Genomic DNA, 115,343 nt, shown 5'->3' on the forward strand with positions numbered 1-115,343 from the left:
AACCATGGTGGTAAAGGGATGATAAGCATTGCAACAATCATAATTACCGCAGCTAATACTCCTATGTCGCGAAATTTCATGTTTGTCCCTCCCGAATTAAATCTTTATATTTTTCTTTTAACACGATATACATATGCTAAAACCTCAGCTACAGCTTTAAAAAATTCATCTGGGATACGTTGTCCAATTTCGACTTGATCGTACATAGCACGAGCTAAAGGCCGATTTTCCACCATTACCACATCATTTTCTTTTGCAATCAGCTTAATCTTTTGAGCGATGAAATCTGTCCCTTTAGCGACTACTTTTGGGGCATCCATTGTTTCTTCATCATATTTTAAAGCAATAGCGTAGTGAGTTGGGTTTGTAATAACAACATCAGCTTGTGGGACTTCTTGCATCATACGACGCATCGCCATTTCACGTTGACGTTGTTTGATTTTAGACTTGATGAGAGGATCACCCTCGGTATTCTTATATTCATCTTTAATATCTTGTTTGGACATTTTTAAGTTCTTTTCATATTCGAATTTTTGGTAGAAATAATCGAGAACAGCGATGAATAAAAGAACGATAGATGCTGCAATCCCCATTAATACAGTAAGCTTTGAAACCGTTATGAGCGCTGCCCATGGTGACTTAAATGATAAACTTAAGACATTGCTAATGTTTATCCATAAAATCATTGTCGTTACTGTACCAATTAATGAAATTTTTAATACAGATTTTAGTAATTCTATCAAAGCTCTAGTAGAGAATAATCTCTTAATTCCTTTGACTGGATCAAGCTTTGTTAAATCAAATTTTAACGGTTCTGTTGTAAATAAAAGACCAAATTGCAGGAAGTTTCCTATAACCCCTGCAATAACTGCAATAGCCATGATCGGCAATATGATGACAGCCATTTCAGATAGAACTTCTTTGTAAACTTTTACGACTAACTCTATAGATAATGTATCAACTCTCATATATTTTGAGAAAGTTTGACTAAAAAAGGACATGATTCCATCACGCATAAAAGATGCTGCTATCAATAAAAAAAGAAATACCGATAATAATACAAGTGCGCTTGTTACATCTTGACTCTTTAATATTTGACCTTTTTTACGAGCATCTTGACGTTTCTTAGGTGTGGCTTTTTCTGTTTTCTCTCCTGCAAAAAATTGCAGGTCCAACTGAAGCAATTGCATCTTATCCACCACCTAAAAGAGCCATAAAATCTCGCATACTAATCATCATAAAATTGAATAGCTTTTCCATTACTGCAACCATCACACCTAACATAACGATCAGTACGATAAAACTTACACCGATTTTAACGGGAAAACCAACAACAAATATGTTTAATTGCGGTACTGTTCGTGCTGTAATACCTAAAGCAATATCAACTAAAAATAATGTTGCTACTATCGGAACTGACATTTGAAAAGCAATGCCAAAAAGTGTACCAAATGTTTTTAGCACAAATTGTGGTAAATCACCAGATCCGAATGCCGGCCACACATGATCCATTGGAATATACTGATAACTATAAAAAATTCCATCTAAGATTAAATGATGACCATCCGTTCCTAACAATACAAGAAGAGCTAAAATATTAAAAAATTGGCCTAACAATGGGCTTTGTGCGCCTGTTTGTGGATCAATTACATTGGCAATAGCAAATCCCATTTGGAAATCAACAAATCCTCCTGCAATTTGAATAGCCGCCATAATCATATAAGCAATAAGTCCTATTGAAAGACCAACAACGGCCTCCTTCATGATTAACAATATGTATTCTCCATTAACTTCAAATGGTTTTACATCCATCGTATAATACATCATCCAAGACAAGACTACCGCAAGCGTAATTCTTACTTTGGTTGGAATCGTTTTATAAGAAAAAAATGGAACCGTTATAAAAAAAGCAGAAATTCTTACGAGAATCAGAAGAAAGACGGTTGTTTTCGGAACTAATTCTTCCATTCTATCACCCTATAAAACGTCCTAAATTTTCAAATATATCCTTTGTGTAGGAAGTCATTTTGGTAAGCATCCAGGGACCGAAAAAGATAATAGCAACAAGTACTGCAATAATTTTGGGTACAAAAGCAAGTGTTTGCTCCTGAATTTGAGTAGTTGCTTGAAAAATACTGACTAAAAGACCAACAACTAATGCAACAAGTAATAACGGACCTGATACAAGCAATATTACTTTTATCGCTTCTTCTGCGATTTTGATGACCGTTTCTGCTGTCATGTTTTTTCATCCCCTAAAAACTTTCTAATAGTGACTTCACTACAAGATACCAACCATCCACCAAAATAAATAATAATATCTTGAATGGCAATGAAATCATTACTGGTGGTAGCATCATCATCCCCATCGACATAAGAACACTTGCTACAATCATATCGATTACTAAGAACGGTATAAATATCATAAAGCCCATTTGAAACGCCGTTTTCAACTCACTTATCGCAAATGCTGGAACCATTGTTGTAAGTGGAATATCTTTAATAGTTTTGGGACGTTCTTTTGCTCCAGAATATTTCAAAAATAAGTCTAAATCTTTTTGTCTTGTATGCTTGCTCATAAATTCTTTGAAAGGTTCACTTGCTTTTGAGTAAGCTTCATCCAATGTGATTTTTTCGTCGAATAATGGTTGCAACGCGTTCTTGTTTACATCTTGAAAAGTGGGTGCCATGATGAAAAATGTCAAAAATAATGCTAAACCAACGATTACTTGGTTTGGTGGCATTTGTTGTGTTGCCAATGCTGTCCGTACAAAAGATAAAACGATAACGATTCGTGTAAAACACGTCATTAAGATCAAAATGCTTGGTGCTAACGATAAAACGGTCAGCAACAGCATCAATTTAACAGATGCAGAAACATTTGCTGGATTGCTATTGGAGAAGTAATTAACAAAATCACTCATTCATTTTCCCGCTCCTTCTGCTTCCAGTCTTCTAATTCTTTCTGGCGATCCTGTTGGATTTCTGATAATCGCTTTTGAAGTTCTTGATTAAAGTCTTCATTTGATAAATCTGCATCCTTTTCAGCGTGTCTTCCCTTCCACTTCGAAATCATTTCGGCAACGTAAGGCACTTGTGCTGTCAACTCTTGTTTATCATTATATAAATCTAACAATCGCTCTTTTTCTTCCTTGTCGGTAATTTCTTTTAAAATATTGACATCATCACCTACACCAACTAAATACAACGATTCTCCTATTTTAAGAAGTTGCACTGATTTTTGCTGGCCAAGAGATATACCACCTAAATTTTGCATTAACTGACTTTGTTGATATTTGTTGTTGCGGCTATTAACGAATTTAAGAACACCATAAAGCAAGGCAATCACAAAAATCAGCGCTAATACCATTTTTACGTAATCCCATACAGAAAAGCCAACAGCTGTCGACCGATCTTTTTGATCGACAGCTGACGTTGAATCATTTTTGCATGCATCTGGATTTTTGTAGCAATCATTTACAGAATCATTAGAATCTGCATAGACGACCGTATCAGTTTGAAATGGTTGACTAGAAAAAATGATCAAAAAGGATGCACACAATATCAGTTTCAAAAATGTTCTGTAAAGCATTCTATTAACCTAACGCTTTTTGGATGGCTTCAATTACTCTATCAGCTTGGAATGGTTTTACAATAAAGTCTTTTGCACCAGCTTGAATAGCATCGATAACCATTGCTTGTTGTCCCATTGCTGAACACATGATAATAATGGCATTAGCATCTTGTTGTTTAATAGCTTTTAATGCTGCAATACCATCCATTTCTGGCATTGTGATATCCATTGTCACTAAATCTGGTTTCAACTCTCCATATTTCTCCACTGCTTGTGCTCCGTCACTAGCCTCTCCAACAACTTCAAAGCCATTTTTAGTTAAAATGTCTTTGATCATCATGCGCATAAAAGCTGCATCGTCTACAATTAAAATACGTTTTGCCATGCTTAACTCCTCCAATGAATAACTATTTAAGATTATTAAGTCGATCCGCTTTACTTAAGATATCTGTAATACGAACACCAAAGTTTTCATCGATTACAACAACCTCACCTTTAGCTACTAGCCTACTATTGACTAGAATATCTACTGGCTCACCAGCTAATTTATCTAATTCAATAATTGAACCACTCGCTAGCTCTAAAATTTCTTGAACGGAACGCTTCGTACGTCCTAATTCAACAGTAACTTGTAGTGGTATGTCAAGTAGCATATTTAAATTTCTAGCTTCTGCTTGTTTTAAATTAGTATTTTCAAAGCTTGCAAACTGCGCTTGTTGCACATTCACAGGTTGTTGCGGTGCTTGATGCTGCATTGTATATGGTTGTTCATACATTGGTTGCGCAGGTTGTTGTCTTGCCGCTATTGTTTCTTCCTGAATTGGCGCTTGTGCTGGCGCTGCAGAAGGCTGAGCTTGCTGTTGTACTGGTGGCTTCCCTTCTGGAACCGCAGTCGCTGTAACAGCCGCTTCCTCTTGTCCAGGATTCATTAATTGTTTCACTAAAGATTTACTAAATTCTAAAGGTAACAATTGCATGATGTTTGAATCGATTAAATCACCAATCTTCAACCGGAATGACACTTTTACAAGTAATTTATCTGAAGGGATATTGTCGGTTCCCTCATCTTTGGAAATATTCATCAAGTCGATTGTTGGTGGAGAGATATCCACTTTCTTATTAAAGATTGTTGACATAGATGTAGCGGCTGATCCCATCATTTGATTCATCGCTTCTTGAACAGCACTCAAGTGAATTTCACCTAAATCTTCTGAAGGTGTATGTCCATCTCCGCCTAACATTAAATCTGCGATAATCGCTGCATCAGATTGCTTGATAACAAGCAGATTCGTTCCCATTAATCCTGTAGTATATTCAACTTGAATAGCGACATAGGGATGTGGAAATTCTTCTTCCAAATTATCGCGGTTAATCATACTAATTGTAGGCGTTGTGATTTCAACTTTTTGCCCTAATAATGAAGACAATGCAGTGGCAGAACTTCCAAAGGAAATATTTCCAATCTCTCCAAGTGCATCTTGAGACATTGTATCCAAATAATCATTTACATTATATTTTTCCTGAGAAGACGGTTCGTTATCTGTTTTATTGATAGATTCGCCTTTTAATAGGGCTTCAATTTCTTCTTGTGAGAGCATATCATCACTCATCATCGTCTCCTCCTTTCAAAGACTCTATTACTTGCACAGCCATCCTAGTTTTTAGCTTACCTGGTTGGACTGTAAACTTAGGAATACCTCCTACATTTAACACCAGTGGTTGACTAATTTTTTGATCTAACTGAATGACATCACCAAATTGCAACATGAGAAAATCTTCAATGCTTATTTCAGTAGTTCCTAGTTCAGCAATAACCTCCAATTCAGATTGCTTCACACGTCTTTCGATAATAGCCGTTTGCTCTGGTGACAGTTCTTTTTTGTTTGATTGCATCCAGTAGCGAACAGACAAGTTCGGGACGATTGGCTCTAGTACAACATGAGGGATACAAATGTTAATCATACCGCTTGTCTCACCTATAATCGAGTTAAACGAAATAACAACGACTGTTTCATTCGGTGAAATCATTTGTAAAAACTGCGGATTTACTTCTAGTTCCGTCAATATTGGATCTATATCCGCAATATTGACCCAAGCCTCTCGTAAATTATCAAAAGAACGTTCAAATAGGTTTGTCATAATCTTTGTTTCAATTTCCGTTAGATTGTCAACGTTGCTATGACTGGCTCCCGTTCCTCCCATCAACCTGTCTAACATAGAATACGCAATATTAGGGTTGATTTCCATTAAGATATTACCATCTAAAGGAGGGACTTCAAATACATTGATCAAAGTCATATTCGGAATCGAACGAATAAACTCTTCAAATGGTATTTGATCGACTGATGCGACTGTAATTTGCACATATGTTCTTAGCTGGGCCGAGAAAAAAGTTGTGAGTAAACGTGCAAAGTTTTCGTGTATTCGGGTTAAACTGCGAATCTGATCTTTTGAGAAGCGAAGAGCACGTTTGAAGTCATAGACTTTGACCTTTTTTGCCTCCTCATCTTTCTTAATATCATCCGCCGTCATTTCCCCTGTTGATAATGCAGATAAAAGCGCATCAATCTCGGATTGTGATAACACATCTCCTGCCATTTTCCCACCTCCATTACGATTCTAATTATGTCTTACTGAATGATGTACGAAGTAAAATATACTTGTTGTACTTCACCATCTTGCATTAAATCATTGATTTTCGTCTTTAATGTATTTCTAAGCATCTCTTTCCCTGACTTGCTTTCTAAATCTTTTTTCGTCATCTCTGACAATTCCTCGATCAAGATACTTTTTACTTGGAAATCACGTTTTGTCAATTCCTCCGCTGCATCTTTACTTGTTGTCTGGATTTTAAGAGCTATTTTTATATAATTATCATCGGCGATATTCGTTGTAATTTCCTCCACATCAACTGAAGATTCAACGATATCATCAATGTTTTGCACTTCAGTTGCTGAACCCTTATTCAATTGGGTAACAACAACTACTGCTACAACACCTATAAGTGTAATAGAAACTAAAATGATCAACATAATGGTTAATAATTTGTTATTCTTCATCTTCTTCACCTCTCAAGTACGGGTTTGATAGGAGTTGTACACTACGATAAAATTCGATTATTTTTTTTTGAACTTCATCCTTCGTTTCTAACACAACATATTTTCGCCCGGTCGTTAACGTGATTGTCGTATCAGGAAACTCCTCGACCGATTCTATGTATAAAGCATTTAATGAGAACGGTTTTTTATTTAGTTTCGTCAGTGCAATCATAGGATGTAAGGGCCGGGTGTAAAAAGAGCCGGCCCAGCCCCCTTCCTTTATCAATAATTTAAAGACCCAATCATTATCGTTTTAGATTTACTAATTCTTGAAGAATTTCATCAGAAGTTGTAATAATACGTGAGTTAGCTTGGAAACCACGTTGTGCAATAATCATTTCAGTAAATTCTTCGGATAAATCAACATTGGACATTTCAAGAGTACTTGAGATGATTGCACCACGACCTTCTTCTGTTGGATTTCCCATTATGGGTTCTCCTGAGTTATTGGACGGTTGGAAATAGTTTCCTCCTACCTTTGTTAACCCACCAGGATTTGCAAAACGTGCAATTTGGATTTTTCCTGCTACTACATTCTCATTATCCTGTACATAGGAAACTGTACCATCTTGACCGATCGTTAACTCTGTTGCAGTAGTTGGTATTGTAAATTCTTGGTCTGTCACAACTTTTTTACCATCACCAGATACTAATGTACCATTATTATCTATATAAAAATTTCCAGCACGTGTATAATAATTATTTGTTCCATCTGATACAACAAAATAGCCATCACCTTCGATGGCGCAATCTAGTACGCGGTTTGTTGTTTGGAAAGAAGTTTGATCTGGTATGGTATCAATAGCTGCTAATTGTGAGCCAAGACCAATTTGTTTAGGGTTTACTCCACCTAGAGTACCATTAGGTGCTGTGGCCCCTTGTGTTGTTTGTGAGATTAAATCTTTAAAAATAACGCGACCTTTTTTGAAGCCATAAGTGTTAACGTTAGCAATATTATTCCCAATGACATCTAATTTTGTTTGGAAATTTCGAAGTCCGCTGACTCCTGAAAACATCGAACGTAGCATAATTATTTTCCCCTTTCGATTTAAACTGTATTACCTCTATCATTCAGTAATACATAGGCCCCCTTTAAAAGGTCCTGCCTATTCTAGCACGATTGTGCCATCAATATTGGTAAATAGTTGATCTTGTGCTTCTTGACGATTCATAGCGGTTATGACTGTTGCATTTTTGGCACTTACGATAAGCGCGGCATTGTTTGTTAAAACTAAAGAATCGTTGACACCTTTTGATTTTGCTTCAAACACTTTGTTTGTGATTTTTTCCCATTGCTTATCATCAATCGCTATATTACGTTCTTGCAAGCGATTTGAAGCATGTTTGCTCACTTTTAACTGTTTTGCTTCTTCAGATTCTAATATGTTTTGAAACGATTGCTTCACAGATTGTTTGTCATTAGAAACATTCGATGTCAATCGTGTTTGTATGTGATACGGCTGCTGAATATATTTTATATTCATCACTCATTCATCCCCTTTATATTGAGATAGAGGACAGTTGATCTACTTGAATTTCTTTGCCATTCGCTAGTACTAAAACGACACTGCCATCCGCAGCTTTTTTTACTGATTTTACAGAATCAGTCGTTTCTTCTGAAGCATCCTCTTCTTTATAAGATACATTTTTTCCGATAAGCATACTTGCTTCGACCAATGAATTAGATGTGTTCCCTTCAGAAGAACTATTTACTCCAGATATATTTGCAGGTTCTAATTCTTTACCATCTGCAAGCGTAATTTTAACATTATCGCCTGTGAATGCAATTTTACTGACAATTCCTGTACCTGAATTAATAATTGGATCTCCTTTTTCATCTTTCTTGTCCGTTATTTCATGCCATGTAACTTCTTTTCCGATAAAATCATTGTATTGCATGAGTTGGGATTGCTGAGCAATTTCTGATAATGAGTCAATCGATTTTGCCACATTTTGCATTTGCTCTAATGATGAAAATTGAGCCATTTGAGAAATGAATTCTTTATCATCCATTGGACTTGTTGGATCTTGATTTTGTAACTGTGCGACAAGTAACTTCAAAAAGGCATCTTTATCTAACGAACTATTCCCTGTTTCTTTTGTCGACTTGTTATTTTTCAAATAATAATCAGAAGGAATCTCATTTGTAACAGTTGTATCAGCCATTCTTTAAACCTCCAAATCCATTAAAATATCGTTAAAGCTTACTTTTTCATCATCATCATCTTTTTGTTCTTTGTGCTGTTCTTGGGATTGTTGCTTAAATGAATGCTGGAATGATTGTTGATGATCTCTTTCATTTCGGTTTGTTTCTGTTAATGCCTGTGAAACATCAATACGATCTAATTGGATATTCTGATTCACGAGACCCTGCTTTAATTGCTGTAATTGGCTTTCCAGCATTTGTTTACCAACGGCTGTAGAAGCTAAAAAGCGCGCTGTCATCACACCATCTTTTTGCATAAGTTCTACTCGAATAGAACCTAAATTTTCTGGATACAATTTAATAAGCAATTTTGTACCTGCAGCATTATTGGAGAATTGACTACGATTCATAATGGCTTGGAATTCCTTTACAAAGGCTTCTCCCTGTGCTGCCTTGTTTGCAGGCAATGTTAGCGTAACAGTTGTCGTTGAAGTCTTCACAGTGGATGATAGTGTGCTTACATTGTCATTGCCGTTTGAATCTACCAATTTAACAGTTAGTGTCTGAGAGTCATTTAACTTTGCAAAGGGTAAATCTGTTTTTGTATTTTGTGCTTGAATACTTTCTGCTTTTGTTGAAAGTGTCGATAATAATTCTTTTACTTGAAATGTTTGATACTCTTGTTTTAACAATAAATCTGTTTTAGGAGCAACCACTTCAATTACTTTTAACACTTGAAGTAATTGTGATGCTTGATCTTTCGAAATTTTTGAAGTTGTGTCACCTTTAATAGCTGCGAATAGATTTTGTACAAAAGCTACTGCATTTTGACCAATGTTTTCAAGCATTTTCCAAACATCATCAGTATTTGCTTTTTTACCGGTCAGCTGTTGTATCGTATTTTGCAAATCTTCTTTGTTAATACCCAGCTTTTCCAATAAATTATCCAATGATAACTTTCCTGAAAGATCATCCTCGTCTAACGCTAGTCCAGTTGCAGCATTTAAATTCTGCAACGTAGAAGCATTCATAATTGCCAGTAAATCCTCGATAGAAATGTCAGAATCCTTCTTTTGCGCATCTGCAAGTTTTGAAACTGTCCCTAACAATCCCTCTAAGCCACTTGTCAAATCAAATGTATATTGGCTAACTTTTTTGCTATCTGAAGCTTCTTCCTTAGTATCTTCCACTTTCTTCGATTTATCTTCTTGTACCGTTTTTGCGCTATCTGTAGAAGTTGTTTCTACTTTTTTTTGTGAAGAAACTTCATTTGAATCTTTTGGCACATTCTCCGACTTCACATTGTTCTGAGAATCAGAAGAATTTGCTGTAGTTAGTAAATCAGAAAATTTTTGTTTACTTGATGTTTTTTGAACTTTTGTTGGTTCAGCCTTCACAGTTTTTGAAAAATCTAATGATTCTACATTCATGTTTTCACCTCCTTTCAAAATCTGTAGTATTATTGATTTTTAGCCAATAGCTCTGTATAGTGTGCGGCTTTATCCGAAGGCATTTTTTCTAGAATTGCCGCTAGAGTAGCTGGTTTTAAACTTGCGAGAATTTTTACTGCTTCAGCATCCTTTAGATTTGTTATGGCCGGTGCAGCTGCTTTTGGCGCCATTTTTTCATAGGTTGTAACAAGATCATTAAACTTCGTCTTTACTGTGTTGTTGCCCTTTTCAAGTTTCTTGATTTGTATTTCTAAGCGATGTTTTTCAATTGCCATTTTTGACTTTTCACTTTTGGAATCTTCCACTTCTCCTTGCAACTTAGCAATTTCCGCTTCCTTTTCTTGAACTTGGGCTTTCAGATCAGCAATCTGTTTTTCGTTATTGGTGTTCAATTTTTTTGTATCTTTCGCTTTTTCATCTGTTGAAGAAGATCCAGTTATTTCTTTCACTTTTTCAAATACATTTGTACCTGTAACTTCTGCAGCTATTAGGAGAATAGCTGATACAAAGAGTAAAGGTATGATCACCCAGAAGAATAGTTTTTGAATGATTCCCGGCTTTTTTTTCTCTTCAACCTCTTCAACTGGTGATTTTTGTTTACTTACTTTTTTTCTAGGAGTCGTTGCCATATGATCACCTGATTTCCTTGTTGTAATATGCAATGGATGAAAGCTCGTCTAGCTCAATCATTTCAAGACGCTCTTGCTCTTTGTGATAAGTTTGATAATCTTTTTCTTTCATCTTTTCATATTTACGGCATTCTAATGATTTTTCTATTAATTTATCTTTATGCCACTCCATTTTGGAGCGTGCTTGGATAACTTTTTGCTGTGTTTCATCAATTGATTTTTCAACACTGTTTAAAAAACTTGAATAATGATGAATTTCATTAATCGTTGCACCTTTTGCTAACTTTTTTTCTTGAAAATTGATCAGATCTTCTTTCTTCTTAAGAAGGTTATATAATCTTGTAGCTATATCCTCAAATGACTTCGTGGCGTCTTTATAGGCAATTTCGGTTTGGTCCTTTTCTTGCTGTTTAACAATCATTACTTGATCAAAGCGATATTTGTAAGTCTGCATCTAATTCGCACCGCCATTCGATAATTTCACTAATTCTGCAACGCTATCTTCCATACTAATGTTCTCCCTATATCCTTGCTTTAAATAGGATGTAATCAATGGTTCATAATAAATAGCTTCATCAATTTCTTTTGAAGTACCCTTTTTATAGGCTCCGATATTAATCAGATCTTCTGACTTATCATAGGTATAGTAGAGTTCCCTCAAATGTTCTGCTGCTTTTACATGTTCAGGCGTTGCAATGTGATTCATCAACCGGCTAACACTCTTTAAAACATTTATCGCTGGATAATGACCTTTGTTTGCTAATGTTCTGTCTAAAACAATATGTCCATCCAAAATCCCTCGCACTGTATCAGCAATTGGTTCATTCATATCATCACCATCTACAAGAACTGTATAGAATGCTGTAATAGAGCCTTTTTCATTGGTCCCTGTTCGTTCTAAAAGCTTTGGTAATAGGCCAAAAACGGATGGCGTATATCCTTTTTGTGCGGGCGGTTCGCCTGTTGCTAATCCAATTTCGCGCTGAGCCATGGCGACCCTCGTAACCGAGTCCATCATCAACATGACATCTAGTCCACGATTACGAAAATACTCCGCTATAGCGGTTGCAGTAAAAGCACCTTTTATACGCATTAGTGCTGGCTGATCAGAAGTAGCAGCAACGACAATCGACCGTTTTAGTCCTTCTTCACCTAAGTCACGCTCGATAAATTCTCGTACTTCACGACCACGTTCACCAACTAGTGCAATGACGTTCAAATCAGCAGCAGTATTTCTGGCAATCATTCCAAGAAGTGTTGATTTCCCAACACCAGAACCAGCGAAAATACCTACACGCTGGCCTTTTCCAACGGTTAACATTCCATCGATTGCTTTTACACCAACTGCCAATGTTTCATTAATTGGCGGCCTCGTTAATGGGTTGGGTGGATCCTCTTCCGTTTGAACTGTTGTTAATCCTTTGGGTAAGCTACTACCATCAATTGGCAATCCCATTGAATCAAGTACTTTTCCAATAAGTTCAGGTCCTACTTTTACTTCTAATGGAATTCCTGTTCCTTCAACTAAACACCCTATTGAAATTTCCCGAAGAGATGTATAAGGCATTAATATAACAATTTCATCTTTAAACCCAACCACTTCGGCAAAAATTTCTTGATGACCATGTTTAACCGTATTGACATGAATCTTACAGACATCTCCAATCGAGCTATCGGGTCCTTGTGACTCAATCATTAAACCGACTACTTTCGTAACTCGTCCAAATTTTTTAAACGTTTGTATAGATGATATGTGCTCTAATAACTCTACAGCTTTCATTGTCCTCAATCCACGCTTTCCAAAATTTCTCCAAGTTTTAGTCTCAGCTCATTCAATTGTTGATCAATGCTAACAATGATTCTCCCGTGATTTGTTTCAATATAACAATCCGTATCCCCGAGATCTTCATTGACAAAAATCATGAATGGGACACCTACAGGAAACATTCCGCTTAGTTCTTCACGATGTTCAGTTACTAGTTGATGATATGTTGGCGAAACATATAATTTGATTTCTTTCATTTCCCTCGCTTCTTTTAAACCTCTTCGAACTACATCAATAAAGCGTTCATGATTTTCTTCTAAAGTCATCCCAAGAATTCTTTCAGCAGACCGAATAGCGATATCCAAAATAATGTTTTCTTGTTGTTGCAAATATTGCTCTGCATTTACTTTCGATTGAGCTATTGTATTATTGGCTATTCGAACGGACTCAGACATATTATCTTCCGCTTTTGAACGTCCATCTTCAAACCCTTGTTGAAAGCCTTCATCATATGCTTGTTTTTGCAGTTCCACTTTTTCTTGTTGCCATTTATTTTTGTCATCTGCCAGCGCTTGTTTTTCCAATAAACACTGTTGTTCAAATGCATCTTTTTGATTTTGAATTTCTTGCTGTGCTTCATTTAAAAGTTTATTTCGCTCTGCTAAAATATTCTCTGGAGTTATATCCTCTTCTACGTCATCTTGTGTAACAAATAATTCTTGTATTTCAATGGTGCGGAAATCTTTTGTAGAATGATTAGAATCATCGAATCGGAAAATCTTAGACAATGACGTCATCTCCTCCACCCCGAGCGATAATAATTTCACCTGCATCTTCTAATCGACGTGTAATGGCAACAATGCGAGATTGAGCTTCCTCTACATCTCTCAAGCGAACAGGTCCCATGATTTCCATTTCTTCTTTGAATGTCTCTGCCATACGTTGGGACATATTTTTGAAAATGATTTCTTTTACTTCTTCGCTAGAAACCTTCAGTGCAAGCAGTAAATCTTCGTTTTCGCAATCTCGAATAACACGTTGGATGGAACGATTGTCGAGTGTAGCAAGATCTTCGAAAACAAACATACGTTTTTTGATTTCTTCTGCAAGTTCTGGATCTTGAATTTCGAGTGCATCGAGAATGGTTTTCTCAGTTTGACGATCAACACCATTCAACACTTCAACAACAGCATCCACGCCACCAGTTTCTGTATAATCCTGAGTAACTGTTGATGATAATTTTCGTTCTAAAACTGATTCAATTTCGCTAATTACTTCTGGTGAAGTAGAATCCATCGTCGCAATTCGCTTAGCAATATCTGCCTGCACTTCCTGTGGTAAAGAAGATAAAATCACTCCTGCTTGTTGCGGCTCTAAGTAAGATAAGATTAAAGCGATCGTTTGTGGGTGCTCATTTTGGATAAAGTTAAATATTTGAGCAGGATCTGTGCGACGTGCAAAATCGAATGGTCTTACTTGTAAGGATGAAGTTAAACGATTGATAATGGCTTGTGCCTGATCATTGCCCAATGCTTTTTCTAGTACGGTTTTAGCATAGCCAATTCCGCCTTGTGAAATATAATCTTGAGCAAGCGCAATATTATGAAATTCCTCAATGATTTCTTCTTTAATTTCTGGTTCTACTTTTTTAACACTTGAAATCTCTAACGTAAGTTTTTCAATTTCTTCTTCATTTAGATGTTTATACACAGCAGCTGAAACTTCTGGTCCTAAAGAAATTAATAGGAGTGCTGCTTTTTGTTTTCCTGATAACTCTTTTTCTTTCTTAGCTACCACAGCTGATCCCTCCCATTAATCTTCTGAAATCCATGTTCTTAATAATTTAGCGAATTCTTCAGGTTTTTCTTTCGCCATTTTTTCAAGTTGTTTTCGCCGTAATGTTGCTTCTGTATCTTTTTCTTCAGAAATATCATCTACTGCTAGATCTTCTCCATCGTCTTCTTCATATTCCTCATCTTCATACTCTTGTCGTCTTTTCGAACGAATAATGAAGAATACTAATAAACCAATCACTACTAATAATATTCCGCCAATTACGTATACCCACCATGGGATGGCACTTTGTTGTGCTGTTGCCACTTGCGCTTTACCATTTAGTTTTTCAACAGCAACTGTCACTTTTTGGTTAACCTGTGCATTGGATAACTGTCCAGCCTCGTTTTTATCAATGGAAGTACGAACGATTGAAGCTAACATACTTTTAATATTATCTTGCGTTGCTTGTGGTAAAGAGGTAGGATCTCCTGGTTTTGGCGGTTCTACCAATACTTGAATTCCAATATCACGAACTCTGTATGGACTTTCTGTAATTTTACGTTTAATACGATTTACTTCGTAATTTACAGTATCTTCTGTTTTTTCATAATCGCCATTGCCATTACCTGAAGATTGGTAATCTGTGAAATTATCGGTGTTTTGATCAGCTTCTGGTGTACCACCTGCCGCCGCTCCATTACCTGTGTAGGTTTCATTAATCTTTTGTGCACTTATTTGAATACCAGCCATATTTTCTTTATCTACTGGTTCAACCAAATTTTCTTCACGTTTTTCTTGCGTAAAATCAATATCAGTCGTTACTGTGACAGCCGCTTTACCAGCCCCCATTAACTGTCCTAACATGGTTTGAACTTGGCGTTGAAGATCACGTTCAATTTGTCTTTTGATGGCCAATTGGTTGTTTGAATCTGTAGAAGAAACTCCACTGCCTGTTTCTGAGGCTGTTTGTGTATTTAAGTCGTAATATTCAAAGTATTGATTGGTAATAACAATATTTTCTGGTTTTAAATTGGGTACGCTTTTGGAAGCCAAATTATATAATGTTTTGATTTGTGATTCCGTAAACTGATAACCGGGTTCCGTATTCAACACGATTGATGCACTCGCTTCTTGCTGAGAATCGCTAACAAAGACGCCCTTTTCTGGCAGTGTAATCATGACTTTTGCGTCTTTGACACCTTTAACTTCTTTCATTAAATTTGCAAGTTCCGTTTGCATTGACGCTAATTTCAATACATTGAATTCGTTGTCTGTCATTCCAAACCCAGCATTTTGTGAGAAGAAGGAATAATCGATTTGGCCAGATTGAGGATATCCTTGAGAAGCTAAATCTACTTTTAAATTATCTACTTGGTCCTCCGGTACAGAAATAGCTGTTCCTCCGTTTGTTACTTGGTATTTAACTCCCTTTGAATCTAATTGTTCTTTAATTTGTCCAACTTCAGCAGCTGATAAGTCTGAATACAAAGGCGCATAAGTCACTCTCGTTGTAAAGTATGTAATAATTGAAGCAATAATTATTACGGCTATAATAGAACCGATGATTGTCCCTTTTTGCATTCTTGTTCGACTACCCCAAAACCCACTGAATTTGGTTTTGATATTCATTAGTCTTTCCTTCATTTTGAGCCTCCGGTTATAGTAAATGATTCATCGTGCCTGAAGTTACGATGTCATTCCTATTAAACTGTCATTCGCATTATTTCTTGGTAAGCCTCAATTACTTTATTACGAATTGATAATGCAGTATTTAATGTAATATTCGCTTTTTGAGCTGAAATCATTACATCATGAAGCTCAACATTATCCCCATTAACTAATTTATCAGTCATATTATCAGAAGCTACTTGACTATCATTAACAGTAGAAATAGCATTTTTTAAAATGGAGCCGAAACTTTCCTTATCATTTGACGGGATTGTTTGTGCCACAGTCTGTGTCATTGTAGGTTGAACTGGTTGTGGAATAGAAACTTGCGAAACTGCCAATTTCTTTCATCCTTCCTTCGTTAAAATTACTTACCGATTTCGAGTGCCTTTGATAGCATTGATTTATTGGCATTAAATACTGTCACATTTGCTTCATAAGATCTTGTTGCTGAGATTAAGTTCACCATTTCTTTTAGTGGATCAACATTTGAAGTTTGTACATATCCATCTTTATTGGCATCTGGGTTTGTAGGATCATATACAAGTTTGTATGGTGTTGTCGTATCCTCATTTACGCTAGTGACTTTGACGCCATTTCCTACACTTTCTTTTCCCGCTCCTCCCATCGCAACATTTAAATAATTAGAAAATGCATTTTCTCTTGGAGCAAGCGTTACAGTTTTTCTTGTATAGGGGACCCATTTACCATTAACCTTTTTAGCACGCGTTGTATCCACATTTGCCATATTAGATGATATGACATCCATACGTAGTCGCTGTGCAGTCAAGGCAGAACCAGTGGTATCCATACTATGGAAAATCGACATCGCTAATTACCTCCTTTTGCAACGGTTAAGAGTGTATTTAACTTACTATTCTCTCGATCAATTAGAGCATTGTAGTAGATTGTATTTTCTGCTAAACTTGCTTGTTCTTTATCCATGTCTACGCCATTTCCATTTTCTCTATAACGTAAGTTAGAATAACTATATACACCTGGCGTTTTGGAATCAGTTTGAAAATCAATATGCTTATCATTCGTACGATATGCTTTTATGTATGAGTCTTGGGCATCTGATAACATTTTGCTAAAACTTACATCTTTTGCTTTGTAGTTTGGTGTATCGACATTCGCTATATTCTGCGCTATTGTTTTTTGTTTTACACTTGCATAGGATAATCCGTGTTCAATATTGCTTATGGTACCTCCAAATAAACTCAAATCATTCACCTCAATTCGACTTTTTTTGTCAAATTCTCTTATATATCGCTACGTTATAATTGTAATAAATATGTTATAAAGTGTCTATTGTTAATAGCTTATTTTTAATAGGAAAAAAAAACTATTTTTGTATAAGAAATAGTTTAGAACACCATCTTTTCCAATTCATTAATGCTACTTTTTGATTAGATGCATTTTTCATAGATTTTCCAAAACAGCTTAAAATCGCCGATATAATGGGCTTTTTCGCAAATTGTCCACCTTTTCAATCCATAAAAGAAGCGTTCATTTCTCTTAAGTTTAAAGCAATGACGAAATAACCACAAAAAATAGGATCTTCCACTGACTACTTTACTACAACTAATACTCCAATTTAATCATAAAATTTAGTTATTGATGATGAAGATTTGCTTTTTTGAAATAAACTTCACTCAGCAGGTTGTTTTCTTCTCCTCTATGGAATACTAGTTGAAGCAATCTTTTTTGATTTTCTCGCTTATCTCCTGTTTTTTATGGATTAGGCACTTTGTTAAATAAGGTGGAATTTTATTCAGCAAAAATCCTTGTGTCCCCACTTCGAGGTTCATTCGTCTTTAAAACATTCCTTTTTTGCGGATACTTATTCTAAAACAATGCAAAAACCACTTATACAATCTATTCAAGCCTAAATTTACTTATCTAAATCTATCCATAACTCTTTTACTTCTATCCCATTGGCTAAATGATGCAAACCTGTTTATTGTTTCTATAGTTGAATCAATTTCATAAATCATTTTCTTTTTAAAAAATACGAACATTTAAGAATAACTAATTTTGATAGTTGTGGAGCGGAAGACGGCGACTCCTCGAAAATGCATGCATTTTCTTCGTGCGGTGTTAGTTCAGGAAGTTTATTCAAAGTCCTACGGGAAAAGCTTGAGCTGAAAGCCCCGCAGGAACGTTTTAAGGGACAAAGCCTAAGTTCGCCACGTCCTGTGGCAACGGCTTCGGGGTCAACATCGTGTCGACCCGAGGAGATTGAAGCCAAGCCCGTGGAAAGCGCCGTCTGGAGCGGAACAAAAACTTCTGAATATTAATGTTCATGTTGATTCGAAATGTTCGTGTTTTTCATCTAAATTTTGCATTATGAAATTGATTCAGTTAAACATTTAAGTTAGGATGAAAAAAATAATCCACTAAATAGCTTAGAACATAAAAAGACGCGAATGCCGTTCAATAACATTCGCGTCTTTTGAAACTTGTAGATTCTTATCTAAAAAAACGATCGGATCTTCCGTTTGATATTTAGAAAAGATGATTCATCTCTAATGGAGATTAGCGCATTTTAATTTCTGCTAAAGCATGTAAAAATTTGTTGTTCAATACTTTAATATAAGTACCTTTCATCCCTAATGAACGAGATTCGATCACACCGGCTGACTCTAATTTACGTAATGCATTGACAATAACTGAGCGAGTAATACCCACTCGATCTGCAATTTTAGATGCGACTAGTAAACCTTCAGAACCATCTAACTCTTCAAAAATATGTTCGATTGCTTCGAGTTCACTATATGATAATGAATTAATAGCCATTTGCACGACAGCTTTGCTGCGAGCTTCTTGTTCAATTTCTTCAGCTTTTTCACGTAAAATTTCCATACCTACAACTGTTGCGCCGTATTCAGCCAGGATTAGATCGTCATCTTCAAATTTACTTTCTAAACGTGCAAGTATTAATGTTCCTAGACGTTCTCCGCCCCCATTGATAGGTACAATCGTCGTTAAACCGGATTTGAAGATTTCTTGAGCTTCTACTGGAAAAGCACTATGTTCATCGAAAACGTCTAAATTAGAAGCCGTTTCAGAGAAATCATATAAGTTATGAGTGTATTCTACTGGAAATTGGCGTTCTTCTAACATTTTCTTAAAACGTTCGTTTTCAATTTGTTGATTCACTGCAATTCCTAATAGTTTCCCTTTACGACTTACAATATATACATTACTTTCGATTACTTCACCAAGTTTTTCAGCCATTTCTTTGAAGTTAACTTGTTTACCTGCTGATGCTTGGAGCATCGAATTAATTTTTCTTGTTTTAGCTAATAAATTCATCTTTATTTAGCCTCCTGTAAATTCCTTAAATTATGCAATATTCAAAAGGTTATGAATTTTGTGCAATACTTTAGATTATAAACTATAAAATAAACTGTGACAAATCTTTGTTCTTGACAATCTCGTTAAGCTTTTCATCCACATAGCTTTCAGTGATTTCAATACGGGCTGGCGAAATGTCAGCTGCTTCAAATGACAATTCTTCCAATAGGCGTTCTAGGATTGTATGCAAGCGTCTTGCACCAATATTGTCTGAATCTTGGTTCACATTCATTGCAATTTCTGCGATGCGTTCGATCGCTTCATCTGTAAATGCAATTTCAACACCTTCAGTGGCAAGTAATGCTTGATATTGAAGAATCAACGAATGATCAGGCTCTTTTAAAATACGTACAAAATCTTCTTTTGTCAATTTTTCTAATTCAACACGAATTGGGAATCTCCCCTGCAATTCAGGGATTAAATCAGATGGTTTTGACATATGGAAAGCACCTGCTGCTATAAACAGCATAAAATCAGTTCTTACAAGTCCGTATTTTGTATTAACCGTTGATCCTTCAACGATTGGCAAAATATCACGTTGAACACCTTCACGGGATACATTTGCATTGCCTCCGTTAGCGCTATTACTTCTAGTTGCTATTTTATCTATTTCATCGATAAAGATAATGCCCGTTTCTTCTGCCCGTCGAATTGCTTCTTCGGACACTTCATCATTATCTATCAATTTGTTGGCTTCTTCAATTGTTAGTATACGTCTAGCATCTTTTACCTGTAGACGACGTTTTTTCTTTTTCGGCGGCATGATGTTGGAAAGCATATCCCCCATATTTGTTCCACCCATATCCAAAGCACCAGGGAAAATGCCCATCATATTCGTTTGTTGTTCTGTTACTTCGATGGTTACCCATTCATTTTCCAGCTTACCATCTTGCAATTTTTCAGCAATTTGTGAACGTTTTAAACGAACTTGCGAATCTTCTTCTGAATTTTCCTCAGAAGTATCGCTCTTTTGACCAAATAGAGCCTCAAATGGGTTTTGCGTAGATTGCTTTTTTTTCATACTTGGTACTAATAATTTGACAATCTGATCATTTGCTAATCGTCCAGCCTGTTCTTTTACTTCTTCTTGTTTTTCTTCTTTTACCAGACGATTCGAAATTTCCACTAAGTCGCGTACCATTGATTCTACATCTCGCCCAACATAGCCAACTTCTGTAAACTTTGTAGCCTCAACTTTAAGAAATGGTGCCTTCACAAGGCGAGCAATACGTCTAGCAATTTCAGTCTTACCAACACCAGTTGGACCGATCATCAAAATATTCTTTGGTATTACTTCGTTTCTCATCTCTTCTGAGAGTAATTGTCTACGATAACGGTTGCGCAAGGCTACAGCAACTGCACGCTTTGCCTCATTTTGACCTACAATATAACGATTCAAATACTCTAACATTTCTCTAGGGGTCTTTTGTTGTGTCATTCGTCCAGATCCTCCACGATAATATTATGATTTGTAAATACACAAATATCTGCTGCTATTTCTAAGGATGCTTTTGCAATTTCTTTTGCAGTCAACATATTACCCGTATATTGCTTTAATGCTCTCCCAGCGGATAATGCATAATTCCCACCAGAACCGATAGCCAAAATTCCATCATCCGGTTCTATCACTTCTCCCGAACCAGATACCAATAACAATGTTTCACTGTTCATCACAAGCAAAAGTGCCTCTAATTTTTGAAGCATCTTATCCCCACGCCATTGTTTTGCAACTTCAACTGCAGCCCTTTGCAAGTTCCCATTATACTCCATCAGTCTACTTTCAAACATTTCAAACAATGTGAAAGCATCTGCCACAGAACCAGCAAATCCTGCTAATACTTTGCCATTATACAAACGACGAACTTTTTTAGCTGTGTGTTTCATCACTACAGAATTTCCAAGTGTAACTTGCCCATCGCCCGCCATAGCGCTTTGACCGTTATGCTGTATGGCAAATATAGTTGTTGCATGCAAATCCATCATCATAACCTCCTTCAAAATATTAAGCTCTTGGATGCGTGTTCATATATGTGTGTCGAAGATGTTCTTTCGTAACATGTGTATAAACTTGCGTTGACGACAAACTTGAATGTCCCAATAATTCCTGAACAGTCCTTAAATCCGCCCCGTTGTTCAATAAATGAGTTGCGAATGTGTGTCGTAACATATGCGGATATATAGTGGTTCTTAACTCTGTTTGTTTCATCATATCATTTAAAATATAACGAACACCTCTTGCAGTAAGAGGTCCTCCTCGCATATTAACAAATAGTTTTAGATGTTTTACATCTTTTACAAGTTTAGGACGTGACTCTGCTAGATAACGTTGCATTGCTTCTGCTGCAAAATGCCCAAATGGAACGTATCTCTCTTTTCTGCCTTTTCCCATTACTCTCAAGATGCTCAATGAAAAATCAATATCCTTTAGTTCAATTGAAGTAAGTTCACTTACTCGAATGCCAGTTGCATATAGGAGTTCTAAAAGAGCCATATTGCGCAATGACTTAGAATCTGTACCTTCATTGGAATCAAAGAGTTGAGTTAGTTCCTCTTCATAAAAAAAGTGGGGCAGCCTTAATTCTTTTTTGGGATGATAAAGAGCTTGAAATGCTGTGTCATCCAAATCGTATTCTTTATTTAGAAATCTAAAAAAAGAACGAATGGAAGATATTTTTCTTGAAATGGTCGTTCTTGCCTTTTTTTCTTCATACAATTTTGTTACAAAAAGTCTGGCATGTATGTATTCGACTTGTGCCAAATCTTCCACACCTTCTACTTGAAGAAATGTAAAAAATTCGAGTATATCTGTCCGATAGTCTCGAACTGTTAAAGGAGAAAAATTTCTTTCCAGTTGAATATAAGTAACAAACTGTTCAAGTGCCTGCTCAAACTGAATGTCCATATGAACACCTCATTTACTCACGTCCTCCTCCCTATTTTCTCACTGTCCATCAATTAAATAAAGTGAGAACGCTTTCTACAACTTAGAATATGGCAATTTTCAGTAGATTTATGACATTTTTGTGTACAATCCCATAAACATCCCACTAATAGTATACCTAATTATGGAATTTTTTATTCTAAATAATATAAAATGAAGCTTTAAATTAGTAGGGTTTTCTTCTTCCCCACTGAACTAGAGGAACTCAGGTTAAGAGCGCCACGTCCTGTGGCAACACCTGAGCGACCAACCTCTTGTGGGTACGAACCAATCAGGCGCATGCGGCAATTAATTCCCTCACCTATCCTTTCTCGTTTCTCTATCTAAACCTTAAGGTGGGTTAACGCAGGATAAACTTTGCTTTGGAAAATAATTGTCAAAAAAAAGCCCTTAAAAGTATAACAAACATTTAAGGACTTTCGCAAATTAAATTTTTGTAAAGGTTTTAAACTGATGCAGAGCATTTAATGCACGTTCTGCATATTTTTCCCCACGTTCTTGTTTTGATCTGATTTTTTCACCCAATGCAGGGAACAAACCAAAGTTTACATTCATCGGTTGGAAATGTTTTGAATCTGCTTCTGTAATATAACGCGCCATACTTCCTAAAGCAGTGTCAGCTGGGAAAATACATAAATCCTGTTGCAACGCTAAATGCGCCGCATTCACACCTGCAATTAAGCCACTCCCTGCCGATTCTACATATCCTTCAACACCTGTCATTTGACCGGCGAAAAATACAGTTGGATTGCTTTTCAGTTGATACGTTGGCGCTAAAACCTTTGGAGAATTAATAAACGTATTCCGATGCATCACACCATATCGTACAATTTCAACATTTTCTAAACCTGGGATCATACTAAATACTTCTTTTTGTGCTCCCCATTTTAAATGGGTTTGAAATCCTACGATATTGTAAAGTGTTCCAGCCGCATCATCTTGGCGAAGTTGAACAACGGCAAATGGACGTTTACCTGTTCTAGGGTCTTCTAAGCCTACTGGTTTCATAGGACCAAATAGCATCGTTTTGGGACCTCTTTCAGCCATTACTTCGATCGGCATACATCCTTCAAAGTATTTTTCCTTTTCAAACTCGTTTAACGGTGCTTTTTCTGCTTCAACAAGAGCTTTCCTGAAAGCATAAAATTCCTCTTCTGTCATAGGACAGTTTAAGTAAGCGGCCTCGCCTTTATCATAACGAGATTTTAAATATACTTTTTCCATGTCAATACTGTCTTTTTCAATAATAGGTGCAGCGGCATCGTAAAAGTATAAATAGTCTTCACCAGTTAACTGTTGGATTTTATCCGCTAAAGCTTTTGAAGTTAGGGGACCTGTCGCAACTACCGTGATTCCTTCCCCTGGAATTTCCGTTACTTCTTCATTAATGATTTCTACAAGAGGATGATTTTTCACTTTTTCAGTAATATAACCTGAAAACTCATGACGGTCCACAGCTAGTGCTCCGCCAGCCGGTACAGAACAATGATCTGCCGCTTCCATAATAATAGAGTCTAATTGACGCATTTCTTCTTTAATGACGCCTACTGCGTTCGTCAAATTGTTTGCACGCAATGAATTACTACAAACAAGTTCAGCAAATTGATCAGTGTGGTGTGCAGGTGTTTGTTTCACTGGGCGCATTTCATATAAACGAACTTGTACGCCTCTTTTAGCAATTTGCCAAGCAGCTTCACTACCTGCTAAACCAGCCCCGATTACATTTACAATTGGTGTTGTCATTCTTTTGTTACCTGCTTTCTAAAAATACATCATTGTGTAGGTTCTTCTTTATAGTCGCAACTTGTGCATTGAACTTGAATTCCCTTTTTAATTTTCTTTTCTACCAATAGTCCATTACATTTTGGACATGGGCGGTTGATCGGTTTATCCCATGATACGAAATCACATTCTGGATAACGATTGCATCCGTAAAAAATTCGTTTTGTCTTACTTTTTCTTTCGACAATTTCTCCTTCTTTACATTTTGGACATTTAACGCCGATTTGCTTCATAATTGCCTTTGTATTACGACATTCTGGGAAATTACTACAAGCCATAAATTTTCCGTAACGCCCCAATTTAAAGACCATAGGCGCCCCGCATACTTCACAATCTTCACCTGCAGGTTCATCTTTAATCTCTACTTTTTCCATTGCAATTTCTGCATGTTTCACGTCTTTCTCGAATTTCTGATAGAAATTATCAATAATTTGAACCCATTTAGTATTTCCATCTTCAATACTATCTAAGTCTTTCTCCATTTGAGCTGTAAATTCAATATCAATAATTCCTGGGAAAAATTCAAGCACTAGCGAATGGACAATTTCACCTAGTTCCGTTGGAATAAACCGTTTTGCTTCTAACGAAACATAGCCACGTTTCTGAATAGTATCTAACGTAGGTGCATAGGTGGATGGACGTCCAATTCCAAGTTCCTCCAGTGTTTTAACTAGGCGTGCTTCAGAGAAACGTGGAGGTGGTTGAGTGAAATGCTGTTTAGGTTCGATTTTTAAGCTTTTCACATGATCCCCTTTTTGCAATGGGGGTAAGATTTTATCTTTTTCCTCTTTTTGATCATCTGAACCTTCGATATACAGTTTCATAAAACCAGGAAATTTAACGTTTGAGCCTGAGGCACGAAATACAATCTCCCCATTTTGTAAATCAGCAGTCACCGTATCTAATATAGCTGGAGCCATTTGGCTTGCAACAAATCGATCCCAAATCAAACGATATAAACGTAATTGATCTCTTGATAATACCGTTTTCAATTGATCAGGGTGACGTAATGTACTGGTTGGGCGAATGGCTTCATGAGCATCTTGAGCATTTTCCGATTTTTTTGCTTGTTGTGTGATTAAAGTCGTGTACTCTTTACCATAGTTTTGTTCAATATAGTCATGAGCTTCTTTTTTAGCTGTTTCAGAAATACGTGTCGAATCTGTACGCATATAAGTGATTAAACCTACTGTACCTTCTTTACCAATATCAATACCTTCATACAACTGTTGTGCAAGCATCATTGTTTTTCGTGCACGGAAATTCAATTTTCTTGCTGCTTCTTGTTGTAAGGAAGAAGTGGTAAACGCTGGTGATGCATTTCTTTTGCGTTCTCTTTTGACAACCTTAATGACTTCAAAATCTTCACCTTTTATTTGATCAAGAATTTGTTTCACCTGTTGTTCATCTGACAATTTAAGTTTTTCTTTTGTATTCCCATAAAATAGTGCATCAAATGTTTGTTTTTCTTTTTGGAAGCTACCATCGATAGTCCAATATTCTTCCGGTTGGAAATTTTTAATCTCGTTTTCTCGATCAATGATCAAGCGCAGTGCAACCGATTGAACCCGGCCTGCTGATAAACCTTTTTTGACTTTCTTCCATAATAAAGGACTAATGTTATAGCCAACAAGACGGTCTAAAATTCTTCTAGCTTGTTGTGCATCTACTAAGTCCATATCAATTGGACGTGGATGCTTAAATGACTCTTTTATCGCATCCTTCGTAATCTCATTAAATACTACTCGGCAATCTGATTTACTATCGATATTTAGAGCAGTCGCTAAGTGCCAAGCTATTGCTTCCCCTTCGCGGTCTGGATCGGCTGCGAGATAGACTTTTTTTGCTCTCTTGGCTGCCGATTTTAAATCTTGTAATACAGGTCCTTTCCCACGAATCGTTATATATCTTGGTTCGTAATTATTTTCTGTATCAATTCCCATTTGACTTCTTGGCAAATCACGAACATGTCCAATAGAAGCCTTTACTTTATATTTTTTTCCTAAGTATCGCTCGATTGTTTTTGCTTTTGCGGGCGATTCCACTATAACTAAATAATCTGACATTAAAGTTCCCCCTATAGAGGTGATGTTTCAATTTCAAAAGAATTACCTGTTGCAAAATGTATACCACAAATCCAAAATTTGCAACCTTTTTTTCATTTAGAAAATAAAAATCCTTCTATTTCTTCTATTATTTGATAACCGTTCCATACTGGTGTTGCACCTTCTGCTAACAATTTGTGTGGTCCTTTAGAAAGTGTTTTTGTAATATCACCAGGCACAGCGAAAATAGGTTTACCATTTTCTAAGCCATGATCAATTGTACTGAATGTACCACTTTTTTCTGCTGCTTCTGTGACAAGTATGCCTTCTGAAATACCACTAATAATCCGATTGCGCATCGGAAAATACCATTTTTGCGGTTTTACATATGGTGGATACTCACTAATAAGCAAATGTTCTTTCGCTATTATTTCAGCCAGCTTTCGATTCTCCCGTGGATAAAGGTGAAAGAAACCATGACCTAACACTGCTATCGTCTGTCCAGCAAAGCGTAATGCTGCTTCATGAGCCATACGATCAGCGCCTTTTGCTAATCCACTTACAATGACATAATCTCTGTCTACTAATGGCGGCACAATATAATTTAATACAGCTTCAGAATAACTTGTAGCTTGCCTTGATCCAACTATAGCAATTCTACGCCAATTCTTCAAAATATCAACTAATCCTTTTGTATAAAGTACAACTGGTGGGTCATATAATGCAAGTAATTTGTTAGGATACATTGGGTGGTGAAAAGGGATGGGGAAGATATTATGTTCTTCATACGCCTGTTTTAAAGGGGATATGAGCGTATGGACATAATTTTCTTGTAAATATTTAGCTTTTTCGACGGATAAATTCAAATATTTTGCAATATCTTGAGGAGACATTCGTTCTAATTTTTGCAATTTCGGATCTACTTTAAGTAATGATTGTAGCCTGTTAAGGGGAACAGGAAATACATAATGTAGTGCAAGTAATCTTTCTGAAAAATTCACATCGAACATAGCTTCCCTCCATTTTTAATTTATAAAAAGCCCCATTAATTGTTGATTTTTTAACGTAACTACTAGAATAAATAGTGGCAAATTTTATGAGAAAATAAGCTGTCGAACCAAACTCCTCTGATGAAGTTTTTAGAATAGCCACCCAGGAATATGTTTTCTGCAATGAAACTTGCAAAGCGATGCAGGAAGCAAGCGCAGCGAACGACAAGACACATTGGCTCATTTGCAGAGGGCGCCTGCCTATAGCGCATATAAGTTCAAAAGCTTATACAAATACGCTAAAATAGGTATTTGGATTCATTACAAAAAAGCAGAGCTTCATCAAACTGTTAAAAAGCTCCATAAAAATCTTTTGGATATCCTATAGGGTAAAAATCCGCTATATTTTTCGTAGACAAGGAACAACCGCATCGCTTGCTTATCTCTTACTGGGTTTCACTTTCTTACTTTTTGAGTCACAGAAAAGTCCTTTTTCTTCTAAAAAACAATAAAATTATCTTTCCAATCATCCATTGATATCCAACGTTTTTAATAGTCTTTTGCTTTTTCCTAGTCCACGCGGATCTTTACCTGCCTATCAAAAAATTAGCATGATAGGATTTTACTCCTAACATACTATTTTTTCCTTTTAAGATAGCCCTTACATTTTAATGGGTTTTACATTTTTCGTATAAGCCTTTTTCTTTAATGACGCGAATAAATGTTTCTCCAATAACAGCTGGTGTTGGAGCTACTTCGATCCCACATTCATTTAACTTTTCGATCTTTTCTTTAGCCGTACCTTTACCACCAGAAATGATCGCTCCCGCATGCCCCATACGTTTTCCAGGAGGTGCAGTTTGACCGCCTATAAAGCCAACGACAGGTTTTGTCATATTTGCTTTAATCCATTCTGCTGCTTCTTCTTCGGCTGTTCCACCGATTTCTCCAATCATAATAACACCATATGTTTCTGAATCAGCTTCAAATTCTTTTAATACGTCTATGAAATTTGTACCATTCACAGGGTCTCCACCAATACCGACTGCTGTTGTTTGACCAAGACCTGCTACTGTTAATTGATAGACTGCTTCATAAGTTAACGTACCAGAACGTGAAACAACGCCTACATGTCCTTTCTTATGAATATATCCTGGCATAATGCCGATTTTACATTCATCTGCTGTCACAACACCTGGGCAGTTTGGGCCTATTAAACGTGTTTTCTTGCCTTCCATATAGCGTTTAACTTTGACCATATCCAATACTGGAATATGCTCAGTAATACAGACAACCAAATCTAATTCCGCATCAACTGCTTCAAGAATCGCATCTGCTGCAAATGGAGCAGGAACATAAATAACAGATACATTCGCTCCTGTCTGTTCGACTGCATCAATAACCGTGTTAAATACAGGTACGCCTTCTACAAAAGTACCACCTTTACCAGGTGTCACACCTGCTACTATTTTAGTACCATAATCTAACATCTGCTTTGTATGGAAAAACGCTGTCGAACCTGTAATGCCCTGTACTAATACTTTTGTATCTTTGTTGATATAAATACTCACCCTTTTTCCACCTTTCTTAACCTACAAGTTCTACAATTTTTTGAGCACCATCACCTAAAGAATCTGCAGCAACAATATTCAAGCCTGATTCTTTCAGTAATTTTTTACCTAGGTTCACATTCGTTCCTTCAAGGCGAACTACTAATGGTACACTTAATCCAACCTCTTTTGCAGCTACGATTACTCCTTCTGCAATTACGTCACATTTCATAATACCGCCAAAAATATTCACTAAAATTCCTTTAACATTAGAGTCAGATAAAATAATTTTAAATGCTTCTGTTACTTTTTCAGCAGTTGCGCTACCGCCAACGTCTAGGAAGTTTGCTGGATGTCCACCATAATATCCAATTATATCCATTGTAGACATTGCCAAGCCGGCACCATTCACCATACAGCCGATATTACCGTTTAAAGTAACATAATTTAAATCATATTTTGAAGCTTCGATTTCTTTTGGATCTTCTTCATCAAAATCTCGCAATTCAACGATATCTTTATGTCTATATAATGCATTACTATCAAAATTAAATTTTGCGTCTAATGCCTGCACTTCGTTTTCCCCTGTTATGGCTAGAGGATTAATTTCTAAGATGGAAGCATCTTTTTCTACAAATGCGTTATACACGCCTAACATTAGCTTCGCCGTTTTATTAATCAAATGATTTGGAATATTCATATTAAACGCAAGGCGTCTTGCTTGGAATTCAGTAAGACCAACAACTGGATCAACGATTTCTTTAAAAATTTTCTCTGGAGTTGTTGCCGCTACCTCTTCTATATCCATGCCGCCTTCTTCTGAGCCCATGACAGTCACTCTTGAAGTGGCCCTATCTACTAAAAAGCTTAAATAATATTCTTTTTTGATATCCGAGCCAGCCTCTATGTATAGACGCTTAACTTTTTTCCCTTCCGGACCTGTTTGATGTGTAACAAGTATTTTTCCTAATAATTCTTTAGCATAAGAACGAACTTCTTCTAAATTTTTAGCGATCTTCACTCCGCCCGCTTTACCACGTCCACCTGCATGGATTTGTGCCTTCACTACTGTAACCTTTGAATCTAATTCCTTGGCTACTTTTACTGCCTCTTCTGGTGAAAAAGCAACTCGGCCAGCAGGAACCGCTACCCCATATTGACGAAGTATTTCTTTGCCTTGATATTCGTGGATGTTCACACATTTTCCTCCCATCTTAAATTTCATAATATTATGAAATACATGTATATTGTATATAAATCATAGATTTATGTCCATAGTCTGCCTTATGACATTTTTTCATTAAAAAATAACATATTATACTTAAATTAAATAACTCAACTTTTCTAAAAATTTTAATTAGCTAGTTTTTTAACAAAATATGTAGTTGATGGTGAATTCCATTTCTCTATCAAAGACAAGCAATAGAACCGTTTTAGACAATACGTTGAACCCAAAAACATTGTCACAGAATTCGCCTAAAGAGGATATCTTGTATCTTTTATTTATATTTCTTTTTTAAGCATACTAGCAGAATTTTTTAACTTCAAAATTTTTAGACTTTTTATCATTTTGTACTCTCTTTTGCTATTGTAAATGTTAAAAATAGAATACTAGGGTGATTTTTTATAGATATGAGTTGTTACTTTATCCTTATATATGTAAGAACTCGCTACCAAATAACTTGGAATTTTACCTGGTTGTCTTTGTTCTACATGGATATACTTCATGCAAAGCTCTTTACATAGCTTTGCATGAAGTATGGAAGGATAAAAGTAACACCCATAGCTGACCTTGTTGATGTTTACCTTTGATGATCATTCCTTATAGAAGAAGCAGTCTTTTTAAGGATCATTCATTTTCTGGGAAGTCACTGAAAAACGAGAATATCGTCATTTTTGTTAATAAAAATCCATCTATTCTTTCATTTTATAAACCAAAAACCGATTTTATCACGTTGGGGGGGTGAATTCATTTTTCAGTGGCTCCCATTTCTGTTGCGTGAGGACGTCTGGCATTTGTATGGATCTTTAGCTGCTCTCTAATAAGTTTTTCGTAATTTAATTGAAGAAAGATAAAGGTCTTTTAGATTGTCCCTGCAAGCCTTTATAACCCTTAAATTTAAAAGTATGCAACATACTCAATAAGTATGTTTTTTATATGTTTAAAGTGAACTTTTTTTGTATAATTAACGCTATTACTTTATGTTTATTCATTCGAGTTGGGGAGCTCAATGTTTTGTATAAAATAATAGGTTATATTAAAAAGAATTGCTTATGATTATGAAAGTTCAATTAGTAAGTCATCTACTTCAATCGAATCACCGTTTTGTACGTAGATATCCTTAATCACACCATTAAATGGGGCTTGAATCGTTGTTTCCATTTTCATCGCTTCTGTAATGAGTAAATGATCACCCTGTTTAACTTTTGTACCAATATCAACAAGGACTTTCAAAACTGTACCTGGCATTGTTGCACCAATATGTTTTTCATTTTTAGCATCTGCTTTCAATGATTGCTTGATATTGGTTTGAATATTTTCGTCTTTTACACGAATAGTACGAGCTTGACCATTCAATTCAAAATAAACAACGCGTGTACCATCGTTAGCAGCTTCACCAATCGAAACTAACTTGATAAAGAGTGTCTTTCCTTTTTCAATTTCAATACTTATTTTTTCACCAATACGCATTCCAAATAAAAAGGTAGGCGTATCTAAGATGGAAATATCGCCAAAGTGCTTAAACGTTTCAACATATTGCAAAAAGACTTTTGGATAAAGTGCATATGCTGTCACATCATGGGCAGTTGGTTGTTCTTTCATTTCTTTTGCTAATTCTTGTTGCAAAGCATCAAAATCAACTGGTTTCAATAATTCACCTGGTCTTACGTTAATAGGCTCTTTGCCTTTCAAAATGATTTTTTGCAATTCCTTTGGAAAACCACCAGTAGGTTGTCCAAGGTATCCTGAAAAGAGTTCAATAACTGAATCTGGAAAATCAATTGTTTTTCCCTTTTCAAAAATATCATTTTCTGTTAAGTTATTTTGCACCATAAACAGTGCCATATCACCGACCACTTTAGAAGAAGGTGTAACTTTGACAATATCACCAAACAATAAGTTAACTCGGCGATACATGTTTTTTACTTCATTCCAACGCTCACCTAATCCAACAGCTTTTGCTTGTTGACGTAAATTACTAAATTGACCTCCTGGCATCTCGTGACGATATACTTCCGTATTGGATGCTTTCAAACCACTTTCAAAATCGCTATAGTAGGTTCTTACATCGCTCCAATATGCGGAAAGCTCTTCTAATGCATCGATGGATACGTCGGGCCGACGTTTATGATCTTCTAAAGCATAATATAACGTTTGGATATTCGGTTGTGATGTCAATCCTGATAATGCACCAATAGCTGTATCGACAATATCAACACCCGCATCAATGGCCTCTTTATAGGTCAAAATACCATTGCCGCTCGTATCATGCGTATGCAGATGAATTGGAAGATCAACAGTTTCTTTTAATTCGGAAATTAAACGCTGTGCAGCAGATGGTTTTAATAAACCTGCCATGTCTTTAATCCCTAGAATATGCGCACCTGCTTGTTCTAGGGATTTTGCCATTTTTTTATAATAATCAATATTATATTTGGCGCGCGCTGGATCATTCAGATCTCCTGTATAACAAATAGAAGCTTCTGCAATTTTGTTAGCATTGCGTACAGCATCAATTGCTACTTCCATACTTGTTACCCAATTCAAGCTATCGAAAATGCGGAATACATCGACTCCCGCTTCAGCGGATTGTTTTACAAATCGTTGAATTACATTATCTGGATAATTTTTATATCCAACAGCATTGGATGCTCGTAACAACATTTGTAAAAGAGTGTTCGGTGCTAACTTTCTAATTTCTTCTAATCTTTTCCATGGATCTTCTTTTAAAAAGCGATACGCCACATCAAAGGTAGCACCACCCCATACTTCCATCGAAAAAAGATTGGGTAATAATTCAGCAGTGGGCTTTGCAATCGTCCATAAATCTTTCGAGCGAACACGTGTTGCCAATAATGACTGATGTGCATCACGAAATGTAGTATCTGTTAATAATATACGTTGTTGTCCTTTAACCCAATCGGCAACTGCATTTGGTCCCTGTTCATCTAAAATATGCTTGGCACTTGGAGAAAGAGTAGCTAAAGCCTTTGATTTTGGAATGACAGGTACATCAAAATGCGGTTTTGGTCTCTTTTCGACCCCTGGGAATCCATTTACTGTGACATTCGCAATATAGGAAAGAATTTTTGTCCCACGATCTTTTCTTTTTGAAAAAGTAAAAAGTTCAGGTGTATCACCTATGAAGGATGTATCATAGGAACCACTTAAAAAATTAGGATGTTGTACGACATTTTCTAAAAAAGGTATATTCGTTTTTATACCTCGAATTCGAAATTCACGCAGATTTCGAAGCATTTTAGCAGCAGCTTGCTTAAAGGTAACAGCATGCGTTGATACTTTTACGAGCAATGAATCATAATACGGCGTGATGACAGCGCCCTGGAATGCGTCGCCCGCATCGATTCGTACACCAAAGCCTCCACCAGAACGATAGACTGCAATTCGTCCTGTATCTGGCATAAAATGATTAAGTGGATCTTCAGTTGTTATACGGCATTGAATGGCAAAACCATGTGTCTGAATATTTTTCTGCTCTGGAATATTGATCACATCACCATGCAATGTATGGCCTTCTGCAATTAAAATTTGCGTTTGCACAATATCAATATCTGTAATCATTTCCGTAATGGTATGTTCAACTTGTACTCTTGGGTTTACTTCGATAAAGAAGAATTCATCTCCTGATACCAAAAATTCAACCGTACCAGCATTAACATATTGAACATTTTGCGCTAATTGAACAGCAGCTTGACAAATGTCCTGACGTAAACGATGCGATAATGAGACAGAAGGTGCTACTTCCACTACTTTTTGATGTCGGCGCTGTACAGAGCAATCGCGCTCATACAAGTGAACAATATTGCCATGTTTATCTGCCAAAATTTGCACTTCGATATGCTTAGGATGATCGACATAGCGCTCCACGTATACTTCATCATTGCCAAATGCTGCTTTTGCCTCCGACTTCGCACGTGTATAAGCTTCTGCTACCTCGTCTGCATTATGCACAATACGCATACCACGTCCACCGCCACCAAGCGATGCTTTAATAATAATTGGATAACCATATTGTTCACTAAAAGCAAGTACTTCTTCTAAAGAAGACACAGGACCATCACTGCCGGGAATAACTGGAATGCCCGCTCGTTTAGCTTGTTCTTTGGCCTTCACTTTATCTCCGAACATATCTAAATGTTTTGTATCTGGACCGATAAAAATAATTTCTTCTTCTTCACAGCGCTTTGCAAACTGAATATTTTCAGATAAGAAGCCATATCCAGGATGAATCGCGTCCGCTCCACTTAACTTAGCAATCTGTAAAATATTTTCAATATCCAAATAAGCATCGATTGGTTTTTGATGTTCTCCTACTAAATAAGATTCATCAGCTTTGTAACGGTGGTAAGATCCGGTATCCTCTTTTGAATAAATTGCTACAGTTTTGATATTCAACTCATCACATGCACGGAAAATGCGAATGGCAATTTCCCCTCTGTTAGCTACTAATACTTTATGAATTTTTTTCATGTTACCACCTGTTCCTTTTTCAATAGGGGCTAGCTTTTATTTGAGCGAATCATTAAAAATGGTTTTCCAACGTAGTTGCTTCTGATGATTTGCTACTCTTTTTTATTTTAAGTACTAGCCTTTGAGCAATCATGCCTTGGTTTCATATGAGGAGAACACCAAATGATTATTGTCCCTTTGATAAAATGGTTTTCGAAATATTCTTATCTAAAGCTTCAAAATCATCATATGAAATAGTTTCATATAACTCACTGCGCGGTTGCATATCTTTCAATGCTTCTTTTTGTGTACCTTCTTCTTTAATTAATTGGAATACACGCTCATAAGCCTTTGCTGCCACCCGCATAGATGTTACAGGGTAAATGACCATTTGATAGCCCATTTTTTCAAATTCTTCTACGGTATAGTACGGTGTTTTTCCAAATTCAGTCATATTTGCTAACAATGGTATATCTATTTCTTGAGAAAATTGTTTGAATTCTTCTTCACCCTGAAGAGCCTCTGGGAAAATAGCATCCGCGCCCGCTTCAATATAAGCTTTTGTACGTGTGATTGCTTGATCTAAACCTTCTACAGCACGTGCATCTGTTCGCGCAACGATGACAATCGATGGTGCTACTTGTTTAATCATTTGGATTTTTTGTACCATTTCATCTTGAGTCACTAATTTTTTCCCGTTGAGATGGCCGCATTTTTTCGGTAAATCTTGGTCTTCTATTTGAACGGCAGCAACACCCGCTTCTTCCATTTCACGAGCTGTCCGTGCAACATTTAGCACACCGCCAAATCCTGTATCAATATCTACAAGAAGTGGTAAATTTGTCGCGCGAATAATTTCACGCGCGCGATCTGCTACTTCATCTGAATTAACGATTCCTAAATCAGGTAAACCACGACTTGCCGTATAAGCTGCTCCTGATAAATAGAGCGCTTCAAATCCTGCTTTTTTAGCCATTAACCCAGCCATCGCATCATGTGCGCCAGGAATTTGTAAAATGCTAGATTGTGCTATTAATTCACGAAATTTCGTTGCAAGTTCCTTTTGAGAAACAGGTTGGTTTACAATCCATGCCATAAAAATCCCTCCTTAAATTGTAAATAAATCAACAAACTCATTCACATTCATCGATTCAATTTTTTCTTTGTCTAAACATACATCTTGGATTTGTTTCAATTGTTTTGAAGCAAATTTCGTTGCCATATTGGCATTGAACTTTTCAATAATTTTAGGGAATGCTTCTTGGCGACGGAAACGATGTCCTAATGGATATTCGCATACTACTAATTCGGATGATGTGCCATCTTTGTAGAATATTTGAACAGCATTTGCGATGGAACGTTTTTCTGGATCTAAATAATCGATCGTATATTGTTCTTTTTCCACTGTATACATTTTGTCACGTAATGCGTCAATTCGTGGATCTGCAGCTGCTTCATCTTCATAATGATCCGCTGTAACATCGCCATATAATAAACCTACAGCCGTAATATATTGAATACAGTGGTCACGATCAGCTGGGTTGTTTAAAGGTCCTTCTTTATCGATGATACGAATAGCAGACTCATGAGTTGTAATTTGAATTTTATCAATATCGTCTAAACGATCTTTTACTTCATCATGTAGAGCAACAGCACATTCTGCAGCAGTTTGTGCATGGAATTCAGCTGGGTAGGATACTTTAAATAGAACATTTTCCATTACATAAGATCCAAATGGACGTGCCAATTTTAATTCTTTTTTATGAAACAACACATCTTGGAAGCCCCAATCTGGTGCAGACAATGCAGTTGGATAGCCCATTTCGCCTTTGACAGCCATCATTGCTAAATGTACAGCACGACTCGTTGCATCTCCTGCTGCCCATGATTTACGAGAACCTGTATTTGGTGCATGACGATACGTACGTAAGCTAGAATTATCAATCCATGCATTAGAAAGGGCATTGATGATTTCTTGACGAGTTCCACCTAAAGCTTTTGTCACAACAGCTGTCGTTGCCACTTTTACATATAGAACATGGTCAAGTCCTACACGGTTTAAGCTATTTTCAAGTGCTAGTACACCTTGAATTTCATGTGCTTTAATCATCATTTCCAAAACGTCTTTTACTTTTAATGGTTCTTTACCTTCTGCTACATGAACACGACTAATATAATCTGCTACAGCTAAAATCCCACCTAAATTATCAGATGGATGGCCCCATTCTGCTGCAAGCCATGTGTCATTATAATCGAGCCAGCGAATCATACAACCAATATTAAACGCACCTTTTACAGGATCTAAGACATAAGGTGTTCCTGGAACATGTGTACCATTGGGAACAATCGTGCCAGGTACAACAGGACCTAATAGTTTCGTACATTCAGGGTATTGTAATGCTAAAATCCCACAACCTAATGTATCGATTAAAACATAACGTGCCGTTTCAAACGCTTCCGTGCTTTTGATCTCAGTATCTAATACATAGTCGGCAATATCTTCTAAAATCTGATCTGTCTTTTTAATGTCATTTGTTTTAATCATAGACTATCTTCCTTTTTTAATAATTTTTTTGTATAATACATTGTGTGCGTTCTGGCCAACGCACACAATGGGCGAGTTTAATAACTTTAAATTTTGATTTGACTAAGCTTGTTTGACGTTATGACGCTCGCCTGTATAAATAACACGAGGTCTAAATAAGCGGTTGTTTTCATGTTGTTCGATGACATGAGCACATAAACCAGCTGTTCTTGAACTGAAGAAAATCGGTGTATATAGCTCGATCGGTAAGCCTAACATATAATAAACAGGCGCTGCATAGTAATCAAGGTTTGGATATAATCCTTTTTCTTCTTTCATTATAGCCTCTCCAGCTTCACCCATGCGGTATAAAAGATCGTCACCTTTTGCATCACATAATTTACGTAATGCCTGTTTCATAATTAAAGCTCTTGGGTCCATTTTTTTCATATATACACGATGACCGAATCCCATGATTTTTTCTTTCTTTGCTAACTTACTCTTTAAAAGCTTTTCAAAACCTTCAACGGTTTTAGCTTCCAATAGCATATGCATAACCGCTTCGTTCGCTCCACCATGAAGATTACCTTTCAGAGAAGCAACCGCACCTGTTAATGCACCATATAAATCCGATTGTGTAGAGGCGATAACGCGTGCTGTAAAAGTCGAATTAGGCATTTCGTGCTCGCTATAAAGAATAAGCGATTGGTCGAAAATTTCTTCTTCTGTTTTCGTTGGTTTTTTACCTGTAATCATATAGTAAAAGTTCGCACTGTAAGATAATGATGCATCTGGTTCAACTACTTCTTGGTTATTTAATACACGATAACTATTGGCTACAATGTTTGGCATGCTACCAAGTAACTTATATGCGCGTTCTAAATTTGTATGGAAGGAGCGATCATCGATTTTAGGATCGAATCCTGCTAATGAAGAGATACCTGTACGTAATCCGTCCATTGGATGTGTATCATTTGGTAGCAATTTAAAAATATCAATAATTTCATATGGAATAGCATAGTTCGCTTTTAATTTATTTTCTAATGCCACTTTTTCATCTTTTGATGGCAGTTGACCAAGCAACAATAAGTTAACGATATCTAAATAAGTATATTTCTTCGACAAATCGATTAGATCATAGCCTCTTATGACAATTTGGCTCTCTACGGTATCTAATACAGAAATTTTTGTTTCTGCCGCAATAACTCCATCCAAACCCGGTGAGTAATTTTTTTCCACAGTTTTCAACCCCTTGTTTTAATAAAATCAATAGTAAGCGTTTACATTTATCGTGTTCTGATAAATAAAAACTTAAAATAAAGCACAAAAAAACAACTCCTATTCCGTACATTTTAGAAGTTGTTACAAACGATAGCACAACAAATAAACATGTAAAACATGTGTATCATTGGCCTCGACATAACACCTCCCCATCCGCGTGGTTAATTGATGCTTTATTTCTTGGCAGGTCTCCTGGCTTATGATCATCATTTGCAGACACCTTCCCATTTGACAAAGTCAAACAGTGGTCAACATCTACAAACTCCCAAATACAGTTGCGGGACAGCGTTGGATTTTCACCAACTTCCCTTTTAAGCAAATGATAAATCTTCATTTCTCATCTGCACCAAAAAATGTGGCGTATTCAATTCTATAACTAACATTATCAGAATATTTTTTGCTTTTCAATAAAAGATTTTAACTATTTCTAAACTTAACAATAAAAAAGTCGATTAATATAGTTAATTTAATTTATAAGCTAGAATAATAATGCTTATTTTATTTTTCAGAAAATTGTTGTCGTTGTGGTTCAAGCGCTTTATGAAAATAGTTTGGAATAAAGTGATGCTTACACAAGGAAGGATTTTCTTCATTCTCTACTTTATATGAACTGCACCAATCAATCCTTTTACAAGCAGTTGTTCCACATTTCTCCTGCTTGATTTCATCTTGATATATAAGCCTTATTACCTGTTCATATAGAATTAAAATATACTAACCTAAAGTAAACAGGATATTTTTTCTATTCAATTGAATTAATTCTCATAAGTCTCTTCTTTCTTGAAAACATGAACATTCAGATTTATATGTTACGATTAGGATGTTGTTTTCCATGACTTTGCTTCAATTTCCTCGTTTCAACACGCTGTTGGGTCCATTGTTTCTTCCGCATTGAAAGCTAAAACTAAAACTAAACAAAAAAATTATTTTCGAATAGAATAATTGTACTTTTCTTTTAAGCTTTACACTGTAAAATTAAATTATTTACAATATTTATATTTTATCGGGATGTTGATTAAAAAAACAGAACAAACATGTAGGCATAAATCCGAGAACTTCCCTATTACTAACTATCCTTTATCTTGATTCGGCAAATGTTTTATGCGGCAAAAGCGTAGTAGCAGGAACAAATCCTTTTTTCCCGAAAGCGCAGCGGCAGGTACAGAAGACCCCCACCTCTAAAGGTGGTGAGATAAGTGTTTTTCATGTAATTGATCTAGGCGATAGATGAAAGCAAATACTTCTGCAACTGCTTGATAAAGTTCTTCTGGAATAGTTTCATTTAAATCTAATTGTCCTAATAATTGAACAAGATTTGGATCTTCCTGAATAGGTATATTATGTGTTTTTGCTTGCTCCAATATATTTTCAGCAATCTTTCCCTTCCCTTTTGCAATAACTTTTGGTATATCGCTATTTATAGGGTTATAGGACAGTGCAACTGCTTCTTTTCTCGTTTGTTGTTTTTCATTCATATACGTATATCGACTCCTTGGGTATGTTCTTCTGATGTCGATGATTTTGGTGTCGTTCCTTGTGAATGCTCTGCTGAATATTTTTTGATAAAAACACCTGAAAGTTGATAATTATGTTGCGAAAGCCCCATTTTGAGAGTTGTTTTTAAAGAATCCGCTAAAGCTTTCAAATGATCATTTTCATTATATACTGTCACTGTGACAATACGACTTTGCACTTGCATATCGATCATAGTTTCTTGAATGGAACTAAGCTGTAAATAAAAAAGTATACGAGCATAATCTGCGTCGATCTTCCCATCTTTTTTCATACGACCATTCCATTGTAATGTTGCCTCTGTCTTTTTTCCAAAGAATTCTAGTGGTACTTGCATAATTAGTTGATGTTGGGGTCCATTTTCCCCTGATAAATACTGCATACCATTCATCCTAGCCACTACCTGATCCGCCATACTTTTTGTCGTACTGGATACAGAATCATCTTGTAATAGACCTAATAATTGCGGTTTTAATTGGTTGGCAATTTGTTGAATATCGGTCGATTTGTCTATTAATTTTGCTTCATAACTTAACCCTAAATTTTGCAAGGTTTGTTTGATAGCTGATTCAAAAGCCTTACTGTCGAGCTGCTGCGCCAATTGTTGCTCCGTTTGACTAAACATTTGTTGAAGGACTTCTGATTTTGAATTCATTGTTTGTTGCATTAATTTCGTCAATAGCTGTTCGCTAGGTTCGTTGGCATTTAGAATTTGCACCAATTGCTGTTTTGCTGTCATGCCGGATACATCTGTTTGAAATGGTTGCAGTTGGGCTGACTCACTAAAAGCCTTTAACAATTGGCTTTGAAAATCCTTCGCCAAAGCTTGAATGGACTGTGGTGTACTCTTCTCAACATCAAACTTTTCTAGTACTTGCAGTAATCCCTCTTTTTGTGTTGCTGATAACAAAGATTGCTTTTGAATAACCGTTTTGAGCTGTGATAGTAATCCATTTATACCCTTGGGGGATGCTGAATTCAGTGAATTTAACAACTGCACGGGTGATTTCACCGTTTGCTGAAGCACTGTTTGAACCTCTTTTACAGTTGCTTGTAAATTCTGTATGGTTGGTTGTGCAAGCGCCTTGGCAATAGCCTGTTGTATCGTTAGCTTTTGAGCATCTGATAGTAATGCATTTTGTTGCACAGATTCTTTCACCTGTGGCAATAATGCTACCACTTCCTTCGCATGACCAGCTTGAGCCTGAGAAAAAAGTTGTTGCCATAACCAATCGCTAGTTGATGGTTGTAATAGCGTTGTACCCCAATTAAACAAATTTGCATTTTTTGGCATAATCCCTGCTTCTTTTAAGATCTGCAAAATGGCTGCCTTTTCTGTTGAAGAAGATGATGGGGTTGATAAAAGATCGATCATTTTGGCTAATAATACGCCACCCGTTTCTACGGCAAGGGGTTTACTGACCATTTGCAATTGATTTAAAAGCTGTTCACGTATTGCTTGAGGAATGGATTCATCTTGTAATAATAACTGCTGTAGATTTCCTAAAGCCTCTGTAAAGCCCTGTTTCATACTTCCTTGTAAAATAGCTTGGAATGTATCCTGCTGTATCGGTAATTTTAACTCTACTAATTTTTGCAAAACATTTAATGCTTCTTTAGAAGTGACTGTTTCAGGCAATGTTTTGATGATTTGCTCTGCTTGTTGCATCTGATCCCTAGTAATGGGCAAATTATTTTTCAAAAAATAAGAAGCTAATTGTTTCATCTCAGTTGTTTGTGGCAATTGCAAAGAGTCGAGCAACTGATGGACTTGTTGTGCTAGAGATGCTGATGGGGACATCGGTCCTGACACCACTTTGAGTTGTAGATCTGGTTCGACTCCTGATACTTGGAAATAATGTGAATTTCCAGCTTGTAGAGGCACTTCTAGTTTTGCCATTACACGTTGTCCACCAATTTGAACCTCTGCCATTTGGTCTGAATATAGTTGTTTAATCGTTCCATGAATAACTTGTCCCTGTTTTAGAGCTAATGGATGATCGTTCATTGTTCCATTTGTTTGTTGCAGCTGAACTGATGATAGCGAAGGATAATTCAATTTTTTTCATCCTTTCTGTAGAATCATAGATTTAATCGGTTCAAAGGTTTTACGATGGATTTCAGTAGGTCCATATTGTCGCAATGCCTCTAAATGTTGTTTTGTCCCATATCCTACATGCTTTTCAAAACCATATTCTGGATATTTTTCAGCCATTTTCTCCATATAATGATCTCTTGCTGTTTTCGCAAGAATGGAAGCTGCAGCAATTGCTAGACTTTTAGCGTCTCCTTTTATAATCGACCTTTGTGGAACATCCATCGATAATGTCATAGCATCTGCTAATATAAAATCTGGTTTTCTACAAAGAGTTTCAATGGAAGCTTTCATCGATTGTTTTGTGGCTTCATATATATTTATCTCATCAATCACACTTGCAGGTTGAAAATGAATAGATGTAGCAATCGCACATTCTTTGATTTTTTCGATAAAACTTTCTCTTGCTTCTTTTGATAATTGTTTTGAATCATTCAATCCTAAGAGTGTTGGACAATCCTCAGGTAAAATGACAGCTGCTGTAACAACAGGGCCTGCTAATGGGCCACGACCTGCTTCATCTGTACCTGCAATAAGTGCATGTGGAAAAGGTCTATACGAGTTATCAAAATCAAGTTTCTTCTTATGCTCTGATAATAAATGATCATATTTCTCTTTACGATGCTGCCATTGTTCCAATGCTTTTTTAACGCCTTGTCTTGTATCCTTTTCTAACGCAGTCATCCAAGGTTTCCATTCAGACTCTTTTAATAATGCTTCTTTCACTTCTTTTATGGTAGTCACTGAAAAATCTCCTTTATCCCGCTTTAACGGGCAGTAAGACCCCCTTTTCAAGATTTAGAGAGAAATGAAAAAGATAGTTGGGGGGGCCAACTGCCCGTATAAGTCCGATTGGTTCGGACCAACAAGATGTTGGTCCCTCAGGTGTTGCCACAGGACGTGGCGCTTTTAACCTGAGTTCCTCTAGTTCAGTGGGGGATGAAGAAACCCCCCACTTGATGGAGTTTCACTTTATCCCGCTTTAACGGGCAGTAAGATCCCTATCTCAAGATTTAGAGAAAAACAAGAAAGATAATTGGAAAATCAACTGCCTGTAAAAGTCCGATTGGTTTAACTAACCATCAGTGGGGGAGAAGAACCCCCAACTGATGGAGTTTCACTTTATTGATATTCTTTTTATCGGCAATCTTTTTTTAAAATGCAGAAAAAAACCTTCTTTACCCTATGGTAAAAAAGGCTGATTTTTATCCCGCGGTAATAGATTGTAAAGCTCCCATTGTGTGGAGTTTTACTCTATTGGGCAAAATTTTCTACAAAATCAAAGGTTAGCTTACCGAGCTGTTGACCACGTATATCACGTACAATAAGTTCAGCTACTTGATCATAATCGATTTCGCCACCAGATATGTAAACGCGACGTAATTTTCCAATATGGTCAAAAGTCTCGACAATGTCATCACTCAAGCTAGAAATTTGATAGCGCTCTTCCATTCTTCCTGGATAGTGCTTGCTCAAAAATTTCAGACCATAAATAGCAAGATCGTCCATATTGGTAATGGTGTCTTTTATAGCACCTGTCAAAGCCAATTTATAACCAACCTCTTGATCTTCAAATTTAGGCCATAAAATTCCTGGTGTATCAAGTAATTCAAGTTCCTTACCGACCTTTATCCATTGCTGCGATTTCGTAACACCAGGTGTATTACCTGTTTTGGCAATATTTTTTTTAGCTAGGCGATTAATCAGTGTTGATTTCCCCACATTGGGAATGCCAACAATCATGGCACGAATGGCTCGTGTCTTTAAGCCCTTCGCTTTCATACGTGCCCATTTATCAGCTAATAACTCTTGAGCAGCTTTTGTCACTTGTTTCAAACCTTTTCCATCTAATGAATTTATGGCAATTGCCTTATGACCTTGTTGCTCAAAATAAACAAGCCATTTTTTGGTTTGTGCTTCATCTGCCATATCAGCCTTGTTTAATATTAATAATTTTGTTTTTTGATGAATGATCTCATCAAGCATCGGATTTCTGGATGACATTGGAAGACGTGCATCTATTAACTCAAAAATAATGTCGACAAGTTTTAAATTTTCCGTAACTTGTCTACGTGCCTTAGCCATATGTCCAGGAAACCATTGTATCGTCAACTTATTCACTCCTATTTGTTAATTCACTTTACCCATTTGATCAAATGGCCAAAAAACAATACTTGTTTTACCAATAATTTTATCAACGGAAACGATCCCAATATGGCGGCTATCTTTACTATAACGGCGATTATCTCCCATAACAAAAACATAGCCTTTTGGAATGGTATCCCCATGTACATTTGGAATATCTTTCAGTGAAAAGTCTTCTGTTAAAGTGCCACCATCCGTAATTTCGTTTTTAAATTTTTGCAAGTAGGGTTCATCAATCGCTTTGCCATTTATATAAAGCTGATCGTTTTTATAAACTAACTTATCACCAGGTAAACCAATGACTCGTTTAATATAATCCTTTTTCTCTGGCGCATGAAATACAACAATATCAAATCGATGGATATCTCCAATGCGATAACCGAATTTATTGACAATCATACGATCACCATTTTCAAGAGTAGGCATCATCGACTCACCATCAACCACAATTGGTGTAAATAGTAGGTATCGAATTCCGGCTGCAAGTGCAAATGCAATGATCAGTGCTTTTGTCCATTCCCACAACTCATTCTTTTCTTTTTTTTGCTTCTCCATCATCGACGTCCCCCTTGACTTTTCTCCTTATATTGTACAAGGATTTATCATTTCAGGCAAAAAGAAAGAGAGCTTGAAATGCAAGCTCTCCATCTTTAAAAGTAAGCTTATCGAATTTCTTTAATACGAGCAGCTTTACCACGTAAGTTACGTAGGTAGTATAATTTAGCACGACGTACTTTACCACGACGAGTTACTTCTAGTTTAGCGATTTTTGGAGTGTGTAATGGGAATGTACGTTCAACTCCAACACCGTAAGAAATTTTACGAACTGTGAAAGTTTCACTAATACCGCCACCACGACGTTTAATGACTACACCTTCATATACTTGGATACGTTCGCGAGTACCTTCGACTACTTTAACGTCGATTTTTACTGTATCACCAGCACGGAATGCAGGGATATCAGTACGAAGTTGTTCTTTCGTAATTTCTGAAATAATGTTTGACATTGTTTTCTCTCCTTAGACAGATGCTCTTGCAGGTCACTGTGGTTGCTACAGCGGAACACCGTAATACGACATCTCCGCAGAAATGCAACTTAAATATTAGCATACATTTAATCCTCTTGCAAGTGTTTATACTTTACAGTTTTTAAGCCTTGCTAAATATTTTTGCTGTTCAGGCGTTAGCTCTATATGTTCATGTTCCAATAAATCAGGTCTCCGCTCAAATGTACGCTTTAATGATTGTTCCATTCTCCATTGTTCAATTTTCGCATGATTGCCAGATAATAATACATCCGGTACTTTCATTCCTCGAAAGTTTGCAGGACGTGTATAATGCGGATGTTCAAGTAATCCCGTAGAGAAAGAATCGAGTACCGGTGAATCATCATTACCGAGAACACCAGGGAGTAATCGTACAACACTATCGATGATGGTCATAGCCGCTAATTCGCCACCAGTTAAGACAAAATCACCAATGGATAGCTCGTCTGTCACTAAAAATTGGCGAATCCGTTCATCGTATCCTTCATAATGGCCGCAAACAAAAATCAACTCTTCCTCTTTCGCCAATTCCTCAGCTTTCGCCTGTGTATAGCGTTCTCCTTGTGGGCACATTAGAATGACACGCGGTTTCTTTTCTCCCGCTACAAGCGCTTCTACAGCGTTAAATAACGGTTCTGGTTTTAATACCATCCCCGCTCCTCCACCATAGGGATAATCATCTACTTGAGCATGTTTGTTATTAGAGAACTGTCTAAAATCAGTTACTGATAATTGCACAGCTTCTTTTTCTTGTGCTTTTTTTAAAATAGAAGACCCGAATACCCCAGTAAACATCTCAGGGAATAAAGACAATACGTGAATTCTCATCATGACAATAACCCTTCTATTACTTCTATCACAATTTTCTTTTCATCAATATCAATTTCCTTGATAAACTCATCCACAACTGGAATATAGTGATCTTTGCCATCCAATCCTTTAACAGTCCATACATCGTTTGCAGCTGTTTCGAAGATTTCCTTCACTTTTCCAATTTCATTTCCCTGTTGATCATATACCGTACATCCAACTATTTCATGATAATAGAATTCATTATCTTGTAGCTTATCTTCCTCAAGTTGTTGTTCATTTACTTTTAATAGACCATCCCGAAAGGATTCTACATCGTTGATAGTAGGATAGCCTTCAAATGATAGAAGAATAAAATTTTTGTGCTGGCGAGAAGAAGCAATTGTAAGTAACAAGGGCTTTTCTTCACCTTTTTTAAAAAGACCTAACTGTTGACCAACCGCATATCTTTCTTCTGGAAAATCAGTTTGGGAAATAACACGGACTTCTCCACGAATACCGTGAGTATTGACAATTTTTCCTACGTTATACCATTCCATAATGTTCACCTCTTCAATATGTAGATCCATGCAAACGAGTGCTCTTCTACTAAGCGTTCCTGTTCATATCAAATGTTTGCAACAAATGGAAACTTTCATCTTTACCTGCAAATTGCCGTTTTTCTTATGCTATTCACGCTAAAATCTTAGACTTTTTCACTTAACCTTAAAAGTCAGCTGATATAAACAAGCAAAGAATACTAGCAACTATATAAAAAAGGAAGGAACGTTTGCTCCTCCCTCGTTTGTTTTAATCTAGAATATCGATATAAGTCTTTTTCTTATGATGGCTGCCTGCGGCTGAGTAAACAATTGTTCGAATTGCTTTAGCAACTCGCCCTTGCTTGCCAATGACCTTTCCGATATCACTAGGATGTACAGAAAGTTTATAAACGATACAATGGTCGTTCTCGTCAGTTATAATTTTCACATCATCTGGATGGTCGACTAAAGGTTTTACGATTGTTTCAATCAGCTGCTGCATAAGGCCACCTCCGATTATTTACCGAATTTAGAGTTATGGAATTTTTCCATGATTCCTTGTTCTGAGAACAAGTTACGTACAGTATCAGATGGTTTCGCGCCATTTGTTAACCAAGCTAATGCTTTTGCTTCGTCAATGTTGACTTCTGCTGGAGAAGTTAATGGATTGAAAGTACCGATTGTTTCGATTGAGCGACCATCACGTGGTGAACGTGAGTCAGCTACTACGATACGATAGAAAGGAGATTTTTTTGCTCCCATACGTTTTAAACGAATTTTAACTGCCATTTTTTAATTGCACCTCCGAATAGTTTCACACAAGATAGTATAATAGCAAGTTTTGAATTGTTTGTAAAGTGTTTTTTCTTAACACACTGTATTTTAGCGTAAATTTTTTATTTAAACAAGGAATCTAATCCGGGAAGCTTCATTTTTTTCTTTCCTTTTTGTGTCATTCCCGTCATCTGTTTCATCATTTTTTTCATATCTTCAAATTGTTTTATAAGACGGTTTACCTCTTGGACAGATGAGCCAGATCCTTTCGCAATACGCTTTCTTCGACTTGCATTAATAATTTCAGGATTTGTTTTTTCAGCTGGAGTCATCGATAAGATAATCGCTTCAATATGACCAATTTGTTTATCATCGATCTTGGCATTTTCAAGTCCTTTAATTTTATTTGCTCCTGGTAGCATTTTTAAAATTTCATCCAGGGGTCCAAGCTTTTTCACTTGACTCATTTGTTCAAGGAAATCATCTAATGTAAAGGTTTGCGTTTTGAATTTTTCTTCTAACTCTTTGGCTTTTTCTTCATCGACTGTTGCTTGGGCCTTTTCAATAAGCGTCATCACATCGCCCATCCCAAGAATTCGAGATGCCATTCTTTCAGGATGAAATGATTCGAGTGCATCCATTTTTTCGCCCATCCCAACAAATTTAATCGGTTTTTGGGTAACAGAACGAATAGATAATGCAGCACCACCACGAGTGTCACCATCAAGCTTTGTTAATACAACACCAGTGATGCCCACCGCTTCATCAAAACTTTCAGCGACATTTACTGCATCTTGCCCTGTCATGGCATCGACTACTAAGAATACTTCATCTGGCTCTTTTAACGCACGAATATCTTTTAATTCTTGCATCAGCTTTTCATCGATATGTAATCGACCAGCAGTATCGATCAATACAACATCATAGTGTTCTTCTTTTGCTTGTTCTAAAGCTTGTCGTACAATTTCAACAGGTGAAATATCCGTACCCAAAGCAAATACTGGTAAGGATAATTGCTTCCCTAGTGTTTGTAACTGTTGTACTGCTGCTGGACGATAGATGTCAGCGGCTACAAGTAATGGCTTACGGTTATATTTTTTACGCAATACATTGGCTAGTTTGCCGGTAGTCGTTGTTTTACCAGCCCCCTGCAAACCGACCATCATAATAACAGTAGGTGGTTTGGTCGCGAATTTAATCGGACTTTGTTCCCCACCCATTAATTCTGTTAGCTCATCTTTTACAATTTTAATGACTTGTTGTCCTGGTGTTAAACTTTTCATAACATCCTGACCTACAGCACGTTCGCTAACTTTCTTCACAAAGCTTTTTACGACTTTCAAGTTAACATCGGCTTCAATTAATGCAAACCGAACTTCACGCATCATTTCTTTTACATCTTGTTCGGTTACTTTACCTTTGCCTTTAATCTTGTTAATCGTCCCTTGGAGTCGCTCCGCTAAACCTTCAAATGCCATGATGCCGCCTCCTAATCATATTGCTTTAACTGCTCAATCAACGATAACTGTTCTTCCCTGTCTGTTTGAACATCTGTTATACTTTTTGTAAGTTTGGCAAGTATTTGCTGTCTGTTTTGGAATTTTTCGAAAAGTTGAAGTTTTTCCTCATATTCTTCAAGCATTGCCTCTGTTCTACGAATGTTATCGTAAACTGCTTGACGCGAAATATTGTAAGTTTCTGCAATCTCTCCAAGTGAAAGATCATCTAGATAATAAAGTTGCATATAACTACGTTGTTTTTCCGTCAATAACGCTTGATAAAAGTCAAAGAGAAAGTTCATGCGTGTTGTTTTTTCAAGTAGCATATCGAAACCTCTCCTTTTTTACATACTCTCTTGTATCATAAAGACAAATATTATTTCCGTCAAGTAAAAATACTTGTCTATTTTGAAAAAGAGCTATGCAAAAATAAAAATAGTATGGTAGGAATATAAAATGTTTCCTTAGTGAAAGACATTTTAATCATCCTATCATGCTATTTTTAATCTACCAGTAGGAATTTCAGAGCTTTGCGCAAGAAGTAAGAAAACCACTAAAAAACTATATTATTAAATCCACTTCATTCATCTTCTGTTTTAGCTAATTGCTCATCTATTGCATCGGCAAATAAGCCATATACGTAGCGTTCTGAGTCGAATGGTTGTAGATCATCCATTTGTTCTCCAAGGCCAACGAATTTTACTGGAATATGCAATTTGTTACGAATGGCAAGTACAATACCACCTTTTGCAGTACCATCTAATTTGGTCAACACAATCCCTGTGACATTTGTCGCTTCTTTAAAAATTTGTGCTTGTTGTAGCGCATTTTGTCCTGTAGTGGCATCAAGCGCCAGCAAAACTTCGTGTGGAGCCGACGGGATTTCCCGGGAAATGACACGATGAATTTTTTCTAGTTCTTTCATCAGATTAACTTTATTTTGCAAACGTCCCGCCGTATCACAAATTAAAATATCTGCTTTTCTTTTTTTAGCTGCACGAATAGCATCATAGATGACTGCCGCTGGATCTGATCCTTCCGACTGTTTAATCACTTCAACACCGACACGATCTCCCCACACTTGTAGTTGGTCGATGGCACCAGCACGAAAAGTGTCCCCTGCCGCAAGCAAGACATCTTTTCCTTGTTGTTTGAAACGATGAGCTAGTTTGCCGATTGTCGTTGTTTTCCCTACGCCATTAACACCGACAAATAAGATCACCGTTAAATCTCCTTCTTGGATATTTAACTCTGTTATATCCTTTTCTCCCTGTTCATAGATTTCTACTAGTTTTTCAGAGATTAGCGCTTGTATACCAGCTGTGTCTTTAATGTTTTTACGTTGTACTTCAAATCGTAGCTTATCGGTTAATTCCATAACCGTTTCTATACCAACGTCTGCTTGAAGCAATAAATCTTCAAGCTCTTCAAAAAATTCTTCATCTACGTGACGATAGCGTGCTACTAAATCATTCACCTTTGAAGTAAATGATTGACGCGTTTTGGTTAAACCGGATTTGAATTTTTCTGTAATAGAGAAAGCTGAGAATCCGCGTTTACTTTTTTCTTTTTTTTCAGATTCCACAACTTCCTGTTGAACTTCTACTTCCAATTCTTCATCAGTTAAATTGTCTTCAGTCGTATCTTCTACTAATTTTTCAGTAGGGTGCTGCTCATCAGTTATCTCTTCTTCTACCACTTCATCTAAAAGCTCTTCTTGCTCCAGTTTCGTTCCACCCATTAACTTTTCTTTCATACGCTTTAAAAAGCTCATATCATTCCGCTCCTTTACCCTAACGATAGAACAGGTTCTTCCTCTTCTAATTTAACAGATACTAATTTAGAAACACCAGACTCCTGCATAGTAATCCCATATAAAACATCTGCACCTTCCATCGTCCCTTTACGGTGAGTAATAACGATGAATTGTGTTTCGGCACTGAACTTTTTCAAATATTGACTATAACGAGCCACATTGGATTCGTCAAGAGCTGCCTCTACTTCATCAAGGATACAGAATGGAACGGGGCGTGTTTTTAAAATGGCAAACAATAGTGCAATTGCTGTTAACGCTCGTTCCCCACCTGATAATAGACTAAGCCGTTGGAGTTTTTTACCTGGTGGTTGTGCAACAATTTCAATACCCGTTTCAAGCATATTATCTGGATCAAGTAATTCTAAATCCGCATGGCCACCACCAAATAATTCTCGGAATACATTTTGAAAATGTTTTCGAATGTCATAAAATGTCTCACTAAAGCGATTTGTCATTTCTTCATCCATTTCGCGAATCGCTTCATGCAATGTTTCCTGCGCTTCTAGCAAATCATTTCGCTGATTAGATAAAAATGTATGACGTTCAGAAACTGTCGCATATTCTTCAATCGCACTAATATTGACAGTTCCTAATTCTGTAATGGATTGCTTTAACAATTTAACTTTTCTTCTTGCCGCATCGACATCCATATCAAGCGATGGCTCAAGTAATGCCTCTTCAAATGTCAATTCATAGTCATTTTCAAGTTGTTTTGCTAAGTTCTCTTGTTCAACATCTAGTCGATTCAGTTTCACTTCATAATTACGTAGTCCATCAAGAAGTCCTTGATGGACACGCTGTAATTCTTTTAATTCAATGTCTATTGCGTCAACCTGTTGCTGAATTTCTGTACGTTGTTGTTTTGTTTGTTCAACTGTTTGAATAAGTTCTTCTCTTCTTTTTTGCAACGCAATGATTTTCTCAGCAATTTCCTTTTCTGATGGACCATCTAGATCTCCACCATTCATCAACCATTCTATTTCGCTCGAGATATTTGTAACTTCCTCTGTTGCTTGTTCCAATTGAGAGTTCGCATCCATCACTGTTGATTTTAGTTGGGACACCTGTTCATTTAAAACAGCCAGTTCAGAGCGTTTTAATGCATAATTTTCTTGTAAAACATCCCGTTCTAATTCACTTTGTTGTTTTAAAACATTTAATTCCTCAACGGTTTGATTGATCTCCTCTAGCTCTTTCGCCAATTCTTCTTTGCGGCGATTAAAATCTGCTAGTTGAGCTTCTAATGTTGTTTGACGACCTGATGCATCTTGTTGCTCATCACTGAACATGGATATTCTTAATGATAAACGTTTTGTAGTAGTTTCTAATTCATGATGACGAGTACTCAACTTGATCTCTTCAGCACGAATTTCTTCACCTTCTAAACGTAACTGCTCAAGAAGTTCTGATTTTTCTGCTACTTGTTTTTTCCATCCTGCAACTACCGTTTCCGCCTTTTCTATAGAGAGCTGCATTTGAGCAAGTTGCGAAGTAAGACTTTCAAGTTCTGCTTTACGGCTAAACAAAGATGCTTGCTGTTTGACAGACCCACCTGTCAATGAGCCGCCTGTATTGACAACATCACCTTCTAAAGTAACGACCCGATAGCGATAACCACATGCTTTTGCTATTTGTGAAGCGCCCTGCAAGTCTTTTGACACTAGAACATGACCAAGTAAATTTTCTGCTATGGTCCGAAAAGCAGGATCGAAAGTCGCTAGTTCATCAGCTGTATTGATAAAGGATGGATGATTAGCCACCGTTTGTAAAACATTTGCAGGGATTTTACGAGATTTCATCACATTTTTAGGTAAAAATGTTGCACGTCCGGCATGTTGTTGTTTCAACCATGTAATCGCATGACGCGCATCCGCATCTGTTTCAGTCACTACATGTTGCATCGCTGCACCTAGGGCAGTTTCAACAGCTCGAGTATATTCACCATCGACATGGATCAATTCTGCGACTGCTCCATGAATACCATGCAATTGCTGCTTTTCACGTGCAATCAGGACAGCTTTAACCCCTTGATAGAATCCAGAAAAGTCAGCTTCAAGTTCTGCAAGTGTTTCTTGACGAGATTTCATTTGTTGTAAGTGCTGATAACCTTTAAACAGCATTGCCTGTTGATCATCATATTGTTTTTTAGCATGCTGTACATCTTGTTGGCATTTTTTATATTCTTCAAGCTTTTGTGCAACCTTTTCTTCAATCGTTTGTAGCTTATCAGCAACAATTTGTTGCTCATGCTGTAATTCGTTTAGTTCAGTAGCCATTTCTGTTGACTGACTTGAGATTTTCACTGAGTTTTCGGCTTGCTCAGATAATTGTCTTGTAATATTTTTGACTTCGTTTTTTACCGTTGCTTCTTCATTTAGACGGTCAATGTAAGTATCTTTCCATTTATTAATCTCTGCTTCGATTTCAGAAGTTGAGCGATTCAAGTTATCTTCTAATTGTTTCACGGTTTTCTTTAAATTTTGAAGCTCTTGTTGGCGTTCTACTAATTGCTTCTCTCTATCTATTTTAGCTTGTTTCCAACTATCACTGGAACTTTTAGCCTTTTCCAGAGATTGTTTAAGTTTTGTCAATTGTGTCGTAGCATTCATGCGTTTTTCAGCCATTAACACTTTACGGCCTTCAAATCGTTCAACTTCTGCACTGACATCGACAAGTTGATGTTGTGATTCATCCAGTAAATGATCTAGTTCACTTAAATGCTTACGATACTTTGTAATATTGGATTCTTTATCAGCGATTTGAGCAGCTTGAACCTGTTCTTTTGTGAATAGATCTTGCTTATCCTTAACGACTTTCTCCATCGAACGATTTATTTGTTCCATATCATACACTAAAACCGCAATATCAATGTCCTTTAATTCATTTGACATTCTCAAATAATCTTCAGCTGCTGACGCTTGAATATGTAATGGTTCGATACGTTTATCGAGCTCATGTAATATATCCAAAACTCGATTCAGGTTATCATCTGTTTCAAATAATTTATGTTCTGCTTTTTGGCGACGTTGTTTATATTTCAATACCCCGGCAGCTTCTTCAAAAATTGTACGCCGATCATCTGGACGGCTATTCAGTATTTCATCAACTCGTCCTTGAGAAATGATCGAGAAAGCTTCCTTTCCCAATCCCGAATCTAAAAACAAATCCGTAATGTCTTTTAACCGACATTGTTGTTTATTGAGCAGATACTCACTATCCCCAGAACGATAGACACGACGAGTAACGCTTACCTCATTATATGGGATTGGTAAGCGTTCCTCTTCATTGTCTAAAATTAAGGATACTTCTGCAAAGTTAAGCGGTTTGCGCGAATCACTTCCGGCAAAAATGATATCTTCCATTTTTGAACCACGAAGTGACTTAGCTGATTGTTCTCCGAGTACCCACCGAATCGCATCTATCACGTTACTTTTACCACTACCATTTGGACCTACAACAGCTGTAACGCCTGGTACAAAGTCTATACCTATTCGATCGGCAAAAGATTTAAAACCAATCACTTCAAGCCGTTTAAGAAACAAAATTAACCCTCCTGATCATTTGCTAATTGTGCTTTTAAAGCACGCATAGCGCATTGTGCTGCTTTTTGTTCTGCTTCTTTTTTCGATTTACCGTTCCCTACTCCAAGTTCTTGATTATTCAACAATACTTGAGAGACAAATGTCCGGTTATGCGCTGGACCATTTTCTTTAATGATCTCGTAATGCAATGTACCAGAATTATTTTGTTGCACCATTTCTTGTAATTGACTCTTAAAGTCCATCACATGTGAAAATGCGCCGAGCTCAACTTTTGGAAAAACAACTTGTTCCAAAAAGCCAACAACTGTTTCTAAACCTTGGTCTAAATATAAAGCACCTATAAATGCTTCGAAACAATCCGCAAGTAATGCTGGACGTTCACGACCACCTGTAATCTCTTCCCCTTTACCTAATAATACATATCTGCCAAAGTTTAATTCATTAGCAAAAATCACTAGGGATGGCTCACAAACCATTGCTGCACGCAATTTTGTTAGTTCACCTTCAGTCATTTTGGGAAATTTAAGGAATAAAAATTTAGAAACAGTTAGCTCAAGCACAGCGTCTCCTAAAAATTCAAGACGTTCATTATCTTCAAAAAGTTTTCTACGATGCTCATTCACAAAAGACGAATGTGTAAAAGCATTGTATAACAAATTCGGATTATCAAAGTGCAACTTCAATTGATCCTGTAATTCAACAAATTTTAGACGTGCCTGCTCTGAAATTGTGCCATTTTTTGGTGAGAGTCCTTGTATTCTCATTTTTATCAACCTTCTTATTTTCCATTTGATACATTCTTTAGTTTACCTTTTTCTTTTACATTGTGCAAAAATAAAAAGATAACTTCCCCCACCGGCTAGTAGGGGAAGTCTAAGTATTGTATGTTATACGTGAATTAGCCGATTTTGCTTTCGATAAAGCTTACTGCATCACCTACAGTAGCAATTTTTTCTGCATCCTCGTCATCAATTTGCATATCAAATTCTTCTTCGAATTCCATTACTAATTCTACTACATCTAATGAGTCCGCACCTAAATCATCACGGAAAGAAGCTTCTAGTTTCACTTCACTTTCGTCAACACCTAAACGGTCAACGACAACTTTTGTTACACGTTCTAATACTGTTGCCAAATTGTTCACCTCCCCTCAATGATTATATCGAAATCTAGTATATAAGAATAGTTAAAATTCACATAACCATTCCGCCATCAACATGCAGTGTTTGCCCCGTCATATAGCTTGCATCATCAGAAGCTAAAAATGCGACAACTTTTGCAACATCTTCTGGTTTACCTAACTTTGCTAATGGAATTTGGGAAAGCATTTGCGCTTTAATCTCTTCCGGTAGCTCTTCCGTCATTTCAGTGTCGATAAAACCTGGAGCAACTGCATTAACATAAATATTACGAGCAGCTAATTCTTTTGCAGCGGTTTTAGTAAGACCAATAACACCTGCTTTTGCAGCAACATAGTTTGCTTGACCTGCATTTCCTGCGACTCCCACGATGGAAGCAATGTTGATAATACGGCCAGCACGCTGTTTCATCATTTGACGTGCAACAGCTTTTGTACAAAGAAAAACACCTTTTAGATTGATGTTCATCACAGCATCCCAATCTTCTTCTTTCATACGCATTAATAAGTTATCACGCGTAATACCAGCATTGTTCACTAAAATATCAAGTGAACCATAGGTTTCGATAGCCTGCTTCATAAGTTTAGCGACATCATCTGGATCAGCCACATTTGCTTGAACAGCAATGGCAGCGCCACCGTTTGCTTCTATTTCAGATACAACTTCTTGTGCTTTTGCCTGATTGCCACTATAGTTTACAACAACTTTAGCGCCAAGTTCGGCTAAATGCAATGCGATTGCACGCCCAATTCCTCTTGAAGCACCTGTAACAACGGCTACTTTATTCGATAAGTTTGCCAATTAAGCCCACTCCTTCGCTGCTTCCAGCACTTGATTAAATGTTGCCTCGTCATATACACAATATGTTTTTACTTTACGATCCACTTTTTTCACAAGTCCACTTAGAACTTTACCAGGACCACATTCAATAAAAACGTCCACTCCCTCAGCAAGTAAAGTACGAACAGAATCTTCCCAAAGAACAGGTGAATACAATTGTTCAACCAGTAGATTTGAAATAACTGAACATGCTGTAACAGGTTGTGCATTAACATTTGCAATAACCGGAATCACAGCGTCTTGCATTTGAATCTCCGATAGCATTTGTTGAAGTTTACTAGCAGCTGGACGCATCAATTCTGAATGGAAGGGACCACTAACAACTAAAGAAATCACTCGTCTTGCACCTGCTTCTTTGGCTTTTTCAGAAGCCATTTCAACACCTTTAGCAGTACCAGAAATCACAATTTGTCCTGGACAGTTAAGATTAGCCAGTTGTACGACTTCACCATTTTGTGATACTTCATCTGTCACTTGTTTCAGTACATCACGTTCTAATCCAAGGACAGCAGCCATTGCGCCTTCGCCAGCAGGTACTGCTTCATTCATGAAAATTCCTCGTTTATGTACTGCTTGAACACCATCAGCAAATGTCATCACACTTGAAGCTACAAGTGCAGCATATTCACCCAAGCTATGTCCTGCCGTAAAATCAGGTTCGATTCCAGCTCTTTTTAACTTGTCGGCAATCATTACACCTGTAGTCAATAAGGCTGGTTGCGCATGATAAGTTAAGGTTAACTCTTCCTGAGGACCCTCTAGCATCAATTTTGATAATTCAATTGCTAAAAGTTGATCAGCTTGATCATAAAATTCCTTACATGCAGGCTCATTTAGTACGAATTCTTGCCCCATTCCTACCACTTGTGAACCTTGCCCTGGAAAAATAAAAGCAATTTTAGTCATTTTCATTCCCCTTTATATCACAACATAAAATATGTCTAGATTATTGTTCACTGTCATTCTGCTTAGCATTCGTAATCGTTTGATCAATTGTTGGAATAACATTGTGCTCAACCATTTTACGAGCTTGACGAATAGCACTTGCAAAAGCTCTCCCATTAGAAGAACCATGTGCTTTAATGACTGGCGCTTTTAAACCAAATAGTGCTGCACCGCCATATTCTGTATAATCCATCTTATTTTTTAGTGCTTTTAAATTGTTTTTCATTAATAATGCTGCCACTTTCGATTTCGTAGAAGCCATAAATGCTTCCTTCATCATTTTGAAGACAGCACCTGCTGTACCTTCAATCGTTTTTAACACCATATTTCCCGTAAAACCGTCTGTTACAACTACATCTGCAGCATGATTTAACAATTCACGTGCTTCAACATTGCCAATAAAGTTTACTGGTGCATCTTTTAACAATGTAAAAGCGTGTTTGGAAAGATCATTTCCTTTTTTATCTTCTGTACCGATATTTAATAAACCGACTGTTGGTTTTTGAATACCGCGGACTTGCTTCGCATAAATACTTCCCATGATCGCGTATTGCACTAAATTTTCTGGTTTTGCATCAGCATTTGATCCTAAATCCAACATATCAAAACCACTACCATCTAGCGTTGGTAATGTCGTTGATAAAGCCGGACGATCAATCCCTTCAATACGATGTACAATAAATAACCCAGCTGCCATTAATGCACCTGTATTTCCCGCTGAAATACAAGCATCAGCCTCACCGTTTGCAACAGCTTCTGCCATTTTCACCATTGAAGCATCCTTCTTGCGTCGAACAGCACGAACCGGTTCATCAGTCCCCTCAATGACTTCTTGGCAATCGATGATCGTAATGCGATTCAAATCGTTTAAAAATGGTTGCATTTTTTCTTTCGAACCATATAGTAGAATTTCCAAATCAGGTGATACTTCTAATGCTTTATAGACACCTTCAATTATGGCCTGTGGCGCATTGTCCCCACCCATACCATCTACTGCTAATTTCATCTATTTTTCACCCTTACCTTTCGTGCGATACATTTCGAATTGCCCCGTAAAAACTGTGTTTCCATCGACCGTAGAGGTAACGGTGACAAACGTACGATTTCTATCATTATCTTTGCCCGTAACAACCGCTTTAGATATGACACGTTGACCAGCCTTTACTGGTTTCAAAAAATAAATATCAGAATGTACTGTTAAAGCTAAATCATCATTAATAACAGCAACTGCTAAGGAATTGGCTTGAGCAAATAAATGGTGACCTCTCGCAATGCCGTTTCTTTGAAAGACATGTTCTTCTCCGACATCAAAGATTGACAGAGCACGTTCATCCAATTCAATATCGATAATTTCGCCAATTACTTCATCTATCGGTAATGTTTTGACCTCATTTTCAAAATTATTGGCGGCAACATCCTTAATCCGTTCCCGTAATTCTGGAATGGATAATTCCATACGATCCAATCTAATCGTCTGAACACTAACTTTAAACTTTGTAGCAAGCTGTTCATCTGTGACGAATGGGTTTTCTTGAATGGTTTGCTGCAATAATAGTTGTCGTTCTTTTTTTGAGTACTTCATATTATTTTCGTCACCCCTTAATATTAGCACTTGGTACTAACATCAGTATATAAATATAAAAAAGAGAATGCAAGTGTTGTTTTTTAGCCTCCCTGCATTCTCTAATATTAATCGATTCTTTCCCCATCAAGAGCTCCCGAAGACGCCAAGTTTTGTCGTAATACTTTATAGTCTTCAGCCTGCCAAAATTCAGCAGATTCAATTAGTTTCACTGCATCCTGTCTTGCTACTTCTAATGCTCTATAATCGTGGACTAAATCAGCCATTTTAAATTCAGGTAGTCCGCTTTGCTTTTTTCCAAAGAAATCACCTGGGCCACGGAGTTCTAAATCTTTTTCTGCTAATCGGAACCCATCATTCGTTTCTGTCATGGAAATCATTCTTTCTTTTCCTTCTTCACTTTTAGGATCCGCAATCAGTATACAATAGGATTGATATTCTCCTCGTCCCACACGACCACGTAATTGATGGAGTTGTGCTAATCCAAAACGTTCTGCATCATAAACGACCATGAAAGTAGCATTAGGAACATTCACTCCAACTTCTACAACTGTAGTAGAAACGAGGACATCCAGTTTCCCTTCACTAAAGGCACGCATCACTTCATCCTTTTCATGGGCAAGTAAACGACCATGCATAAGACCTATTTTAAATTGTCCTTTAAACACAGTCGAAAGCTGTTGATAGACATCAACTGCATTTTGTACATCCAGCTTTTCGGATTCTTCAATAAGTGGGCAGATCACATATGCTTGTCGCCCATTTGCAAGTTCTTTTCCCATTCGAGAAAGCACTTGCTTAAATTGCTCGTTTTTGACCCAATGTGTTTCGATTTTTTTTCTGCCGGCTGGCATTTCATCAATCATCGAAACATCCATTTCGCCAAATGCGGTGATGGACAATGTACGCGGGATTGGTGTTGCAGTCATAAATAGAACATCTGGATTTTCACCTTTTTCTCGCAATATTCGACGTTGTTCGACGCCAAAACGATGCTGTTCATCTGTAATCACAAACCCCAACTTTTTGAACGATACATCTGGCTGTATCAAGGCATGTGTACCAATGATAATATTAATTTCTCCATTGGTTAGTCTTTGTAATAATTCTTTTCTCGCTTTGGCTTTAATCGAACCAGACAATAACGCAATTTTTACGTCAAAAGGTCGGAGCCATTCCTCCAATGAAGCTGCATGTTGTTCAGCTAAAATTTCAGTTGGAGCCATTAATGCACCCTGAAAACCAGCAGTTACCGCCGCATATAAAGCAATCGCTGCAACGACTGTTTTTCCAGAACCTACATCCCCCTGCAGTAATCGATTCATGCGCTGTGGTAATAATAAATCCCGGCAAATTTCATTGACAACTCGTTTTTGTGCATTCGTTAATTCATATGGCAATGAATCAATGAATGTACGAATCTTTTGCAAATCATAATGAATGGCGATGCCGTGTTCCTGTTCTCTGCGATTTTTTCTTAATGCTTGAATCTTCAATTGGAATTGTAATAATTCCTCATAAACAAATCGACGTCTAGCTTGTTTAGCATGATTGGCGTCTTTTGGAAAATGCACACCTTCTAAAGCTTCTGAAATAGGTAGTAACTTATAATCAGCCCTAAGCTGTTCAGGCAAAGATTCTGGAAGCTCATCTTTTGCAATATCTAGTGCTTGTCGCATAAATTGACGGAATTTTTTTTGAGTGAGTTTCCCCTTTAAACTATAGACAGGCTCAAAATCAGCCTGATTCGTTTTAGGTCCAAATGTTACATTACTGCCATTAATGACTTGACGTCCTCGATCCCATTTCCCAGTCACGGTCACTGTAGCACCAGGTGTTAACTTATTTCGTAAGTAACCTTGATTGAAAAATACCAGTTTAATAAGATGACGCCCTGCTAACATACGTACTTGTAAACGTGATTTATTTTTACCTAGATAAAGGACAGTCGGTTCACTTTCAATACGCCCTTCTACTGTTACTCTTTCATTATGCGGTGTTTCTGCCAAATCTTTTAGTCGGAAATCTTCGTGACGATATGGAAAAGTCAAGATTAAATCCTTTACCGTTTCAATTCCCATCAAGTTCAATGCATCAGCAGATGTTTTCCCAACGCCTTTTAAGTCAGTTACTGCCGTCAGTATATTAGTCACGATGCAACACGGCTCCACCAAAAATTTTAGCCTCTAAAGCTCTGCCGGTCGGTGTTGCCGCTAATCCACCTTGTGCAGTTTCTTTTAATGCAACAGGCATTGTTTGACCAATGCGGAACATCGCTCCAATCACTTCATCTGTCGGAATACGACTTGTAATACCTGCTAATGCCATATCTGCCGCTACCATCGCATTTGCTGCACCCATCGCATTTCTTTTAACACAAGGAACCTCAACCAATCCTGCCACTGGATCACATACAAGACCTAGCATATTTTTTAATGAGATTGCAAAGGCATGGGAACATTGGGATGGTGTACCACCAGCCATTTCGACGATTGATGCAGCGGCCATCGCAGCGGCAGAACCGACTTCAGCTTGACATCCCCCTGCTGCACCAGAGATGGATGCATTATTTGCTACGACAAATCCAAATGCACCAGCAGTAAATAAATAGCGAATCATTTGTTCTTTTGTTGGTTTTAATTTATTTTTCACAGCAAATAGGGTACCAGGAACAACTCCAGCAGACCCCGCAGTGGGTGTTGCACAAATCGTCCCCATCGCTGCATTGACTTCATTTGTAGCAACGGCCTTACTTACAGCGTCTAACAAAAGATCACCTGATAGGCTTTTACCTGATTGAATATATTTTTGTAATAAAGGGGCATCACCACCCGTTAGACCGGTAACTGAACGAACTCCTTTTAATCCTTTTTCAACAGCTTCCTCCATGACGGTAAGATTACGAGACATTTGCTGCATTATTTCATCCCGACTTCTCTCTGACATTAATATTTCTTGTTCAATCATGATTTCTGAAATCTGTTTGTTTTCTTTTTCCGCACGTTCTACCAATTCTCTAACATTCCGAAACAATACGTCCATCTTCTATCCCCCTCCTAGCTTTTAATACGAGTGACTTTCGTAATATTAGGAAGAAGTTCAATTTCTCCTAAAATGGAGTAGTCAATATTTTGGTCGACCTCAATAACCATTAATGCCACATTTCCGCGTTCCTTACGTGAAACTTCCATATGACCAATATTAATATTATGCTTTGCAAGACAATTCGCTACATTTGCAATACAACCTGCCCTGTCATCATGAACAACTAAGATAGCTGGCATGCCACCTGATAATCGTAGCGGAAATCCATTTAGCTCTGTGATCTCAATAGCGCCCCCACCGATTGAAATACCAACCATTGACATCTCCATTTGATCATCGCCAATGACGATCCTTGCTGTATTTGGATGATCTGTATGGTCTGTTTCCGTTATGAATTCAAAAGTTAGCCCTGCATCGGCAGCTTCTTTAAAGGCTGTCTTGATCCGCTCATCATAGGTATCATAATCTAGTAATCCACCGATGATGGCTACATCTGTTCCATGTCCCTTATAAGTCTCTGCAAAAGAACCATATAAATATATTTTAGCCCATTTAGGTTGGCGTCCGAATAGATCTCTGGCAACGCGACCAATTCGTGCCGCTCCAGCAGTATGGGATGAAGAAGGCCCAATCATTACTGGACCGATAATATCAAAAACAGATGTAAATTTCATCATTTATCCCCACACATTCAAGTTAATATCAAAATTTATAATACACGAATATTTTTAGATAACCAAATTTTTCGTTTTTATCCCGCGTTAACGGGCAGTATGATCACCCCTCAAGGTTTTGGGAAAAACGAGAGAAGATAGGTGGAGGATCAACTGCCCGTAAAAGCCCGATTGGTTCGGGTCAACAAGATGTTGACCACTCAGGTGTTGCCACAGGACGTGGCGCTTTTAACCTGAGTTCCTCTAGTTCAGTGGGGATAAAGAAAATCCCCACTGATGGAAGTTTCACTTTATGATTCTATGTCAATGTTAAGAGATGCGTTTGCGATTTAAAGATGATCTCGCATCAATCCCACACCTTTACTTTATTATATGTGTTCGTGCTGTGGACTTACCAGTTGTTTCCTTCCCATAGTGAGTAGAAAACCTAAAAATAAGGAGTTAAGAATGTAGATTTTACGACATTCTTAACTCCTTTATCTTAATCTATGCAGCTAAAATCTTTTCTTGAAACATTCCCTGATCCCTAAACATTCTTTACTCCCTATTGTCATCAAATCATCATTCTACGGAGATAATGTAAGGGTACAATGGTTGTTTGCCATCGTGAACTTCTACTTCTACATCTGGATATTTTTCTTCGATGAATTCAACGTATTCATCTACAGTTGCTTTTTCTACATCTTGACCATAAAGTACTGTGACAATTTCTGAATCCTCATTAATCATATCGCTCACTAATAATTCAGATGCTACCTTTAAGGATGGTGTAGCTTGAATAATATTGCCATCTTCAATAGCCATGAAATCATTTTTATGAATTGCTACTCCATCGATGGAAGTATCACGTACTGCAAAAGTAATTTGACCAGATTTCACATGAGCATATGCAGCTGTCATATGTTTTTTATTTTCCTCAACTGATACATCTGGATTGAAGGCAAGAATAGCAGCCATACCTTGTGGAATTGTTTTTGTTGGTACAACAGCTGCCTCGATATCCACTAATTCAATAGCCTGTTCAGCAGCCATCACGATATTTTTATTGTTTGGTAAGATTAATACTTTCTCTGCTTCTATTTCCTTGATCGCATTAACGATATCCTCAGTAGAAGGGTTCATGGTTTGACCGCCCTCTATCACATATGAAGCGCCAATACTTTCTAGTAATTCTGCAACACCTTCCCCCATCGCTACTGTAACGATCGCATATGAATGCTTTTTCACTTCTTTTTTTGCTGGCTTTTTAAAATCTTCTTTATGATGATTTTCTCCAACAATGGCTGTATGTTGAAGGCGCATATTATCAACTTTTACTTTTACTAGGCTACCATATTGCTGACCATAAGATATAACTGCTCCTGGCGTTTCCGTATGCACATGAATTTTCACTACTTCATCATCAGAAATCACTAGTAGTGAATCGCCAAATTGACTCATATCTTTGCGGAATTCTGCTTCATTGAATGGTTTTTTATCATGTTCAAAACGAACCATAAATTCTGTACAGTATCCGTAAACGATTTCAGAAGTATCCATAAAATCTTGTGCTTTATGATGCTCTGCATTCACTAAATCATCGATTGAATCGATGATTGTTGCTGATGGGATTTCTTCTCCTTTTAATGAGGCAGCAAATCCTTCATAGACAAATACTAAGCCTTGACCGCCACTGTCAACTACACCTACTTCTTTAAGAACAGGTAATAATTCTGGTGTTTTTGCAAGTGCAGCTTTAGCAGCTGTTAAAATTGCTTCCATGATGACAACAATATCTTGTTCTGTTTCTGCAACTTCTACTGCTTTTTCGGCAGCTTCACGAGCAACTGTAAGAATTGTTCCTTCAACAGGCTTCATAACCGCTTTATATGCTGTTTCTACACCACTTTTGAATGCTTGTGCAAATTTTACTGCATCTAATTCATCTTCTTTTTCGATAGCTTTACCGAATCCTCGGAATAATTGAGATAGGATTACACCTGAGTTACCACGAGCTCCCATCAATAAACCTTTTGATAATGCTTGAGCTGTTTTACCGATATTCGCTACCTTATGAGCAGCAGTTTCTTTTGCACCTGATGTCATCGATAAATTCATATTTGTACCTGTATCACCATCTGGTACAGGGAATACATTTAACGAATCAACATATTTCGCATTTTGAGCTAAATGGCTTGAGCCAGCTTGTACCATTTCCGCGAATTTAATCCCGTCTAACGACTTCATTTGAATAAGTTCCTCCTCTTACACATTCGCTACGCGAACACCTTGCACATAGATATTAACAGAATTTACTGCCATTCCTAATGTTTTGTCTAGTGTATATTTTACTTTTGATTGAACTTGATAAGCTACTTCTGAAATTTTCGTACCGTAACTAATGATGACATACATGTCGATATGTAAATCTTCACCTTCTTGGCGAACGATTACTCCCTTTGCAAAATTTTCTTTGCGAAGAATATCTGTTAAGCCATCACGAATTTGGTGTTTGCTTGCCATACCAACGATGCCATAGCATTCAATGGCTGCTCCACCTGCTATTTGTGCAACAACATCATTAGAAATATCAATACGACCGAATTCGTTTTTCAATTCTACTGACATAAAAATGCCTCCTGATTTCTTTTTGACTATCCTCTATTGTACTATACAAATTTTGATTATAAAAGAAAACCTATCAATTCATCTATAAATAGACTGTAAAGGTTTTTTTCTTGAAAGTCCATCAAAATCAGTTGCAATAGGGAAAAGTGTGTGTTAAATTATTAAAGTATGTGAAATATCGAAGTGAAATCATGAATCTTTCAACTTCTTTATGAGGAGGGAATTAATATGCCAAAAAAATGTGTCATTACTGGACGTAAAACTGTATATGGTAACAACCGTTCTCACGCAATGAACGCTAACAAACGTACTTGGGGAGCAAATCTTCAAAAAGTTCGTATTTTAGTAAATGGCAAACCAAAACGTGTATGGGTTTCTGCTCGTGCATTAAAATCAGGTAAAGTTGAACGTGTTTAATCTGTTCATCTAAATAAAACGCCAAGTTGAATTGTTCAACTCGGCGTTTTTTCTTTTCCTTTCTTCTTCGCAACAGCTGTTTTCTTAGGAGCTGCCGGATCATTTGAAACCAATTGTAAACAAAAACGAGCAAAGTTACTAACTACTTTTGGTAATTGAAATGTGTATACTTTCAATTGGTCACTCCTTATCATCAATACTTCTTATCATTAAACATATGCCATTAGAAAATGAAATAGACGCGCAATCACCTATTATTTCATTGCTTGTAAAACGAGTAGTGCCCATATCAATTATTTCATCAGTCGTTTCATAAAGAACATTTCGTAATGTTACATTTTTTATTACATCACCAAATGCAAAGAACGAGAGATACTTGAAATAATGATCTGATATTATCTTATGTTGTCCCGGCCATAAAAATTGCACACAATTATAATGATTAATCATTTTTATTTCGACAGAAGGGTGCATTTTTTGAACACGATACAGAATATGTAAATTTGCTTCATAATGATCGAGTCTACCACCTGTAACGCCTGTTAAAATAATTTCAGTTGGCTTATATATTAAAGCTTTTAAGACAGCTAATTCTGTATCTGTTTCATTTTTTTCAGGAATATGCCGTTCAATATTTGGTATGCGCTCATGTACCATTTGCCATTCCTCATCAGTAAGTGAATCGAAATCACCTACAGCCAAATCTGGAATAATCCCTCTATTTAGCAAATAGACTGTTCCACGATCAGCTCCGATAAATTTAGCATCATGGAACGAGAGGAGGAAATCGCTCGATACGACTTCCTCCTCTGGACCTCCAGCACAAATCACAACGACAGTCATCGAATCGCTTGTTCTCCTGCTGCTAGAATACTTTGTAGTGCTTCTTTACGGTTTTCCTTCCCGTAAATGGCAGAACCCGCTACAAAAATGGTAGCACCTGCTTGAGCGCACGGTATGATCGTTTCTGAGTTGATACCACCATCGATTTCTATTTCTACATCCAAATTCTTTTCTTTAATCAAGGCAGAAAGTTCTGCGATCTTTGGCACAACAGATTGAATAAATCTTTGACCGCCAAAACCAGGATTTACAGTCATTAATAATACTAAGTCGACATCCTCTAAAATATGTTTAATCCATTCGATGGGTGTATGTGGATTTAATACTACCCCAGGTTTTACCCCGTAAGAACGAATTAGTTGAATGGTACGATGTAAATGACGGCAAGCTTCAACATGTACTGTAATATAGTCGGCGCCAGCCTTCGCAAATGATTCGATATATTGATCAGGATTTTCGATCATTAGATGAACATCTAATGGAAGATCAGTTACTGGCCGTAAAGCTTTTACAACGATTGGTCCCATTGTAATATTGGGTACAAAGTGACCATCCATGACATCAATATGAATGAACTTTGCGCCCGCCTCTTCTACTTCTTTTACTTCATCCGCTAATTTTGAAAAATTAGCAGCTAAAATAGATGGTGCAATTTGAATCATGATTAGTACCTCGGCTTTCTCTCTATAATTTCTTGTAAGAATTGTAAATAATGGTCATAACGATACTGCTCCACTCTACGATCTTCTACAGCTTGTTTTACTGCACATTTTGGCTCTTTAAGATGAAGACATCCTCGAAATTTACAACCTTCCGATAAGGCTAAAAACTCTGGAAAACATTGAGCCAACTCTTCTTTTTCTATTTTTTCAAAGTCAAATGAGCTAAATCCAGGAGTATCAGCAATTAATCCTCCAGCTAACTCCATTAGTTCCACATGACGCGTCGTATGCTTTCCTCGACCAAGTGCTTCTGAGATCATACCTGTTTTCAATCCAAGTGCGGGCATGATCGTATTCAATAATGTAGATTTACCAACACCAGATTGTCCTGCTAAAACAGTTGTTTTGCCTTGTATAAGGGGCGTCACTTTTTCTAATAATTGGGTATCTCCCTTGAATGTTTCGATGATTTTATAACCAATCGCTTCATACTTTGACTTGTATTCCACTATCGCTTGTCTTTCCTTATCCGTCAGTAAATCTGTTTTCGTTAAACAGATGATCGGACGCACTTGGAAAGATTCCAAGACGACTAAAAAACGGTCGAGTAATGCCGTATTAAATGCTGGCTCTTTCGTTGAAAATACAAGAATCGCCTGATCAATGTTGGCAACAGGTGGACGCACCAGCTCATTTTTACGTTCTAAAATAGCCGTTATCGTACCATTGTTATTGCCTTCTACTTCATATTCTACATAATCTCCGACTAGAGGTGTTATCCCCTTATTACGAAAAACACCACGCCCTCGACATGAAATTAGCTGCTCAGCGTCTTGGACATAATAAAAGCCACTTAAAGCTTTTCGAATTTGGCCTTTTGGCATGCCCTTCCTCCTTAATTTAGATCTTCATATGCTATCGTCTCATCAATGATAACTTTATCATCACGTACTACTCTATAAATAGCTTTTTGCCCTTTTTCAATTTCGAATTGTAGTTTTTTCACTTGTGTTGAATACAATTGGAATTCTTGTTCAACATCTTTAATGGAATGTGTTCGGTCTTGGATATAAATACGTACTTGTTGAGGTTCATCGGCTTTTTCTGGCTCGTACGGAATTTCGACCGATTTGACAAGCGTTTTAACAGGCTGCTGCTGAGCACCCTTTGATAAAACAACCTCAATTGTACTACCGATATCTGCTTTTTCTCCAGCTTTTGGTGATTGTGAAATAACTTGTCCTTTTGGAACTGTGTCTGAGTATTTTTCACTACCAATATGAATATGGAATCCTGAAGTTTTGGCATATGAGTTTAATCCATTTTCATCGTATCCAAGTAAATTTGCAACAATCTCCTGTTCAACACCTTTACTAACAGTTAGCGTAATGGTTGTATCTTTTGCAACAACTTTTTCTCCTTCTTCAAGAGATTGTTTAATGATCGTTCCTTCTGCGCTATCAGAATAGGTTTCATCTACCTTGACATTAAACCCTTGTTTCTCTAGAAGTTCTTTTACTTGTACAATATCTTTCCCAACATAATCAGCAATCTCCGTTTTTTTCGGACCATCACTAACAATCAGGTCGATCTCTGTTCCCTTAGTCCGTTCTTTACCTGCTTCAGGTGTTGTTGAAATCACTTTATTTTCATCAACATCATCTGAATTTTGCTTTGTTTGATCTCCAATGACAAACCCTGCATCTTGTAAAGTACTAATTGCCTTATCAACATCTTGATTGGTTACATCAGGAACAGCAAATTTCTTTTCATCAAATAAATCCGAAAATAAAAATAATCCAATAATAAAAATCAGTAGCAAACTTACTAATACGCCCACAGATATCAGCGCCTTATTTTTTCTTTTGCCCTTCTTTTTGTCGATTTTCTCATTATTATTTGATTTTGTTTCTTTTGTAGACATCGCTTTTGTTTTCTCTAAATCTTGAGCTTCCCCCATTTTATCCTCTTTAATGGCCGGAATAAGTTTTGTGACAGCGTCATCAATTGGCGGACTAAATTTAGCTTCATGACTGCGCGCATCAGATAACACAGTTTCTAAATCTTCCTTCATCTCTTCCACTGAGGAATAGCGATGGACAGGGTCTTTAGCTGTTGCTTTTAAAACAACATTTTCTAGACTTTGAGGAATAGAAGGTACGATTGCTTTTACAGAAGGTGTTTCTGATTGCAAATGTTTGAGTGCAATCGCTACTGCTGATTCTCCCGAGAATGGTAACTCTCCTGTCAATAACTCGTAAAGTACAATCCCTAATGAATAAATATCTGACTTTTTTGTAGCAGTACCTCCTCGAGCCTGTTCAGGTGACAAGTAATGTACGGTTCCTAATACTGAATTCGTTCGAGTAAAGGAAGTATCTTCTAAAGCCATGGCGATCCCAAAATCAGTGATCTTCACATTACCAGATTCATCCATTAAAATATTTTGTGGCTTAATATCTCTATGAATAATTTGATTTTGATGTGCATGTGCGATGGCTGAAGTTAATTGTTTCATAATATCCACACATTTTGTAGGAGCAAGCGGGGCATATTTTTGTATGTATTGTTTTAAAGTTTGCCCTTTTACATATTCCATGACCAAATAGTGCATATCTCCATCTTCACCAACATCGTATATGCTGACGATATTCGGATGTGTAAGACTAGTGGCAGATAAAGCTTCTCGCTGAAAACGACGATGCATCTCTTGTTCGTTTGAAAAATTATAATGTAAAATTTTTATCGCAACATCGCGATCTAAAATCATATCATGAGCTAAGTAGACATTAGACATTCCTCCGCCACCAATGACATCGAGAATTTTATAACGTCCGCCGATTCTCTTTCCAACGAGCATTCTTACACCTCCTTAAGGTCTTTCGATAATAGGATGAGTGTAATATTATCCTCTCCACCATTATCATTCGCTAATTGGACAAGTTGACTACCTTTTTCTTGAATAGTAGCTGAACTCATAATAATATTGTGCATGTCATTATTTGATATTTTATTGCTTAATCCATCGGAACAAATAAGCATATATGAATCATCTACTAATTCAACTTTGTAGCTATCAGGTTCAATAGTAGATTCCGTCCCTAATGATTTAATGATATAATTTTTTTTCGGATGACTTTCAGCTTCTTCCTCGCTGATTTCACCATTATCTACAAGAATATTGACATATGAGTGATCTCTAGTAACTAGGCGAATCTCCTCTTGCGTCACAAAATACACACGACTATCTCCTACATGGCAAATGGCCGTTTGATCCCCATCAATTAGAACCGCAATAAGTGTTGTCCCCATGCCTTGGCAATCTTCATGTGTTAAAGAGTATTGATACAATGTTGTGTTGAGTTCCTTTACGGTTGAAACCAACCATTGTTCAATCGATTCATTTGATGCAAAATGGCCTGCATCTGCCTTTAAAAATAACTCTTCAAAATGTGTCACAGCCATATGACTGGCAACATCACCCGCATTATGACCGCCCATACCATCTGCAACAATAGCCAGTTGATAGGAATCATCACGCGAGATAAAAGTTGCCGAGTCTTCATTGACTGCCCTTTTCTTTCCAATATCACTTACAATGGTATATCTCACAATGTATCACCTCATTAGTGGGTCGTCTCTTCTTTTCTCTCCTTCGCACGCAATTGACCACAAGCTGCATCAATATCTGAGCCATGCTCACGACGAATTGTAACATTGACACCATGTTTTTTTAATGTTTTTTCAAAATCAAAAATCTTATTTCTAGGTGTTCGAACATAATCGCGTTCTGGCACATAGTTAACCGGAATCAAATTGACGTGGCATTTAATCCCTTTCACAAGTTGCGCTAGCTCTTCTGCATGTGCAACTGAATCATTGACACCCCCAAACAAACCGTATTCAAAACTAATCCGACGTCCTGTTTTTTCAGTGTAATATTTGACTGCCTCCATTAAATCTGGTAGCTTATACGCTCTCGCAATCGGCATCAATTGTTGTCGTAATTCTTGAGAAGGTGCATGTAAGGATAATGCAAAGTTAATCTGTAATTGCTCATCAGCAAATCGATAAATCTTTGGAATAATGCCACTTGTTGAAACCGTAATATGACGTGCACCAATATTTAAACCCTTTTCATGGTTGATGACCTTTAAAAATTGCATCATAGAATCATAATTATCAAATGGTTCGCCGATTCCCATAATAACAACTGAGCTTACTCGTTGATCCTTTTCATCTAAAGCCTGTTGAACTTTGACCACTTGTTCAACGATTTCTCCTGGTAGTAAATGCCGCTTTAAACCACCTAATGTAGACGCACAGAACGTACATCCAATACGACATCCAACTTGAGTGGTTACACATACAGAATTACCATAATCATGTGCCATTAATACAGTTTCGATGGAATATCCATCTTGCAATTGAAATAAAAATTTAATAGTCCCATCTTTTGATTCTTGTTTTACGAGAGTTTTCAATGTGCTGAATGCGAATTCTTGTTGCAATTTATCGCGTAATGCTTTTGAAAGATTGGACATTTCTTCAAAACTTGTGACGCGTTTTATATATAACCAATCAAAAATTTGAGCAGCTCTAAATGGTTTTTCACCCTGTTCGATAAGCCATTCTTGTAATTGATCAGGTAATAACGAATAAATGGATTCGCGAAGCTCCGGTTTTTCTTTTTTTACTCTGGCTGTTTTTTTTATTTCTTGATCCATTACTTTGTGGATCCTCCTTTTTTTATAAAAGCAGCAACAAAAAAGCCGTCACTACCAAAATCTTGTGGAAAGACTTGCATCATGCCTTCCGTTTTCAGTGCGTGTAATGCTTCGGGTACATTTTTCACGGGGGATAATTCCATATCAGGATGAGTTCGCAAAAATATTTCAACAGTACCGTTGTTCTCCATTTTATCAATTGTACATGTACTGTAAACCATTTTGCCTTCATTTTTTAATAAAGTATATGCAGTATTTAATAGTTGAAGCTGGATTTTTTGTAAAGATTCAAAATCTGCTTCTTTTTTCGTATATTTGATGTCGGGTTTACGTCGTATAACACCAAGGCCACTGCAAGGTGCATCCACTAAAATTCGATCAAATGATTCCTTATCAAATATTGAAAGGGCCTCTCTTCCATCTAATACGCGAGGCTGGATGATCGATAAATCTAGACGATCGGCATTTTGCTGAATCAGCTTTATTTTATGCGGATGTAAATCAGTTGCAACTAGTTCACCTTGGTTATTCATCTTTTCAGCTATATGAGTGGTTTTTCCGCCTGGAGCTGCACACATATCTAAAACGCGCATTCCTGGTTTTACTTCTAAAGCATATGCAGGCAACATGGAACTCTCATCTTGAATGGTAATAAGTCCTTCTTTAAATGCAGTCGAACGAGCAGCCTGTCCCTCGATAATGTGTAAGCATTCTGGCACTACTGCGCTACGTTTTACAGCGAATTGATCATCCCATAGACTACGCAATGCTTCGTCAACAGTTGCTTTTGTCGTATTGACACGTACAGTTTGTATAGGTGGTAGATTATTTTCAAATAAAATATCTGATGTTTTTTCTAAACCAAAGCCATCGATATAACGACGAACAAGCCATTGAGGGTGACTTGTCTCAATCGCTAGACGTTCTGTATCATTATCAATCGTTGTTGTATCACGTAGACCATCACGTAAAATAGAACGCAGAATTCCATTAACAGTTGCGCTAATACCACGATGACGAGCACGATGCTTCGCAATTTCAACGGCTTCATTGACAGCCGCATGATCAGGGATTTTTGTTAAAAAAGCGATTTGATATAAAGATAAACGCAATAACCAGCGCACCCAATCATCGAGTTTACCACGTACATATGGCTCCAAATAATAATCGAGTGTCATTTTATATTGCAATGTGCCATACGTGATTTCTGTTAATAAGCCACGATCTTTTGCGTCAATTTTATACCTTTCAATTGTTTGATGTAGCAGCAAATTGCTATAAGCTTGTTGTCGATCAACAGCCAGTAGGATTGTCAATGCTGCATCACGGACATTGCCATCCCAAATAGGTGCTACATTTTTGTTTTTACTCATTCAAAATGATCTCCTATCTGTAATTTAGATCCTACACCATTTAGGTAATTCACCGCTTCCATTCTTTTTTTACCAGCAGGTTGCAAATCCACAATATCAATCGCTTGCCCATCTCCCGTCGCAACAGTAAAGAATTTTTTCGAAATTCCAATCACTGTACCAGGTTTTTCATGATGTGTAACCGTCGATTTTTTTGCCCACCAAACTTTCACGTTTTGCCCATCAAGTGTTGTATAAGCAATCGGCCATGGATGCAAACCACGTATTTGATTGTAAATATCTATATTACTCTTTGCCCAATCGATGCGTTCTTGTTCACGTGAAATATTATGAGCAAAAGATACCTTTGACTCATCTTGCGGAATTCGATGATTAGTACCATTAATAATCGAAGGAAGAGTGACCTTCAATAAGTCTCGACCAATAATACTTAATTTATCAAATAATAGACCTGTATAATCTTCTTCCTCAATGGCTATCGCCTGTTGTGCGATAATATCTCCCGCATCTAATTTTTCAGCCATATACATAATGGTTACACCTGTTTCTTTTTGACCATCGATTACTGCTTGATGGATAGGTGCACCTCCACGATATGCAGGAAGTAATGACGCGTGAACATTTATACAACCAAGTCTAGGTGTATCTAATAATTCTTTCGGTAAAATTTGTCCAAAGGCAGCCGTCACGATTAAATCAGGATTTAATGCGATGATTTGTTGTAATTCTTGTGAACCCTTTAAACGCTCTGGTTGTATAACTGGTAGTCCAAGTTCTACCGCTGCAGCCTTGACAGGTGTTGGTGTTAAAACGTGTTTACGACCAACTGGGCGATCTGGCTGAGTAACTACCGTTTGAATCTCATACCCTTCTTCATACAACATTTTCAAGATAGGTACAGAGAAATCGGGTGTGCCCATGAAAACGACTGAAGTCATTGCTCTTCATCCTCCTCCGCATACATTTCTTCTATTTCTTTTAATGTATAAGTTTTGATTATTTTTTTATCAAATAATATGCCATGTAGATGATCTACTTCGTGTTGAATCACACGCGCATCAAAATCATAAGCTTCTAATTCATATAACTCACCATTTCGATCTTGCGCTTGAACTTTGATATATAATGGGCGTTCGACATCACCATATAAATCTGGAAAACTTAAACAACCTTCGATATCAACGCCAGTATCTTCAGAAACTTCTACTATCACTGGATTAATCAGTTCTAATAGATCTCGTTCTTCCCCAAGCTCTACAACAGCCGCTTGGATACTTTTATCGACTTGTGGGGCAGCGATCCCTACACCATCATTTTCAAGCATTGTTTCATACATATCGTCTAGCAATTTTGCTAACTCATCATCAAATTGAACGATTGCAGACGCTTTTGTTTCCAGTACCTTTGCAGGGTTTTTTATAATTTCTAATAATGCCATTTGAAACCTCTTTTCTTCTCTTATAAAGTGAAACTTCATTCAGGGGGTCTTAAGTGTATTAAATAGACGATGGATCTAAATCAACAGTTAGTTGAACTCCCTTTTTGACCCATTCCGTACGGTACAACCGGATCAATTGTTGCAATGTTTCAATTAGATTCGGCTCTTTTTTATATTTTATCAAACATTGATAACGATATCGATTTTGAACTCGGCTAATGGAAGCAGCAGTAGGCCCGATCAGTACAACTTGTTTGGAGAGTTTTAGTTTTAACCAATCCATAGCCTTCCCCGCATATTCCGCTGCCATCATAACATCTTCATGTGTTATTTGTATAAGTACAACGAAAAAATAGGGTGGATAAGCAAACTTATGTCGCATGGCCATTTCTTGCTCATAGAATGGTTCATAGTGCTGCTCTTTTGACAATTGGATGGCATAATGCTCAGGCGTATATGTTTGAATAATCACTTCACCTGGTAAATCATGACGACCTGCACGACCACTTACTTGTGTTAATAATTGAAAAGTACGTTCAGCTGCACGGAAATCGGGAAGGTTTAAGGATGTATCTGCACTTAATACCCCGACTAATGTGATTTTTGGAAAATCTAGCCCCTTGGCAATCATCTGAGTTCCCAATAAAATATCTGCCTTGCCAGCACCAAAATCATCTAATATACGTTCATGTGCCCCTTTTTGTCTTGTTGTATCAACATCCATTCGCAACACTCTGGCTTCAGGAAAAACTTTATGAATCTCAGCCTCGATTTTTTGAGTACCTGTTCCAAAAAAACGAATATGCTCACTATGGCACTCTGGGCACTCTGTTGGAACACGCTCTTCATATCCACAATAATGGCATTTTAACGTTTCTGTTGAACGATGATAAGTCATAGAAATATCGCAGTTTTTACATTGCACGACCGTTCCGCAATCACGACATAAAACAAAGGATGAATATCCCCGACGATTCAAAAATAAGACCATCTGCTCTTTTTTCTCCAGTCTTACTTTCATAGCATCTGCTAAAGATTGCGAAAACATTGAACGATTTCCTTTATGAAGCTCTTCACGCATATCTACTACTTGAACAGTAGGTAAAGCTTGTTTCTTTGCTCTTTGAGATAATGTCAGTAAAGTATAAATATTTTTCTTTGCTCTAGCAAAAGACTCAAGTGAGGGGGTAGCACTTCCTAGGATAACGGGACATTGATGGAATTGACTTCGCCAAATCGCAACATCTCTTGCATGATATCGTGGTGTATCTTCTTGCTTATAGGTGGATTCATGTTCTTCATCTAAAATAATCAGTCCTAGATTAGTAAATGGGGCAAAAATCGCAGATCTAGCCCCAACAGCGACCTTTACTTCCCCACGTCCGATTTTCCTCCATTCATCATACTTCTCGCCCTTTGATAATCCGCTATGCATCACTGCTACTAAATCACCAAAACGTGCACGAAATCGCTCTGTCATTTGAGGAGTCAACGAAATTTCAGGTACTAGCACAATAGCCTCTTGTCCGTGATTGATCGCTTCTTGAATGGCTTGTAGATACACTTCTGTTTTCCCACTGCCTGTTACACCATGTAATAAGAAAGTTGTAGCCATCTTTGATTTCATCGATTGTAAAATTTGATATAGTGCAACATCTTGCTCATCTGTCAATTGAAGCGCTACAGATTTATGTACATCTTTTGAAAAAGGGTTACGATAGATCTCTTCTTGGAAATAGCTAGCTGCACCTTTTTCAATGACTGCATTCAATACGGCAGGTGTAATATTCAATGTTTCACAGAGTCTTTGTGGGATAAACTCTTCTCCTGCATGTTCTACCATCCATTCAGCCACTTGCAATTGTTTCTTTGCACGTTTAGGGATCGTTGTCGTAATTTCTCGTAATTGTGGCACATCACCTAGCACTTTTACTTTGCGAACTGCTTTCACTTGCCCTTGTTGCTTCACAATTGTTCTTTGCTCAACAAGACCTTGCTTCATACAATATTTAAGCGGCTTTAATAGATCAGCCGCTTCCACTTTTTTATACGGAATTACCTCTTTTTGACCAAACAAAGCCTGTAATTCCGCAGGTAAATTGGACAGTTCAGTCGTTCGTTTGATAGACTTCTCATATTTTGCACGTAAAGCGGATGGTAGCATAACTTGTAATGCATCTATCTCATAGCATAAAGTATGCACAGTCATCCACTTTGCAAGTTTAAGCATCTCTTCCGTTAACACTGGTTCTAAATCTAAAAGCTGTGCGATTGCTTTAAGTTTATCTACTGGTACATCTGTTTCATCTTTTAACGCTGTGATAAACCCAAGAACATTTCTTGGACCGAATGGCACTTTAACACGACACCCCACCTCTACCAATTCCTCTAGCTCCAGAGGAACCAAATAATCAAATGGTCTGTCCACAGGATAAGCAGAAACATCGACAATAATTTGTGCAATCATTGCCACATACCCTCTCTTTTTAAGATTGTTGTGAATAATTCAATTGCTAGTTTCTCTTTCGGCATAGATTCATAACTTTGTTGAAATCCTTCTTTACCGACTAACGTGACTGTGTTTGAATCAGCTCCAAAACCACGATCTGATTTTGAAACATCATTTGCGATAATATAATCCGCATTTTTTTTGATTAATTTACCTTTTGCATATTCTAATACATCATTCGTTTCTGCGGCGAAACCTATTAATAATTGATGTTGTTTAAGCTCTCCTAAAGTAAGTAATATATCAGTTGTTCTCACAAGCTCTATAGCTGTATGATCAAATTGTTTTTTCATTTTTTGGGACAAACTGATTTCAGGACGATAATCCGCTACTGCTGCCGCTTTTACGACGATATTTGCATGATCGTATTCTTTTAAAATAGCTTTCAGCATGTCTTCAGCACTCTCTACAGAAATCAGCTTTACACCTGCTGGAGGAGTTATTTCTACTGGTCCTGAAACAAGTATTGTATCTGCACCGAGCTTTTGTGCCGCAGCTGCCATCGCATAACCCATTTTTCCAGAGGAAAAGTTCGTTAAATAACGAACGGGATCTATTCTTTCTCTAGTTGGTCCTGCAGACACGACCACTTTCTTTCCTTTCAATGGTAAATTTTCTGGTTTGAAAAACTGTTCCACTAAAGAAACTATTTTTCCTGGCTCTTCTAAACGCCCTTTTCCAACATAGCCACACGCTAAAATACCTTCCGAAGGCTCTATAAATTCATAGCCATCTTTTGCTAAGCGTTCGATATTTCTTTTTACTGCTGGATGATTATACATATGAACATTCATAGCTGGGGCTACCCAAACTTTTGCAGTGGTAGCAAGTAACGTTGTTGTCACCATATCATCAGCAATCCCATTGGCAAGCTTACCGAGCATATTAGCTGTAGCTGGGGCAACAATCACAAGATCGGCCCAATCCGCTAACTCAATATGAGCTATAGCTCCAGAGTCTTTTTCATCAAAAGTATCAATGTATACATCGTTTTTGGACATGACTTGAAAACTCAAAGGAGTAACAAAACGGGTTGCAGATTCTGTCATCATTACTTTCACATGCGCACCTGCTTGCGTAAGCTTACTCACCAGTGCAACTGCCTTATAAACTGCGATTCCACCTGATACACAAAGTAAAATGTTCTTATTTGCAATCATGTTTTTCTTCCTCTCGAAACAACATAAGCCCCCAAAGAAAAACTTCTCTAGGAGCTACAGCGTTTTAGTTAATCAATGCACCTCGGCAAAACACAGCAAGATTTTGTCAAGTCAATTTGATTAATTCCCATCAAAAATCTGTGTAAACTGCCGGAAGCTTTAACCTCAATTAGTGAATGCTTATACACCCATTGAATAAGGGTTAAACTTCATCTTCATAAACTTTTGTTTCATCTTGATCTTCTATTGTAAGAACGCCAGCGGCAACTTCCTCAAGTGCTTTCCCTACGCTTTTATAAGAAACATATGAAGATAAACGTTCTGGACTGCCTTCTTGCATGGCACGAGCTCTTTTAGCAGCAAGACTTACAAGTGAATACTTTGAATCGATTTTAGTTTTTAAAACATCAACAGATGGATATAGCATCTATTATTCTCCTCTCAACATAGCTAAATATCTTTTTTCTACACGTTCACGTTTACAATGTTCAGCAAGAACAATCGCATTAATACGTTCACATGCTAATTGTACTTCGTCGTTTTCCACGACATAATCGTACAAATTCATCATTTCCAATTCTTTGTTTGCAGCAGCTATACGTGATGCAATAACGTCTTCTGATTCGGTCCCACGTCCTACCAAGCGTTGTTGTAATTCAGAAAGACTTGGTGGTGCAAGGAAAATAAATAGACCATCTGGTACTTTTTCACGAATTTGTGTCGCACCCTGAACTTCAATTTCAAGGAATACATCACGACCTGCATCCAATGTTGCATTTACATAGTCAATAGGTGTTCCATAATAATTGCCTACATACTCGGCATATTCAAGTAATTTGCTTTGTTCAATAAGCTTTTCAAAGTCTTCTCTACTTTTAAAAAAGTAGTCTACACCATCAACTTCCCCCTCACGTGGCTCGCGTGTGGTCATGGAAATAGAATATTCATAATTGGTATCTGGTTGTGAAAATAATGCTTTCCGCACTGTACCTTTTCCAACACCGGAAGGACCAGATAAAACAATTAATAATCCACGTTCTCTTCTCATTAACTCTCCCTCATCGTTCCAAAAAATTAATCATACAATAAGTATTGCTATTATTCAATATTTTGAACTTGTTCTCGCATTTTTTCTAATATTGCTTTTGCTTGAACAACGGCGGTAGCTGCTTCAACTGACTGATTTTTAGAACCAATCGTATTAATCTCACGATGCATTTCTTGCATCAAAAAGTCTAATTTTCGACCAATTGATATATCCTCTTGCAATGTTTCATCTAATTGTTTTAAATGACTTGCTAAGCGATCCAATTCTTCTGATATATCTGCTTTTTCTGCAAAAATAGCTACTTCAGTTAAAAGGCGTTCTTCTAAATGATCTGTGTGACTAATTTCGTTTATGCGTTCTACTAATTTTTCACGATATTTCTCTACAGCTTTTTGAGAAACGTTTTTGATAACAGCGATTTGCTCTTCTAAGGCCTCTTTAAAGCCTAGAACTGTTTCGAATAATACTTGGCCTTCTTTTTCTCGCATTTGAATAAGAGCGATTGTTGCTTCTTCAACAGCCTTATTCACTGCACTTAAAATCTCTTCTTTGGGAAGTTCTTTTATTTCCAAAGTGAGTGCTTGGTCAAGTTGTAAAATTTCCGTCATGGACCATTTATCATCCAGCGGAATCTGTTGTCTTAACTCATCTCTTGCTTCTTTATATGCATTGACTAGAGGCCAATTGATCTTTACAACCTGTCCAAATGGCACTAATTCTTTCACGTAGACGGATACATCAAGCTTTCCTCTTGCTACTTTTGTAGAAAGTATTTTTTTTGCAAGTACTTCCGCTTCAGTCCATTCTTTAGGAAATCGTGTGGAAATTTCTAAAAAACGATGATTTACTGAACGGATTTCTACGGTTAACTGCAGTTGATCCGTTGTTGTGACACCCCTGCCAAATCCTGTCATACTACGTACCAAGGTCAGTCACATCCTTCTTCGCATACTATCTATAAGTATAACATAAGAAAAAAATTATTGCGTATATCCATGGACTGCTTATCTTTTAATTGTACGCTAAAATTATATTTTCTGCTTATTTTTTTGTTGTTTAAAGAAAATATTTGATTTTTATCCATGAAAATATAGAACATTCGCTGATTTCCGCTCCCTCTTGATGTGAGTGCTTACTGCCTGTTAATGCAAGATAAAAAATGATAAGATAGAACAAAACGTTTTGAAAGAGGAATTTACATATGGCATATGATGGCTTATTCACACTAGCAATGACAAAAGAATTGCAGCAATTGGTCACAGGGCGTATCGCTAAAGTACACCAACCAAATGCACAAGAAATTATTTTAACTATCCGAGCAAGTGGCAACAATCATAAATTATTGTTATCCATCCATCCATCTTACGCTCGTGTACATCTGACAGATCAAGCAGTCGATAATCCTGCTGAACCGCCTATGTTTTGTATGCTGTTACGAAAGCATATCGAAGGAGGCTTTATCGAATCGATCAAACAAATCGATGGCGATCGCATCATCGTATTCACGATAACAAGTAAAAACGAAATTGGAGATCCCATCATAAGAGAATTATATGCGGAAATAATGGGACGACATAGTAATCTCATTCTAGTAGAAAAAGAATCGCAAAAAATCGTAGATAGTTTGAAACATTTACCTCCTGCAATGAACAGCTATCGAACTGTGTTGCCCGGTCAGCTTTATGTAGCGCCTCCTAAACAAAACAAAGTAAATCCAACAGTTGTATCTGACGAAGATTTACAAACATTTTTTGCGACTGAAAAATCGGCACAAGAAATTGTTCAACATTTCACTGGATTTTCATCCCTCCATGCCAATGAATTTTTATATCGCATTGATGAGTCTGGAAAAGCTGCGGCAGCTCTATTCCCCTCTTTTATTGCTGAATTTAAGAATGGGGGCAGCCAGCCTACTTATATAGAAGTAAATGGGAAAACACAATTTTCTCCTATCGCACTTACGCATTTACAAGGCAAACCAGCGATCTATCCATCTTTAAGCACATTACTTGACCGTGTCTTCTTCGCAAGAGCTGAACGTGACCGAGTGAAACAACAAGCGGGAGATCTTGAACGCTGGTTACAAAATGAAATCAGTAAATTGAAGCTTAAACTGAAAAAGCTTCAAAAAGATTTAAATCACGCGCAAAAGTTGGATCAATATCAATTATTTGGTGAATTACTAATGGCCAATCTCTATAATTTTGAAAAGGGACAAAAAGAAATCACCGTTGTCAATTATTACGACGATCATGAAGCAAAAGTGAAGATTCCTTTAAGTGAACGCAAAACACCGATTGAGAATGCCCAAAGTTATTACACCAAGTATAATAAGGCCAAAAATGCACTCATCATGGTACAACAACAAATCGATAAAACCAATGAGGATTTAACCTATTTCGAGATGCTTTCACAACAAGTACAGCAAGCAGCACCACATGATATTGAAGAGATACGAGAAGAGTTGGCGGAACAGGGTTTTATGAAAATGCGTACTGCCAAACGGCGTAAAAAACCAACAAAACCATCACCTGAGGAATTCGTTTCTTCAACAGGTGTCCATATTTCAGTAGGGAAAAATAATAAACAAAATGATTATTTAACATTTAAATTAGCAAGAAAATCAGATATTTGGATGCATACAAAGGATATTCCCGGCTCACACGTGGTCATTCATGATGCGAACCCTGATGAACAAACATTGCGAGAGGCTGCCACACTATCTGCGTACTTTAGCAAAGCCCGTGATTCCTCATCCGTTCCAGTTGACTATACAGAAATTCGACAAGTCAAGAAACCAAGTGGTGCAAAGCCAGGATTTGTCATCTACTTTGAACAAAAAACACTATATGTTACACCTGATGAAGAACTAGTCATTCAGTTGAAAAAAGAACGATAAAGTGAAGCTTCCATCAATAGGGGTTTTCTTCATCTCCCATTGAGCTAGAAGAACTCAGGTTAAAAGCGCCACGTCCTGTGGCAACACCTGAGAGACCAACATCTTGTTGGCCCAAACCAATCGGGCGCATGCGGCAGGTCCCCCCACCTATCTTTCTCGTTTTTTTCTAAACCTTGAGGTGGGGGTCTTACTGCCCGTTAACGCGGGATAAAATTTTGAGTCAAAAACATTTACACCTTCCCATTGTTTTAAAATCTAAAGGAGTGATTAACCGCAGTTAATCACTCCTTTTTTCAAGTATTCTCAGAAAACTTCGAGACCTCTGATTTTAAAAAATATTTTCTACTTTTACTATCTCTTCATTAACAAATTTTTTCTATATGCTCATTTCCTATTAGGTCGAATAACTATCTAAAAGTGGATTAAACAGCTTTTACAGTAACTTCAATATTATTTCGTGTAGCCTTTGAATACGGACAGACCGTATGCGTAATTTCTAAAAGTGTTTGTGTTTCCTCTGGTGATACGCCCTCAATATGGCCTTCTATTTCTACTCCTAAACTATAATCCTGTTTGCCATTATTATAGAGTGATACAATCGCGCTAATTGTGGATTGACCTTTAATGCCTTTTTGCATTTTGACTAAATCAAGCGCGCTATTAAAGCATGAACTAAATCCTGCCGCAAATAATTGTTCGGGGTTTGTTGCGCCTTCAGTATTTTTACCTGGTGGTACAATATTCAAAGAGAATGATTTGTCTGGAGAATGCACTTCTCCACTACGACCGCCTACATTTGTCATTTTAGTTGAATACATTTTTTTCATTTTAACCAACCCTTTCTTAATCATTTTTATTTTGTACAATTAAATTGTATACAATTTAATTGTGATTGACAAGTCAAAAGAATAAATTATTATAAAAATAATGATATTATTGTTTGGGAGGGAAATAATCTATGCAGACAGAGCAAAATTATTTGGATAATCAGTTGTGCTTCTTGTTATACGTATCTTCTAAAGAAATCATTAAGAAATATACATTCTATCTCAAAGAATATGATCTAACGTATACTGGATATATCGTTTTATTGGCGATTAATTGTGATGAGCAAGTCAATATAAAAGAATTAGGAAATCGCGTCTTTCTAGATTCTGGGACTTTGACACCATTATTAAAGAAACTAGAGCTTAAAGGGTATATTTCAAGAGAACGTTCAAAAAAAGATGAACGTAATTTAATGGTTCAACTAACAGAACAAGGGAAAAAAGTACAAAAAGAGTTACCTTGTATTTCAGAGAAGGTTTTCGAAAAAACAAATATGACCAAAGAGGAATTTTTTCAAACAAAAACCACTTTGGAGAAAATTATTCACTCCTTTAGATCATAAAAAACATGCCGATCAGCTTTTTACAGCCATGAAGTTGATCAGTTGACCGCTTGTTTGTTTTCAAAAATTGCTAGCTTAAAGTAACCATTCAGATCAGGCGTGTTGATTATCCAATTTAATCCATAAAAATAGGATAATTCGTTGATTACAGCAAAGACTTGCTCGCTTTCCTGCGGGCGAATGCTGGGGCTTGGGGACAACAGGATGTTGGTCACGGAGTCGTTGCCACAGGACATGGTGTCCTTAGACTCCGTTCCTTCAATCGCTACGCTGTGGGGTCTCATCTATTCGCTTTTCCCGCGGGACATTGAATTGACTTCCTGTATCCACACCGCACGAAGGAAATGCACATGCATTTTCGAGGATTCGAGCAAGCCTCCGCTTCAATCTATATAAACGATCCTAAAAATACAGGGTTTTTCAAAAATTACACCAAACAGACACTCCTAATTTTTGTGTAAAATCAACATGCATGCATTCAAATATTATTATCGTTCGTAAAAATTATCTGAATGACAAAGGGACAATATTATCTGCTGTAATGACTTGATAATAGCTTTGAAGTGTATTTCAAGGAAGACAACATGCAAAGAACAATAAAGAGGCTGGGACAGAACAAAATTAGCCCTACCCAAAGCCGAATAATTGAACTTAATAAAATCAATTTCATAAAGCGTCTTTCTTTGAGAAAATACGATTATTCGATGATGAACATCATTTAGAATGGTGTGAAGTGGAGGACGGCGACTCCTCGAAAATGCATGCGCATTTCCTTCGTGCGGTGTTAGTTCAAAGAGGCTTATTCAAAGTCCTGCGGGAAAAGCTTGAGCTGAAAGCCCCGCAGGAACGTTTTAAAGAACAAAGCCTAAGTTCGCCACGTCCTGTGGCAACGGCTTCGGGATCAACGTCGTGTCGACCCGAGGAGATTGAAGCCAAGCCCGCGGAAAGCGCCGTCTGGAACGGAACACAAAACTGAATGTTACGAAAAAATATATATTAAATGTTCATGCTTTTTGTACAAATTCCTCATTATAAAATAGATTCAATATCCGAACAAATCTGAAATTTTAAATAGAATTTTACATTATTGTTCGGATTTTTTATTAGCTAAAATACTTTTATCCCAACCTCTTTATTGATATCGTAACCTTTTTACTGATGATTTGTTGAAAACACAAGACTATTTCCATCTGGATCAATGATGGCAAAATAATGATCTAAATCTTGCATTTGGGTTAATTGTTTTACATGGTTTTTCAATTTATGGTAGGCCTCTTTAGATGGCAGATTGAAATGTATCTCTTGTAATCCACTATGTATATCTAGTGGATGTGCAGCGTTTCTTCCAGACCAAGCATTTCCTGCGATATGGTGATGATATCCACCTGCTGATAAAAAGAACCTATCATTTGATACAAGCTGCGATTCAAATCCTAATACTTGATGATAAAATGACAATGTTTTTTCTAAATCATTAACACGCAGATGTACATGTCCAATTTTTGTACCTATTGGCAATTTACCATCTGTCTCAAATTTTGCAATCTTTGCAAGTTCTTTAAAATTTAATGGATTGCTACCTTTAGGATATTTATGCCATTCCTCTCGAGGTCGATCTACGTATATTTCAATACCATTGCCCTCTATATCAGATAAATAAAATGCTTCACTATAACCATGATCACTTGCACTATCCAATTTAGCAATAGGAATAATCCGTTCAAAATGAGGGAACCGAGTTGCTTGCTCTAAAGGACTATCTACCGTATTTTTATTTCGTAATATTTCAAAGAATTTTGTAGCAAAGGCCTCTCTATTTGGCATAAGAAAAGCGATATGAAATAACCCCGTACTTTTTGCTGGTTGCAATTTTTTAGCTGTTTTTCGTAACTCTAAGAGCACTCTTTCATCCTCTTTTACACCAAGATAAGCATAATTTTGTGTTCTACTAAGTACTGTTAAGCCAACAACATGTTTATAAAAAGCGATTTGCCTTGTTAAATCAATAACTTTTAGCACAACACGTTCTACATTCGTCGCCGCATCAATTGTATATTGTGGTAAAAATTCTTCTAATTTTTCGGTCATTCAGAAAACCCCTTTTTAAATTCATAGTTATTAAATAGGTTTAGTTAATTTTAATACAAAATAAAAGGAATGACAAATAAAAAGAACATATATTATACATCTTTTATGATGATAAAGTGAAACTTCATTCAGTCGGGTTTTCTTCTCCCCCCACTAGATTTTAGCTGATCCAATCAGGTTTTTATAAGACTATCGAGATCCCCCTTTGTCACTTAAAGCGGGCATGGTTTATGCGCAAATTTTCTTTTTTACGTATGCATTTTTAATCGTTATTGGTGATCAGCTCATTATTTGTATAATTTATATTTTGCTACTGCTTCTCATACATTTAACTTAAACCTCTATGACAGGAGGCTGCCCGAAAAACAATAAAAAAATACAATTCAGTATCAATGTATCGATCTGAATTGTATTTTATTAATTCATTTTCGTTCTAAATAGGTGCTTTCTTTACTCCTAAGAATGATCATCCATTTTAAAACAGATTCACTTATAGTTTTCCAGCCTTCAAATCTGCATGCCATTGAAGTAATCCTGGAATATCGTCTTCTTTAATCATCCCTGTTTCTTTGGCCACTTCTACAAGCGCTTCAAAGTTGGATAGGCTTTTATATGGTACACCTACTCGATCAAAGTTTTCTTGTGCACGAGGCAACATGTAAGAATACACGGATACGACTCCTAACACTTCTGCTCCTTCACGACGAAGCGCTTCAACAGCTGTAATACTTGAACCGCCTGTAGAAATGATATCTTCAACAACGACTACTTTTTGACCTTGTTGAAGCTTTCCTTCTGTTTGATTGCCTCGACCATGATCTTTTGGTTTTGAACGTACATACACCATTGGTAAATCCAAAATGTCGCTTACCCAAGCAGCGTGTGGAATACCTGCTGTGGCAGTTCCGGCAACTACTTCTGTTTTTGGAAAGTTTTCTTTGATCAATTCAGCAAGACCATTCGCAATAATTTTGCGAACTTTCGGATAAGAGATCGTTAGTCGAGTATCACAATAGATAGGTGATTGAATACCAGACGCCCATGTAAAAAGTTCATTTGGGTTTAACTCTACTGCACCTACTTCTAACATACCTTTTGCTACTTCTTTTTGAATGGTCATCTATTATTGTCCTCCCCATAATGCTTGTACTGTATGATAGGCTTTTACAACATCATCAGCTTGTGTGATTGCGCGTCCTACTACTATATGTGTAGATCCATTTTCTTTTGCAAATGTAGGTGTTGCAACACGTTTTTGATCATGCAGTGCGCCACCTGATAAACGAATCCCAGGCGTCACCTTTAAAAATTCTTTGCCACATACTTTTTCGATTGCTTTCGCTTCTAACACAGAACAAACGACTCCATCAAGTCCTGAAACTTTTGCTAGCTTGGCATAATTTAGAACAGATTCTTCTAGTGTCGTTGAAATTTTTTGTTCTTGTTGCATTTGTTCTTCACTAGTAGAAGTTAATTGCGTTACAGCAATCAATGCTGGACGTTTTTTGCCGGCTGGTGTACCTTCTTGCAAACCTTCAAGTGCTGCTTTCATCATTGTACTTCCTCCTGCAGCATGAACATTGACAATATCGACTCCCAGTTTCGCTAAGCCCCTCATAGCGGATTTAACAGTGTTTGGTATATCATGAAGTTTTAGATCAAGAAAAACTTCATGACCTTGTTCTTTTATCTTTTTAATAATGGAAGGGCCCTCTTGCAAATAAAGTTCTAAGCCTACTTTTACAAATAAAGATTCTTGAAAATGGGAAAGAAATTGAAAGACTTTCTCTTCTGATGGAAAATCTAAAGCAATGATCGGCTTATTTGACATTTATCGATGGCTCCTTCCAATAAGATCCGTTATTTTCTCACATGCTAGTTCATCTAATTTTTGTGGTAGCTCATCGATGATATTCGGACATACAAAAGGATCGACAAAGTTTGCAGTACCGACTGCGACAGCACTAGCACCTACCGATAGGAAATCGATGACATCCTCAGCATTTGTTATACCGCCCATACCAATAATCGGAATCTTCACCTGTTGACGAACATCGTAAATCATTCGGATAGCAATCGGCTTAACAGCAGGACCAGATAAACCACCTGTTCCATTAGCAATGATTGGCTTTCCTGTTTTTGGATGAAGCCTCATGCCGATTAATGTATTAATCATCGTAATACCATCAGCACCACCGGCTTCAACTGCCTTTGCAATTTCGACGATATTTGTAACATTTGGAGATAATTTAACATAGACAGGAACTTTTGATACTTCTTTGACAGCAGCTGTTAGACCACTTGCGGTATTAGCATCTGTACCAAATTGAATACCCCCACTTTTTACATTTGGGCAGGAGATATTCAATTCTAAAGCTTTCACATTTGGAGCTGTTGAAATTTTTTCAGCTACAGCTACATAATCAGCCGTCTCCGTACCAGCAACATTTGCAATAATGGGCACATCATATTGCTCTAACCATGGCAATTCATATTCCATCACATGTGCTAAACCCGGATTTTGTAAGCCAATTGCATTTAACATACCAGCAGCTGTTTCTGCCACCCGAGGAGTAGGATTTCCTCTCCGTGTTTCCAAAGTAGTCGCCTTGATCATAATGGCACCTAGTTTCGATAAATCATATAGCTTTGCAAATTCTTGTCCAAAGCCAAAACAACCAGATGCAGGAATAATAGGGTTTTTCAATGTTAACCCTGGTAACTCTACTTGTAATCGATTCATAGTGCAACCACTCCTCTTGGGAAGACTGGGCCATCCGAACAGATTTTTAAATAATCTTGCGCAACGATATCAGTTGTTTGGCATACACATGCATAACAAGCACCAATGCCGCAGCCCATTCTTTCTTCAAAAGATAAGAATCCCTTTTTATCCGGATATGTTTGCTCTAATGCTTTTAACATCGGTAAAGGACCACAACTATAAAAAACATCAAATGTTGGATTTAATTGTGCTAATAAATCTGTTACAAAGCCTTTTGAACCATAGCTACCATCGGCTGTCACAATGTAGGTTTCGCCAAGTTCGCTAAATTGTTTCTCATAGAAAACGTTATGAATCGATTGAAAGCCTAATACATGAATGGTATGAACACCTTTCGCATTGAGTTGCTTGGACAGTTCATACAATGGTGGCACACCAATGCCCCCACCAACTAATAAAGCTGTTTCTCCACTCTCTGTTTCTTCTACAGGAAAACCATTTCCTAAAGGGCCTAATATATCCACTTCATCGCCTGGTTGTTTTTGTGAAAGGATTTTTGTTCCACGTCCTCCTGCACGATAAAGCATTTTAAATTCCATATGTTCTGAATCTATCGAGCAAATGCTAATAGGTCTTCTAAGTAATGGTTCCAAACTATCTGATACACGAATGTGAACAAATTGACCAGGTTGCTTCATTTGAAGGGTGAGCTGACCAATTAAAGTCAGCTCAAAAATACCATCGGCTATTTGTTTTTGACGAACAACTTTCATCTTTTCTTGTTGAATCATGCATGTACCTCCAACTTTGCTTTCGGCATCGCAGTTGCTGTAAAGGTCATGGATTCGATGACACGTAAGATGGCTTCTGCTGTATCGAGTGAAGTAAGACAAGGTACACCATTTTCCACAGATTCACGACGAATTCTAAAACCATCTCGTGCTGGTTGTTTGCCTTTTGTCAATGTATTAATCACTAATTGTGCATTTCCATTTTGGATAACATCCAGTAATGTAGGACCGTTTGAACCGATTTTACCTACAGTTGTTGATTTAATACCTGCTTGTTTTAATGATTCTGCAGTACCTGGTGTTGCTAGAATAGAGTAACCAATTTCGACAAATCGTTTAGCAAGTGCGATGGCTTCTTCTTTGTCTTTATCTGCTACTGTCATTAATACGGCACCATGATCTTTAATCTTCATGCCTGCTGCAACAAAGCCTTTATACAATGCTTTTTCAAGTGTGCTATCTTTCCCCATTACTTCACCTGTAGACTTCATTTCAGGTCCTAATGTTGTATCAACACGGCGAAGTTTTGCAAAGCTGAATACTGGTACTTTGACAAATACGCCATCTTTCACGGGAGCAAGTCCTGTTGGATAGCCTTGCTGTGGAATGGATTGGCCAAGAATAGCCTTCGTTGCAACATTTGCCATTGGAATATTGGTAATCTTACTTAAGAATGGCACTGTACGTGATGCACGTGGATTTACCTCGATTACATAGACGACATCTCGAGAAATAACATATTGGATATTCATCAGACCTATGATGCCTAATCCTTTTGCTAGTCGCGTTGTGTAATCCACTAATGTATCAATATGTTGTTGTGACAAGTTTTGTGTAGGATAAACAGCAATCGAATCACCAGAATGTACCCCCGCACGTTCGATATGTTCCATAATACCTGGAATTAGAACATTTTCACCATCACAAATCGCATCTACTTCAATTTCCTTACCTGTTAAGTAACGGTCGATCAGTACAGGGTGTTCTGGAGATGCTTCCACTGCATTTTCCATATAATGGTTCAATTCAGCTGTAGTGTAGACGATTTCCATTGCACGTCCACCCAATACATATGAAGGGCGAACTAGCACTGGATATCCGATTTCTTCGGCAATGGCGATTGCTTCAGGTGTATTTGTTGCTGTTTTTCCCAATGGTTGTGGAATATTTAACTCATGTAGTGCTTCTTCAAAACGATCACGTGACTCTGCACGGTCGATAGAATCAAGTGATGTACCTAAAATTTTCACACCGCGAGCTTCTAATTTATCAGCAAGATTGATCGCTGTTTGACCACCAAATTGGACAACCACACCTTTTGGTTGTTCTAAGTCGATAATATGCATAACATCTTCTATCGTAAGTGGTTCAAAGTATAATTTATCCGAAATTGAAAAGTCCGTTGACACTGTTTCAGGGTTTGAGTTGATAATGATCGCTTCGTATCCAGCCTCTTGAATGGCCCAAACTGAATGTACGGTTGCATAGTCAAATTCAACACCTTGTCCTATACGGATTGGACCAGATCCTAAAACAATGACAGACTCACGATTGGAGCGAATTGATTCATTTTCCTCTTCGTATGTGCCATAGAAGTATGGTGTTTCTGATTCAAATTCCGCTGCACATGTATCAACCATTTTGTAAACTGGGATGATACCTTGTTCCTTACGAAAATCATATATTTTGTCAGCTGTTGTATGCCAAAGTTTGGCGATTGTTTCATCTGCAAAACCTAATTTCTTGGCTTTACGACAGGTTTCTGGATCATTCGGATGTTCCTTTAATACGGTTTCATAGTCAACGATATTTTTAAATTTATCTAGGAAGAATAAATCGATTTGACTCCATTCATGGATGGTTTCTACTGTTACACCACGGCGCAATGCTTCTGCAAGGAAGAATAGACGTTCATCGCCCGCTTTTCTAACACGTTTTTTAATCCATTCATCTGTTAAATCTTCTGCATGTTTCATCTCGATATGTTTATGACCTGTTTCCAGAGAACGTACAGCTTTTAAGATGGCCTCTTCAAAGTTGCGACCAATTGCCATTACTTCACCTGTAGCTTTCATTTGCGTTCCTAAGTTACGTTTAGCTGTTTCAAATTTATCAAAAGGCCAACGTGGAATTTTCGCTACAATATAGTCTAGTGCTGGTTCAAAGCAAGCGTAAGTCTTCCCTGTTACAGGATTGATCATTTCGTCTAATGTCAAACCGATAGCGATTTTAGCTGCTAGTTTGGCGATTGGATAACCTGTTGCTTTTGAAGCAAGTGCTGATGAACGTGATACACGTGGATTTACTTCGATAATATAGTAATTGAAGCTGTTGGGATCAAGTGCTAGCTGTACGTTACATCCACCCTCGATGCCTAAAGCACGGATAATTTTTAGGGAAACATTTCGCAACATATGATATTCGCGGTCTGATAATGTTTGAGAAGGAGCAACTACGATCGAGTCACCTGTATGAATACCGACTGGGTCAACATTTTCCATATTACATACGACAATGGCATTATCTTTTGAATCACGCATAACTTCGTATTCAATTTCTTTATAGCCAGCGATTGATTTTTCCAGTAAGCATTGCGTTACAGGAGAATATTTTAAACCGGAAGTTACAATCTCATGGAGGTCTTGTTCGTTATAGCAAATACCTCCACCTGTACCCCCAAGAGTAAAGGCAGGACGCACAATCACCGGATAACCAATTTTCTCAACAAAAGCTTCCGCTTCCTCTAAGTTGTGAACAATATCTGACTCCGGAGTTGGTACACCTAATTCATACATGAGATTACGGAATAGATCGCGATCTTCTGCTTGATTGATCGCATCTAATTTTGTCCCTAGAATTTCAATGCCCAATTCATCTAAAATACCTGAATTATGAAGCTCGATTGCCATGTTCAAACCAGTTTGACCACCTAGTGTAGGCAAAATAGCATCAGGGCGTTCCTTTCTTAAAATTCGTGATACGAATTCAAGTGAGATCGGCTCAATATAAACCGCATCCGCAATTTGAGTGTCTGTCATGATCGTTGCAGGATTGGAGTTGATCAAAATAACTCGGTATCCTTCCTCTTTAAGAGATAAACAGGCTTGCGTACCTGCATAGTCAAATTCTGCAGCTTGACCAATAACAATTGGACCGGAACCAATTACTAAAATAGATTGAATATCTTGACGTTTAGGCATGTTGTTTTTGCTCCTCTCTACCATTGTTATTCATTAACTCCATAAATTCATCGAATAAGTGGTTTGGATCTTCAGGCCCTGGTGAAGCTTCTGGATGATATTGTACTGTAAATATCGGATACTTTTTATGACGCAATCCTTCACAAGTTCCATCATTTAAGGCTACATGTGTTACTTCTAAATCTGTTCCCTCTAAAGAATCACTATCAATCGCATAGCCGTGGTTTTGCGAAGTTAATTCTGTACGACCTGTGCGTAGATCTTTTACGGGATGGTTTGCACCACGATGACCAAATTTTAGTTTGAAAGTTTTTGCCCCACATGCTAATCCAAAAAGTTGTTGGCCTAAACAAATACCGAAGATTGGCACTTTACCAACTAGTTCTTTTATGGTTTCAATCGCTTCAGGCACATCCCGTGGGTTGCCTGGTCCATTTGATAACATAATGCCATCTGGATGATAGGCAAGAATCTCTTTTGCTGTTGTATTGTAAGGTACAACAATGACATCACAGTCACGTTTATTTAACTCTCGCAGAATGCCATGTTTCATCCCAAAGTCTATCAACACAACACGATTTCCACGTCCTGGAGATGGATAAGCGCTTTTAGTTGAAACTTGAGCGACTTGGTTTGTTGGGAATGTTGTGTGACGAAGACGACTTACTACTTCCTCTACATTCACTTCTTCGCCTGCTGCTGAAAGATATCCTTTTACAGCACCCTCGTTGCGAATGAGACGAGTTAGTTTTCTTGTATCTACTCCCTCAATCCCTGGAATATCCTTCTCTTTAAAATAATCATCTAATGTACCTTCACTACGGAAATTGGATGGTGCTTTTGCTAATTCATGAATGACGAAACCTTTAATCGCAGGTGAGATCGTTTCAAAGTCGTCACGGTTAACGCCGTAATTTCCAATTAAAGGATAAGTCATAGTAACAATTTGCCCGCAGAATGATGGGTCAGAAAGTGTTTCTTGATATCCTGTCATACCTGTAGTAAATACAACTTCACCTTCTGATCCTTTATCGCTACCAAAAGCCTGTCCTTCGAATACTTCACCTGTTTCTAAGATAAGTTTTCTAATTGTCATTGTGCATCCTCCCAAACAATATTGCCTTCAAAAATAGTTAATATCGGCCATCCCTTAGCTTTCCAACCATTAAACGGTGTATTCCTACCCTTGGAAGCAAATTTTTCTGCATCTACGATCTTTTCTTTTTCCAAATCCAATAAAATCAAATCTGCTGAAGCACCTACTTCTATTTTGCCATATGGTAAATTGAATAGTTTTGCTGGTTTTACAGTCATCCAATCAATCAGTTGTTTTAAAGTCCATTTTCCCGTTTCAACAAATTGTGTATATAAAAGTGGAAAAGCAGTTTCAAATCCAACAATTCCAAACGGAGCTCCTACCATTCCGCAACATTTTTCTTCTTTTGTATGTGGCGCATGATCTGTAGCGATACAATCGATTGTGCCATCTAGTAAGCCTTCATGTAATGCTTGCCAATCTTCATTTGCCCGTAGCGGGGGATTCATCTTCCAATTTGCGTCATCTGATGGAATATCCATTTCTTCTAATAACAAATGGTGTGGACAAACTTCGGCAGTGACATGGATGCCCGCTGCTTTTGCATCACGTACAACTCGCACAGATTCTTTCGTTGAAACATGACAGACATGGTAATGTGCGCCTGCCGCTTCTGCCAATAGGACATCACGTGCAATTTGAACAGATTCACAAATAGAAGGAATCCCTGGCAGTCCTAGTTCTTTATTGCGCTTTCCTTCATGCATAACCCCACCATATATTAAGGAATTATCTTCACAATGCGCAACTACTGCCATATCGATTGCCGCTGCATCTTTCATTTGTTCGTACATGGTTGCGGCTTCTTGCACACCGACACCATCATCTGAAAAAGCAACTGCGCCATGTTCTTTTAATGCTTTTAGATTTGTTCGTTCATCACCTGATTGCGCAACGGTAAGAGAGCCATATGGCAATACCCGTACAACTGCACTTTTCTTGATCAAACCGTTAATCATATCTAAATGTTCTATTGAATCTGGTACTGGCTTTGTATTTGGCATCGCACAAATCGTTGTGAACCCACCCTTTGCAGCAGATTGAGAACCCGTAGCGATGGTTTCTTTATGTTCAAATCCTGGTTCACGTAAATGGACGTGTACATCAACAAATCCAGGTGCTACAACATGACCTTTTCCATCGATTACTTCATCTACAGTATTTTCAATGTGCTCACCGATTGCTGCAATTTTACCATTCTCAATTAAAATTTCTGTTGCTGTTAAAATCCCTGAGTCATTTATCATCTGTACGTTTTTGATCAGTTTTGTCATGTCTTAGCTTCTTCCCTTCAAGATATTTTCAACAATTGCCATTCTTACAAAAACACCGTTTTGTACTTGCTTGAATATACGAGAACGATCACATTCAACAAGTGATGAGTCTATCTCTACGCCACGATTGACAGGTGCTGGGTGCATGATGATCGCTCCATCTTTCATACGTTTTTCTCTTTCTTTCGTCAAGCCGTATCTTTCATGATAGCTTTCATTGGAATATCCTTCAAATGCAGCATCCCGCTCGTGCTGTACACGTAGAAGCATAATGACATCACTTGTTTCAATTAGATCATCCCAATCATAGTGAGCATCATATTCACCTTGCCACTGTGGTGGACAGACAATATTCACATTGGCTCCTAATCGTTGAAGTGCTATGATATCTGATTTTGCTACTCGGCTATGGGATACATCCCCAGCGATTGTAACATTTAATCCTTCAAATTTCCCGAACTCTTTGAAAATTGTATATAAATCCAGCATAGATTGAGAAGGATGCTGTCCAGCTCCATCTCCTGCGTTGATCACTGATACATTGATACCCTCTAATAATTCTTCATAATAAGCATCCTTTTTATGACGAATAACTACTGCGTCCAAACCGATCGATTCTAACGTTTTCACTGTATCGTACAATGTTTCACCTTTAAGCGTACTTGAAAATCCTGCTTCAAAAGGAATCACTGTTGCCCCTACTCGGCGCTCAGCTGTTTCAAAGCTCGTTTTGGTTCTTGTACTTGGCTCGAAGAATAAATTTGCCACCAAGTATTCTCGGTCTAGTTGTGGTTTTGCTCCTGCTTCAAACTCCGCAGCGCGTTTTAAAATTTCTTCGATTTCTTCGTTAGATACATTTTCCATTGACAGTAAATTTTTCATCATGTGCCTCCTAATTTGTTTACTTTACTCAGCTTGATTGAGCCTGATGGAGCTTTCAAATAAATAGCCTCCTTGAGGATCAAGGAGGCGGAGGAAGGATATGACATGATAAGCTTATATGACTATACATAATCATCCGCTTACCGTATCGAATCACCCTTCTGTGCCTCTCTGGGCAGCTATTAAAAGGTAAATCTTATTTAATTTTTCTTTTGCTTTTGTTGTTCGTCCTGTTCATCTGCAAGCAATTCTAAGTCTGGTTGAGCTGTACCAGGTAAAACGATATTCAATATAACCCCTACGATTGCTGCAAGAGCCATACCTTCCACTGAGAAGGTATCTGAGAATACTAGCTTACCGCCGCCAATTCCCAAGATTAAAATAACAGACGCGATGACTAAGTTACGATTGTGATCAAAGTCAATTTTGTTTTCTACTAACATACGTAGACCACTTGAAGCAATAATACCAAACAACAGGATAGATACGCCACCAAGTACTGGTGATGGAATCGAAGCAACAAGTGCCATAAGTTTACCTGAAAAGGCTAAAAGAATCGCACATACTGCTGCTCCAGCGATTACCCATACACTAAAAACGCGTGTGAGTACAAGTACCCCAATATTTTCACCATAAGTAGTTTTAGGTGGGCCACCAATTAAGGATGACACTAATGTTCCAAGACCATCACCTAAGAGTGAACGATTGAGTCCTGGCGATTTGATGAAGTTGCGGTGTACAACTTTACCAAGTACTAATTGGTGACCGATATGTTCAGAAATTGTGACAATGACAATGGGTACCATTGCAAAAAAGATTTTCGATGTCATATTCACTTTATAATCAATCCCTGGTATCAAGAAATCAGGTAATTGGAACCAACTGGCATCTTTCACTGTTTGCAGATTGATAAAACTAGTGCCGAACATTGCATCCGAGATCAAGGAAATAATATATCCGCCAATCATTCCTATTAAAATTGGCATCGTGCTAACTACACCTTTAAAGAAGTTATTGCAGATGATAGCAATAGCTAATGTTAATAACGCCACGATAAAATATGATGCATGGTAAATTTGTTCACCATTTTTCGTTGTTTCATACATTGCCATATTCACTGCTGTAACCGCTAGTCCTAAACCAATAACCATGATAACTGGCGCTACCACAATTGGTGGTAAGATTCGCATAATCCATTTATATCCTGTCTTCCAAATAACTAAGGACACAATGCCATATACTAAACCCACTAGCATTGCGCCAAGCATTGCACCTCCAGGACCTGATGCTTCAGAAGCAACCAAGATCGGTGCGATGAAGGCAAATGAGGAACCCAAGTAAGCTGGTACTTCAAAGCGTGTTATGAGTATAAAAATGAGTGTGGCAATACCACTCGTTAATAATGCGATTGCAGGTGATAGATTTGTCAATGTTGGTACAAGAATGGTTGAACCAAACATGGCAAACATATGTTGCAAACTTAATGTAATCAATTGCCCCGTTTTAGGCTTGTCGTTGATATCTAAAACAACGTTTGACATATCTTTATTTCCTCCGTATATAAAACTGTTATCTGTTATTTATTCGAATCAATTTCATAATGCAAAATTTAGATGAAAAACACGAACATTTCGAATCAACATGAACATTAATATTCAGAAGTTTTTATTCCGCTCCAGACGGCGCTTTCCACGGGCTTGGCTTCAATCTCCTCGTCACTACGTTCCTGCGGGGCTTTCAGCTCAAGCTTTTCCCGTAGGAGTCGCCGTCTTCCGCTCCACAACTATCAAAATTAGTTATTCTTAAATGTTCGTATTTTTTAAAAAGAAAATGATTTATGAAATTGATTTATTCATATATTGTTACTAAATCTTGCCCATCAACTTCTACCATACTTACCACAATTCGCTCCTGCCGAGCAGTTGGAATATTCTTTCCTACAAAGTCTGCTCGTATGGGTAATTCGCGATGACCACGATCTACTAATACAGCAAGCTGAATTTGAGAAGGTCTACCGATATCCATCACAGCATCCATTGCTGCGCGTACTGTTCTACCCGTATAAAGTACATCATCAACTAAAATCACTTTTTGATTTGTCACATCGTACGTAATGTCGACTTGTTGTACAAGCGCTTCTCCATTGGAAGTTTTAACTGATAAATCATCTCGGTAAAGAGAAATATCCAGTTCTCCTGATCGGATTTCTTTCTTTTCAATTGTGTTAATCTTTTGCGCTAAGCGTTTTGCAAGAAATGCTCCCCTTGTTTTAATCCCCACAAGGATACATTCATCGATCCCTTCGTTGCGTTCGATAATCTCATGTGCGATTCTTGTTAACGCTCTATCCATGGCTGCTTGTTCTAGAAGTTCGGCCTTTTTAGTCACTAATGATTCCTCCTTTCTCGGCTAAAAAAAAACTCTTGAGCTAAGGGCCCAAGAGGATATAGGTATACTTGTAAATATGTCAAATGAACTGTAATTTATACAGTAATCTCACAATATTTAGCATCCCTTTCCAGCCTCTCTGGACTGTCTTTAAAAGGTGAATATTATTTTCACTGGGATAAGTATATTCTTATATGACTTAAACTGTCAATAGCTTTTTCTCAATTCATCTAACAACTGCTGATAGTCTTTAGGAAGTGGCGCTTCAAACTCTAAATACTCATTTGTTGTTGGATGCACAAAGCCTAAAATCCCTGCATGTAAAACTTGTCCACCAAAGTCGATGGTTTTCTTCAAACCATATTTGGGATCGCCCACTAAAGGATAACCAATATAATTCATATGTACACGAATTTGATGTGTACGTCCCGTTTCAAGACGACATTCAATCAATGTATAATCTACGCCAAAACGATCGATTACTTGGAAATGGGTCACAGCATGTTTTCCATTATCTACTACCGCCATTTTTTGACGATCTTTAGAATCGCGACCAATGGGTGCATCAATTGTACCTTTATCATGAGGGATATGTCCGTGAACAAGTGCTGTATAACGTCGTGTTACCGTTTTATCCACTAATTGTTGTACAAGTGATTCATGTGCTCGATCATTTTTTGCTACCATCAGCAAACCTGAAGTATCTTTATCAATGCGATGAACAATCCCAGGGCGCATGATGCCATTAATACCTGATAAATCTTTGCAATGATACATGAGTCCATTTACTAAAGTACCCGTTGTATGCCCAGGTGCAGGATGTACAACCAGGCCTTTTGGTTTGTTCACAACAAGAACATCTGCATCTTCATAGACAATATCAAGATCCAAATCCTCCGCTATAATCTCAAGTGGTTCTGGCTCAGGAGGCGTTACAATAATGACATCTCCCTCTTGCACTTTATATTTTGGTTTTATGACTTGATCGTTTACAACTACAAGACCTTCTTGAAGAAATCCTTGAATTTGCGTCCGTGACCAGTCTTTTTGCATAGAGGCAAGTGCTTTATCAATACGTTCACCTTGCACCTCTTTTGTTGCCGTAAATGTGACTGACATTACTTCACCTTTTTCCGTTCTAATTGATCTTCAAATAACAAGTAAATGATTAACAATATAACCCCAATAGTTAGCGATGCATCCGCAATATTAAATATAGGAAAATCATAATCGATTACTGGAATAATGACATGTACAAAATCTACTACTTCCCCACGGAATAATCGATCGATAAAGTTCCCAATAGCTCCACCTAATAATAACATCAGACTAACTTGGAACATTGGTTTTCCCTTACCTTCTTTATGATAGTAATAAATAATTCCCACAATTACTATAATAGTGACTAATGCGAATAACCAAAATTGACCTTGCAGCATCCCCCATGCCGCTCCACGATTCCGATGGGATAATAAGCCAAAATATGGATCAATAATCGAAATACTCTCCCCGTAGTGCATATTTTTAACGATACTCCATTTTGATAGTTGATCAAGTATGATCACAAAAATAGCTATTCCATAATATTTATACACAACAAATCCTCCATTTACTCCCGAATCTAACCTATTTTATCATATAATAGCCTGAAGCGAAAAAAGACTTGTATTCGCTGATTGTTGAATGTTCCAATATCATGTATGATTCACTTTATCCCGCAAACAATCTTGTGCTTTCCATAGAATAGAACTTTCTAAGAACTCGTATTTTCCTTCAAACAAAAAAGTGGCTCAAAATTTTATGATGAGCCACTCCCTTTGGACGATTGATCGAACTTATTCTACATTCGCATAATACTTTTCAACAGTATCCGCACAATGTTCACATAATGTTGGGTGTTTATGATTATGACCTACTGTTTTAGAAATCGTCCAGCAACGTTCACATTTTTCACCTTCTGCTTTTTCAACGACAACCGCAACTTTTTCTGTTTTAATCGCATGGTCTGGGGCATCTTCCAACGCACCACCCACAGCAAAATCAGAAACGATATTTAGTTGAGCAAAGTTGATATTAGCATCATTTAAAAGTGTCACTACTTCATCAGTACCATAAACTGTTGCTTTACCTTCTAATGATTTACCAATTGTTTTGGCATTACGTGCTTCTTCTAATGCTTTTAAAACAACATCACGGATCTTCATAATTTTCGTCCATTTATCAGTTAAAGCTACAAAATTTTCCTTTTGAACAGCATCAGGCATATCTGTCAATTGTACACTTTCTGCATCTTTATATTGTAAATATGACCACAATTCATCTGTCGTATGAGGAATGATTGGTGTCATTAGTTTTAATAACGCATGTAATGTATCATACATCACAGATTGCATTGCGCGACGAGCAGGATGATCCACACCTTCAATATAGACAACGTCTTTTGCAATATCCAAATAGAATGAACTTAACTCAGAGGCAATGAAGTTGTTGACTGCTTTATAAACCGTTGCAAATTCATATTGATCATAGGCCTCACGTGAAGTTCGGATGAGGTTTTGCAATTCCATATACATATATTGATCCACTTCACGTAAATCTTCATAAGCTACATAATCAGTGTTTGGATTAAAGTCATGTAGGTTACCATGTAAGAATTTTAGTGTATTACGAATTTTTCGATACACTTCAGATACTTGTTTCAACATATCCATTGAAATACGAACATCGGCTGTATAGTCAACAGAGGCAACCCATAGACGTAAAATATCTGCACCATATTGGTTCATCACTTTGCTTGGTGCAATAATATTGCCAAGTGATTTACTCATTTTACGTCCGTCCCCATCCAATACAAAACCATGAGAAAGCAAGCCCTTATATGGTGCGTAACCATTCATCGCTACAGAAGTGATTAATGATGAGTTAAACCAACCACGATATTGGTCAGAACCTTCTAAGTATAGATCTGCTGGATAACGAAGTTCTGGGCGTTCTTCTAGTACACCTTGGTGAGATGAACCTGAGTCGAACCAAACGTCCATAATGTCATTTTCTTTTGTAAATTCGCCGTTTGGAGAACCTGGGTGTGTAAAACCTTCAGGAAGTAATTCTTTCGCTTTTTTTTGGAACCAAATATTCGAACCGTGTTCACGGAATAATTCTTGTACATGAGCAATTGTTTCTTCTGTAATGATTTCTTCGCCGTTTTCAGCATAAAATACTGGGATTGGAACACCCCATGCACGTTGACGAGAAATACACCAATCACCACGATCACGGATCATATTATAAAGGCGAGTTTCGCCCCAAACTGGCGTGAATTTGGTGTCACGAATTGCTTGCAGTAATTCAGGACGGAATTTATCAATAGATGCAAACCATTGTGGTGTTGCACGGAAAATAACAGGTTTTTTTGTACGCCAATCATGTGGATATGAATGCGTAAAGAATGATAGATTTAATAATGCGCCAACTTCTTCAAGTTTTTCGCAAATTGGTTTATTGGCCTTGTCATAGAACATACCTGCAAATTCACCAGCATCTTCTGTCAAGCATCCTTTGTGATCGACTACTGAAAGAATATCTAAACCATAACGTTTTCCTACTACATAGTCATCTTCCCCGTGACCAGGAGCTGTATGGACACAACCAGTACCTGCATCGAGTGTGACATGATCACCAAGCATTACGAGGGAATCGCGACCAAATAATGGATGTTTTGCAACCACATTTTCAAGGTCTGCACCGCTGATTTCACGGTCAATTTCTGGGTTTTCCCACCCAAGTTTTTCAGCTACCTTTTCAAGTAAACCTTTTGCAATAATATATTTTGCCCCATTTGCTTTTACAACAATATAGGTATATTCAGGATTTACTGAAATCCCTAAGTTCGCTGGCATTGTCCAAGGAGTAGTAGTCCAAATGATGAATTTTTCATCGTTATTGACTACACCTTTACCATCTTTTACATCAAATGCAACGTAAATAGAAGGTGATTTAATATCTTTATATTCGATTTCAGCTTCAGCAAGGGCTGATTCACTTGAAGGAGACCAGTAAACAGGTTTTAACCCTTTGTAGATATAACCTTTTTTGGCCATTGCTCCAAATACACCGATTTGTCGAGCTTCAAACTCCGGTTTTAATGTAATATACGGATTTTTCCAGTCACCACGAACACCAATACGTTTAAATTGTTCGCGTTGACGATTCACTTGTTCATAGGCATAATCCTTACATAATTCGCGGAACTCAGCGATGGACATTTTTTTACGGTCATGTCCTTTGTTTGTAAGTGCTTGCTCGATTGGTAGACCATGAGTATCCCATCCGGGAACGTATGGTACATAGAAACCTGTCATTGAACGATGACGATTGATCATATCTTTTAAAACTTTGTTTAATGCATGCCCCATATGAAGATCACCATTTGCGTATGGAGGTCCATCATGAAGGATGAAAGCGGGACGATCTTTCGTACGTTCAAGTACTTTTGCATTGATGCCCATTTCTTCCCATTTTGTTTGCATTTTAGGCTCATTGTTTGGCAAATTTCCTCGCATAGGGAAATCCGTTTTTGGCATTAATAAGGTATTTTTATATTCCATATTGGAAAATCCTCCTTTTATGATAAGTACGTATCACATTTCAATTACCAATCATGTATCCACATGGTTTTAGTGGTGTAGTTCGGTCACATCTCATTTGAAAGTTGAAATCAGCTTTCCATTCAAACCAAGAATGACTTCCCGTTTGGATGAATTATTTAGCACTGCAATAAAAAACTCCTCATCCCAAAAAGGGACGAGGAGGAATTATCTCGCGGTACCACCCTAGTTGCGTCAATGATTATTGACGCCTCTTTAGACACCGTAACGTGGCTTATACGAGATTGCTTACTTCTAATCGTTCAGCAATCTAGTTCAGGAGTGATTTTCTTTTAAAAGCGTTTCGTTTGAGCTTCCACTATCCTCAAATCGCTGAGCAGCACTTAAAAAATACTCTCTCCATCATTACTTTGTTATACATATATGTTGACATTATAGAAAAACATAAGCATTCAGTCAAGTGTCTTCACTAATCTTGTGGTAAATCTAAACGTTCCAATTCTGTCGTATCCACTTCATATTCCATCAAATGATCCCAGTCATCTGATTCGATTAGATCCAGTTGCGCTTCCACAATCATTTTGAAGCGGTTTCGGAATACTTTCGATTGCTTTTTCAATTCCTCGATTTCTAAGGCAATACGGCGAGCTTTAGAAAGGGCTTCATTGACGATACGATCGGCATTTTTTTCTGCTTCTTTGACAATCAGCTTCGCCTCTTTTTGTGAGTTGCGGCGAACTTCTTCTGCAGCTTCTTGAGCGATAACGATCGATTTTTGTAATGTTTCTTCAATCGAATTATAATGACCAATTTGCTCATTACTGGATAGAAGCTTATCTTCTAATTCTTTTTTCTCTTTTAAAATCAGCTCATAGTCTTTGATTACTTGTTCTAGAAATTCATTTACTTCGTCCTCATTGTAACCTCTAAAACCACGACTAAAATCTTTGTTATGTATGTCAAGTGGTGATAATGGCATATTTTGCACCTCTCCTTAACAGCATTTATTCATTATTATACCTTTGTCTATAGGTAACTTCACTAGAAAAACAAAATTTTTAATAAAAATTACGATTTCCGTTCTATTCGCCTAATTTTTATGCGGATTTTCTCCTTTTTTGTCCTTCCTTCAATCGATTTTATGACTAATCGACCATATCCCCTAATGGACAATAAATCCGATTCATGTAATTCGAATGCCACTTGTTCACGAACAGCAAAATTTACTTTTACCTTTCCTGCCTGAATAAGCATAGCTGCTTTTTGACGAGAAATCGGATAAACAGAAGCTAATACGGTATCTAAACGCATGGAACTCGTTGTAAGCAATTGTTCAATCCACATTGACTCAGCAGGTAATAAGGGGACATTCTGCTGCAATTCATTCACTTGGACCTTTGCTTTCCCAATACTATCAAGATTAATACGTACATACTCCAGTATTTCTTCTGCCACAGCAAATTGAACAGATGAATGATCTAATCGGATATCGCCAAATTTTGAACGCTCTAACCCAAGTGATAGCAGAGCCCCTAATACGTCAGGATGCTTAAGTTGTATAAACTTAGAAGGATACGCCAATTCACAAATAGCTATTCTAAAGTCTTCATCCGTTGGTTGGAAATAGTCTGGATAAATCATCATACGTTTTCTCTCTGCTTCATAAAAGCGCCCATTTTCAGCTACTAAAACGTCACTATTTTTCCCGATGATTGATTGCGTGATCAGCTGTTGGCGTGGATCTAAAAAATCTGTTAGCTTAGGTGCATATCGATCCTCCACTTCTTGTTTCCATCCTATTATCTGTTCGATAAAGGACTTTTCTTCCGGTCTAAAATGTTGGAAAATCTCTTCCATCTCATATCCTCTTTCTTACAGCAATCTTTTTCTTATGCGAATTCATCTGTATATCAAAAATAGCATGCTAGGTCGATTCCTAACATACTATTTTTACTTTTGGGACAACTCCTTTTAAAGGATATATCCTAAAACATTGTATACTCCTGCTTGGATCAGATTCAAAACAATAAGCGCTATAATTGGTGAAATATCAATCATTCCAATAGGCGGGATAAATCGTCTAAAGAAATCTAAATATGGATCACAAATCTTAGCTAATATTCTACCGAACTTAGAATCATATGCTGACGGTATCCAAGACATCAGTATATAGATGATTAAAGCTATAGAATAAAATTGAAATAAATAGTTTACGATTGTAAATATCAGCATGGACATTAAACTCCTCTATTGTAAATCTTCATAGAAATAATCTGAGATATTACCATCTACTTCTACATTATCTGGTGTACATAAAAATATATTCGTACCTATTCGTTTGATGTCCCCACCTAAAGCAAAAATAGTTCCACTTAAAAAATCTATAATGCGAATGCCTTGTTCTCGATCAATTCTTTGTAAATTGACGACAACAGTGCGTTTGTTTTTTAAATTATCGGCAATATCTTGAGCTTCTGCATAAACGCGTGGCTCCGACAAAATAACTTTTGACATTTTTTGTGTAATGCTCACAAGATTGGGCATGTTAGAATGTTCCATATGTTTTGGATGTTCTTTCACCATTGGTTTTTTCACCACTGCTGGTTTACTACTTACCGCTGGTCTCGTTTGCTGCCTCTGTACTGGTGATGCTGCTGGCTGATGGGTAGATTCTTGTTGTTTAACATTTTCTTCTACATAGTCCTCTTCTTCTAGATAGAAATAATTCTTTAGTTTATCCTTTATTTTCATAAAGATCCCTTCCTTCATTGCCAACTAGAGCAGTGCCAATACGGACGAATGTTGCACCTTCTTCAACAGCGATTTCATAGTCGTTAGACATTCCCATTGAAAGTTCGGTACATGGAGCGTGTTCATAACCTTTACTAGCAATCTCTAACTGCAGTTTTTTTAATCCTTTAAACACGTTTCGTATCAACTCTTTATCTTCTGTGTTAGGTGCCATTGTCATTAATCCTACAATACGGATATGTGGAAAATCACTCAATTGCTCAATAAATGTAGGAACTTCCTCTGGAATAAGACCATGTTTTGACTCTTCACCTGATACATTAACTTGTACAAAACAATTGACGATATGATCAGCCCGTTTATCGATTTCTTGAGCTAGGCTAAGACGATCGAGAGAATGTAAATAATCAATTTGGTTGATCACTTTACGCACTTTTCTTGTTTGTAAAGAGCCAATATAATGCCATGTTGCTCTATCTACGATCGTTTCATGCTTTTCTAATAATCCTTCAGGTCTGTTTTCGCCTAAATGAGTTAATCCTGCATCTAATGCTTCAATTGCTCGCTCCGTTGAAACTTGTTTAGTAACAGCAATAATAGCAACGTCTGAAAGTTTTCTATCAGCTTTTTGGCAAGCTGATTCAATATTTTTTTGAATATCTCGTAAATTATCAATCACTAATGTCATAATAGCCTCATCTTTTCAAAGATACTTGTTATTTTATTGTATCAAGCCTATTGTAATTTATCAATGAATAGCCATATTTTTCAATCTAATCCCTTCACTAAAATGACATCTTTCCCCACCACTATTATATCTTCTATCGGTATTTTTAAAGTTTCTTTGTTATTTCCTGAAAATGGGTTGATTTTTTTAGGTTCCGCTACTACAAATGCCTCTACGTATCCTGTTTCTTTATGAACCACTGCATCTTCAACGTATCCTAAAAAACGTCCGCTATTCGCAGCGATGATTTCTTTACGCTGAATGTCTGAAAAGCGCATCCTTATCCCTCCTAAAGTATTTTATGTATATATATGAACAAGAAGCATCAATCTTGATTATGATCAATGCTTCTTGTTTGTTGTGTCCTATTATTTTTCACTAGCTTGCTCTTGAATCATCTTTAAAGCACTTTTTTCTAATCTTGAAATTTGTGCTTGAGAAATTCCTAAATCTTTCGCAATTTCTGTTTGAGTATGGCCATAATAATAACGTTGCGAAAGAATATTTTGTTGCCTTCTGTCCAATTTTTGTATTTGTTCTTTAATAGCGACATAAGTTAACCAGCGATCTTCTGAAACTGTCTGATCTTTTAATTGATCCATCATATATACAGGATCGCCACCCTCAGCATATATCGGCTCATGTAATGACATCGGTTCTTGGATTGCATCTAATGCAAATAATATATCCTCTTGTGGTAAACCCGTCATCCTAGCTAAGTCTGTTAGCGTTGGTTCACGTAATTCTTCCGTTAAAAATTGCTCTTTGGCTTGCATCGCTTTATAAGCAATATCACGTAATGATCTTGAAACGCGTAGTGGATGGTGATCTCTTAAATGCCTTCTAATTTCACCAATGATCATGGGTACTGCATAGGTTGAAAATCGAACATTATGCGATAAGTCAAAATGGTCAATTGATTTTAATAACCCAATACAACCTACTTGGAATAAATCATCAGCCTGTTCACCTCTATAAGCAAAACGGCCGACAATACTTAATACTAACCGTAAATTTCCCATCACAAGTTGTTCTCTTACTTCTTCTTGTCCATTTTGTAATGCAACAAATAATTGTCGCATTTCTTCATGTTTCAAAACAGGTAATGTGGATGTATCAACACCACAAATTTCAACTTTTGTTCGCATATTTTACCCTCCGGATGCTTCATCACTGTTAGTAAATTCAGTGTGTCCGAAACGAATAATAATATGCGCTTTATTTCCTTCCAAATTCAACCGTTATGATGTCAATTGATTTAAATGATTTCGTAACTCTTGAATAATTTTCTTTTCTAAACGGGAAATATAAGACTGTGAAATCCCTAAATGATCTGCTACTTCTTTTTGTGTCATTTCTTCTTTACCTGCAAGTCCAAAGCGACATTCCATAATATACCGTTCTCTTTCATCTAATTTTTGAATGGCATGAAACATGTGCTGACGTTCCATCTTTTTCTCTACATCATCTGTGATGAGATGTTCATCTGTTCCTAAAATATCGGATAATAATAGCTCATTGCCATCACCATCTGAGTTTAAAGGTTCATCTAATGAAACTTCGCCTTTCATACGACTTGTCTTTCGCAAATGCATTAAGATCTCATTTTCAATACATCTCGAAGCGTAAGTCGCTAATTTTATTTTCTTATCAGCATTGAATGTTTCTATCGCCTTGATTAAACCAATAGAGCCGATACTAATCAAATCTTCGATAGGTGTCTTTGCATTATCGAATCGTCTTGCAATATAGACAACCAGTCTCAAGTTATGCTCAATCAAAATATCTCTGGCGTGCATATCACCGTTTTTGAAAGCAGCAATCATTTCTTGTTCCTCTTCTTTTTTCAAGGGTATTGGTAAAGATTCATGGCTACCAATGTAAAATGTGCCTGTTCTCCTAAGTCTTGCAATAGCCTCTGTTAACCAACGCCAAAATCGACGAATCATTCGTTAAAAACCTCCATTCATTAAATGTGATATAAAGCAGTAAAATGTAATATGGCATCTGCTTCCTGTGGAAACGGGGTGTTTTGGATAGAAATAATAAAAAAACCGGGTGATATCGGGCGATTTTCTTCGTCTTTTATCAACCATTTATCATAGCGAAAAGCTAAACTATATGTTTTTTTTTCTTGAACAGTTGTTATCGGGATAACAACCACTTTCTTTTGAAAATATTCTGGAAACATCTTTAAATCATATGGATCACTCACATCCCATTGAAACAACGCCATTTTCAAATTGTCAGGTAAGGAATGTTCTATTGCTTTATAACGTACAAAATGAACAGGTTTTCCTGATAACGGCTCAACTGTCGTATTTCCTGTATCTATAAAACATTTTAAGGAAACGGTTATTTCTCCTAATTGTAAATCACATAATTGCACTAAACGTTGCTGTAAATTATCTTCTCTAGCTACAAGTAGTCGATTTTTCAACAATAATAATCCTGCCGTTGCAATAATCCCACTTATGATCAATAGAGTAAATACTGAAGTGTTAATCCATAGCGGTTCGAATGCAGTAAATAGCCCGCCTGCAAACAAAGCCGCTACAAAGCACATGAGAGCGCCTTTCCACCAATTGCGAATTTGCCAACCAAAAGCAACCGTAATCATTAAAATAAACGCAATAACCATCATGAGAAAATGGTGTCCAAAAATAACAATCCAAATACCTGCAAGAAAAGCACTGATAAGTAATCTTCTTTTTGATTGTTGCAAATAACATATTGAATTTGTAAAAGAAAGAATCACATAGTTAAAAAGGGTATTCATCAATATCAGCACTTCGCCATACAATTCACCACCTCCCACATAGAAAAGATAACATAACAAGTCTTCAAAAAATGTCAAAGGGTGAATGTAGAAAGAAGAAACTTTCCGACATAATCATTCATTTTTCTAAGTAACTTTTAAAAGTTATACTATGATTCAAAATGTAAAAAGAGTTCAATCCAGTATCAAAATCTGAATTGAACTCTTTTTTTATTTAATTCCGTTCTAGGAGGAAAATTTTTTATCAACTTTTTATAATCGTCGTTAAACTGTGTTTCTCGCTTTGTGATTCAATTAACGACGTTTATTGCGATTACGTAAGAAAGTTGGAATATCTAATGTATCCTCTTGGGTATTGGCCTGATATTGCGTTTGACGCGGAGCTTCTTGAACTGGTTGGATCACTTCTTCTGAACGACCTTCGCGTCCTACCGCATGCTGTTGCATAGGAGCAGATTGTTGACGAGTAGAACCAATTCCACTACGATTTGTTGTGCTACGTCCATCATATTGATTTTCATCTTCTGTAAATTCCGTTGCGATAACAGTGACCACAATTTCATCTTTCAAATTATCGTTGATAACCGCACCGAAAATAATATTTACATCTTCATCTGATGCTGATGAAACGATATCAGCAGCCTCTTGCACTTCGTATAAGCTTAAGTTTGAACCACCAGTCATATTCATCAAAACACCTTTTGCTCCATGAATAGATGTTTCAAGCAGAGGACTTGAAATAGCCTTTTTAGCGGCTTCTACAGCACGTGTTTCACCTGAAGCAATACCGATTCCCATCAAGGCAGATCCTTTGTTGGACATGATTGTTTTTACATCAGCAAAGTCTAAATTGATAAGACCTGGTACTGCGATTAAATCTGAAATACCTTGAACACCTTGGCGAAGGACATTATCTGCTTCACGGAATGCTTCAAGCATTGGTGTATTTTTATCAACAATTTCTAATAAACGGTCATTTGGAATGACAATTAGTGTATCGACTGCATCTTTCATAGCAGCCGTACCAGAAAGTGCTTGTTTTTGGCGTTTTTTTCCTTCAAATGTGAATGGACGAGTAACAACACCTACTGTTAACGCACCAAGCTCTTTCGCTATTTGAGCAATTACAGGTGCTGCACCAGTACCTGTACCGCCGCCCATACCAGCAGTCACAAATACCATATCTGCACCACTTAATGCTTCTTCGATTTGTTCTTTACTTTCTTCGGCAGCTTTTTTTCCTACTTCTGGGTTAGCACCTGCCCCTAAGCCACGAGTAGATTTTGCTCCAATTTGTAATTTTACTTCAGCATTTGATAATTTTAATGCCTGCGAATCAGTATTAACGGCGATAAATTCTACACCTTGCACCCCATGTTCAATCATTCGGTTTACCGCATTATTACCGCCACCGCCAACACCGATAACTTTTATAACAGCAAGTTGATCGTCACTTGTTTCAAATTCTAACATCTCTATTCCTCCTAATTCAGCTCATAATGTGTAGAGTAAATCGCCATGATTATTCTAAGAATCTATTAAAGAAACCTTTAACTTTTGTAAGTACACCGTCTCTATGTTCATGTGTTTCAAATACTGAAGGGCCTTTTTGTTGATCGATGTGCTGTTCTTCATGCATCGTAGGTCCGAGTGGAACATTATCACTAACATCTCGATTGAATTGAGATTCTTTGTATGCATATCGTATTAGGTTAACGGCTGATGTATATTCAGGTTCCCTTACGCCAATGTAATTAGGTGAATAAATTTTAACACTTGTTTGCAAAACATGACGCGCTAATTGAGGTAGCCCTTCAAGTTTTGCTACACCACCAGTCAAAACTACACCCCCTGGCAAATCTTGAATGCCCATTCGATACAATTCATCAATAATCAAATCGAAAAGTTCTTCAAGTCTAACACCAATGATCTCGGATATGTATCTTTGACTGAATTGTTCTTTTGTATCTGCACCTATTACAGGAACTTCAAACAATTCATCTTCTGAAGCATCATCGTAATAAGCATGTCCAAATTCTAATTTAATCTTCTCTGCTTGTTCTGTTGGTGTTTTTAAAACAATTGATAAATCTTTTGTTATATGTTCACCACCGACTGGTATCATCGCTGTGTGTATAAAATGCCCGTCTTTGAATACTGCAATTGTCGTAGAGCCGCCACCGATATCAATGAACGCTGTACCACGATTACGATCATCTTCAGTTAACGCAAATTGCCCTGCTGCTAAAGGTTGCAAATAAATTTGTTGAATTTCTAAGCCCGCTTTTTCAACACATCTTAAAACATTGTGTAAAACCGTTTTCGATGTTGTGATCATCGTTCCATCCATTTCTAAACGGATACCGATCATTCCTCTTGGATCATTAATTCCATCTAAACCATCTACTATATATTGAATAGGCACAATATTCACCAATTCACGATCAGGTGGAATAGACATTAGCTGTGCAGATTCTATCACACGATCTAAATCAACATCCGTAATTTCACGATTTTCACTATTTACTGCAACAACACCTTTGACAGCGTGTAATTGAACTTGATTAGCTGGGATTCCTAAAATTACTTTATTAACAGACAAGCCTACCATTCTTTCAGCTTGTTCTACAGCTTTCTTGATCGATTGTACAGTAGCATCAATATCTACAATACTCCCTCTACGAACGCCTGCTGACTTGACATTTCCAACTCCAATAACATGCACAGTCTCATCATCTACTTCTCCGATGAGAACTTTAATAGAAGAAGATCCTATATCTAGTGAAACGTATAATTCTGAATGACTCAAACTGTGGTACCTCCTTCAACAACTCTTAATAAACATTCTATTGTAAAAATATGAACTTGTCTAAGTAAATTCCAGAAAGTTACCGAAAATTCCTTCATTTATCCTGTTTTTTTAACTTTTGATGTATTTTTTATGATTCACATGGTACAAATCGCTAAAAATTCAATATAAAATGCTAGACTTTTGTCAGGCTACAATCTATATAACTATTCATACAACAATAGAATATAGCAATTTAGTAGTATCTACATTTTAATTCTTTTAAACTAAAATCATTTTATTTATAGTTTATTATAATCTATTGAGAATGTTTTAATAGAAAAATACAATACTTTTTAGAATAATTTCATATTTTATGTAAAATCAAGTGCTACTCTTCTTTATACTTCCCATACTCAGTTTTATAAGAACGATAAAAAGTACCCACTTCTAAATCAATAACTCCTTTTTCACCTTTTTTTACTTGTGAAACAATAGATGGATAGTATTTTAATTTTGAAGCAAGTGTAGGAATAGAAGCTCGTACTTCAAAACCATCATTCATGAACATTTGAATGGCGTATGGGTTTGAATCATCAGGTGTAGCGTTTACTTGAGAGATCAAATTAATTAGTTGATTATCCAACTTGCTTAATTGTTGAATCATTTTCATCCTTGTTTCTTCGTCCTCAAATCCTACTAAAATCGGCATATCAAAACTTGATGGTATTTCGGACGTATTTAGTATTGTTCCGTTATCCAATACCAAATGATATTGTTCATTTTCCTTTAATAAAGCTACTCGTTTGTATTCTTTTACTGAAATCGTAACATGATTGAACCATTGTCTTTTTACTGTTACTTGCTTGACAATTTTTTGTTCTTTTAATAAATTTTCGACTGCATGACGATTAAATTCCCACAGTGAGTCGCCTTTGCGAAGTCCACTATGCTTTTTATAATATTCCCCACTCTTCAAATCATTTCCTACCACTGTAATTTGATTTATATGACTTAAAGGCGACTGAAAGTATAGAAGTGTCAGTAAGGTAAGAACGAAAATAACAATGAGCATGGTAAAACGACGATTCGTTCTTTTTTTACGTCGTTCTTTTAAAGTGGGGATTCGTTCTTCAATATCAATGATTTTCTCCAAACTGAACACTCCCTTCTTAAAATTATCTTTCTTTTGAAAAATTCCAAACTATTCCAATTGCGATCCATGTCACAACAAGCGATGTACCTCCATAACTGATAAAAGGTAATGTTACACCTGTTACGGGGAGCAATCCTGAAACGACACCAATATTCAAAAATGCTTGAAATCCAATCATACCAATTAATGTAGCGATACTATATAAAGAAACCTTATGACTAGATTTATAGGCTAATTTAAACCCAGCGTAAATCAGTACACCAAACGCAAAAATAATGATCGCGGCTCCGATAAAACCCATTTCCTCAGCAATAATCGAAAAAATAAAATCATTCTGCGGCTCCGGTAGATACAAATACTTTTGCCGACTGTTCCCAAACCCAAATCCATATAATCCAGCTGGTCCAATCGCAAGTAAGGATTGGATTGCCTGAAATCCACTACCAAGAGGATCTGACCATGGATCCAAAAATGCCTGTATTCTTTTTAAACGATAAGGTGCAGAAAGGATTAATCCAACTAGCCCCACCACTCCAGCGATGATCAGAAAAACATAAAAACGAATGGGATAACCTGAGATAAAGAACAGCAGGAATACAGATACGATCAATATAAACGCTGAGCCAAAATCAGGCTGCAACATAATGAGAATAATAGGTAAAAATAGATACCCAAAATGCCGCCAATGAATCTTAGAACCTGTAGATTTCTGGTTGCTCAAAATAAAACTGAGCTTCACAATCGTAGCTATTTTAGTAAGCTCTGATGGTTGCAAACTAAGTGGTCCAAGCGCAATCCAGCTTTGAGAGCCATTTCGGACAACACCGATTCCTGGAACTAAGACAGCTGCCAACAACAGTATAGATAGCCAATATAGGAGTGTCCAAGTCTTTTCCGACTGAAGACCTTTGTAACGACCACAAAAAGAAAAAGATAATAAAGCCACTCCTAGATAAATTAACTGTTTCACTAAAAAAGGTGCTGTTTGACCGTAGTGGATTTTTCCCCAGTACGAACCAGCAGAATATACAAAAACAATACCAATGACAGTCAAAAATAGGGTTGCAATCATTAATAAAAGTCGATCACGTTGTATCAGGCAAGGCATCCTTCCTATACTTAGTAGTAGAAATTATTATAATTTCATAGCTGCTTCGATAAATAAATCCCCTCGTGTTTCAAAACTAGGATACTGATCCCAACTTGCACATGCTGGTGAAAGTAGAATGATATCTCCTGGATCTGATAGTTCAGCTGCTTTCGGTACCGCATCTTGAATATTCTCTGCATGAACAATTGTCTTAACGCCGCATGAGGAAGCAAATTCAGCGAAACGATCCGCAGTTTGTCCTGATACGACAACTGCATGGACATTTGACATAAATGGTCGTAGTTCTTCAAATGAATGACTACGATCTAAACCACCTGCAAGTAAAACGATTGGTTGTTTAAACGCTGCAAGTGCACTGCGAGTAGCCAATGTATTTGTTGCTTTTGAATCATTATAAATTTTGCGCTTATTCCATTCACGAATAAATTGTGTACGGTGTTTAACGCCTGTAAACGATTTTAGAACATGTTCTATTTTATCTTTAGGACAATTCAATATAATCGCTGCTGCTATTGTAGCAAGAACATTTTCTAAATTATGCTTACCCGGTAATGCAATGACTTTGCGTTTCATAAATGGTTTTCCTAACCAGTAAATCATTTCATCATCTGCACTAATTCCGTCCTCAATTAAACGGGTAGACGAAAATGGTATTAAATGTGCTTTTGAATTTTTGGCATAAGAAGCAACCATTTCTTGATCTGCATTATAGATCAAATAATCAGATGCATCTTGATTGCGTGTAATATTGAACTTTGCATCCCCATATGACTCTATCGAACCATGATAGTCGATGTGTGCTTCAAACAAATTCGTCCAAATTGCAATTTTTGGCTTAAATGTTTCAGTGCCCATTAATTGGAAAGAAGATAATTCGGTCACAATAATATTATCGGCCGTAGCTTTTTCTGTTACAGTACAAGCGACTGTTCCAATATTACCTGCAATCAATGGATTCAGACCACCTTGTTTTAAAATATGATACAACAAAGTGGTCGTTGTTGTCTTACCATTTGATCCAGTAATGCCAATCATTGGTGCTTCACTGATTAAGTAGGCTAGTTCTACTTCTGTCCATACAGGAATACCACGTTTTACAGCATCTGCAACGATAATATTTGTATAAGGTATACCAGGATTTTTGATCACTAATTCAAACCCTTCATCCAATAAATCTTCTGGGTGACGACCACAAATAACCGTAATTCCTTGTTGTAAAAGTTTTTGTGCATCCTTATTTTCTTCAAAAGGTTTGGCATCGTTTACGGTAACAAATGCTCCCATCTTATGAAGCAATTCTGCGGCTGCTACACCACTTTTTGCTAAACCTAATACTAATACTTTTTTGTGTTCCATCATGGTTAAGTTTTTCATCATAATACCTCCGGAACCACTGCAATCAAAGCTGCCACTAATGCTGTTAACCAGAACGTTAGGACAATACGCCATTCAGACCAACCTGAAAGCTCAAAATGGTGATGTAGTGGACTCATTTTAAAGATTCTTTTACCTGTTAATTTAAAGCTTGCTACTTGCATAATAACAGATAAAGTTTCAACGACAAAAATTATTCCGATTAGTAATAATAATAGTTCTTGGCCAACTAGGATCGATAACATGGCTAAAGCTCCACCTAATGCAAGTGAACCCG

111 protein-coding genes, 1 riboswitch and 1 other annotated feature (2 of these 113 running past the window's edge) are annotated in these 115,343 nt (G+C 37.2%); of the genes, 4 read left to right on the top strand and 107 right to left on the bottom strand.

The window, feature by feature from the left end; genetic code table 11:
- From flhA to FEU33_RS10860, 40 genes are all read right to left on the bottom strand, one after another.
- Window positions 1-80, bottom strand: partial view of a flagellar biosynthesis protein FlhA gene (gene flhA, locus FEU33_RS10665; protein WP_146549348.1) — the 5' end (the start) only. The gene continues 1,954 nt to the left of window position 1, outside the view; 80 of the gene's 2,034 nt are visible here — the first part of the coding sequence; its start codon is at window positions 78-80; its stop codon lies beyond the left edge, outside the window.
- Window positions 81-104: 24 nt separating this feature from the next.
- A complete protein-coding gene (gene flhB, locus FEU33_RS10670; protein ID WP_146549349.1) occupies window positions 105-1,190 on the bottom strand; it encodes a flagellar biosynthesis protein FlhB in 1,086 nt (361 codons plus the stop codon).
- A gap of 1 nt (window position 1,191) precedes the next feature.
- Window positions 1,192-1,968: a flagellar biosynthetic protein FliR gene (gene fliR, locus FEU33_RS10675; RefSeq protein ID WP_146549350.1), complete on the bottom strand. Its 777-nt coding sequence runs from the start codon at window positions 1,966-1,968 to the stop codon at window positions 1,192-1,194.
- Window positions 1,969-1,972: 4 nt separating this feature from the next.
- Window positions 1,973-2,242, bottom strand: coding sequence for a flagellar biosynthesis protein FliQ (gene fliQ, locus FEU33_RS10680; protein WP_146549351.1), 270 nt, complete (start codon window positions 2,240-2,242; stop codon window positions 1,973-1,975).
- 13 nt (window positions 2,243-2,255) lie between these two features.
- Window positions 2,256-2,924, bottom strand: a complete 669-nt coding sequence (gene fliP, locus FEU33_RS10685; protein WP_146549352.1) for a flagellar type III secretion system pore protein FliP — start codon at window positions 2,922-2,924, stop codon at window positions 2,256-2,258.
- Window positions 2,921-3,547 (bottom strand): flagellar biosynthetic protein FliO, encoded by a 627-nt coding sequence (locus FEU33_RS10690; RefSeq protein ID WP_244951010.1) that lies wholly within the window; start codon window positions 3,545-3,547, stop codon window positions 2,921-2,923. The genes fliP and FEU33_RS10690 overlap by 4 nt, the downstream gene beginning before the upstream one ends.
- A gap of 49 nt (window positions 3,548-3,596) precedes the next feature.
- Complete coding sequence (locus FEU33_RS10695) at window positions 3,597-3,959, bottom strand: chemotaxis protein CheY (RefSeq protein WP_146549354.1); 363 nt, start codon at window positions 3,957-3,959, stop codon at window positions 3,597-3,599.
- Between the two features lie 22 nt (window positions 3,960-3,981).
- Window positions 3,982-5,184, bottom strand: a complete 1,203-nt coding sequence (gene fliY / locus FEU33_RS10700; RefSeq protein WP_146549355.1) for a flagellar motor switch phosphatase FliY — start codon at window positions 5,182-5,184, stop codon at window positions 3,982-3,984.
- Window positions 5,177-6,172: a flagellar motor switch protein FliM gene (gene fliM, locus FEU33_RS10705; protein ID WP_146549356.1), complete on the bottom strand. Its 996-nt coding sequence runs from the start codon at window positions 6,170-6,172 to the stop codon at window positions 5,177-5,179. Before fliM ends, fliY begins: the two co-directional genes overlap by 8 nt.
- Window positions 6,173-6,204: 32 nt before the next feature.
- Window positions 6,205-6,633: a flagellar basal body-associated protein FliL gene (gene fliL, locus FEU33_RS10710; RefSeq protein ID WP_146549357.1), complete on the bottom strand. Its 429-nt coding sequence runs from the start codon at window positions 6,631-6,633 to the stop codon at window positions 6,205-6,207.
- A complete protein-coding gene (locus tag FEU33_RS10715; RefSeq protein ID WP_119414291.1) occupies window positions 6,623-6,844 on the bottom strand; it encodes a flagellar FlbD family protein in 222 nt (73 codons plus the stop codon). Before FEU33_RS10715 ends, fliL begins: the two co-directional genes overlap by 11 nt.
- 73 nt (window positions 6,845-6,917) lie before the next feature.
- A complete protein-coding gene (gene flgG, locus FEU33_RS10720; RefSeq protein ID WP_146549358.1) occupies window positions 6,918-7,700 on the bottom strand; it encodes a flagellar basal body rod protein FlgG in 783 nt (260 codons plus the stop codon).
- Window positions 7,701-7,778: 78 nt separating this feature from the next.
- On the bottom strand, window positions 7,779-8,156 hold the full coding sequence (locus tag FEU33_RS10725; protein WP_146549973.1) for a TIGR02530 family flagellar biosynthesis protein: 378 nt from the start codon (window positions 8,154-8,156) through the stop codon (window positions 7,779-7,781).
- 16 nt (window positions 8,157-8,172) lie between these two features.
- Window positions 8,173-8,838, bottom strand: a complete 666-nt coding sequence (gene flgD / locus FEU33_RS10730) for a flagellar hook assembly protein FlgD (protein WP_146549359.1) — start codon at window positions 8,836-8,838, stop codon at window positions 8,173-8,175.
- A 3-nt stretch (window positions 8,839-8,841) separates the two neighbouring features.
- Window positions 8,842-10,248 (bottom strand): flagellar hook-length control protein FliK, encoded by a 1,407-nt coding sequence (locus tag FEU33_RS10735; RefSeq protein WP_146549360.1) that lies wholly within the window; start codon window positions 10,246-10,248, stop codon window positions 8,842-8,844.
- A 29-nt stretch (window positions 10,249-10,277) separates the two neighbouring features.
- Window positions 10,278-10,931 (bottom strand): MotE family protein, encoded by a 654-nt coding sequence (locus FEU33_RS10740; RefSeq protein ID WP_243881109.1) that lies wholly within the window; start codon window positions 10,929-10,931, stop codon window positions 10,278-10,280.
- Window positions 10,903-11,352: a flagellar export protein FliJ gene (gene fliJ / locus FEU33_RS10745; protein ID WP_146549362.1), complete on the bottom strand. Its 450-nt coding sequence runs from the start codon at window positions 11,350-11,352 to the stop codon at window positions 10,903-10,905. The genes FEU33_RS10740 and fliJ overlap by 29 nt, the downstream gene beginning before the upstream one ends.
- Window positions 11,353-12,678: a flagellar protein export ATPase FliI gene (gene fliI, locus FEU33_RS10750; RefSeq protein WP_146549974.1), complete on the bottom strand. Its 1,326-nt coding sequence runs from the start codon at window positions 12,676-12,678 to the stop codon at window positions 11,353-11,355.
- Between the two features lie 5 nt (window positions 12,679-12,683).
- A complete protein-coding gene (fliH, locus tag FEU33_RS10755; protein WP_146549363.1) occupies window positions 12,684-13,460 on the bottom strand; it encodes a flagellar assembly protein FliH in 777 nt (258 codons plus the stop codon).
- Window positions 13,444-14,460 carry a flagellar motor switch protein FliG gene (gene fliG / locus FEU33_RS10760; RefSeq protein ID WP_146549364.1) on the bottom strand — a complete coding sequence of 339 codons (1,017 nt, stop codon included), beginning with the start codon at window positions 14,458-14,460 and terminating at the stop codon, window positions 13,444-13,446. The genes fliH and fliG overlap by 17 nt, the downstream gene beginning before the upstream one ends.
- 15 nt (window positions 14,461-14,475) lie before the next feature.
- Window positions 14,476-16,083 (bottom strand): flagellar basal-body MS-ring/collar protein FliF, encoded by a 1,608-nt coding sequence (gene fliF, locus FEU33_RS10765; protein WP_146549365.1) that lies wholly within the window; start codon window positions 16,081-16,083, stop codon window positions 14,476-14,478.
- Between the two features lie 59 nt (window positions 16,084-16,142).
- Complete coding sequence (gene fliE, locus FEU33_RS10770) at window positions 16,143-16,448, bottom strand: flagellar hook-basal body complex protein FliE (protein ID WP_146549366.1); 306 nt, start codon at window positions 16,446-16,448, stop codon at window positions 16,143-16,145.
- Between the two features lie 26 nt (window positions 16,449-16,474).
- Window positions 16,475-16,936: a flagellar basal body rod protein FlgC gene (gene flgC / locus FEU33_RS10775; protein ID WP_146549367.1), complete on the bottom strand. Its 462-nt coding sequence runs from the start codon at window positions 16,934-16,936 to the stop codon at window positions 16,475-16,477.
- Window positions 16,937-16,938: 2 nt separating this feature from the next.
- Window positions 16,939-17,331, bottom strand: coding sequence for a flagellar basal body rod protein FlgB (gene flgB / locus FEU33_RS10780; RefSeq protein ID WP_146549368.1), 393 nt, complete (start codon window positions 17,329-17,331; stop codon window positions 16,939-16,941).
- 1,314 nt (window positions 17,332-18,645) lie between these two features.
- Window positions 18,646-19,425 carry a GTP-sensing pleiotropic transcriptional regulator CodY gene (gene codY, locus FEU33_RS10785; protein ID WP_146549369.1) on the bottom strand — a complete coding sequence of 260 codons (780 nt, stop codon included), beginning with the start codon at window positions 19,423-19,425 and terminating at the stop codon, window positions 18,646-18,648.
- An 82-nt stretch (window positions 19,426-19,507) separates the two neighbouring features.
- Window positions 19,508-20,905, bottom strand: a complete 1,398-nt coding sequence (gene hslU / locus FEU33_RS10790) for an ATP-dependent protease ATPase subunit HslU (protein ID WP_146549370.1) — start codon at window positions 20,903-20,905, stop codon at window positions 19,508-19,510.
- Window positions 20,902-21,450 (bottom strand): ATP-dependent protease subunit HslV, encoded by a 549-nt coding sequence (gene hslV, locus FEU33_RS10795; protein ID WP_146549371.1) that lies wholly within the window; start codon window positions 21,448-21,450, stop codon window positions 20,902-20,904. Before hslV ends, hslU begins: the two co-directional genes overlap by 4 nt.
- Before the next feature lie 19 nt (window positions 21,451-21,469).
- Entirely contained in the window at window positions 21,470-22,369 is a 900-nt protein-coding gene (gene xerC, locus FEU33_RS10800) for a tyrosine recombinase XerC (protein WP_146549372.1), read from the bottom strand.
- A 465-nt stretch (window positions 22,370-22,834) separates the two neighbouring features.
- Window positions 22,835-24,151: an FADH(2)-oxidizing methylenetetrahydrofolate--tRNA-(uracil(54)-C(5))-methyltransferase TrmFO gene (gene trmFO / locus FEU33_RS10805; RefSeq protein WP_146549373.1), complete on the bottom strand. Its 1,317-nt coding sequence runs from the start codon at window positions 24,149-24,151 to the stop codon at window positions 22,835-22,837.
- Between the two features lie 29 nt (window positions 24,152-24,180).
- Entirely contained in the window at window positions 24,181-26,256 is a 2,076-nt protein-coding gene (topA, locus tag FEU33_RS10810) for a type I DNA topoisomerase (protein WP_146549374.1), read from the bottom strand.
- Window positions 26,257-26,348: 92 nt separating this feature from the next.
- On the bottom strand, window positions 26,349-27,245 hold the full coding sequence (gene dprA, locus FEU33_RS10815; protein WP_146549375.1) for a DNA-processing protein DprA: 897 nt from the start codon (window positions 27,243-27,245) through the stop codon (window positions 26,349-26,351).
- Window positions 27,246-27,892: 647 nt separating this feature from the next.
- Window positions 27,893-28,795 (bottom strand): succinate--CoA ligase subunit alpha, encoded by a 903-nt coding sequence (gene sucD / locus FEU33_RS10820; RefSeq protein WP_146549376.1) that lies wholly within the window; start codon window positions 28,793-28,795, stop codon window positions 27,893-27,895.
- Between the two features lie 16 nt (window positions 28,796-28,811).
- Window positions 28,812-29,972, bottom strand: coding sequence for an ADP-forming succinate--CoA ligase subunit beta (gene sucC, locus FEU33_RS10825; protein WP_146549377.1), 1,161 nt, complete (start codon window positions 29,970-29,972; stop codon window positions 28,812-28,814).
- A 1,080-nt stretch (window positions 29,973-31,052) separates the two neighbouring features.
- Entirely contained in the window at window positions 31,053-34,487 is a 3,435-nt protein-coding gene (gene pyc / locus FEU33_RS10830; protein ID WP_146549378.1) for a pyruvate carboxylase, read from the bottom strand.
- 166 nt (window positions 34,488-34,653) lie between these two features.
- Entirely contained in the window at window positions 34,654-35,562 is a 909-nt protein-coding gene (gene prpB, locus FEU33_RS10835) for a methylisocitrate lyase (protein ID WP_146549379.1), read from the bottom strand.
- A 12-nt stretch (window positions 35,563-35,574) separates the two neighbouring features.
- Window positions 35,575-37,011 carry a 2-methylcitrate dehydratase gene (gene prpD, locus FEU33_RS10840; protein WP_146549380.1) on the bottom strand — a complete coding sequence of 479 codons (1,437 nt, stop codon included), beginning with the start codon at window positions 37,009-37,011 and terminating at the stop codon, window positions 35,575-35,577.
- Between the two features lie 102 nt (window positions 37,012-37,113).
- Window positions 37,114-38,238, bottom strand: coding sequence for a citrate synthase (gene mmgD, locus FEU33_RS10845; protein WP_146549381.1), 1,125 nt, complete (start codon window positions 38,236-38,238; stop codon window positions 37,114-37,116).
- Between the two features lie 198 nt (window positions 38,239-38,436).
- Window positions 38,437-38,637: riboswitch (cobalamin riboswitch) on the bottom strand.
- A gap of 812 nt (window positions 38,638-39,449) precedes the next feature.
- Window positions 39,450-39,746 (bottom strand): EscU/YscU/HrcU family type III secretion system export apparatus switch protein, encoded by a 297-nt coding sequence (locus FEU33_RS10850; protein WP_146549382.1) that lies wholly within the window; start codon window positions 39,744-39,746, stop codon window positions 39,450-39,452.
- On the bottom strand, window positions 39,743-41,842 hold the full coding sequence (locus FEU33_RS10855; RefSeq protein ID WP_146549383.1) for a hypothetical protein: 2,100 nt from the start codon (window positions 41,840-41,842) through the stop codon (window positions 39,743-39,745). The genes FEU33_RS10850 and FEU33_RS10855 overlap by 4 nt, the downstream gene beginning before the upstream one ends.
- Window positions 41,843-41,848: 6 nt before the next feature.
- Complete coding sequence (locus FEU33_RS10860) at window positions 41,849-42,622, bottom strand: ribonuclease HII (protein WP_146549384.1); 774 nt, start codon at window positions 42,620-42,622, stop codon at window positions 41,849-41,851.
- Between the two features lie 77 nt (window positions 42,623-42,699).
- Here FEU33_RS10860 and FEU33_RS18830 point away from each other — a divergent pair, with 77 nt between their 5' ends.
- Window positions 42,700-42,864 (top strand): hypothetical protein, encoded by a 165-nt coding sequence (locus FEU33_RS18830; protein WP_186731385.1) that lies wholly within the window; start codon window positions 42,700-42,702, stop codon window positions 42,862-42,864.
- A 268-nt stretch (window positions 42,865-43,132) separates the two neighbouring features.
- Here FEU33_RS18830 and ylqF read toward each other — a convergent pair whose 3' ends face one another.
- The 22 genes from ylqF to FEU33_RS10970 form a co-directional block, all read right to left on the bottom strand.
- A complete protein-coding gene (ylqF, locus tag FEU33_RS10865; RefSeq protein WP_146549385.1) occupies window positions 43,133-43,990 on the bottom strand; it encodes a ribosome biogenesis GTPase YlqF in 858 nt (285 codons plus the stop codon).
- Window positions 43,991-44,008: 18 nt separating this feature from the next.
- The gene (gene lepB, locus FEU33_RS10870; RefSeq protein WP_146549386.1) at window positions 44,009-44,578 is read right to left on the bottom strand and encodes a signal peptidase I; all 570 of its coding nucleotides are present in this window, start codon (window positions 44,576-44,578) and stop codon (window positions 44,009-44,011) included.
- 107 nt (window positions 44,579-44,685) lie between these two features.
- Entirely contained in the window at window positions 44,686-45,030 is a 345-nt protein-coding gene (rplS, locus tag FEU33_RS10875; RefSeq protein WP_102692685.1) for a 50S ribosomal protein L19, read from the bottom strand.
- Between the two features lie 126 nt (window positions 45,031-45,156).
- Window positions 45,157-45,897 (bottom strand): tRNA (guanosine(37)-N1)-methyltransferase TrmD, encoded by a 741-nt coding sequence (gene trmD, locus FEU33_RS10880; protein ID WP_146549975.1) that lies wholly within the window; start codon window positions 45,895-45,897, stop codon window positions 45,157-45,159.
- A complete protein-coding gene (gene rimM / locus FEU33_RS10885) occupies window positions 45,897-46,418 on the bottom strand; it encodes a ribosome maturation factor RimM (protein WP_146549387.1) in 522 nt (173 codons plus the stop codon). The genes trmD and rimM overlap by 1 nt, the downstream gene beginning before the upstream one ends.
- Before the next feature lie 250 nt (window positions 46,419-46,668).
- Complete coding sequence (locus FEU33_RS10890) at window positions 46,669-46,902, bottom strand: KH domain-containing protein (RefSeq protein ID WP_146549388.1); 234 nt, start codon at window positions 46,900-46,902, stop codon at window positions 46,669-46,671.
- A 14-nt stretch (window positions 46,903-46,916) separates the two neighbouring features.
- The gene (rpsP, locus tag FEU33_RS10895; protein WP_146549389.1) at window positions 46,917-47,189 is read right to left on the bottom strand and encodes a 30S ribosomal protein S16; all 273 of its coding nucleotides are present in this window, start codon (window positions 47,187-47,189) and stop codon (window positions 46,917-46,919) included.
- Window positions 47,190-47,296: 107 nt separating this feature from the next.
- The gene (gene ffh, locus FEU33_RS10900; RefSeq protein ID WP_146549390.1) at window positions 47,297-48,652 is read right to left on the bottom strand and encodes a signal recognition particle protein; all 1,356 of its coding nucleotides are present in this window, start codon (window positions 48,650-48,652) and stop codon (window positions 47,297-47,299) included.
- Window positions 48,653-48,663: 11 nt separating this feature from the next.
- Window positions 48,664-48,999 (bottom strand): putative DNA-binding protein, encoded by a 336-nt coding sequence (locus tag FEU33_RS10905; RefSeq protein ID WP_146549391.1) that lies wholly within the window; start codon window positions 48,997-48,999, stop codon window positions 48,664-48,666.
- 254 nt (window positions 49,000-49,253) lie between these two features.
- Complete coding sequence (gene ftsY / locus FEU33_RS10910) at window positions 49,254-50,447, bottom strand: signal recognition particle-docking protein FtsY (protein WP_146549392.1); 1,194 nt, start codon at window positions 50,445-50,447, stop codon at window positions 49,254-49,256.
- A gap of 14 nt (window positions 50,448-50,461) precedes the next feature.
- Window positions 50,462-54,031: a chromosome segregation protein SMC gene (gene smc, locus FEU33_RS10915; protein WP_146549393.1), complete on the bottom strand. Its 3,570-nt coding sequence runs from the start codon at window positions 54,029-54,031 to the stop codon at window positions 50,462-50,464.
- A 2-nt stretch (window positions 54,032-54,033) separates the two neighbouring features.
- Window positions 54,034-54,795, bottom strand: coding sequence for a ribonuclease III (gene rnc, locus FEU33_RS10920; protein ID WP_146549394.1), 762 nt, complete (start codon window positions 54,793-54,795; stop codon window positions 54,034-54,036).
- A 134-nt stretch (window positions 54,796-54,929) separates the two neighbouring features.
- Window positions 54,930-55,166 carry an acyl carrier protein gene (locus FEU33_RS10925; RefSeq protein ID WP_146549395.1) on the bottom strand — a complete coding sequence of 79 codons (237 nt, stop codon included), beginning with the start codon at window positions 55,164-55,166 and terminating at the stop codon, window positions 54,930-54,932.
- A 58-nt stretch (window positions 55,167-55,224) separates the two neighbouring features.
- The gene (fabG, locus tag FEU33_RS10930) at window positions 55,225-55,971 is read right to left on the bottom strand and encodes a 3-oxoacyl-[acyl-carrier-protein] reductase (RefSeq protein ID WP_146549396.1); all 747 of its coding nucleotides are present in this window, start codon (window positions 55,969-55,971) and stop codon (window positions 55,225-55,227) included.
- Complete coding sequence (gene fabD, locus FEU33_RS10935; RefSeq protein WP_146549397.1) at window positions 55,972-56,916, bottom strand: ACP S-malonyltransferase; 945 nt, start codon at window positions 56,914-56,916, stop codon at window positions 55,972-55,974.
- 40 nt (window positions 56,917-56,956) lie between these two features.
- Entirely contained in the window at window positions 56,957-57,961 is a 1,005-nt protein-coding gene (gene plsX, locus FEU33_RS10940; protein ID WP_146549398.1) for a phosphate acyltransferase PlsX, read from the bottom strand.
- Window positions 57,962-58,537, bottom strand: a complete 576-nt coding sequence (fapR, locus tag FEU33_RS10945) for a transcription factor FapR (RefSeq protein ID WP_146549399.1) — start codon at window positions 58,535-58,537, stop codon at window positions 57,962-57,964. It abuts the gene before it with no gap.
- 107 nt (window positions 58,538-58,644) lie between these two features.
- Complete coding sequence (gene recG, locus FEU33_RS10950) at window positions 58,645-60,693, bottom strand: ATP-dependent DNA helicase RecG (protein ID WP_146549976.1); 2,049 nt, start codon at window positions 60,691-60,693, stop codon at window positions 58,645-58,647.
- Window positions 60,683-61,579, bottom strand: coding sequence for an L-serine ammonia-lyase, iron-sulfur-dependent, subunit alpha (gene sdaAA / locus FEU33_RS10955; RefSeq protein WP_146549400.1), 897 nt, complete (start codon window positions 61,577-61,579; stop codon window positions 60,683-60,685). Before sdaAA ends, recG begins: the two co-directional genes overlap by 11 nt.
- 14 nt (window positions 61,580-61,593) lie before the next feature.
- On the bottom strand, window positions 61,594-62,256 hold the full coding sequence (sdaAB, locus tag FEU33_RS10960; protein WP_146549401.1) for an L-serine ammonia-lyase, iron-sulfur-dependent subunit beta: 663 nt from the start codon (window positions 62,254-62,256) through the stop codon (window positions 61,594-61,596).
- A 561-nt stretch (window positions 62,257-62,817) separates the two neighbouring features.
- Entirely contained in the window at window positions 62,818-64,482 is a 1,665-nt protein-coding gene (locus FEU33_RS10965) for a DAK2 domain-containing protein (RefSeq protein WP_146549402.1), read from the bottom strand.
- A gap of 18 nt (window positions 64,483-64,500) precedes the next feature.
- Window positions 64,501-64,863 carry an Asp23/Gls24 family envelope stress response protein gene (locus tag FEU33_RS10970; protein WP_102692701.1) on the bottom strand — a complete coding sequence of 121 codons (363 nt, stop codon included), beginning with the start codon at window positions 64,861-64,863 and terminating at the stop codon, window positions 64,501-64,503.
- Window positions 64,864-65,091: 228 nt separating this feature from the next.
- On the opposite strand from FEU33_RS10970, the gene rpmB reads away from it, so the two are divergent.
- Window positions 65,092-65,280, top strand: a complete 189-nt coding sequence (rpmB, locus tag FEU33_RS10975) for a 50S ribosomal protein L28 (protein ID WP_146549403.1) — start codon at window positions 65,092-65,094, stop codon at window positions 65,278-65,280.
- A gap of 35 nt (window positions 65,281-65,315) precedes the next feature.
- Here the strand turns inward: rpmB and spoVM are convergent, their stop codons facing one another.
- The 15 genes from spoVM to FEU33_RS11050 form a co-directional block, all read right to left on the bottom strand.
- Window positions 65,316-65,456: a stage V sporulation protein SpoVM gene (gene spoVM, locus FEU33_RS19125; RefSeq protein ID WP_243881098.1), complete on the bottom strand. Its 141-nt coding sequence runs from the start codon at window positions 65,454-65,456 to the stop codon at window positions 65,316-65,318.
- A 4-nt stretch (window positions 65,457-65,460) separates the two neighbouring features.
- The gene (locus FEU33_RS10985; RefSeq protein WP_146549404.1) at window positions 65,461-66,123 is read right to left on the bottom strand and encodes a thiamine diphosphokinase; all 663 of its coding nucleotides are present in this window, start codon (window positions 66,121-66,123) and stop codon (window positions 65,461-65,463) included.
- Complete coding sequence (gene rpe / locus FEU33_RS10990) at window positions 66,120-66,785, bottom strand: ribulose-phosphate 3-epimerase (protein ID WP_146549405.1); 666 nt, start codon at window positions 66,783-66,785, stop codon at window positions 66,120-66,122. Before rpe ends, FEU33_RS10985 begins: the two co-directional genes overlap by 4 nt.
- 2 nt (window positions 66,786-66,787) lie before the next feature.
- Complete coding sequence (rsgA, locus tag FEU33_RS10995) at window positions 66,788-67,669, bottom strand: ribosome small subunit-dependent GTPase A (RefSeq protein WP_146549406.1); 882 nt, start codon at window positions 67,667-67,669, stop codon at window positions 66,788-66,790.
- Window positions 67,670-67,680: 11 nt separating this feature from the next.
- Entirely contained in the window at window positions 67,681-69,645 is a 1,965-nt protein-coding gene (gene pknB / locus FEU33_RS11000) for a Stk1 family PASTA domain-containing Ser/Thr kinase (RefSeq protein WP_146549407.1), read from the bottom strand.
- A gap of 2 nt (window positions 69,646-69,647) precedes the next feature.
- Entirely contained in the window at window positions 69,648-70,397 is a 750-nt protein-coding gene (locus tag FEU33_RS11005; protein WP_146549408.1) for a Stp1/IreP family PP2C-type Ser/Thr phosphatase, read from the bottom strand.
- Window positions 70,398-70,411: 14 nt separating this feature from the next.
- Window positions 70,412-71,512, bottom strand: a complete 1,101-nt coding sequence (gene rlmN / locus FEU33_RS11010) for a dual-specificity RNA methyltransferase RlmN (RefSeq protein ID WP_146549409.1) — start codon at window positions 71,510-71,512, stop codon at window positions 70,412-70,414.
- On the bottom strand, window positions 71,512-72,885 hold the full coding sequence (rsmB, locus tag FEU33_RS11015; protein ID WP_146549410.1) for a 16S rRNA (cytosine(967)-C(5))-methyltransferase RsmB: 1,374 nt from the start codon (window positions 72,883-72,885) through the stop codon (window positions 71,512-71,514). The genes rlmN and rsmB overlap by 1 nt, the downstream gene beginning before the upstream one ends.
- Window positions 72,882-73,823, bottom strand: a complete 942-nt coding sequence (fmt, locus tag FEU33_RS11020) for a methionyl-tRNA formyltransferase (RefSeq protein ID WP_146549411.1) — start codon at window positions 73,821-73,823, stop codon at window positions 72,882-72,884. The genes rsmB and fmt overlap by 4 nt, the downstream gene beginning before the upstream one ends.
- Window positions 73,820-74,323, bottom strand: coding sequence for a peptide deformylase (def, locus tag FEU33_RS11025; RefSeq protein WP_146549412.1), 504 nt, complete (start codon window positions 74,321-74,323; stop codon window positions 73,820-73,822). Before def ends, fmt begins: the two co-directional genes overlap by 4 nt.
- Before the next feature lie 58 nt (window positions 74,324-74,381).
- Window positions 74,382-76,790, bottom strand: a complete 2,409-nt coding sequence (gene priA, locus FEU33_RS11030; RefSeq protein ID WP_146549413.1) for a primosomal protein N' — start codon at window positions 76,788-76,790, stop codon at window positions 74,382-74,384.
- Window positions 76,787-77,992, bottom strand: coding sequence for a bifunctional phosphopantothenoylcysteine decarboxylase/phosphopantothenate--cysteine ligase CoaBC (coaBC, locus tag FEU33_RS11035; RefSeq protein WP_146549414.1), 1,206 nt, complete (start codon window positions 77,990-77,992; stop codon window positions 76,787-76,789). Before coaBC ends, priA begins: the two co-directional genes overlap by 4 nt.
- A 202-nt stretch (window positions 77,993-78,194) precedes the next feature.
- On the bottom strand, window positions 78,195-78,419 hold the full coding sequence (gene rpoZ / locus FEU33_RS11040) for a DNA-directed RNA polymerase subunit omega (RefSeq protein WP_146549415.1): 225 nt from the start codon (window positions 78,417-78,419) through the stop codon (window positions 78,195-78,197).
- Between the two features lie 3 nt (window positions 78,420-78,422).
- A complete protein-coding gene (gene gmk / locus FEU33_RS11045) occupies window positions 78,423-79,040 on the bottom strand; it encodes a guanylate kinase (RefSeq protein WP_146549416.1) in 618 nt (205 codons plus the stop codon).
- A 50-nt stretch (window positions 79,041-79,090) separates the two neighbouring features.
- The gene (locus FEU33_RS11050; protein ID WP_146549417.1) at window positions 79,091-79,966 is read right to left on the bottom strand and encodes a YicC/YloC family endoribonuclease; all 876 of its coding nucleotides are present in this window, start codon (window positions 79,964-79,966) and stop codon (window positions 79,091-79,093) included.
- Between the two features lie 275 nt (window positions 79,967-80,241).
- Here FEU33_RS11050 and FEU33_RS11055 point away from each other — a divergent pair, with 275 nt between their 5' ends.
- Window positions 80,242-81,939, top strand: a complete 1,698-nt coding sequence (locus FEU33_RS11055; RefSeq protein ID WP_146549418.1) for an Rqc2 family fibronectin-binding protein — start codon at window positions 80,242-80,244, stop codon at window positions 81,937-81,939.
- A 422-nt stretch (window positions 81,940-82,361) separates the two neighbouring features.
- Here the strand turns inward: FEU33_RS11055 and FEU33_RS11060 are convergent, their stop codons facing one another.
- Complete coding sequence (locus FEU33_RS11060) at window positions 82,362-82,766, bottom strand: organic hydroperoxide resistance protein (protein ID WP_146549419.1); 405 nt, start codon at window positions 82,764-82,766, stop codon at window positions 82,362-82,364.
- A gap of 131 nt (window positions 82,767-82,897) precedes the next feature.
- Between FEU33_RS11060 and FEU33_RS11065 the strand changes: the two genes are divergently transcribed.
- The gene (locus tag FEU33_RS11065) at window positions 82,898-83,329 is read left to right on the top strand and encodes a MarR family winged helix-turn-helix transcriptional regulator (RefSeq protein ID WP_146549420.1); all 432 of its coding nucleotides are present in this window, start codon (window positions 82,898-82,900) and stop codon (window positions 83,327-83,329) included.
- Window positions 83,330-84,481: 1,152 nt separating this feature from the next.
- On the opposite strand, the gene FEU33_RS11070 is transcribed toward FEU33_RS11065, so the two are convergent.
- From FEU33_RS11070 to mraY, 29 genes are all read right to left on the bottom strand, one after another.
- The gene (locus FEU33_RS11070; protein ID WP_146549421.1) at window positions 84,482-85,417 is read right to left on the bottom strand and encodes a VOC family protein; all 936 of its coding nucleotides are present in this window, start codon (window positions 85,415-85,417) and stop codon (window positions 84,482-84,484) included.
- A gap of 490 nt (window positions 85,418-85,907) precedes the next feature.
- Window positions 85,908-86,537 (bottom strand): orotate phosphoribosyltransferase, encoded by a 630-nt coding sequence (pyrE, locus tag FEU33_RS11075; RefSeq protein WP_146549422.1) that lies wholly within the window; start codon window positions 86,535-86,537, stop codon window positions 85,908-85,910.
- A gap of 3 nt (window positions 86,538-86,540) precedes the next feature.
- A complete protein-coding gene (gene pyrF, locus FEU33_RS11080) occupies window positions 86,541-87,248 on the bottom strand; it encodes an orotidine-5'-phosphate decarboxylase (RefSeq protein WP_146549423.1) in 708 nt (235 codons plus the stop codon).
- A complete protein-coding gene (locus FEU33_RS11085; protein WP_146549424.1) occupies window positions 87,249-88,160 on the bottom strand; it encodes a dihydroorotate dehydrogenase in 912 nt (303 codons plus the stop codon).
- Entirely contained in the window at window positions 88,157-88,933 is a 777-nt protein-coding gene (locus tag FEU33_RS11090) for a dihydroorotate dehydrogenase electron transfer subunit (RefSeq protein ID WP_146549425.1), read from the bottom strand. The genes FEU33_RS11085 and FEU33_RS11090 overlap by 4 nt, the downstream gene beginning before the upstream one ends.
- Window positions 88,930-92,133 (bottom strand): carbamoyl-phosphate synthase large subunit, encoded by a 3,204-nt coding sequence (gene carB, locus FEU33_RS11095; RefSeq protein ID WP_146549426.1) that lies wholly within the window; start codon window positions 92,131-92,133, stop codon window positions 88,930-88,932. The genes FEU33_RS11090 and carB overlap by 4 nt, the downstream gene beginning before the upstream one ends.
- The gene (locus FEU33_RS11100; RefSeq protein WP_146549427.1) at window positions 92,126-93,229 is read right to left on the bottom strand and encodes a carbamoyl phosphate synthase small subunit; all 1,104 of its coding nucleotides are present in this window, start codon (window positions 93,227-93,229) and stop codon (window positions 92,126-92,128) included. Before FEU33_RS11100 ends, carB begins: the two co-directional genes overlap by 8 nt.
- Window positions 93,226-94,503 (bottom strand): dihydroorotase, encoded by a 1,278-nt coding sequence (locus tag FEU33_RS11105; RefSeq protein ID WP_146549428.1) that lies wholly within the window; start codon window positions 94,501-94,503, stop codon window positions 93,226-93,228. Before FEU33_RS11105 ends, FEU33_RS11100 begins: the two co-directional genes overlap by 4 nt.
- Window positions 94,504-94,506: 3 nt before the next feature.
- Window positions 94,507-95,385, bottom strand: coding sequence for an aspartate carbamoyltransferase catalytic subunit (locus FEU33_RS11110; RefSeq protein WP_146549429.1), 879 nt, complete (start codon window positions 95,383-95,385; stop codon window positions 94,507-94,509).
- A 200-nt stretch (window positions 95,386-95,585) separates the two neighbouring features.
- On the bottom strand, window positions 95,586-96,926 hold the full coding sequence (locus FEU33_RS11115) for a uracil-xanthine permease family protein (RefSeq protein WP_146549430.1): 1,341 nt from the start codon (window positions 96,924-96,926) through the stop codon (window positions 95,586-95,588).
- A gap of 307 nt (window positions 96,927-97,233) precedes the next feature.
- The gene (gene pyrR / locus FEU33_RS11120; protein ID WP_146549431.1) at window positions 97,234-97,773 is read right to left on the bottom strand and encodes a bifunctional pyr operon transcriptional regulator/uracil phosphoribosyltransferase PyrR; all 540 of its coding nucleotides are present in this window, start codon (window positions 97,771-97,773) and stop codon (window positions 97,234-97,236) included.
- A 207-nt stretch (window positions 97,774-97,980) separates the two neighbouring features.
- Window positions 97,981-98,892, bottom strand: a complete 912-nt coding sequence (locus FEU33_RS11125) for an RluA family pseudouridine synthase (protein WP_146549432.1) — start codon at window positions 98,890-98,892, stop codon at window positions 97,981-97,983.
- Entirely contained in the window at window positions 98,892-99,368 is a 477-nt protein-coding gene (lspA, locus tag FEU33_RS11130; RefSeq protein WP_146549433.1) for a signal peptidase II, read from the bottom strand. The genes FEU33_RS11125 and lspA overlap by 1 nt, the downstream gene beginning before the upstream one ends.
- Window positions 99,369-99,608: 240 nt before the next feature.
- The gene (gene ileS / locus FEU33_RS11135) at window positions 99,609-102,380 is read right to left on the bottom strand and encodes an isoleucine--tRNA ligase (protein ID WP_146549434.1); all 2,772 of its coding nucleotides are present in this window, start codon (window positions 102,378-102,380) and stop codon (window positions 99,609-99,611) included.
- A 189-nt stretch (window positions 102,381-102,569) separates the two neighbouring features.
- Window positions 102,570-102,795, bottom strand: a binding site (T-box leader).
- A gap of 54 nt (window positions 102,796-102,849) precedes the next feature.
- Window positions 102,850-103,359, bottom strand: coding sequence for a DivIVA domain-containing protein (locus tag FEU33_RS11140; protein ID WP_146549435.1), 510 nt, complete (start codon window positions 103,357-103,359; stop codon window positions 102,850-102,852).
- An 89-nt stretch (window positions 103,360-103,448) separates the two neighbouring features.
- On the bottom strand, window positions 103,449-104,237 hold the full coding sequence (locus FEU33_RS11145) for a YlmH family RNA-binding protein (protein WP_146549436.1): 789 nt from the start codon (window positions 104,235-104,237) through the stop codon (window positions 103,449-103,451).
- 114 nt (window positions 104,238-104,351) lie between these two features.
- Window positions 104,352-104,612: a YggT family protein gene (locus FEU33_RS11150; RefSeq protein WP_146549437.1), complete on the bottom strand. Its 261-nt coding sequence runs from the start codon at window positions 104,610-104,612 to the stop codon at window positions 104,352-104,354.
- 15 nt (window positions 104,613-104,627) lie between these two features.
- Window positions 104,628-105,131, bottom strand: a complete 504-nt coding sequence (locus FEU33_RS11155) for a cell division protein SepF (protein ID WP_146549438.1) — start codon at window positions 105,129-105,131, stop codon at window positions 104,628-104,630.
- A complete protein-coding gene (locus tag FEU33_RS11160) occupies window positions 105,115-105,819 on the bottom strand; it encodes a YggS family pyridoxal phosphate-dependent enzyme (RefSeq protein ID WP_146549439.1) in 705 nt (234 codons plus the stop codon). The genes FEU33_RS11155 and FEU33_RS11160 overlap by 17 nt, the downstream gene beginning before the upstream one ends.
- 80 nt (window positions 105,820-105,899) lie before the next feature.
- Window positions 105,900-106,136 (bottom strand): PRC-barrel domain-containing protein, encoded by a 237-nt coding sequence (locus FEU33_RS11165; RefSeq protein WP_146549440.1) that lies wholly within the window; start codon window positions 106,134-106,136, stop codon window positions 105,900-105,902.
- A gap of 90 nt (window positions 106,137-106,226) precedes the next feature.
- Window positions 106,227-107,006: an RNA polymerase sporulation sigma factor SigG gene (sigG, locus tag FEU33_RS11170; RefSeq protein WP_146549441.1), complete on the bottom strand. Its 780-nt coding sequence runs from the start codon at window positions 107,004-107,006 to the stop codon at window positions 106,227-106,229.
- A 93-nt stretch (window positions 107,007-107,099) separates the two neighbouring features.
- Window positions 107,100-107,807 carry an RNA polymerase sporulation sigma factor SigE gene (sigE, locus tag FEU33_RS11175; protein WP_146549442.1) on the bottom strand — a complete coding sequence of 236 codons (708 nt, stop codon included), beginning with the start codon at window positions 107,805-107,807 and terminating at the stop codon, window positions 107,100-107,102.
- 20 nt (window positions 107,808-107,827) lie between these two features.
- Window positions 107,828-108,661, bottom strand: coding sequence for a sigma-E processing peptidase SpoIIGA (locus tag FEU33_RS11180; protein WP_146549443.1), 834 nt, complete (start codon window positions 108,659-108,661; stop codon window positions 107,828-107,830).
- A gap of 270 nt (window positions 108,662-108,931) precedes the next feature.
- On the bottom strand, window positions 108,932-110,110 hold the full coding sequence (gene ftsZ / locus FEU33_RS11185; RefSeq protein ID WP_146549444.1) for a cell division protein FtsZ: 1,179 nt from the start codon (window positions 110,108-110,110) through the stop codon (window positions 108,932-108,934).
- A gap of 49 nt (window positions 110,111-110,159) precedes the next feature.
- Window positions 110,160-111,446 carry a cell division protein FtsA gene (gene ftsA, locus FEU33_RS11190; RefSeq protein ID WP_146549445.1) on the bottom strand — a complete coding sequence of 429 codons (1,287 nt, stop codon included), beginning with the start codon at window positions 111,444-111,446 and terminating at the stop codon, window positions 110,160-110,162.
- Window positions 111,447-111,816: 370 nt separating this feature from the next.
- Window positions 111,817-112,581 carry a cell division protein FtsQ/DivIB gene (locus tag FEU33_RS11195; protein ID WP_146549446.1) on the bottom strand — a complete coding sequence of 255 codons (765 nt, stop codon included), beginning with the start codon at window positions 112,579-112,581 and terminating at the stop codon, window positions 111,817-111,819.
- A 22-nt stretch (window positions 112,582-112,603) separates the two neighbouring features.
- Window positions 112,604-113,689 carry a putative lipid II flippase FtsW gene (ftsW, locus tag FEU33_RS11200; RefSeq protein WP_146549447.1) on the bottom strand — a complete coding sequence of 362 codons (1,086 nt, stop codon included), beginning with the start codon at window positions 113,687-113,689 and terminating at the stop codon, window positions 112,604-112,606.
- 27 nt (window positions 113,690-113,716) lie between these two features.
- Complete coding sequence (gene murD, locus FEU33_RS11205) at window positions 113,717-115,066, bottom strand: UDP-N-acetylmuramoyl-L-alanine--D-glutamate ligase (RefSeq protein ID WP_146549448.1); 1,350 nt, start codon at window positions 115,064-115,066, stop codon at window positions 113,717-113,719.
- On the bottom strand, window positions 115,066-115,343 hold the end of the coding sequence (gene mraY / locus FEU33_RS11210; RefSeq protein ID WP_146549449.1) for a phospho-N-acetylmuramoyl-pentapeptide-transferase. It continues 694 nt past the right edge of the window; 278 of the gene's 972 nt are visible here — the last part of the coding sequence; the start codon falls outside the window, past its right edge — the gene reads right to left on this strand; its stop codon occupies window positions 115,066-115,068. Before mraY ends, murD begins: the two co-directional genes overlap by 1 nt.

The sequence above is a fragment of the Rummeliibacillus suwonensis genome (assembly GCF_007896435.1).
Classification (GTDB): domain Bacteria; phylum Bacillota; class Bacilli; order Bacillales_A; family Planococcaceae; genus Rummeliibacillus; species Rummeliibacillus suwonensis.

Coding starts and splice junctions, on each gene's coding strand:
- rlmN (WP_146549409.1), bottom strand. CDS start 71,512: ATGGATCAAGAAATAAAAAAAACAGCCAGAGTAAAAAAAGAAAAACCG.
- xerC (WP_146549372.1), bottom strand. CDS start 22,369: ATGGACATTCAGTTTGAGCAGGCACTTGAACAGTTTGTTACTTATATT.
- ftsY (WP_146549392.1), bottom strand. CDS start 50,447: ATGAGCTTTTTAAAGCGTATGAAAGAAAAGTTAATGGGTGGAACGAAA.
- def (WP_146549412.1), bottom strand. CDS start 74,323: ATGGCATTATTAGAAATTATAAAAAACCCTGCAAAGGTACTGGAAACA.
- FEU33_RS11145 (WP_146549436.1), bottom strand. CDS start 104,237: ATGGAAGAGATTTTCCAACATTTTAGACCGGAAGAAAAGTCCTTTATC.
- fliR (WP_146549350.1), bottom strand. CDS start 1,968: ATGGAAGAATTAGTTCCGAAAACAACCGTCTTTCTTCTGATTCTCGTA.
- flgC (WP_146549367.1), bottom strand. CDS start 16,936: ATGTCGATTTTCCATAGTATGGATACCACTGGTTCTGCCTTGACTGCA.
- fapR (WP_146549399.1), bottom strand. CDS start 58,537: ATGAAGTACTCAAAAAAAGAACGACAACTATTATTGCAGCAAACCATT.
- FEU33_RS10850 (WP_146549382.1), bottom strand. CDS start 39,746: ATGAATGAAAAACAACAAACGAGAAAAGAAGCAGTTGCACTGTCCTAT.
- fmt (WP_146549411.1), bottom strand. CDS start 73,823: ATGACTTCAGTCGTTTTCATGGGCACACCCGATTTCTCTGTACCTATC.
- pyc (WP_146549378.1), bottom strand. CDS start 34,487: ATGAAAAAAATTCATAAAGTATTAGTAGCTAACAGAGGGGAAATTGCC.
- FEU33_RS11065 (WP_146549420.1), top strand. CDS start 82,898: ATGCAGACAGAGCAAAATTATTTGGATAATCAGTTGTGCTTCTTGTTA.
- fliY (WP_146549355.1), bottom strand. CDS start 5,184: ATGAGTGATGATATGCTCTCACAAGAAGAAATTGAAGCCCTATTAAAA.
- rpmB (WP_146549403.1), top strand. CDS start 65,092: ATGCCAAAAAAATGTGTCATTACTGGACGTAAAACTGTATATGGTAAC.
- ffh (WP_146549390.1), bottom strand. CDS start 48,652: ATGGCATTTGAAGGTTTAGCGGAGCGACTCCAAGGGACGATTAACAAG.
- dprA (WP_146549375.1), bottom strand. CDS start 27,245: ATGTTCGATGTGAATTTTTCAGAAAGATTACTTGCACTACATTATGTA.
- sigG (WP_146549441.1), bottom strand. CDS start 107,006: ATGCGAACAAAAGTTGAAATTTGTGGTGTTGATACATCCACATTACCT.
- rpsP (WP_146549389.1), bottom strand. CDS start 47,189: ATGGCAGTTAAAATTCGTTTAAAACGTATGGGAGCAAAAAAATCTCCT.
- hslU (WP_146549370.1), bottom strand. CDS start 20,905: ATGACACAACAAAAGACCCCTAGAGAAATGTTAGAGTATTTGAATCGT.
- topA (WP_146549374.1), bottom strand. CDS start 26,256: ATGTCAGATTATTTAGTTATAGTGGAATCGCCCGCAAAAGCAAAAACA.
- flhB (WP_146549349.1), bottom strand. CDS start 1,190: ATGCAATTGCTTCAGTTGGACCTGCAATTTTTTGCAGGAGAGAAAACA.
- pyrE (WP_146549422.1), bottom strand. CDS start 86,537: ATGACCATTCAAAAAGAAGTAGCAAAAGGTATGTTAGAAGTAGGTGCA.
- ftsZ (WP_146549444.1), bottom strand. CDS start 110,110: ATGTTAGAATTTGAAACAAGTGACGATCAACTTGCTGTTATAAAAGTT.
- murD (WP_146549448.1), bottom strand. CDS start 115,066: ATGAAAAACTTAACCATGATGGAACACAAAAAAGTATTAGTATTAGGT.
- FEU33_RS11070 (WP_146549421.1), bottom strand. CDS start 85,417: ATGACCGAAAAATTAGAAGAATTTTTACCACAATATACAATTGATGCG.
- ileS (WP_146549434.1), bottom strand. CDS start 102,380: ATGGAATATAAAAATACCTTATTAATGCCAAAAACGGATTTCCCTATG.
- rpoZ (WP_146549415.1), bottom strand. CDS start 78,419: ATGCTATATCCATCTGTTGATGTTTTAAAAACTAAAATCGATTCAAAG.
- fabD (WP_146549397.1), bottom strand. CDS start 56,916: ATGACTAAAATTGCTTTTATTTTTCCAGGGCAAGGTTCACAAGTGGTA.
- FEU33_RS10735 (WP_146549360.1), bottom strand. CDS start 10,248: ATGAATGTAGAATCATTAGATTTTTCAAAAACTGTGAAGGCTGAACCA.
- pknB (WP_146549407.1), bottom strand. CDS start 69,645: ATGCTCGTTGGAAAGAGAATCGGCGGACGTTATAAAATTCTCGATGTC.
- fliF (WP_146549365.1), bottom strand. CDS start 16,083: ATGAAGGAAAGACTAATGAATATCAAAACCAAATTCAGTGGGTTTTGG.
- trmD (WP_146549975.1), bottom strand. CDS start 45,897: ATGAGAATTCACGTATTGTCTTTATTCCCTGAGATGTTTACTGGGGTA.
- sdaAB (WP_146549401.1), bottom strand. CDS start 62,256: ATGAAATTTACATCTGTTTTTGATATTATCGGTCCAGTAATGATTGGG.
- FEU33_RS10725 (WP_146549973.1), bottom strand. CDS start 8,156: ATGAATATAAAATATATTCAGCAGCCGTATCACATACAAACACGATTG.
- fliP (WP_146549352.1), bottom strand. CDS start 2,924: ATGAGTGATTTTGTTAATTACTTCTCCAATAGCAATCCAGCAAATGTT.
- fliL (WP_146549357.1), bottom strand. CDS start 6,633: ATGAAGAATAACAAATTATTAACCATTATGTTGATCATTTTAGTTTCT.
- FEU33_RS11085 (WP_146549424.1), bottom strand. CDS start 88,160: ATGAATCGATTACAAGTAGAGTTACCAGGGTTAACATTGAAAAACCCT.
- prpB (WP_146549379.1), bottom strand. CDS start 35,562: ATGGCATGGATTGTAAACCAACCTGTTTCTCAAAAGGAACTTGCAACG.
- fliH (WP_146549363.1), bottom strand. CDS start 13,460: ATGACGTCATTGTCTAAGATTTTCCGATTCGATGATTCTAATCATTCT.
- pyrF (WP_146549423.1), bottom strand. CDS start 87,248: ATGTCAAATAAGCCGATCATTGCTTTAGATTTTCCATCAGAAGAGAAA.
- flgD (WP_146549359.1), bottom strand. CDS start 8,838: ATGGCTGATACAACTGTTACAAATGAGATTCCTTCTGATTATTATTTG.
- plsX (WP_146549398.1), bottom strand. CDS start 57,961: ATGAAATTAGCAGTAGATGGTATGGGTGGGGACAATGCGCCACAGGCC.
- FEU33_RS10695 (WP_146549354.1), bottom strand. CDS start 3,959: ATGGCAAAACGTATTTTAATTGTAGACGATGCAGCTTTTATGCGCATG.
- rpe (WP_146549405.1), bottom strand. CDS start 66,785: ATGATTCAAATTGCACCATCTATTTTAGCTGCTAATTTTTCAAAATTA.
- hslV (WP_146549371.1), bottom strand. CDS start 21,450: ATGATGGATTTGCATGCAACAACTATATTTGCCATACAGCATAACGGT.
- gmk (WP_146549416.1), bottom strand. CDS start 79,040: ATGAGAAGAGAACGTGGATTATTAATTGTTTTATCTGGTCCTTCCGGT.
- trmFO (WP_146549373.1), bottom strand. CDS start 24,151: ATGACAACACCAATTGTAAATGTAATCGGGGCTGGTTTAGCAGGTAGT.
- priA (WP_146549413.1), bottom strand. CDS start 76,790: ATGATTGCACAAATTATTGTCGATGTTTCTGCTTATCCTGTGGACAGA.
- FEU33_RS11160 (WP_146549439.1), bottom strand. CDS start 105,819: ATGACATTAGTGATTGATAATTTACGAGATATTCAAAAAAATATTGAA.
- rimM (WP_146549387.1), bottom strand. CDS start 46,418: ATGGAATGGTATAACGTAGGAAAAATTGTCAATACTCACGGTATTCGT.
- FEU33_RS11100 (WP_146549427.1), bottom strand. CDS start 93,229: ATGACAATTAGAAAACTTATCTTAGAAACAGGTGAAGTATTCGAAGGA.
- FEU33_RS11055 (WP_146549418.1), top strand. CDS start 80,242: ATGGCATATGATGGCTTATTCACACTAGCAATGACAAAAGAATTGCAG.
- fliI (WP_146549974.1), bottom strand. CDS start 12,678: ATGAAAGCTGTAGAGTTATTAGAGCACATATCATCTATACAAACGTTT.
- rnc (WP_146549394.1), bottom strand. CDS start 54,795: ATGAGAATACAAGGACTCTCACCAAAAAATGGCACAATTTCAGAGCAG.
- rplS (WP_102692685.1), bottom strand. CDS start 45,030: ATGTCAAACATTATTTCAGAAATTACGAAAGAACAACTTCGTACTGAT.
- sdaAA (WP_146549400.1), bottom strand. CDS start 61,579: ATGGACGTATTGTTTCGGAATGTTAGAGAATTGGTAGAACGTGCGGAA.
- FEU33_RS10905 (WP_146549391.1), bottom strand. CDS start 48,999: ATGCTACTTGAAAAAACAACACGCATGAACTTTCTCTTTGACTTTTAT.
- FEU33_RS10965 (WP_146549402.1), bottom strand. CDS start 64,482: ATGAAGTCGTTAGACGGGATTAAATTCGCGGAAATGGTACAAGCTGGC.
- FEU33_RS10715 (WP_119414291.1), bottom strand. CDS start 6,844: ATGATTGCACTGACGAAACTAAATAAAAAACCGTTCTCATTAAATGCT.
- FEU33_RS11110 (WP_146549429.1), bottom strand. CDS start 95,385: ATGAAAAATTTACTGTCAATGGAAAATGTATCTAACGAAGAAATCGAA.
- FEU33_RS10970 (WP_102692701.1), bottom strand. CDS start 64,863: ATGTCAGTAGAATTGAAAAACGAATTCGGTCGTATTGATATTTCTAAT.
- FEU33_RS11165 (WP_146549440.1), bottom strand. CDS start 106,136: ATGCGCTTTTCAGACATTCAGCGTAAAGAAATCATCGCTGCGAATAGC.
- FEU33_RS10890 (WP_146549388.1), bottom strand. CDS start 46,902: ATGCAGCAGCTGATTGAAACAATCGTAAAACCTTTAGTCGACCATCCA.
- prpD (WP_146549380.1), bottom strand. CDS start 37,011: ATGATTAAAACAAATGACATTAAAAAGACAGATCAGATTTTAGAAGAT.
- ftsW (WP_146549447.1), bottom strand. CDS start 113,689: ATGCCTTGCCTGATACAACGTGATCGACTTTTATTAATGATTGCAACC.
- FEU33_RS11105 (WP_146549428.1), bottom strand. CDS start 94,503: ATGACAAAACTGATCAAAAACGTACAGATGATAAATGACTCAGGGATT.
- FEU33_RS10985 (WP_146549404.1), bottom strand. CDS start 66,123: ATGACTGTCGTTGTGATTTGTGCTGGAGGTCCAGAGGAGGAAGTCGTA.
- rsgA (WP_146549406.1), bottom strand. CDS start 67,669: ATGCCAAAAGGCCAAATTCGAAAAGCTTTAAGTGGCTTTTATTATGTC.
- FEU33_RS11140 (WP_146549435.1), bottom strand. CDS start 103,359: ATGCCATTATCACCACTTGACATACATAACAAAGATTTTAGTCGTGGT.
- fliM (WP_146549356.1), bottom strand. CDS start 6,172: ATGGCAGGAGATGTGTTATCACAATCCGAGATTGATGCGCTTTTATCT.
- codY (WP_146549369.1), bottom strand. CDS start 19,425: ATGAATTTATTAGCTAAAACAAGAAAAATTAATTCGATGCTCCAAGCA.
- flgG (WP_146549358.1), bottom strand. CDS start 7,700: ATGCTACGTTCGATGTTTTCAGGAGTCAGCGGACTTCGAAATTTCCAA.
- FEU33_RS11150 (WP_146549437.1), bottom strand. CDS start 104,612: ATGCTGATATTTACAATCGTAAACTATTTATTTCAATTTTATTCTATA.
- FEU33_RS11090 (WP_146549425.1), bottom strand. CDS start 88,933: ATGATTCAACAAGAAAAGATGAAAGTTGTTCGTCAAAAACAAATAGCC.
- fliQ (WP_146549351.1), bottom strand. CDS start 2,242: ATGACAGCAGAAACGGTCATCAAAATCGCAGAAGAAGCGATAAAAGTA.
- FEU33_RS11155 (WP_146549438.1), bottom strand. CDS start 105,131: ATGAAAATAAAGGATAAACTAAAGAATTATTTCTATCTAGAAGAAGAG.
- lepB (WP_146549386.1), bottom strand. CDS start 44,578: ATGGAGAAGCAAAAAAAAGAAAAGAATGAGTTGTGGGAATGGACAAAA.
- carB (WP_146549426.1), bottom strand. CDS start 92,133: ATGCCTAAACGTCAAGATATTCAATCTATTTTAGTAATTGGTTCCGGT.
- sigE (WP_146549442.1), bottom strand. CDS start 107,807: ATGATTCGTCGATTTTGGCGTTGGTTAACAGAGGCTATTGCAAGACTT.
- coaBC (WP_146549414.1), bottom strand. CDS start 77,992: ATGATTGCAAATAAGAACATTTTACTTTGTGTATCAGGTGGAATCGCA.
- FEU33_RS11115 (WP_146549430.1), bottom strand. CDS start 96,926: ATGTCAAACGTTGTTTTAGATATCAACGACAAGCCTAAAACGGGGCAA.
- FEU33_RS11060 (WP_146549419.1), bottom strand. CDS start 82,766: ATGAAAAAAATGTATTCAACTAAAATGACAAATGTAGGCGGTCGTAGT.
- fliJ (WP_146549362.1), bottom strand. CDS start 11,352: ATGCAGACTTACAAATATCGCTTTGATCAAGTAATGATTGTTAAACAG.
- rsmB (WP_146549410.1), bottom strand. CDS start 72,885: ATGAGTAAAAACAAAAATGTAGCACCTATTTGGGATGGCAATGTCCGT.
- FEU33_RS11125 (WP_146549432.1), bottom strand. CDS start 98,892: ATGTCAGTCACATTTACGGCAACAAAAGAGGTGCAAGGTGAACGTATT.